Below are 99,574 nucleotides of genomic sequence, written 5' to 3' on the forward strand. Positions count from 1 at the left end.
CAAGGGGCAGCTCATGCAGGGCGAAGGCATACGCACGAGTGCTTTGGATCTCGAGCGTACTGAGCTAGATCAAATTCCGGCAGGGCCGTCCCAGACTAGTCGAGGCGAACGTTCAACAGTTGGTATTTGAGCTCTCTGTGTGCGTTGCCGTGACGATTTGTCAGTAGCGCTATTTCACAGACTGGAGAACGTTCTGGATAAAGGAGTAGCTCTGGGCAAGAATCTCGTCGATACTCCGTTCGTCGCCGAAAACATGGGCCTCGTGCTCAACGACAAGGTAACCATCGAATCCACATTGCCTCAACGCTTTCACCATGGCAGGAAAATCGATGTTTCCTGCACCCAGCGGCGGGAACGTGAATCGATCTGGGTTTCCCTCACCGTCCTTGAGGGCAGCAATCAGAGTCCGGTCCCCCAGGTTTCGGGCTGCGGAAGTAACATCATGTGTGGTTACTTCCAGGTGGGAGGGGTCAAAGCTCACGCCCAAGTTGGGAACAGCATTTAGGATCTTCAAAGTTTCGTCAGTGGAGGAAATTAGTTGCCCGACAATCGGCTCTAGACCAACGGCCACACCTAGACTTGAGCACTGGTCCACTACCTGCTTCAAAGACTCGATGAAAGCATTGGTTTCGCCAGCTACACCACCGGTCCCTAGCCCTGAGTCTTCTCGCGCATCGCCGGCAATCACATGTATGAGGGGCGCACCCAGGTCAACCGACTTCTGGGCAAGGTCAATTGTCCAATCGATAGCTTCGGACCGCCGGGCAGGATCAGGGTTAGCCAGTCCCTCTCTGTGTGCCGCAATGGAACTTACTGCATCAGTCGCAGCGATCTTGTTGATTTCCTCTAATGTAGTTTCTGGTGTGATGTGAGGCTCTGCCCACGGCAATGTCTCTGCATTTAGCTCTGCCTTTTCGAAACCTGCATCTTGGATTCGCTTGATGGCTGTTAGAACTGGCTCTCCGCTGAACAGTCCTGTGTGGAAACTTGTCTTCAAGTCAACGCTCCTGTTGTTGGTTGTTTTAGTCTGCTTGTTCTCCGAGTGCCAAGGTGACCGAAGATGCTGGGTGGCGCTCAATTGGTCCACCTAAGCGTTCTGTGACTGCGCGACTGGCAGCGATAACCTGGTCGGCAATTGCTTCGACTCGAGAGATATCCATGCGGTGAATTGGCCCGGAGACGCCTAGACTTCCCGCCACGGTGCCGTCCACGCCAAATACCGGCGAGGCCACGCATCTGACGCCTGAGTTGTACTCCTCATCATCGACCGCGTAGCCACGTTCTACTGTGGCCACCAAATCGCGATTGAGGTCCTCCAGCGACGTAAGGGTCCGAATAGTGAATTTTTCTAACGGGTGCGTAAGCCACTGCCTTCTGTCTTCCTCCGGTAAATGCGCCAAGATAGCTTTTCCAGTCGAGGTGGCATGCATCGGTGGTCGACTACCAATTTCTGTATCAACCGAGACACGGAACGAAGCCTTGCGTTGCAAAATGTAGACCGGACCCTGAGTGGTTACCTGGGAAACATGGACTGATTCTCCCGTAAGCCCGACCAGCAATTCGCATACTTCTTCGGAGGCTAATCTAACGTCGAGACGGCGTAGCGCCGCACCGGTTATAGATACCAATTTCGCCGAGGCTCTGTACCGCTTGGTGTCGTGGTCTTGTTGCACATATCCGCGGTGAATCAATGTCTTCAAGATTCTGTGGGCATTACCCTTGTCGATCTCGAGCTGGGCCGCAAGCCCACTGACACCGAGGCCCGAGTCGCTCAGCGAGAGCGCTTCCAAAAGGTCCAGTCCTGTTTCTAATGATCCGCTACGAGGTTTCGCATTACTCACAGCTACACGCTATGTGCAGTGTTGTCTCAAAGTCAACGAAGTTGTCTATCTCTTGAAGTTCACATGAGATGTGCGCCAGTCAGGCGCCCAAAGTGCCAGTTTCCGGTGCCCCGCTGACGACTGAGGACCTGCGTTGGGAGTCCCTTTCCCTTTGGTGGGGCGCAAATCTCCCAACTCGGAGGGGGCGTTGTGTATGGAACAACAGTGTTGTACAGTCTCCATATCGTTACATGTGTCGCACGGCACATGAATGGTGGATGCCCGTCGCAAACTCTGCGATCAGGATTCTGCGTGGAGTTGCTCCACGTGGTGCATGGCACCGCCAGATGACCGCACGCAAGGCAAGGTATGAATTAGATGGCTTCAGAAAATAGGCCAGAAATCGGCATCGCTGTCGTGGGCACCGGGGTAATGGGGGCAGATCATCTACGGAGAATCCCGGAGTCTATCGCCGGGGCTCGAGTGGTGGCCGTAGTCGATGCAGACCCGATCCGGGCTGAAGAGGCGGCAAAACTCGCTCCTGGGGCCAAAGTTGCGGGTTCCCTCACCGAAGCATTGGACCGAGGCGATGTCGACGGAGTCCTCATCGCGACGCCAGGGAGCACTCACTATCCGATCGTCATGGAAGCCCTAAACGCCGGAGTTCCGATTCTTTGCGAGAAACCGTTGACGGAGGATGCTATCTCCGCAAAGAAGATCGTCGATGCTGAGACTGAACTTGGTAAACGTCTAATCCAGGTGGGTTTCATGCGTCGGTTTGACCGGCAGTACAAAGAGGTTAAGAGCGCTATCTGTGGGGGTGAGCTCGGAGACGCCCTGGTCGGACGCTTTGTCCACCGACTCGAAGTTGCCCCTCCTCGCTTTGCCGAGGAAGACCTCATCCCAGAATCCTCGGTCCACGAATTTGATACCGCCCGTTGGCTTTTTGACGAAGAGGTGGCATCTGTAGAGGTTCTGAAACCGAGGAACAACCGATTTGCAGCTGCAGGACTTCCAGGACCGCAGCTTCTGGTAATCCGGATGGTTTCTCAGGGAATCATCGTCGTTGAGGCCAACCTTGACTGCTCATACGGGTACGAGGTGTCGGGTGAGATCACATTGGAGAAGGGGACTTTGGAGTTCGGTCGGCCGGACGGAGTTACATACCGCCAGAAGCGCTCAGTATCCCACTGCGTGCCACCGGACTTTCGTGGGCGCTTTCTTGATGCCTACAACGACGAGATTCAAGCATGGGTCGACGGAATCCATGCCAATCGGATTACCGGACCGAGTGCGTGGGATGGATACGCTGCCACGGTTGTCGTTGAAACAGGAGTCCGGGCTCAACGTTCCGGAAAGATCGAACCGGTCAACTTACCCGAAAAGCCCGATTTCTACACGCAGACGGACTGATCGTCCCAGACATCCGCATGCACACTTCATGTCAAAACTCAGTAAACCGCTATGACCACTCGAGGTTTCTTATGAATGAGACTCCCACTGCAGCGACTACCTCCTCGATCATCGAAGAGCGGCGCAGCCGTGCCCAAGCAATCGTAGACGCAGGTTCGGTGCAGGCAGCACTTGAAAACAGGACTCTTCCCAAACACGTCAATCTGACCTTGTCCGAGGCTGTCATCATCGGACTACTCCTGCAGAACGTCCGCACCTTCATCGGAATCTTTGGCCACGGGTCTACCGACCTGGGCGAAGTCATGCGGGTGTATGAGGAAGTCGGGGCGTTGAAAACCTATCCCGTCCGCAACGAGGTTGAGGCAGCACACGCTGCCACGTCATTGCGATGGACAACCGGAACAAAATCCGCTGTCTTTACATCCATAGGCCCTGGGGGCTTGCAGGCTATGGCGGGAAGCTTGGCCGCCAGCAGCGACGGGGTCGGGGTGTGGCATATATACGCTGATGAAACCACCGAAGCCGAAGGCCCCAACATGCAGCAGATCCCGGGGGAAGGCCAGGAAAAATTCCTCAAACTGACCTCTTCCATGGGGCCTGCATACACCATGCATACGCCCTGGGCTCTTCCCGAAGCGCTTCGACAGGGACTGAACACCGTAGATGACCCCCATCATGCGAGGCCTTTTTACCTGTTGCTGCCTATCAACACCCAGCCCCAAAAAGTCAAGATGAATCTCGGGGCACTACCGACGGTGCCTCCTGCAAGCCTTGGTGCTGCTGCAGACAATGGTCAGTACGATGAGGCTGCCAAAATCCTCATGGCAGCAGAAAAGGTCGTCGTACGTGTTGGTGGGGGCGCCCGCGGCGCAGGAGACGAGATCGAGGAGATCCTTCCTCTGGTGGACGGCTTCGCCATAACTTCTCCGATAGCATCCGGGACGATCCCATACTCGCATCCGAGAAATCTCACAGTCGGTGGGACCAAAGGGTCCATCAGCGGAAACTTCGCGATGGAAAATGCTGATGTTCTACTAGCTATCGGAAGCCGGGGAGTATGCCAATCGGACATGTCTCGTACCGGCTACCCCCGTGTCCAACGCGTCATCAACGTCAACGCGGATCCCCATGACGCGGTCCATTACAACCACGCGATCCCGCTGTGGGGCGATGCCAAGCTGACCCTCCAAGGCCTAATCAAGGCGCTGAAAACTCGAGGAGCCAAAGAACACGATCTCGACAGTCAGTGGGCAGTGGAAGCCCTTGAGGCCTGGGAGAAGTGGGAAACATTCAAACATCAAAGGTTCGAGAACCCTGTCATCAAAGACGAGGTATGGGGTCGTGAGGTCCTGACCCAACCAGCAGCGTTAAAAACTGTTGTTGATTGGGCCAATCAGCACGAAGACGCTGTCCTATTTTACGACGCCGGTGATGTCCAGGCGAACGGTTTCCAGGTGGCAGAAGACAATGCTGTTGGTAAGACGATTACCGAAACCGGAGCAAGCTACATGGGCTTTGCCGCGAGCTCGGTCCTTTCCAGCGGCATCGCGGGAGGAGAATTCTTCGCCCTCGGAATGACAGGTGATGGAAGCTTCTCCATGAACCCTCAAGTACTCATCGACGGTATTCAGCATGGGGCCCGTGGGGTCGTTGTGTTGTTTGATAACCGTCGTCAAGGGGCCATCTCATCTCTGCAACTTGATCAATTCGGCATTGACTATGCCACTAATGACCAAGTCGAGGTCGACTATCAAGCTTGGGCACGATCAATTAAGGGAGTCCAAGGGCTACACGGCGGATACACAACAGAAGAACTTAGTGCTGCTCTGACCAAAGCCTATGAATACAACGGCCTGTCTCTTATCCATCTTCCCATCTATTTCGGTCCCAACGAACTAGGTGGGCTTGGCTCCTTTGGCCGATGGAATGTCGGTCCTTGGGTGGGAGACACAGAAAATCTTCGTCATCAACTGGAGGTCTGAACAATGACTGAATTCCCCAATATCATCCCCGGACAACTTCACATCAATGGAGCGTGGCGGCCGTCGTCAGATGGAGCCACCAGCAAGGTCATCAATCCTGCAACCGAAGAGATCCTTGGAACCATCGCTCAGGCCACTCCTGAAGACGTGGACCTAGCAGTTGCTGGCGCGAAAGACGGCCTCAAAACTTGGCGGAACACTGATGCCTGGACAAGGTCCTCCAAGATCCGCCGTATCGCCCAGATCCTTCGTGAATGGACTCCCGAAGCTGCTCGCCTGATGACTGCTGAACAAGGGAAACCGCTTAGTGAATCCGAAGGTGAGTGGAATGCCGCAGCCGACCAGTTTGACTGGTACGCAGATGAGGCTCGTCGCATTTATGGTCGAACGGTTGACGGACATTCCACGGATAGTCGCCTGTTAGTGACACGAGAACCTGTTGGCGTTGTGGCAGCCTTCGCGGCATGGAATTTTCCTGCGCTCTTGCCCTCACGGAAGATGGCACCTGCTCTGGCTGCAGGCTGCTCGGTCATAGTCAGGCCTCCCGGTGAAGCTCCCTACTCCACGCTTCTGATCGTCGAAGCTGCTCGTCAGGCGGGCATTCCGGAAGGAGTTGTTTCAGCTTTGACCGGTAGCGCTTCCAACATCAGCAAGAGGATGGTCGCTTCCGGCGAAATTCGAAAGATCTCACTGACAGGGTCAGTGCCCGTAGGGCAGACCCTTCTGCACCTTGCAGCGGATAGCATCACCGATGTTTCGATGGAACTTGGTGGCCATGCTCCGGTTCTCGTCTTCTCGGACGCCGATATATCTCAGGCCGCAGAAACTTGCGTTGCCACAAAATTCCGTAACGCTGGTCAGGTCTGCGCCTCACCGAGCCGTTTCATAGTCCATGAGAGCATCGCCGAAGAGTTCACCAAAGCATTCGTCGCTGCCACTCATGCATTGAATATCGGAGACGGTACTGATCCAAGGACCCAAGTAGGCCCGTTGACTAATCTCAAACGAGTTGAAGAAGCTCAAGAGCTGGTGGACGACGCGGTCGCTCACGGTGCCACGATCGCAGTAGGTGGGGGCAGGGACTCTCGCTTCCAAAAAGGATTTTTCTTCGAGCCGACTGTTCTCACCGGTGTCAACGGCAAAAGCAAAATCATGGTCGACGAGCCCTTTGCACCAGTGGCACCGATTACGACTTTCAGCACGATGGAGCAGGCGCTCGAACTCGCTAATGCCACGGACTTCGGGCTAGCTAGCTACGTATGGACGAAGGATTTGAGTACGGCCGTTCGGGCTTCAGAGGGAATCGAGGCCGGTATGGTCGGCATCAACTCGATGATCGTAGCTTCGGCTGAGGCGCCATTCGGTGGTGTAAAGCAGTCAGGCTATGGCCGTGAAGGCGGTAGCGAAGGCGTCCTAGATTACACCGTTGCTAAAGCAACTTTCCTCGGCCTGTAAGGAGAAGATGATGAATTCTGAGTCGAGTTCTGAGGGCAAAGCAAAAACCGAGGGCGTATACGGGCGTCTGACCAATTACGGGGATGTAGAGTTCAGCAAGTTTATTCGACGTGCGTTTTTGAATTCAGCGGGGCTCGACGAGACAGACATCGACCGACCCGTTATTGGAATAGTGAACACTACGTCGGATTTCACGACCTGCCACCGAGAAATGCCCCAGATGATAGAGGCCGTGAAACGAGGCATCTTGGAGGCTGGAGGGATCCCCTTCGTTTTCCCTGTGATGTCTCTCGGAGAGATCCTAACCAATCCTACGACCATGCTGTTCAGGAACCTGATGGCCATGGAGTTGGAGGAACAACTGACCTCCCAGCCCATGGACGCTGTAGTCCTTCTCGGAGGTTGCGATAAAACAGTTCCAGCAGAACTGATGGCGGCGGCATCGGCTGATATCCCGGCGATCCAACTAGTAGTCGGTCCGATGACAGTGGGCAATTACCGGGGCGAGCGGCTTGGTGCTTGTACAGATTGTCGCAGAATGTGGACTGAGTTCCGTGGCGACCGGTTGAACGAGAAGGAAATTAGCGAGATCAACACCCAACTGGCGCCGTCGGCCGGCACTTGCATGGTGATGGGCACTGCCTCCACCATGGGGTGTCTAGTCGAAGCTTTGGGGATGTCCTTGCCGTTTTCTGGTACAGCTCCATCAGTTTCCTCGGATCGGTTGCGGATCTCCGCAGCCACCGGCAGGCAAGCGGTCGAACTCGCCCTGTCCGGGCGCAGGCCATCGGAGATTATGACTGAATCCGCCTTCAAGAACGCGATTATGGTACTTTCAGCCATCGCAGGATCCACTAATGCCATCATCCACCTCACGGCAATCGCTCGTCGCCTAGGACTGGCAATCGATCTTGATGACTTCCACGACATCTCTCAGAAGATCCCGGTTCTCGTCAACTGCAAACCTGCAGGTAAGAATTACTTGCCGGATATGCACCGAGACGGCGGTGTTCCAGCGCTTTTGAAAACGCTGGAAGATGTCCTGGAGCTAGATGCCACCACTGTTACAGGCAAGACGATAGGGCAGCAGATCCGGTCGAATGAAGGGCCACAAGAATGGCAAGAGACCATCCGTACCTTTGATGATCCGTTGCAAAATCCCGGCGGTCTCGTCACGCTCCGAGGGTCCCTTGCTCCCGAAGGAGCAGTGATTAAAGCGGCTGCGGCGGACCCTGAGCTGATGATCCATGAAGGGCCGGTGCATGTTTTCGATTCGTTAGAAGAAGTTGAAGAAACACTTGACGATGAATCCTTGGGCCTGACTCCCAACCACATACTGATTATGCGCAACATCGGACCTGTGGGGGCGGGGATGCCAGAAGCCGGATCCATTCCCATCCCCAAGTATCTGGCTCGCCAGGGAGTCAAGGATATGGTCAGAATCTCGGATGGGCGTATGTCGGGGACTGCATATGGCACCATCGTTCTTCACGCCAGCCCGGAAGCAGCTCTGGGCGGGCCTCTGGCTCTAGCCCGCAATGGAGACAGGGTACGACTCGATGTTCCTGCACGGAAGGTTGACCTTTTAGTGAGCGAGGACGAGCTAGAGCGACGCAGGGAAACCGTCAGTTTTCCCGAACCTCCCGCCCGGGGGTGGCGGCGTCTCTATGCAACTCAAGTTGTCCAAGCTTCCGAAGGCGCAGACCTTGCCTTTCTCCGGAGCGTACCTGAGAAACACTGACCCTTCTCGGGCCCCTAAACTTCCCTCCCTAATTTGGTGTGGACTCCGTGACAAAGGCATCCGAGGATCTGTGGTTCCTGTGTTGCTTCGGCGTCCGTCGCTTTTGACTAAGGAGTTCAACCGTGAATACGAATCCTGAAACAACCTCCACCACCGCCCTTCCTGTTATGAACAAGGGCTCTTACGGCAAACGCCTGGGGGTCATTTCCATTGTTGCTTGTCTTGGGGGGCTTCTATTTGGATATGACACCGGTGTTGCAAACGGAGCAGAGGGCCCCATGGCCAAAGAATTAGGACTCTCTCTAATCCAGTTGGGAGTTGTCATTAGCTCCCTGGTTTTTGCTGCCGCATTCGGCGCACTTCTGATCGGGCGTATATCAGACGCGATAGGCCGAAGGACCAGCATTCTCATACTCTCGGCCATGTTCTTTATAGGCGTGGTACTAGTCGTTTTCTCGCCGGCCGGCCCCGAGCTGGGAACTTTCTCACCCGTGGGATTCACCATGCTGGTATCTGGGCGAATCGCCCTTGGACTAGCAGTCGGCGGAGCATCGACTGTCGTACCTGTTTTTCTCGCAGAATTAGCGCCATATGAAATACGCGGATCGATAACCGGACGGAACGAGCTGGCCATTGTTATTGGACAGCTGGCCGCTTTCAGTGTCAATGCATTTCTCGCGACAACATTCGGTCACGTTGAAGGAATATGGCGGTACATGTTCGCTGTATGTGCCGTTCCGGCCGTGGCATTGTTTATTGGCATGTTGCGTATGCCAGAATCCCCGCGTTGGCTGGTCGAGAAAAATCGCCACGATGATGCCTTGGCGATCCTCAAGAGTATCCGACCTCCACAACGAGCCGAGGCCGAAGTCCAACAGCTAAAAATCGTCACTCGCGAAGAAAAGGCCTCCGGCAGAATGGGCATTTGGGCCATCCTTGGCAACAAATGGCTATTGAGGATAATTCTTGTCGGAATTGGTGTGAACATGATCCAGCGGCTCTCCGGAATAAACTCGATCATGTACTACGGTACCCGCGTGCTCGAAGAATCTGGTATGGATGATAAACAGGCCATCGTCGCTAATGTTGCCTTTGGGGCTGTATCAGTTATCGGAGGAATTATTGCGTTATACAATATGGATCGCGTCAATCGAAGAAAAACCTTCACTATCGGCCTGACGCTGACTACATTGTGCCACTGTCTTATTGCGGTATCTGCCCAAGTCTTTCCCGCAGGGAGTTCCATTCGACCATATGTAATTCTTATACTGGTCGCAGCATTTTTGCTATCAATGCAGAGTTGTCTAAATATTGCGGTGTGGGTGTGGCTCGCAGAAATATTCCCTTTGCATATGCGTGGACTTGGAATAGGTATAGCTGCGTTCGTGGGATGGGGTTCGGATGGCTTTCTATCCCTCTTTTTTCCTACGTTGATTTCCGGTGCCGGAATTACAGGAACATTTCTTCTTTTTGCTGCGGTTGGGGTTATTGCCCTTGTTTTTGTCAGGACACAGGTTCCAGAAACACGTGGAAGGTCCCTCGAATCGCTCGAGGAAGATGTTTCAACGGGTAACATTTATGCTGGAATCCATCGCTAAAGCGTGTTTTAGCGTACCCTGCAGGCAGTCTGGAATGTTTGTAACGGCTAGCTAAATGGTGCACATTAGTTATTATGGCATGGGAATAAGCTCCGCACGCCACTCGAAGGGGTTGTGTTGGATAATTGAAGCTGAGGTTGTAGGGCACGCGACCACGCGCTAAACCTCGCGAAAGGTGAGCATATAAATCACGAGGGTGATCTCCAAGGCTCATTTATTTCCGCAGGAGTAAACCGTTTTGAACGGTTAAGAAACTGCGTTAGGGAAGTGTCCACGAGACTAACCTCCTAGGATTCGACCAAATCGTTTGATGAGCGGCGATCGGATTCCAGAACACCGGAAATGAGCGTGTCGGCCCATTCCTCTCTGTTCCAGAAATCCTTTCGTCTGCTGACATGGGTTATGACTACAAGGCCGGATGGATCCTGCGGAGAGAACATCGTCCCTACACTGCATTCGAAATGGACGGACGCAAACAACAGCTGCAAGCGTCCGTGGTAGCAATCGTTGTCGCCATCGGCATCGTCGCAATTTCGTGGGACCACTAGTTGAACGGTGGCGGCATTCCGCCGACCTCCCAAGTCTTCGCTGACACCATCAGAGCTGGCGTCAGTGACCCGTCTATTGGCAAGACAATGGCCCTGTGGGCCATACCAGGGGCGATCATTCGGCTCGTGGGCGGCCCTCAGCGGCAACTGGGCGTCTTGTTCGCAACGGGCTTGTTGGTGGCCTCGCCAAACGCTGACTGGTCCTCATTGGATTGCTTGCGCGAAAGCTTTGGACGACTTGGCGCGGTGAAGAAGGTGAACGAGAGGTCGGGCTGGTTGGTGCAGGATTGATTGCCGGTGACTCGTTGTTCAACCTCGGCAAGATCATTCGGATTTGATGTCTTGCTGACAACGCGATGTATGTTCCGAGGTCAGAAATCGTGTTGGAACCATGTCGAAGCGCCATTCCGACACAGCGATTATTGCGACTCCTCGCAGTTGAGGGCGAGCTGGCTGAGTGCCGAGCAACCATAAAAGCCCTTTCGCTGGTCCCTTGTTGGGGCGCACCGCGATGGCTCAGTTGCTCAGGACGCGCGGTCAGGGGTGTCTACAGAGCAAGCTGTAAGATCAACACGGAGAAACGGACTGGATGCTGCCGAGCAGATCCCAAAAGGTACGAAGGTTCGCTGCCGGTTCGGGCCCCAGGGTCTCTTTTGGCTACGTTTGGCCGCCCTGGGGTTTCTTCATGTATCGGTCACTCCCGTGACGGAATATCGAAGGATGAGCCGTCGTATTTGCCCGGGCCGTGGTGCTTTTCGCGGGCTTGTGAGCCGCTACCCTGAACTCAGGTTTTCTCGTAGGCTCGGACTCAACGAAAGGAGCGCGACATGGCAGTTCAGATGCCGGAGGGGTCGGAACACGCCACTCTTACTCCTGCTCAATTGAGTGCTCTGATTGATGAATCTCAAGAGCGGCTCGCCGGAGTGAATCGGCTCCTTGAATCCCGGTGACCTCCTGGGTCTACCTCACTCGTGACGACATTGTGAAAATTCACGAGAGGATCACATCCGTGCCAATACGCGATGAGAACTTTCTTCTCAGCGCTGTGGATAAGCCATAGGCCAGTTACATGGGCGTTGCGGTCTACCCTGAAATCGAAGACAAGGCGGCGGCCCTTTTGATCGGCCTCTCCCAAGGGCAAGTCGAGCAAGCCTTTGTCTCGGCGTGGATCAGGGCGTTTACGAAACCCTTGAAATAACAGACTCGAAACCCTCCCTGTGACGGACTCCTGTCTTCTCCCTCAGAAGCCTTTGGGTAAAACCGATGGGAGACAAATGCAAGGTGTAAACCGCATTCAGGGATTTGGTGTCATCCGGGAAACGAATGATCATCCCGGCCAGTACAGCTAGACCCGCTCGATCTCGCGCACGGAAATACTGTGAGTCCCCGGCGTCAGGCCGTGCGCCGTAATGACCTCATTCACCCGGGTCGCCACGGCCTGGGCGATGCTGAGGGCCGTGACTCCAGAGTCCTCGGCGACCCAGACGGCTGCCGTGAGCGTCGCCGTCGAACCCTCCTGATTCAAAGAGAGTCCGTGAGTTTCATCCGCTTCGGTGGTCGGTTGGCGCTTCCAGAGCGTGCGTAGGAAATCCCCGATACCGGCTTCACGACGGGTGACGCCCGGAACGGCGTCGATGGACCGTGCGAGAACCTCGAGTAGCCCTTCCGGTCGATCGGTCGAAATGACCGTGCCGGAAACGGCCGCAGTTCCAGTGCCCTTGCCGGAAGCCGCTGACTCGGATGGGGAGCCTGACCGAGATGAACGTTGGCTAGTCATTGAGCACATCCTCCACAGAAAATTCGATGTCGGCGACGTGCGCCCCCAGCTTGCTCGACATGATGTCCCTGATCGCGGGGCGGACGACGTCGTCGAGATCCTGGAAATGGAAAGTGGGCGAAACGGTCAGGCCGATGCGCAGCGTGAGCGGTTGCAGCCCGTCAGCGGGGTCTTCGGAGCCGGTCACGGTGCAACGTCGGGCCATGAGCCCCGGGTGGGCATCGACGATTTCACGGGCGGTACGGGAGATCACCAGTTGACTGAAGGATACGGTGGCGTCGTCGTCGCGATGCACCGGGATGTCCGCGCCGCGGCGCAGGGTTGAGCGAGCGAAGTTCAACACTCGCTCCCGGGCTTGGGAAGTCATCGTGAGGGAGCGGTCTTCCCGCTGGGCTGCATCGGTCATGCGATCGAGCTGCTGAAGCCGGTCGCGCAGATCGGAGCAATGCGGGCAAGCGCGTTGGTGCTCATCCGGCACGGAGTCCTTGGTGTCCATGACAGATTCGACGGTTCGCCCGCATTCCAAAGGTTCGTCGTTATTCATCGCCATTCCTTCATGTCCTGGGCCAGACGCGCGCGTGCTCGGGAGAGTCGACCGCGCACCGTGGCAACCGGGGTCGCGAGCGTTTCTGAGATTTCCGCATAGGAAAGGCCCATGTATTCCCGTAGGACCCAACATGCCCGTTGGTCATCGGGCAAGGTCAGCAGGAGTCGTGACAGCTCGTCCATGCTCGAATGCACCTCCGTCACACGCTGAGGGTCATTCGCGGGTCGAGTATCGGTCATCGAGGGGTGGTCTTGATTCGTCTCATCGATCGGGACAGTCGCGGAGCGCTTTGGTGACCGCAATATGTCCTTGCAACGATTCACGGCCTGCCGATAGAGCCACGTCGGAAACGCTTCCGGGATCGCGAGGTGTTCCAACGTGGTCCATGCCTTCACCAGCGACTCCTGGGCGACGTCCTCCGCGTCGGCGCGATTGCCGAGCATCCGGTAGGAAAGTCGAAGAAGGGGCGCCTGATAGCGATCCACGAGCCGTGCGAAAGAGTCGAGATCTCCGTCCTGAGCACGCAAGACCAAGGTGGCGATGTACTCCGGGGTGAACTCATCGTCGGAATTCATGGATGCGCCTCCTTGCCTCTGGTCGCCCCAAAAGGCCATGATGCCCACCATCCTCGCAGATTGAAGCCCCTAATGGCACCCAAAAAAATTCTTTAAGAAAAGTCGTGACGAATGGTTCGCAGCCTCGTCAGTATAGGTACAAGCCCGTTTCGACCAGATCAAGGGAGTCATCATCATGGCACATGAAAACAAGGCACCGCAGAACAGCAGCGTTGGCGAATCGGTAAGCCCCCTGCAGACCAGCAAGGGCAATACGACCATCAACGACACCGTCGTCCAGAAGCTCGCCGGCATTGCCGCCCGCGAGGTTCCCGGCGTTTACTCCATGGGCAACGCCGCACGCCGCGCCTTCGACTCGCTCTCGGAGCGCATCCCGGGATCGCAGACCAACGTCGCCGGCGGCGTCTCCGTGGAAAAGGGAGAAAAGCAGGCGGCCGTTGATCTCAGCATCGTCATCGAATACGGCACGTCCGTCGTCGAGATCGCGAACAGCATCCGCCGCAACGTGATCCGCACGGTTGAGCAGGCCACCGGCCTGGACGTCATCGAGGTCAACATCGACGTCACCGACGTCCACCTGCCCAACGACGACAACCAGAACGAAGAGTCGAACGACCGCGAGCTTCAGTAATTGAGTAGGGGCCGGCGCACTGTGCCGGCCCCACCCCTCAAATTTTTCTCTGGGAAGGGACACAGCATGAAACCGAGTCACTTAGGACTCATCGTCGGTCTGGCGTTGGGCGCCATCGCGTTCTTCGGAGGATTCCTCGCATTCCTCACCGCCGTCGTCTTTGCCGTGATCGGTGGCGCCGTCGGCCTGATCCTGGAAGGACGGCTGGACCTGCGCTCCTTGATGGGCCGCGGTTCTGACAGGAGGTGACCATGTCTACCAGTGCGCCAGAGCAGGGCACTTCTCCCTCCGGGGTTTCCGGGTCACGTGAATCGGAGGGGGAGCGAGGTCGCCTCGTCGTGGCCGACCGCGTGGTCGAGAAGATCGCGGCGCAGTGCGCTTCAGAATTCTCGAGCGTCGGTGGTCGAGGGGGAGGGTTCCTCGGCATGGGTGGCCACGCCGATCTCGATTCTCGCCCCAACGTCAAGGTGGAACTCACGGGGTCGATCGCTGTGCTCAGCGTCGAACTCGGCATTGAATATCCCCTCCCGTTGGAGGAGACGACCGAGCAGGTCCGTGAGGCCCTCGTGCGCACCGTGTCCCGCCTAGCCGGCGTCGAGGTGCGACAGGTGGATATTCGAGTTAAGTACCTCGTGCCTCAGCATCATCAAAGCGAAAGGGTTCTGCTGTGAAATCACTGCGACGGCGCCCCTTGCGCGCCACCCCGTCAATTGTGGTTGCGCTCGTGATCCTTGCGGTCGGAATACTGCTGACCATCGCGGGTATCCAGAAGCTCTCCACTGGCCAGTGGTGGCCCCAACTGACCGACGCGGCCAACTCCGCTTCTTCGGCGGCATGGAACTCCAGCTGGGGGTGGGGTGTGGCGATAGTTTCCGCCGTCTTGGGCGTGATCCTGTTGCTCTGCGCCATCATCCCTGGCGGGTTCAACGCCGCCATGCTGGGCCGTCAGTCGGAACCCACCTCTGGTGCCCGTGGTCCCATCGACGCCGTGGTTGATAACCGTGGCCTCGCGACCCTCGCCTCGGCTGCGGCCGCCCAGGTGGACGGCGTCGCCGGAGTTAAGTCCACCGCCACGCCCAAAAAGGTCACGGTGCAGATCACGACGCCGTTGCGTTCCACCGAAGCATTAGTGGGTCAGGTGCAACAGGCCGTCGAGAATCGTTTGGCCTCGGCCGAGCTCGAAACCTTCCCCAAGGTGCGGGTCGCCGCGCAGAGCAAGGACGTGTCATGAAAAAAACCGCAGGTGCTTTTAACCGAACCTGGCTCACCATCATCGGATGCATCCTCCTCATCGCGGGAGTCGGATGGGGCCTCGTGGCGGGCGGGGTGTTCTCCTCGGCCGGTAGCACGTGGGCTCCTGACGGCACGCCGCTGCAAGGAGCCGGTGGGCTCCTGGAGGCTGGGTGGCTCGCCGCGGCGACCATCGCCGTCGGCATCCTGTTGATCATCGTGGCGCTATGGTGGTTCATTCGCCAAGCACCCCGGAGCGCAGGGGCCTCGACCTTCCGCTTTCAGCGGGACCCCCGGTACGGCGTGACCTTGGTGGATTCTAAGGTGATTGCTTCTGCCATCGCGGAACACGTTCAAACGCTCACGAATGTTACGGACGCCAAAGCGGGGCTTAAGGGCGAGCGAACCAACGCCGAGCTCGTACTGGACGTCACCGTTCACGAGCGAGCCGATCTTCCCACCGTGACTCGAGAGATTCGCGAGCAGGTGGTGCCAGCCGCCGCCCGAGTCTTGGGCGGCCCTCTGAATAGCGTCGGAATCGCCTATTCGGTAACTCGAAATTCCCGCTCGAAACGCACCGTGCAGGTGCAATGAGCGGAATACAAGAAACCTGATCGTGGAGTCTAGTCCCAACCCTCCAGCGCGCATCTCGCTCGGCGGGTGTTAGGGGAGATTTTTGGGGGACCCCACGGTCGAGAATTCCGGGAATTGATTACTTTTCCGGAATATATGCCAAACGGCTCGCCGAAAATTCGACGGGCCGTTTGGCCTATATGAGGGCCTGCGCAACCAGCGGCAGATTGCCGGGGAAACGCCGTGACGGAGGCTACAAAAATATTAAAATTGAAATCCGTGATTCCGTGTGACCAGGTGGGTCATGCTGGGTACAATTTGTTCTGAGCCAACACGGAAAATTCATTCACACCTTTTGAAAGGGAATTGACCATGAATATTTTTAGCTGGATTATCATCGGACTCGTTGTTGGAGCGTTGGCAAAGCTCATCATGCCGGGCCGTCAGGGTGGCGGGATCATCGTCACCATGATTCTCGGTATCGTCGGAGGTTTGCTGGGTGGTTGGCTTGGCAAAGTGTTGTTCCACGTTCAGGGAAACGGCTTCTTTTCTCTCACCACGTGGATCCTGGCGCTCGTCGGATCACTCATCGTGCTGTTCATTTGGGGCCTGATCTTCGGTCGCAATAAGAACCGCGCGTAGTCATGCGACGGACTCACGATGAGCCGTGAGTCACGACGACTCGTGAGAAAAGCGGGGCGGCCCTTCTGGGCCGCCCCGCTTTGTCATAACACTCACCGAGGAGCCTCGCCGTAGAGTGCACAGAAGGTCTCTTTAAAAAGGGCGGGGCCGGCTCAGTAATCAGAAGATTCCGAGCCGACCCTGTGCCCGGGCAGGTGTCGCGTACAAGAACTCTGCCCGGGGTCACCCCCGAACGGCTCTTGAGCCAACACGCCGCTCGAGCGAAACTGACTTTACGCGGGCATTAGGCTTCCGACAAGGCAAAACTCGGTATTTTTGGCCACAGAATCTCACTTTTTCTGGCCCCCTTGCTCGATGGGTGACCGACGCCGGACTGAAGCGTATCGTCGAAGTCATGGACGCGATTTCACTGCTTACTGACCTGGCCAAGAGGCCCTCCGAATCGGCCGCACGGCTCAAAGAACATGCGACCCCGGAGATGCTCAACGAGCACCCGGGGGATCACGACAACTCGATGGCCTGGTTGCTGTGGCATACCGGCCGCGAGATCGACGAACAGGTCAGCGAGCTGTCCGGCCGTGAGACGGTGTGGACCGCTCAGGGCTTCGACGAACGCTTTGGCCTGGAATTGGAACCTCACGAGCTTGGATACGGGCATAACCCGGAACGTGCCCGCTCGATCGTCGTCGATGATGTTGAGTTGTTGTTCGAACACCTCGACGCCGTGATCGCCGCGGAGCTGGAGTACATCGGCACGCTGACCGAGGCGGATCTGGACGACGTCGTCGACGAGAACTGGGACCCGCCGGTAACGCGGGGTGCGCGCCTCGTGAGCGTCTCCGAGGATGCCTTGGAGCATCTCGGTCAGGCCATGTACATCACCGGTATGAAGCCGACCGCACAGGGCTAAACCCTGCCGATCGGAGGGCCCGGCTCCATGTGGGCCACCCTCATTCGACGGAAGAGGCGAGGGGTAGCCGGACCTCAAATTCCGTGTGACCGGGGCGCGAGGTCAGTCCGATGGTCCCGCCGTGCGCTTCGACGAGGGCTTTAACGATGGCCAGTCCGAGGCCCGTGGTGCCTTCTCCACCGGATCGAGCCTGATCGGCTCGGGCGAAACGGCCAAATATTTTGTCCTGAAAATTCGGGTCAATGCCCGGGCCGTTATCGGTCACGGTGAGGACGGCGTCGTGCCCATTGGCCGAGGGGCTCAGTGCCGTCGTGACCCGGGTCCCCTCCTCCGTGTGTTTGCGTGCATTGGAGAGCAGGTTCAGGAGAATCTGCTGGACCTGTCGCGGGTCCGCGCGCAGCGTGATTGGCTCCGCGGGCAACTCCAGGCGCCATTCGTGGAGAGGCGCGGCGACCTGGATGTCCGCGACGTTTTCCACGACCAACTCCGTCAAATCCACGGTTTCCCAAGCAGGTTCGCGTCCCTCATCGAGCCGGGCCAGTAACAAGAGGTCGTCCACGAGCGCGGCCATACGTTGCGACTGCGAATCGATCCTCTCGAGGGACGTGCGGCCCTCGTCGGTGAAGTTCTCGGTCCACTTAAGGAGGTCGGAATATCCCCGAATTGAGGCCAGGGGAGTCCTGAGTTCGTGCGAGGCGTTCCCCACGAATTCCCGCATGTGGTCCTCAGACTTCTGGCGGGCGGTGAGCGCCGACCCCACGTTGTCGAGCATCTGGTTGAAGGCGTGGCCGACGGCGCCAACTTCGGTATCACTTCGGGCGTCTCGGGGGCTGACTCGGCTGGCCGCCGGGAGCTGACCGGACTCGAGGTCGAGTCTCGATACGCTGGTCGCGACCGCCGACACACGCTCGAGGGGCTTCATCGTGCGTCGAATGGCCGCCGAGCCCATGATGCCGGCCAACACCAAGGACGTCCCTGAAACTCCCGCCATAATCGCGACGAGGGATTTGAGCGTGTGATGCACTCCCTTCAGCGGCAGACCGGTCACGACGATCTGCCCGGTGGGATCGGTTTCGGCCACCACGAGGTAGTCCCCGCTGGTCAGGTCGACGTCCTTTTCCTCACCAGGCCGAATCGCGCGCAGGGCGCTTTGGTCTTCCGATGTCAGGTTCTGAATCTCCCCGCCGGAGTCCAAGATTCCTCCCGAAAGGAACCCCTGAGTTGAGAAGCGGGCGTTGAGCGTGCCTGCGGCTTGACCTGGCGCGTTCAGGGGATTGGGCGGGGTTCCGGCGTTTGCCCCCGTGCCCTGGCCGGGTCTTGTCCCCGAAAAGCTCGTGGCTCGGTGCGACGCCTCGGAGAGCTGACCGTGCAGCTGGCCCTTCAACGTGGCATTCATGGCCCCGTAACTCACTAGGCCAATAGCCAGGCAGGCGAGCCCGAGGAAAAGCATCAGAAGCACGATCAACCGAGTCCGCAGACGCCATCCGGCGGGGTGCCAGGCTGGCGAAGGATGGTGTTCCTCTCGCGTGGACGGACTCATCAGGCGACGGGCTTGATCACATATCCGGCGCCACGGACCGTGTGAATCATGGGTTCGCGGCCGACGTCGATTTTCTTGCGGAGGTAGGAGATGTAGAGCTCCACAATGTTCGCCTGTCCGCCGAAATCGTAATTCCACACGTTGTCGAGAATCTGTGACTTGGAGACGACGCGACGCGGGTTCTCCATGAGATACCGAAGAAGCTCGAATTGCGTCGCGGTCAGTTGAATTTCTTCGCCGGCACGGGTTACTTCGCGGGTGTCTTGGTTGAGGACGAGGTCGCCGACGACGAGTTCGGCGTCGTCGGCGACGGCGATACCTGAGCGCTGCACGAGGCGGTGCAGGCGGATCATGACCTCTTCCATGGAGAACGGTTTGGTCACGTAGTCGTCGGCCCCTGCAGCGAGGCCTTGGATGCGGTCGTCCACGGCGTCCTTCGCGGTGAGGAAGAGACACGGGACCTCGGGCAAGAACTGGCGGATTCGCCCCAAGAGTTCGATGCCGTCGAAGCCAGGCATCATGATGTCCAGGACCAAGACGTCCGGATTGAGACGCCGTGCTGCCTCAAGGGCGCTCGGACCATCGCCGGCGTGCTGGACTTCCCAGCCGATCATGCGCAGACCCACGCTGATGAGTTCCGCCAACATGACCTCGTCATCGACGACGATGGCTCGGATGGGGCTACCGTCTGGATGCTCCAAAACGGGGAGGTTCTTGGCGATTTCGGCGGGGGTTGACGTGCTCGACGGGTGGCTCATGTTTCACAGACTAGTGGTTTTACGTGGGATTTCGAGGGCTGAGAGGCCCAAAACGGCCAGGTCACAGCCCTATCTGCGAAAGGTCACAGCGCACACATAAGTGCGCGAACCAGGCTCGAAAGAACATCGGGTGCTCCACCCTCGGAAAGTGCCACACCACTTTCCGGAGCCTTGAGATTGACGAAAGGACCTTCGATGACCGACCACGATCCCACTCCAACGGGCGGATCCCACCGCCATCCACGCACCGCGCGCATCACGCGGCACACACCGTATCCATCCGCCACCGTAGGCCAAGGGCCGGTGTGGGGTGCGCCCGCCTCCGAATGGAATGAACACCGGGAACCACGGCCCGATCGATGGACGACCAAGAAGACGTTGGCCACGGCGGCACTCGCCGTCGCCGTGACCGGAACCGCGACGGGCGCGGCCTTTGGGCTCTCCTCAACCGGCTCGTCGACCAGCGGAACCGACGCGAGCCATGGGATGGGGCAGACCTCACCCCAGCAAGGTTCCGGGCAGACTGGAACGGAAGGTCAGTCACCTGGGACAGCGGAGGGTGGTGAGAACGGTTCGGGTCAGAACGGTTCAACCTCGGCGCCCGGAGGCCAATCCGGGGAGAACGGACAGGCGCCACAACCCGGTGAAGGCGGAATGACCGGGCAAAACGGGGAGGCTCCTCCCACAGGCGAGGCGGGAGGTACACCGCCGGGTGGAACCTCCGAGTAGGCAAAGATGTCACCGGGTGGAAATACCCGTGAGGAAACGTGTAAATTTGACGACGAACGATGCGATCTGCGCCAGGGTGCGATAAAATGATGGTGTCGTTGACAAAACGTGTACCGACCGGTTGCCGCGTCGGTACGTTCAGACCCCCCGAGCCCTCTCCCTAGGGCCTAAGAAGCTTTCAGTTTCTTAAGGTACGCTCGGGGTCGAAGAGGCCCGTGTTTGTGGTTGTGGTTCCCCCAAACACGGGCCTCTTCTCTTTGTCCGGCCGCTGAGTGCCCTAGATTCCGAAAATTTACTCTCACAGCCCCACCACAGCCAGGCCAAATGGCCCACAAAAATGGCTCAACGACCGTGGTGGTCATGACTACTTCACCCAGGCACAACACCACGACCGCCGAGCGAGGCGCCCACCTGTCACATCCCGGCGAGCAGCCGGGTCATGAGGCGAACCCCGGCCTTCCGGCGGCATCCAGAGTGACGGATATCGGGCGCGATCCCATCGACGTCGACGCCGCCACGACGGTTCTGGACGTGACCATTCCGGTCTTTAACGAAGAGTCCGACCTCGAGGCGTGCATTCGCCGTTTGTCCGGATACCTTGCCGAACACAGCCCGTATTCCTATTCGGTGACGATCGCCGATAACGCCTCCACGGATAGGACGCTGGTGATCGCGGAGCGTCTTGCCCGCGAAATTCCGCCGGTGCGGGTCGTCCACCTGGATCGTAAGGGCCGCGGCAACGCCCTCCGCTCGGTGTGGTCGAATCCCGCGGCGTCGATCCTCGTGTACATGGACGTGGATCTCTCAACCGACCTCGCGGCCCTCCACCCGTTGATCGCCCCTTTGCTCACTGGCCACTCCGACCTAGCGATCGGCACACGGTTGGCCCGAGGGTCGCGTGTGGTCCGAGGGGCAAAGCGGGAATTCATTTCTCGTAGTTACAACCTCATGTTGCGAACATTCCTCGGGGCGCATTTTTCCGACGCGCAGTGTGGCTTCAAGGCGATTCGGGCCGACGTCGCCCGGCGTCTCATCCCCCACACCGACGACGCCGCATGGTTCTTCGACACCGAGATGTTGGTTCTCGCCGAGAAAGTGGGTCTGCGCCTCGCCGAAGTGCCGGTGGACTGGACCGATGATCCGAACAGCTCGGTCGACGTCGTGGGGACCGCGATCGACGACGTCAAAGGGATGATTAGGCTCTCGGTCGCGATGGCCACCGGGCGCATACCAGTCTCGGCCTTGCGCGAAGAGCTCGGCAGGGGCACCATCGCGGGGCAGACGAATGGGCTGTTTTCCCAGGTGGTCCGGTTCGGGGCCGTGGGCGTCTGCTCCACCCTGGCCTACTTGGTGATCTTTTGGGCGTTTCGACAGGTAGCGGATGCGCAGTGGGCCAATTTTGTGGCCCTCCTCGTGACGGCCGTGGCCAATACCGCCGTGAATCGGTTCTTCACCTTCGGTGTGACCGGACGACAGGGCGCGCTGGGGCATCACGTTCAGGGGTTGGTGGTGTTTGGCCTGGGCTGGGGCCTGACCGCAGGTGCCCTATGGGGCCTGCACCGTGTTGGCACTCCAAGCGTTCCCCTGGAAACGGCCGCACTGATCGTGGCGAACCTCGCCGCAACGCTCATGAAATTCCTGCTCTTCCGGTGGTGGGTTTTCAATCCGAAGGATCATGCATGAGCGCCCCAACGACTGCACCCCACCTCGTGACCAAACCCCAATCCCAGGAGCCTCCGAACACCATGACGCATCGCACTCGAACCTCCCGTCGGTGGGCACTCTTCACACCACGGGACGGCGACCCCCGCTGGGCACGGCCCGCGGTGGCGCTGATGATGATCGGTACCGCGGTACTTTATCTCTGGAATCTGACCATCTCTCAGTACGGAAACTCTTTCTATGCCGCGACCGTTCGGGCCGGAAGCTCGTCGTGGACGGCGATGCTCTTTGGCTCACTCGATGCCAATAACGGCATCACGGTGGATAAGCCGCCGGCCGCATACTGGATTCCCGCGCTGTTGGCACGAATTTTCGGTTTCAATTCCTTCACGGTCCTCTTTCCTCAAGCCGTGATGGGCATCGCGGCCGTCTGGTTCCTGTATCTCGCGGTGCGGCGAACCAACGGCACGGTCGCGGGGTTGATTGCGGGCACCACGATGGCCGTCACTCCGGTTGCCGTGATGATGTTCCGCTTCAATAACCCCGATGCCATGCTCACCTTGTGCCTCGTATTGGGCGCCTATTTCACGATCCGCGCGATTCAGTCCGGACAGACGGGGCGTTCCCGATCTGGGTGGTGGATGTTCGCCGCGGGACTCGTGATTGGTCTGGCCTTCCTGGTCAAGATGTTGCAGGGATTCATGACGATCCCGGCCCTCGTGGTGGCTTTCGCGGTCGCGGCGCAGGCCGGATGGCTTCGCAAGATTCGCGACGTCGTCATCGCCGGGATCGGTGTGTGCCTTCCCGTGGGCTTGTACGCAACGGTCTTCGCCCTGTGGCCCGAAGGATCCCGGCCGTACATGGCGGGAACCAACGGAAACTCTTTCTGGGAATTGGTGATGGGCTACAACGGTCTCGCGCGAATCCTCGGACAATCCGGTGGGGGCGCCTCTGAACCGGGCGGCTCCGCTGCTGCGCCAGAAGCTGGAGGAACGGCCACCGACGCCGCAGGCGCCGCGATGGGAGGCGCACCGGGTGGCGGTGGTACCGGTTTTGGTGGCACCACGGGAGTGCTGCGCATGTTCAACTCGGGCTTTGGCTCGGAGATTTCCTGGCTCATTCCCGCGGCCGTCATCATGATGATCGCGGGCCTCTGGTTCACCCGGTTCGCCCGCCGCACGGATCTCACGCGCGCGGCTCTCATCCTGTGGGGCGGCTGGCTTGTAGTCAACGCCGGAATCTTCTCGTTCATGGAGGGCACGATCCATCCGTACTACGTGGTGGTGCTGACCCCGGCCATCGGAGCACTCATCGGCATCGGCGCGGTGGAACTCTGGAAGGGTCGAGCTCATTCATCGGTTCGGTGGGTACTGAGCATCAGCCTGCTCGCCACAGTGGTGTGGGGATTCGCTCTCATGCAGCGGCAGGCACCCGATTGGTTGCCGTGGGTCCGGTGGATCATGCTGATTGGCGGATCGCTGACCGCTGTCGCCTGGATGGCTCGTCTCGACGAGATTGGGGTGCGCGGCCTTCGCAAAGGTGGCGTGATCCTGGCCTTGGCCGCGTTGATCTTCGGCGGGCTGGGGGCCACCTCGTGGGGCGTGGCCACGGCAGGTAACGCCCACTCCGGTTCGATCCCCACCTCGGGTCCCGCGGTAGCCTCCACACAAGGTGGAATGGGCGGACCTGGAGGAATGGGCACCGCGCCAGGCGGAAGCGGGGACGCAAGCCAAAAGGGCGGCGGCGAGACGAACGCCGAACTGACCCAGCTGCTGAAGAACGCCGGGACCAAGTACTCCGCGGCGACCATTGGCGCTACGGGAGCGGCCGACCAGATGCTGGCCTCTGACACCGAAGTCCTGGACATCGGTGGGTGGATGGGATCGGATCCGTACCCCACGCTGGATCAGTTCAAGACCATGGTCCAAAACGGGGACATCAAGTACTTCGTGGCCGGTGGCATGGGTGGCGGCGGAGGCGCGCCGGGCGGAAGCTCGTCGTCCTCAGCAATCCAGGAGTGGGTTGCCGCTCATTATCAGGCCAAGACGGTAGGAGGTTCGACCGTGTACGACCTGTCTGCCTGAATCCCTCCTCAGAACGGTGCGGCCCCGGCGCTCTGGTGAGTGCCGGGGCCGTCGTCTGTCACAGGGTGGTCTACTTCAGGTGCTCGTCCATGTTGAGCACGCCGCCCCACGCGAATCGAATGAGCACTTCGCTGAGTTTCGTCTGCTCCTCTTCGGTCTCGGCGGCGCCGATGATCTTCACCGCTTCCAGGACCGCGCTCATGATGGCGTGGGCGCAGAGACGGCACGAGGCAAGGTCCGTGAATCGAGATTCCTCGCGCAACACGTCGGTGAGGGTATCTACGAGTCCGTCGCGGAGCGAATTAACACGTTGGGCGACGTCGGGCCACTTCAGCATGTCGGATTCGAAGAGCAGCTTGTAGGCATCTGGTTGCGTGACCACGAGTTCGGTGAGCACCCTGATGGTTTGCTCGGTCCGTTCGTAGGATGTGAGGTCGCCCGCGCGCAGAGGGGTGAGAGCCTTGTCCAGGAATTGCTCGGTGCAGTTCTCGACGACGCTGAGGTAGAGGTCGTCCTTGCTCTTGAAATAGCGATAGAGGAATGGCTTGGAGAGCTTCGCGCCGTCGGCGATCTCGTCCATGGTGGTGTTGTGGAACCCGCTCCGCGCAAAGATCTCTCGGGCAGTGTCGATGATGCTCTTGCGGGCTTGTTCGTCGTCCGTGCGCCGTTTCCGGGGCATGTCCAACTCCTCATTGTGTCTCGGTTCGAATCCGCCTCGGCGCCTCGCCTCGTCATCGTGACGCGCTCGCCGCAGAGGTTCGTCTGGTCCTAGTTAGTGGTCTACGGCGGTCTTCTTGAGAAGAGTCGCCACGAATTTCTCACAGGCATCGATCTGGGTCAGTTCGACCCACTCGTTTTCCGTGTGGGCCTGTGCGATAGACCCTGGGCCGCAAACGATGGCGGGAATACCCGCCGAGAAGTATTGGCCGCCTTCCGTCCCGTAGGAAACGTGTGTGGATTCGCCGCCGCCGTCGAGGACCGCTCCCAGCTCCTGAGCGAAGGCGACGATGGGATCTTGCAGATCGGTCTGGAGCGCCGGCACCTTGGCGAGAATCTCGAAATCGACGCCGACCTGCGAGAGGGCCTTCTCATCCGCTCCGCCGAGGCCACGCACTCGCTCGACGTCGGAGCGGAGCTTCGGTTCGATCTCGTTGCGCAGATACTCGCGAATGGTCTCAGCAAGCTCTTCCGGGGAAGTCTCCGGAACGATCCGGAAATCGTATTCCAAGACGCACCGGTCCGCGACAATGTTGTACGCCGATCCTCCGCGCGCCAGATTAACCCCACCCGTGGTGTACGGGATGTTGAAGCCTTCCACGTGCGGGCCGTTCTCGCGCAGGTCATCCGTGAGCTGGTTGAAGAAGTGGATGAATTCGCCGGCGTATCGCACGGCGTTGATGCCCTGAGGCGCCAGCGAGGAGTGTTTGGGGACGCCGCGGAAGGTGAGCCGCCCTCGTTGCGGAGCCTTATGCGCCACCACGATATTCATCAGCGTCGGCTCACCGACGATGGCGTATCGAGGACGGATGCCCCGGGAGGTGAATTCCTCGATCATTCGGGGTGCGCCGAGACATCCGAGCTCTTCGTCGTACGTGAATGCATAGTGGATGGGCTCGCGAAGATCGGTTTCGACGAAGCGCGGCAACATCCACAGGGCCACGCCGATGAAGGATTTCATGTCGGCCGCGCCCCGGGCGTATAGCTTGCCGTCGCGGATGGTTGGCTCGAAGGGGTCGGTGTCCCACGGTTGGCCCTCGACCGGCACCACGTCCGTGTGACCCGAGAGGACGACGCCGCCAGAGGTGGATCCGTCGGCTGCCGGGATCGTAGCGAAAAGGTTGGCGCGCTCGCCGTCGTCGGAATAGGTCCGGTGGGTCGGGATGTCGAAGCGAGCGAAGGCCGCCTCTAGGTACTCGATGAGCCGGAGGTTGGAAGTTTCGCTGATCGAGTCGTGGCGCAGGAGATCGTAGATCGTCTCCAGGGAGGCGGGGGCCTCACGGTTCGTCGAGTTGCTGTTCAGTGTCGTGGATTCCTGATAGTCGCCCATGTCACCAGCCTAGTCGGAGCCTACGTGCGGCATTCGTTTGTTCCTTAGGTCGGTCAACACGACGACGTGAAACGCGAAAGAGCTGGGTTGCCGCGCACGAGACCGCATCGATTTGGGGGGATGGATGCCGCCAGTGAACTCCGAGGCTTTTGAGCGGATGGTCTATGGGGGTCTCATCACGCTGCAACGGATTGCCGCACTTTGTGTCTCGACAACCCAGCCAAGTCAAAGGTAGTGGGGGCGATTGGTGCAGGGCCTCTTTATTTCAAGAAGTTAAGCAGGATGGTCCAATTTTTATATTGGACTCGAAAGTAGTCTTTAGATCATGTACGAGTGATCACCCAGTGAGTGGAAGGCCCTGCGGTGGTACACCAAGGGGGTTCCCGGGTCCTCGTTGCGCGAGGCTTCGAGGACCTCCGCCGTGAAGACGAGGGCCGGTCCTGCTTGGGCCTGAGTAAGGGTGCGGCAGCGCAAAACCCGGCTGACATCGGTGAGCAACGGCTCGCCGGTCGGAAGAGTCTTCCAGTTCATGGCGTCCCCAAATCGAGGGGCCCCGTGGGTCGCGAAAACCTTGGCGAGCTCGACGTTTTCGGCATCCAAAAGGTGCACCAAGAATGTTTTTGCATCCGCGATATACGCCGCGGAACCTCGTCGGGCGGCCAGGGAAAAGCCAAGGATTGCCGGGTCCGCCGAAATGGAGGAAACCGATGACGCCGTGAGCCCAACCGGGCCTTGATCGCTGTCCGCGGTGATGATCGCTACGCCTGCCGGGTGGTGTCCGAAAATTTCCTTGAAAATTTCGGTGATCGTGTCCTGGTTCTCTGGACTCGCCTGAGTCATCGATCGTCCTTTCAGCGGTGCTCCGTGCGCGCGCAAGGTATGCCTTCACGGTCACGATAGATCGGCCGACGGAGTGGCCTCACGGTGAGTCGGATTCTTACGCCCCGTCTCTGAATGTGACTCGATTGTGAATCCGAGTCACGACGGGGCGCTCACTCACCCTGTACCGCTTGAGGTTACCCGGCGGGCAGCTCCGAGGGGAGTGGCGATGCTGCCGGGCGTGGGGACGGGCCGTGGCTGGCAGGCACGACCGGGTCGAAGGGCATGCCGGGGACGGCGGTCCGTCGACCAATGGAGGAGTAGCTGAATCCTGCCTCGGCGACTCGTGCGGGCTCGTAGAGATTCCTGCCGTCGACGATGACTCGTCCCTTCATGCGGGAGGCCAGGAGGTCGGCATCGAAGACTCGGAATTCTTCCCATTCGGTGCAGATCGCGAGGGCGTCGGCACCGGCGAGGGCGTCAAAACTACTGTCGGCGAAGGTGATGGCTGCCGCGTCGTCGCCGAGGGCTGCCCGGAAGGTCTCCGCAGCAACGGGGTCGTAGGCCCGGACGTTGGCGCCGGCTTCGATCAAGGAGCGCACGAGGGAGAGGGAGGGCGCTTCGCGAACGTCGTCGGTCTTGGGCTTGAAGGACAGCCCCCAGACGGCCACGGTCGCGCCGGCCATGTGGGGCATGGCTTCGGTGAGTTTGTGGAACATCGCGGATTTCTGGTGGTTGTTGACGCCGTCCACGGCTTCAAGGATGCGCGGCTGGCATCCCGTGGTGCGCGCGGTGTGGGCGAGGGCCGCGACATCCTTGGGGAAGCACGAGCCACCGTAACCGGCTCCGGCGTAGAGGAATTTGTAGCCGATCCGTGAGTCCGAGCCGATGCCCACACGGATTTTTTCGATGTCCGCGCCGGTGGCTTCGGCGATGGCCGCGATTTCGTTCATGAAGCTGATCTTGGTTGCCAGCATCGCGTTGGCGGCGTACTTGGTCATCTCGGCCGAGGCGATGTCCATCGCGAGGATCTTCTCGTGTTGCCGATTGAACGGTTCGTAGACGTCACGCATGGTGCGTTCGTCCAGTGCGGAGGAAGTGCCGATGACGATCCGTTCTCCGTGCTTGAAGTCCTGGATCGCCGCCCCTTCCTTCAAGAATTCCGGGTTGGAGCAGACCGTGACGCGGTGGTCGACGCCGCGATGGGCCAGGCCCGCGTTGATGATGTTCTGCACTCGATCCGCGGTGCCGACCGGAACGGTGGATTTATCGACCACGAGGAGTTGGTGGTCAACGAGACGTCCGACGTCGCGGGCCACTGAATCGACGTAGCGAAGGTCCGCGGATCCATCCGAGCTTTGAGGGGTGCCGACGGCGATGAAGGCGACCCGCGCCTCGGCCAAACCGTCCGCGGCGGAAGTGGTGAACTCGAGTCGGCCCTGGTTCGCGTTGGTCCGGATCATCTCGTCCAAGCCAGGTTCCCAAATGGGGCAGATCCCTGCTTGAAGGGATTCGACGCGTCGTGGATCGACGTCGATGCACGTGACGTGGTGGCCGCCGTCGGCCAAACATGCACCGGTCACCAGACCGACGTAACCGGACCCGAAAATTGCGATTCTCATACTCAGCGTCCTTCGACCGTGGGAGAACCCGCCGCAACGGATTCCTCATCGATCCACGGTAAACGCGTGGACACTACGCGGAGTTGAACATCCCGTGACGAGCCGCGGAAGCTCTCACGACGATGTGGCGCGCCGGCCCTCCGCGGGACGGCGCGCCACGGGCGTCACCTCAGGTTGTTCCGTTTGGCGTGACGGCCGATGTACCGGGCCTTGTGGGAGAGCAGGATGCCACCGACCACGGCGGCGACCGCCGTCGCGAGGTACATATCGATACTCGCCGCACCCGTTCGCGCCAATTTTTCTGCCGCGAGAGCCCGTGCATTGGGGGTCGGTTCGGGGGCTGGCTCAGGAGCTTCGACCGCTGCGTTGACCGGCGCCGGCTTCTCCTCCTGAGGCGCTTTGTTCTTCGGGGCGGGAGTGGGCGGCTTGGGCGACGGCGTCGGTGCGCTGTGCACCACGGCAGGCACCACGGTCTCCGCGGGAGCGGGGCTTGGCTCGGGAGCGGGCGTCACGGATGGCGTGGGGTTCTCCTCCGGGGTGGGCTTCGGATCCGGCGTCGGCGTCGCATCCGGTGTGGGACCCGTGGAGTGTTTCACCTCAGGTTCCGATGTGGGCGTCGGGGTGGCATCCGGTGTGGGCTCGGGCTTTGGTTCTGGGGTGATGTCAGGCGTTGGCTTCGCGTCCGGCGTCGGCTTCACCTCGGGTTCCAGAGAGGGTTTGGGCTCGGGCTCTGGCGCGGGCGCTGGGGTCTGATTCACCACCTTGGTGAGGTGGAGGATGCTGTTGTATTCCTTGTCCTCGATCATCGTGGGGACGATGAGGTCGCCGTTATCCAGCCGGGCCGCCACCAGATTCTCGCGATTCGTCTTGCCCATATTCGGCACGCTGAGAGTGGAGAGGACCTGTCCGTCAGGCGTGGACCAGACCAGCTGGCTATGCATCGCATCGACCGTAACGACCTGGTCTCCGTCGAAGAACATCTCGGCAATCTCACCCGCCTCGCCGGAGGGTGCGCCCACCGGCCGGACCACCGAGAAGGCGCCGTTGTCGTAGGCAAGACGCTGTGTTTTGGCGTAGCTGCCGTACATCGAGTTCCAGCGAAGGATGGTCTGACCGTCCGACGTCAGACCCCTTAGATCGACGCCAGCATCATCCGCCGGCGTGCTTTCGGCAACTTCCGTGACCGGATTGGCTCCCGGGGCGAAATGTAGCAGGCGGCCCCTGTGGACGACGTTGCCTTCGGCGTCGTACGTGCTGGAGCCTGGAGCGTAGAGGAAGGTTCCGTCGTTCAGGGCCACCAGGGAGCGAGCGAAGCGAGTGTAGCGATCCCCGTAGTAGCTGCCGGAATCCAGGGTTGTGCCGTTCTTGCTCAACTCTGCCAAGCGAGGTGAAACCACCTCGGGCCGCGGGAGCTGATGCTTCTCGACGGTGCCATCCTGCGAGATCACGAAGAGGGATGCCGCGCCTTTGGGGCCAACGCTGAGGAGGGCCACCTTCTGGTTCATGGGGTTGTACCCCATGGCGAGCGGTGTTTCACCGGCGGTGTCCAGGGCGCTGAGGGCGCCGAGATGTGTGAGGTGCCCTGAGGCATCAAGCCCGATCTTTTCGACCGCGCTGCTTGCGGAATTGTACGCATACAGGACTCCGCCGGCACGGTCGGCGGCCAGGGGGAATCCGGAGGATGAGGGAACCTCGAGCGACGAGGTTGCCTGCATGCTCTGATGATCCACGGAGGTGAGCCGCAAGGGTGCGTCGCCGAACTTTTGGCCGGTAGCGTGCACCACCGTGTTCTTAAGGACGACGACGCGGTTCACGGCGGAGACGTCAGCCCCCGAATCCCAGGACGCACCCACCAAGAAGGGAGAGGCCGCGAGGTCGAGGGGCTGGCCCGCGTAGCTGAAGGAGAGTGGTGCCAACGGGGCGCCCTCGTTGTAGAAGTCAGAGAACGCGTGCGCGCCGGCGCGGGTCAGGGTGGCCTCCACGTTCTTTACGGACACGATGCCGGCGTCGGTGGACTGGGTGGCACCTTTGAGCCCGAGCTTTGCCATCACCACTTCGTGGGGGCCTTCAGTTTTTCCGGACTGGTAGTTCCGGGTGGTCACGGTGAAGGACAGTGTGGATTCGCCGTTACTATCGATGACGAGTTTGGGGTTGGCAAAGGTCAGGTTGAGGGCGCAACTGCTGACGTCCTCTGGGGCGTTGCAATGGCTCGTGAACTGCACGAACCCGCGTCCACGAATCTCGAGACGGTGGGAATCACCGGTGACGGATTCCTGGGGGAAGCTGTACACATGATCGTGCTCGGTGACTCCCTCACCCACGGCGCGGTGACCGCCGACGTAGGAGATGAAAGACGGACGAAAGCCCCAATGCAAGGACTGGGCTGCTGCGTTGCTCTGCCCTGAGCCGACGGATAGAGGCGCGGTGGGTGCCGGAACCTGATCCGCGAGAGCGGGGGCGGCGGGGAGCGCGAGCGATCCCAAGAGAACGGCTCCACAGGCCAGTGTGATGGGTTTGAGGTGCGAGACGGGCGATGCCACAAGAAACCTTTCCAGATTTTAAATGAGGACAGGTTAAATATAAATATAGTGAACCCTAATTTCTAGGGTTTTGTGGCCCGCAGATCGCCGTCATGTCGGCCTAACCGAGGATCAGGTGCCCCGCTAGGAAGAACATAATGAGGGCGATGATCCCGTCAAGAATTCGCCACGTTCCTGGGCGGGCAAAAAGCGGGCGCAGGAGCCGAGATCCCAGACCGAGGGCGAAGAACCACACGGTTGATCCGAGAACGGCCCCGATGAGAAAAATCCAACGGCCGGTCTCTCCCTGCTGGTTGCCGATCGAGCCGATCAACACCATGGTGTCGAGATACGTGTGAGGGTTGAGGAAGGTCATGGCCGCGCAGGTCATGAGAAGCGCCATGACCGTTGGTTGTTTGGTCTGCTTCTTGGTGGAGGTGTGTTTCCGAACCGCGACGCCGACACCGCCCGTATGAGTCTCGCTCGCCTCGTCGTCGGCCACCTCCGGGAGGCTCGCGTTGGGGCCGACGGCGTCTTCGGCGGTCACCACGAGGGCTTCGCCGCTCGGCCAGATGGCCCGTTTTGCCGCCATGGCACCGTAGGCGGTCATAAAGATCACCCCACCCCAGAGCAGGATGGTCTGCACCCAGGGCGCCCTTTCGACGATGTATCCCATGCCGCCGATGCCCGCGGTGTAGAGGAGCGTGTCTGCGAGGATGCAAAAAATGATGAGCGGCAGCATGGGGCGACCCATAATCCCCTGTTTCAGGAGGAAAGCGTTTTGGGCACCGATGGCCGTGATGAGGGCAAGAGTGGTGCCCAGGCCCAGAAGGATGAGGGAGAAATCGACGGTCATGACTCCAAGCTAGGGCGTTCGCTGAATACAGTACAGCTAAACTATTTAAGGATACCTAAGCTGAACTTATGATAGGCGCATGAGGAGATTTACCGCCGAACAGTTGAGGACCTTTGCGACCGTGGTGGAGGAACAGACCTTCGAGGAAGCGGCGCTCGTGCTGAGGGTCTCGGCGTCGGCGGTGTCGCAGCGGATTAAGGCGATGGAGCAGTCTTGCGGCCAAATTCTGTTGCGGCGATCCAATCCTGTGGAGCCGACGGATCCGGGCCGTGCCGTGCTTCGGTTGGCCCAACAAATTGAGTTGCTGACGGTCGAATCGGAGAGGGAGCTTGCCGGCGAGGATCGAGCGCGTCGTCTGTCCATCGCAGCGAATTCGGACTCCTTGGCCACGTGGCTTCTGGATGCGCTCGCAAAAATCCCTCGTGAGGAGCGTATTTACTGTGAAGTGCGCCGGGAAGATGAGCGACATTCCTCGGGTCTCTTACGTTCTGGCGGAGTGATGGGAGCGCTCACGGTGGACCCACAGCCCGTCCAGGGATGCTCGGTTGAGCTCCTAGGGTCGACGCGGTACGTGATTGCCGCCGCTCCCGATTACGTGCGTCATTACTTCCCTGGTCTTGAGAAAAGGGGAGGCGCCATGAGCGAGGAGCAGTTGCGGTTGGCCCCCTTGATTCAGTTTGACCGTAAAGACGTGATGCTCGAAGACATGGCCGTGCATCTGGCCGAGGCGTACGGACTGCGCCCACAACAGGATGCGCCGCGAATCTATATTCCCTCGTCAACTCAGTACTATCGGGCCGTGCTCCTCGGAATGGGGTGGGGTGCCGTGCCTGATCTTCAGGCGGCGGACGCACTGGCCGATGGCTCGCTGATTCCGCTGGTCGATGAGCCGATAGATCTCCCGTTGTATTGGCAACGTTGGACGATCGATTCCCCCGCCCTGCACACCATCACGGAGGCTATTCGGGAGACGGCGTCGGAGCGGCTGCGGCAATAAGCGGGCGGGGCTCGGTGCGTCGTCCCGGCGGAGGCTTGGGTCGATACGCCTTAACCCCGTGGATCGAAGCGGAACTTCTTTCCCTCGGCTCGGACATACCCGCCTGAAGGTGCCGGAAAATGCGATCCCAGAAGGAGAATCTGTTCCTCGGCTGCCCAGGTGAGGAGCTTGAAGCGGGTCGATGCCGCCTGGTCGGCATTGATGTCAACGCTGGCGTTTATCTCGGGGTGTTCGAGCTGGATCGAGTGATGGAGGGCGTCCCCGGAGATGATGGCCTGTTGGCCTTCAGAGTGAATCAGGACGGAAAGATGACCCGGCGTATGTCCGGGGGTGGGGATCAGTCGCACCTCGGATGTGATGTCGAGACCCTCGGGTGGTATCCGTGGCGTTGAGAGCATGTCTCGCTCTTCCAGCGGCTTCACCGAATCGTCAATCATCACGGCTCGGGCCGCTTCCACGTCAGTTGTACTCCAGTACTCCCGCTCAGCGTGGCTCATTAAGTACGTTGCCCTCGAAAAGGTGGGCACCCATTCCCCGTCAGACCACGTTGTGTTCCACCCGACGTGGTCGGCATGTAGGTGAGTGAGGAGGACCAAATCCACCGTCTCGGGGGCGAAACCGGCGGCCGTGAGGCGTTCGATATATGGGGTCTCGAGGCGGTCCCACGCGGGATTGTCGCGTGTTTTGGCGTTGCCGATGCCAGTGTCGACGACGATCTTGCGCCCCTGTGACGTCATGGCGAAGGAATGCGTGCCGGATGCTATGCCTCCCGTGCGCGTTTGATGCCCATTAACGGAAATGGATTGGGGGTCCACGTTGGGCAGCAGCCACCGGCCGATCTCTGCTGGAAGTTGAGTTTCCTCAACTCGGTGGATTGAGACGTCTCCGACGGTCCAACGGTTCATAACTTCCATCCCCTTAAAGCAAAATCTTTGCGTTAAGAAACTGTAAGTGCATAGACTCCATAACGTCAACGATCAACGGCTCGAGGCGGGAGTGTCATAGTGGAGGCGCGCGAACAGGTTGCTCAGTACATGCAGGATGTCGTCTCTGGTGTACGGAGCGATGAGGGGTTGGAGAACACGTCCTCAAACAATGAGGGGCGCTTCGGCGAGAGCTCGATGAGGTCATCCAGGCCGGGTCCTCGTGCCAGATTCCTGAGAGCCAGAGATGCCTGGGAACGGCACGAAAATCGGGTCCATGCCTGGGCTGCAACTGACTATGATGCTGCGGAGAAGCGGTCGGATCGCTTGGAAGAAGCCGTCCGACATGGCGATTCACCAGGGGAATTGGCGGGCTGGACCGTCGGCGTCAAAGACATTATCGACGTCGCAGGGTTCCCGACCCGCAACGGCTCGGAGGTACCTCCGCGCCATCCCTCGAAGGATGCGTCATCGGTGCAGAAGCTCAAGCGCGAGGGTGCCAATATTCTCGGCAAGACCGAAACCCACGAATTTGCCTACGGGCTCATCACACCGCAGACCACCCATGCCTTTCGACCGGATCGAATTGCTGGTGGCTCGAGCGGCGGTGCAGCAGTCGCGGTAGCCAACGGCTCTGCCGAGGTGGCGTTGGGAACCGATACGGGCGGATCGGTGCGAGTTCCGGCCGCCCTCAATGGAGTTCTCGGCTTCAAGCCGACTCATGGACGTCTTGCGTTGGACGGCGTGACCCCACTGTCGCCGACTCTCGACCACCTTGGCGTCATCGCCTCGACTTGGGATGGACTCGAGGGGGTATTTAGCGTCTTGGACTCGGGGAGCGATGTGCCGGTGGCGTCGTCACATGGGTTGACTATGGGGTATCCGCCATTGACTCGGGAGAGCCACGTTCAGCCCGACATCGCATCCGCTCTTTCTGAGTTTCTGCGCGTTGGCGACGGCGCTGGTGCAACGAGTCAGAAGGTCGAACTTCCCCTCTGGGATAAGGTTCCGGCGATCCACTACGGAATTATGGGCCCGGAAGCCAGTGCTGAGCATGCGTTTCTCAGTCCCGAGGATCGTTCACTCTTGGGGGAGGAAACCCGTTCCCTGCTCGACGGCGGCCATACCATCCCGGCTACGGATTACCTCCACGCCCTCCGGTGGCGAGAGGAGATGCGGCGGCTTTGGGTCGAGCTCTTCAACTCTGTGGACGTGCTCGTCTTGCCCACCACTCCTGTGGTCGCCCCATATCGAGGTGAGGGGGAAATCCGTTGGCCCGACGGGGCGGTCGAGTCGGTGACGGATGCACTGGTGCGGTGGTGCGTACCCGCAAATATCACTGGCCTCCCCGCCCTGACTATCCCCTTCGGGTGTGACGCCGAGGGTATGCCGATTGGTCTCCAAGTGGTGGGCCCTCCAGAGTCGGACCGGTGGTTGCTGGGTACGGTGCGGCAACTCGTGGAAAAATGGTCCTCGTCGACCACGACGACGGAGGAGGCAGGGTGGCCCCGAAAACTGGACCTCGACCCGGAGGGCGAAGCGCTCGTATCCAAGCGACCGTCCACAATGCAACGCGAGAATTGCTCACTCGACGGGATCGGGCGGAGCTGAGCGTTCCCATGATCGCTGAATTCGCGGGGGTGACTCCTTCTACGATTTACCGGCGATGGGGTAACCTCGATGCCCTCTTCTCAGACGTGGCCACGGAAAATCTCCGACCGGAGCAGTCGCCCGAAGACCGTGGATCTTTCGAGGCCGACATTTTGGCCTGGGCCGAAGCATTCGCCGAAGAAATGGCCAGCAATTCCGGGCGGGCCATGATTCGAGATGTACTTTCCGGTGGCGAAGAAAATGCAGGAACCTGCTCCGACTATGCTGCGGATCAGATTGACGTCATGCTTGAACGAGCGCGTGCGCGCGGTGAATCCGTCCCGTCACGGGAAAGGGTGGTCGACGTCATCGTTGCACCGCTCATGTACCGCATCCTCTTCCGCCCGCACATTCCGGCAAACACGGAAAATCTGGTCGGTGAGCTGATGCGAGCCGCACCAGAAGAACGTTAGCTGCGCCTTGGGAAGGGTTAGTGCGCGAGATAGTCCGCCGCAGCCTCCCCTGCGATGCGCCCCGAATTGAAGGCGAAGGCGAGGGTCAAGCCGTCGATTTGTGGGTAGGTTCCGCCGTAGAAGCCGGTGGCTTCATTGCCTCCCGCGAAGAGTCCAGGTACGGGAACGCTGTGCGCATCCAGAACACGCGTGCGCTCGTCGATGCGGATGCCACCCAAGGTTCCACGAACCGTGTTCACCACCTTGACCGCATAGAACGGTCCCTCGGACACCCCGTGCTGGAGTACCTGTTCGGGGGAGAAGAACTCCTCGTCGCGGCCGGTTTCCACCGCATGGTTGTACCGATCCACGGTGGCCGCAAACTCCTGTGCCTGGAAGCCGACGGCGCCGGCCAGTTCCTCGACGGAAGTCCCCATGTAGGCAGATCCGCAGTCCACGGCCTCGCCGAGGGCTTCAACGAGTTGCGGTTGCGCGGGGGTGCCTTCGGTCCCGGGAGGTAGAGGAGCACCGTGATCCTCAGCGGGAGATAGGTGGGGGAGGCCGTCCGTAGCGAGCCTTTCGACGGTTGCGGAGTCCAGGATCATCCAGAACTGCCCGCCTTGCTGCTGCACGGCGGAACCTCGGTGGCCAAAACGGTAGGTCACGGCCTCATCCACGAACCGTTTGCCCGCTCGGTTGACCCACAAAAGCGGCAGGTTGGCCAGAACGGCGAGCGATCGGGACGAGAATCGACCCGGAACCGTGAAGGCGGGAATGTCCAGGGCGACGTCGTCGTCCGCCACGCCACCGGCGGCCACCGCAATCTTGCCGCCCGTTCCCACGGCCTTGCGTTCTCCGGTGAAATGCATCTCGGAGGCCGGGATGGAACCGAGAACTCGCTGCACGAGATCGTGATCCCCCACAAAGCCGCCCGTTCCGACGACGACGGCGCGCGTTGAGATGTCCACCAGGATCGGGTCCTGGTTCTCGTCCGAGGCGATGTCCTTTTGGGCCTCCTTGCTGAGGGCCGTCCTCGTGGACAAAGGGGCGCCGGCGTCGGTTTTCTCGGCGCGAATACCCAGGATTTCGCCTTCCTCGCCCGTGACGAGGTCGGTTGCGGCGGTCTCGGTCAGTAATACCCCGCCCATTTCCGCGAAGGAAGCGAGCATCTTCTTGAAGCCGCCGAATTTGGAAACGTAGCGGTGGTACGTGCGGGCTTCCCGGTGGGCCGTGAGGATGCCGGTTTGGGCTGTCACCAGGCCGTGGTGCGCGCCGTCATGCTCGGCCAGGGTGGTTTTCAGGCCGTGCGAGGCCAGCCACGACACGGTATCGCCGGAGCGCCCCACGATCTCCCGGACCAGCTTTTCGTTGCAGCGGTGGCGGTTGTACTCCGTGATGGCGTGGAAGGCATCGCGCGCAGAGAAGGTCTCTCCGGCGTCGCGCTGGGCTTCGGACTCGTAGGCGGCGAATCCCGTGGCACCGAACATCGCGGCGCCTCCCGGGCGATTGCCCTTCTCCAGGAGTACGACCCTCACGCCTCGCTCCGCGGCGGCGAGGGCGGCGGCAATCCCCGTGCCGCCTGCTCCAAGGACGACGAGGTCTGCCTCGTGCTGCTCGGCATCGTCGCGCGGCTCGAACGTGAGTTCGGTAGTCACTGATCCTCCATCAATTTAGGTTTACCTCACAGGGTAAAGGGAAAATCGGCGCTCCAACAGGCGCGCGGGAGTCCGTGAAGCCATCGGGTCACGCGGAGACCACATCCGTCACGTTCTTGCAGTGCCCGTCTTCTTCGTGAATGTGGGAATAGGATTGCCAAGCAAAAGGTTTACATGTAAAGTAAAAAACGAACGTACAGCACGAAAGGATTCATCTCATGACCTCATTCAACGAACTCACCCCCGGCACCTGGAACTTCGACCCCACTCACTCCGAGGTGGAGTTCACGGTTCGTCACGCTGGCATCTCGAAGGTCCGCGGTAACTTCACCGACGTTTCGGCGGAGCTGACCGTGGCAGAGCCCGCCGAGAACTCCTCGGTCAAGGCCACGGTCCAGATGGACTCGATCGACACCCGCAACGCGGACCGCGACGGCCACGTCAAGGGCGGCGACTTTTTCGACGTCGAGAACTACCCGACGATGACTTTCACCTCGACCTCCATCGAAGCCGACGGGGAAGATTTCACCCTCAACGGTGATCTCACGATCAAGGGTGAGACCCGCCCCGTCTCCTTCAAGGGCGAATTCGGCGGCGTCGCCGTGGATCCGTTCGGTGCCACGCGCGCCGGCTTCTCGGCCACCACCACGATTTCCCGCAAGGACTTCGGCATCACCTGGAACGCCGCACTGGAGACCGGCGGCGTGCTCGTTTCGGATAAGGTCAGCATCTCCCTGGACGTGGCGTTCACCGCTCCCCAGGCCTGATCTGCGCCCCTCCCTCGGACACTAACCCTCCCCACCGTCTCCACGGTGGGGAGGGTTTTTGCGTGTGGGGTGGCGACGTCGCGGGGTGCGCTACGGCCGGAGGAGGAAACCCAGCGGCAAGGGAAGAGGCTCATGACGACGCTCAAGGAATGGTCCGCGGCTCACCGGGCGTGGGTCGACGAATTCGTGCTCACGTTGCGCTTGGCCGGTGCCGGCCCCGCGCAGATCGCCGACCTCCTCGCGGATGCTCACGAAAAGAGCGACGAACGGGGTCAAGGCCCCGAGCCGACCTTCGGGGACCCCGTGGGTTACGCGGCGAGTCTGGGGTATCGGGTGCCGCGTCGGGATTCCAGTGCGATGCTGCGCGTCGCCCTGCCCGTGGTGGTGCAGGTTCTTCTGCTGATGATCGGAAGCTATGCCGTGCGGGACTGGATTCTCGGTCACGACGTCGTCATTAACCTCGCCACGCTGATCTGCTGGGTGGTCATGGCGGCCATCGTCTTTGTCGTGATGGCAACCTCGGCGTGGGGGAGTACGGCGATCTATCGTGTGGGGGTCTTCGCCGCCGTCTTTGGGGTGGCGATCATCGCCGGGGCCGCGGGAGTGGTGCTTTCGAGGAGGGAAGACCTCCCCGTGGTGTTCACAGGGACGCCGGTGCTTCTAGCCGTCGTCTCGCTGGCCGGGGTGCTGGGGATCGCGGTGTTTTCGACGGTCAAGCTCGTCAGGGCGTCCACTCCGAGGCGGGCCTGGGCATTGCTGTTCTGGCTGGTTCCGGTGTTCATGGCCTTCGACGCCGGATATACGGCGTTGGTCGGCTAAGCGGCGCCTACCCGGGTGCCGCTATGACGTGAGCTTCTGAACCACGAAATACACGGCCGGGATCAGCACCAGAAGAGCCAAGGCCCAACGGCGGATTTTGGTTTCGGCCTTCGCCGCGCGAATATCCGGGCGATCTTCGCGTTTTTCGGTTGGGTCCGATTGCCCCTCGGGAACGTGAGGGGCGCCGAGAGGCCGGTTTTCGCCGGCAGGGCCAGCCGTGTTCTGGCCGGTGTCCTCCGGCGCCGAACCGTCCCCGCGCCGTTGCTCAGGGGATGTATCCGAAGGTTCGTCAGGCACCTAGCGCCACCTGGTCGTCATGATCAGGCCGATCATCATCAGGCCGATGCCCACCGCGATGTTCCAGAAGCTCAGGTCCGGAATCGGCAGGGTCTGGTCGGAGATGTAGAAGGTCATGATCCATAGCAGCCCAATGATCATGAATCCCAACATGATGGCGATGTACCAGGTCGGCGTGGGGGAGGCCTGGCGGAGGTTTGAGCTCATCTCGTCGGCAATACGCTGGAGGCGTTCTTCCTCGGCGGTCTGGCGCTTCTTCTTTTCCTTAGCGCTCTCGGGGCGCTCGGCGGACGACTCGTCGGCGACCAGTGCCGTGGTGCGGTCCGTCTGACCGACGGCGTCACCTTCCGCGGCGTCCTTGGCGCGGCGTGAACCGAATCGGCGACCGCGCGATTTCTTCGTCGAAGACTCCTCGGTGACGAGGTCCTTTTCGCCGGTATTCTTCTTCTCGGCCATATGTTCCTCCTGAAACTTCCGCGGGACGTGCTCGGCGGTATCCCCTACACGCTAGAATCTTGTGCCGGGCGGCCCCTATCGTTTTGGCCGCATACCCGATTGTTGAGTCTAACTAATCCGTCTGGCACATGCCCCCACAGGGTGTGGATTCACAGTGTGAAATCAGCGAAGCCAGAGGCGCAGTTTCCGCTGCATCCACTGGGAGGTCAATGTGGGCTCTTCTCGAGAACGGCGTCGTGAGCTGAAAGGCCGACGACGGCCGCGCGGTCCCCTGGGGTGGGTCCTGCAGATCCTGGGTGAATTGCTCATCACCGCAGGTCTCGTCGTCGTGCTCTTTGTGGTGTGGCAGTTGTGGTGGACCAACATCGCGGCGGGTCAGGCCCAGGCCGACGCCGTGAACGACATGAAGAGATCCTTCCAGAGCGCCACCCCGCAACCTGCGCCGTCAAACGGTGAACCTCCGGTGGCGCAGGCCCCGGACCATGGCGGTGCCATCGGCATCGTCTATATCCCGCGTTTCGGTGCAGATTATGAGCGGCCCGTGATGCAGGGAACGGGGACTGATGTTCTCGACACTCTCGGTTTGGGCCACTACACGCACAGTGCCATGCCGGGCGCCGTCGGGAATTTCGCCGTCGCCGGGCACCGCCAAACCAACGGCAAGGTTCTCGATCAGATCGACAAACTCGTCACCGGGGACAAAATCTATGTGCAAACCGCTGACGGCTATTACACCTATACGTTCCGGAATAACGAGATCGTGATGCCCAGTAATACCGGAGTTATCGCGCCGGTGCCGGGGCGCCCGGGGGAGCAACCGAAGGACAGAATCATGACGCTCACTAGCTGCAACCCAAGGTTCGGCTCCCAGGAACGCATCATCGCCTACGCCGTCATGGATGGCTGGCAACCCAATTCGGCCGGGCCGCCTGCCGAAATCGCCGGCGCCGTGGGAAAGGGCTGAACGCATCATGTACGGATGGATTTTTCGCCATTTGCCGGGGCCCCTGTGGCTGCGGATCGTCTTCGCGATAGTCTTAATTGCCGCGGCCGTATGGGTGCTCATGGAATATGTGTTTCCGGTGGTCGCGCAGTACAGTCCGTTGAGCCCCGACGTGACCGTGGATGAATAGGAGCTTTGCATGACCATCAAGATCCTCGTGGTGGATAACTACGACAGCTTCGTTTTTACCCTCGTCGGTTACGTTCAGCAGTTTGGCGCGGAAACCACCGTGATCCGCAACGATGCGCTGACCACTGAGGAAGCGATTCGTTTGGCCGAGGAGCACGACGGCGTCCTCCTCTCCCCAGGCCCGGGCGCTCCTGCGGATGCGGGCGTGTGCATTGATCTAATTCATTGGGCTACCGAGCACGGTAAGTCATTGTTCGGTGTCTGCTTGGGGCATCAGGCCATTGCCGAGGCTTTTGGCGGTACCATCTCGCATTCACCGGAACTCATGCACGGTAAGACGTCGGTGCTCACGCATAATTCGACGTCGGTTTTTTCGGGCGTGCGCTCTCCGTTTACGGCCACCCGGTATCACTCCCTGGCGATCGCCGAAGGAACGCTACCGGAGGAGCTCGAAACCACCGCGACCACCGAGTCGGGGATCATCATGGGCATCCGCCATCGCACCGCGCCGATTCACGGGGTCCAGTTCCACCCCGAATCCGTGCTGACGGAGGATGGGTACCTGATGGTCGGCAATTGGCTCGAGTCTTTGGGACTCTCAGGCGCCGTACGGAAGGCGCGCGAACTGTCGCCGTTGATTGGGTCGTAAGGCCGATGCGACGGTTGGTCGAAAACCCGACGATGCATGGCTGGGAAGGTCATGCCACAACCCATCCCCATTGATGATGAAGCAACGATGGACCGCACTGATCGCGACCGTTGCGGCATGGCTCGCTGTGCTGGTTGCGGTGTTTCTGTCCATATTCTTGGAACGGGCGATGTGGATCTTGGTGGCATTCACCGCAATCACGGCACTTTCCGTCACACTCTTCTGGGCTCGGAGAATGCGTCGTCGCTGAAGCTCGTAGCGACGAAGGAGCCACCCGAGGTCCCGAGCGGGGATTCACCGTGGAGGAACAGCGTTCATTTCGACTGGCTGGCCCGCGAAGCAACGAGCACCTGAGCGCTTAGTGCCCGCCGCACCCGCAGGAACCGCCGCAGCACCCACCAGAGGGGGTTCCCGACGTCGAGGAGTCTCCTTCGGGAAGGCCGTCGCCGACGTCGCCACCCATGAGGTTGCGCCGACTTCCGATATCGGGGCCTCCACGAGGCTTCTCCTGGACACCTGCCAATACGGCGGCGAACCCTGCCGGCGCGGGTTGATCCGCGGGTGCCCCTGCCTGGCCGGGAAGCGAGCGGCCTCCGGGGCCACAGGCGGATGCCGCGGCGGAGAACCTCGGGTCCTTGCGTTTTGGCTCACGAGCGGTGGCGAAACGCTGCATCTGCTCGGCGGTCGGGTACATCCACGAGACCACGATCTGTGGGCCGAGGAGCGTGATCGGCAGGACCATGTCGCCCGAGGCGGCGATCATGTCCGCCACGTGCTCGCACTGCTCGAAAGCCCACTCGTCCTCACCGCGTACGTACACGGTGATCGGGTAGCCCTGCTCCGCCAGCGACGCCGCGGCGTCGAGAAAGGCTTCCCGTTCGACGTCGTCCGGGCCACCAGCCGGGATGAAAACCTCAACTTCGGTTAGATCCGACATGCTTCCCTCCACCTAGAATCTTCCGACCATCGTGCCCTGGCGACCGCCAACGCGCCAAGCGTGTTCGCGGCACGCCGAGCGTTATGACCGGTTAGGAGCGCGAACGGTTGCGGCTGGCGGCCCGCATGGCCTCGTGATCGATCCAGAACTCACGCGTGGTGACCTCGTCGTCGCCCTTCCACGCCTCGAGACCGCGAATTTCCGGTAGGTCCGAAGCGTGGAAGATCGGTTCGCGACGCTCCCGGCGCTGCGCCTCGTAGTGCTTGAGGACCTTGTTGGCGACCCCGGCGAGAAGGAACACGGCAATGAGGTTCAGCAACGCCATGATCGCCATGAACACGTCCGCCAACGACCACACGAGGTCGAGGGCCACCACGGCCCCGCCGAAGACGCACAGCAGGACCACCACGCGGTAGGCCTGAAGAATCCACTTCTTGCTGGTCAAGAACTCGATATTTGATTCGCCGTAGTAGTAGTTGCCGATCACGGACGAGAACGCGAAGAGGAAAATCGCGACGGTCAAGAAGTGCACCGCCCAACCGCCGAGCTGTGCGGCCAGAGCGGACTGCGTCAGCGAAGCACCCGCGGCTTGGTCACCGAAGGTCGGGTTAGAGAGCAGAACAATGAAGGCGGTGATCGAGCAGACCACGAGGGTATCGAAGTACACGCCGAGCGACTGAACGAAGCCCTGCTTGGCGGGGTGCGAAACCGCGGCGGTGGCACCCGCGTTGGGTGCCGAACCCATGCCTGCCTCGTTCGAGAACAAGCCTCGACGCACGCCCTGAATGATCACGCCCATCAGGCCACCGGAAACAAATTCCTTGATACCGAAGGCTCCCTGGATGATCTTGACGAACATTTCCGGAACCAAATTCAGGTTCATGACGACGACGATCAGGCCGAGTCCCACATACATCACGGCCATCACAGGTACGAGCACCTGGGTCACCGAAGAGATCGAACGGATTCCGCCAAAGATGATGAGAGCGGTAATAACCGCTAGCACGACGCCGATGATGACCTTCAGCCCGGACCCCTCGGCCAGGTCGGGGGCGAAGGACTTGGTCGACTGCGAGATGGCGTCGACGATCGAATTGGACTGCACCGTGTTGAACACGAATCCGTAGGTCAGGCAGATGATGACGGCGAACGCGACGCCCATCCATCGAGCCCGGAGTCCGCGTTCCATGTAGTACGCCGGGCCGCCAACATACGACTCCTTGCCGGGATGCTTGTACAGCTGCGCCAGCAACGACTCGACGAACGCACTCGCGGCACCCAGGGATGCGATGACCCACATCCAGAACACGGCACCCGGTCCGCCAATGCTGATGGCCAGCGCGACGCCGGCGATATTGGCCGTACCGACGCGGGATGCGGCGGAAATGGTGAAGGCTCGGAACGAGGAAATCTGGTTTCTGCCCGATGAATCCTTGCCGCTGGGCTCGCCCAGCACCCGGAACATCTCGGAAATCGACCGGAACTGCACGCCGCGGGTGCGGATCGTGAGGTACAGGCCAATGCCAATCAGGACAACGAACATGCCCTGCCAGATGAAGTCGCCGACATGAGTCACGATGTTGGTGAGTGCATCCATGAGTATCACTTTCGAGTGCGAGCGGGCCCCGAGCGAAAACAGCCCGCGGCCGTGACAGCATATCCGGCCTGAGAAATTACCGAAACTCGACGTAGTCAGGAGGTTGCGCCGGACACAGTTGAGCGCGACGGTGAACCCGCAAGGCCACTAACCGACGAGGAAGCGCCCCATCACGAAGTAGCGCCCGGCGTCGAGGAGCAGCAACACGCAGATGACGGCGATGGCCACAGGAATCGCTGTACGGATCCACGGACGGGCTGCCGACCATGCTCTTCCGATCCACTTGGACGCCCGATGATGCTGGTTGAAGAGCACGGCAACGCACATGACGAAAAGCGGACCCTGCGAGATGATCGCCCAGGCCAGGAACGCGGGGAGAACAGCCCAGGCGGGTTGATGAGAGGAGAGACCGATGGTGACGACGAACGGCAGATCGGCCGTGACGAGCGCGACGAACCCGAGCGCCACCGATAGCAGGCCGGCTAGGCTCCTATCTTGCTGTTCTTTGTCCTCGGGAGGATCGTTACGGTGAATCCAACGATAGCCGGCGAAACACAACCCCACGATGGCCACGAGAATTTCGACGCCGGCGGCCCATCCCCCTGCCCGTAGCAGTGAATGCCACGGAAAATCAGCCAAATGCTCGCCGAGTAGGCGCGAGAGAGTGAACCCCCAGGCAGCGGTCCCAAGAATCAGCACCGCGCCAAAGAGCAGTACGTCGCGTCGCGCCTTTCGTGCAGCGGATCGTCCGGAGTTACCCCGGGCCGCAATGTATACGGCGGCGATCAAGGCCGGAACCGGGTCAAATCCACCGATTCCGAGCCCCGAGGCGACCCCGAAAAACTGCAGCTCGTTCACTCGACCGACGCCGAATCTGGGCCAGAAACTTTCCGCGGCGCGGACTTAAGACGAGGGGTTGAACCCGGCCGGACAAACGGGAAAGCCAAGACGCCACGGATCGGTGCACCCGTGAGCATCATGATCAAGCGATCAATGCCGATGCCCATGCCGCCCGTGGGAGGCAACCCCGTTTCCAAGGCGTCCAGGAAGTCCTCGTCGATCTGCATAGCCTCGAGGTCGCCGGCCGCGGCCTTGAGAGACTGCTCGGTCAAGCGGCGTCGTTGTTCGAGGGCGTCGGCCATCTCGGAGTAGGCGGTGCCCATCTCGGTCCCATTGATCACCAGGTCCCAGCGTTCGGCCAAGCCTGGTTCGCTCCGGTGTGGACCGGCCAGCGGCGAGGTCTCCACGGGGAAGTCCTTGTAGAACGTGGGCCGAGAGGTCTTCGCCTCAACGAGTTCACCGTAGAGTTCTTCGATCACGGCTCCGGGGCCCATGTCGTCGCGTACGTGGATTTCGTGCTGGCGGGCCAGCCCCAGAAGTTCTTCGAAGTTCGTTTCCAGATCGATGCGTTGGCCGACAGCCTCCGAGAGCGCGTCGCACACGCTGACCACGGGCCAGGGGCCTGAAACATCCGTCAGTACGGCCTCCTGGCGCGGATCCTTGGGATCCTCACCGAGACGCAGCGGCAGCACTTCTTCGCCAAAGACCTCGCGCGCGGCATTCTTGAGGAGGCGCTCTGTCAGCTCCCGCATGACGTTGTAATCCGCATACGGTTGATACGCCTCCAAGACCGTGAACTCCGGGTTGTGCGTCGCGTCCGCGCCTTCATTGCGGAAGTCGCGACCCAGCTCGTACACCGGGCCCATGTCGCCGACGACGAGCCGCTTCAGGTACAGCTCTGGGGCGATGCGCAGGGTGAGGTCCACGCCGTAAGCGTTGATGAACGTTTTGAATGGACGGGCACTCGCGCCGCCGTGCACCGTGTTGAGCATCGGCGTCTCGACCTCGAGAAAGTTATGAGTGTCCAAAGTTCGCCGGATTGAGCGAATCGTGGCCGAGCGGATGCGAAGCCTGTGGGATTCGGCCGGGTTCACAATCAGGTCCATCGAACGACGTCGGAGCCTGGCCTCGGGGTCGGTGAAGGAATCGAAGGGGATCGGGTGCAAGCACTTGGAAAGCATTTCCCACGACTCCACGATCAACGACGGCGTCCCATTGCGCGAGGTCCCGATGCGTCCGCGGAGCAACACGTGGTCGCCGGTGTCGATCCAACGGACTGCCCGTCGGGTTTCGGGGCCGCAGACGGCGTCGTCGAGCACCGCCTGGATCACCGTTCCATGCTCGTAGAGGTCGATGAAGCTGACCTTGCCGTGACGCCGGATCGAGCGAACCCGCCCCGTCACCGAAAGAGCTGAAGGCCCTGGTTCGGCGCGGTGCGACCCAGAGGCCTGGGCGCCTTCCTGAGAAGATCCAGCCACGAGAGCGCCCTGATCCGTTCGAGACCGTGCCTCTTCGGCTTCCGGGGAATTCAAGAGCGCTGAGAAGGACACCACGCTCATGCCTTCGCCCGTCCCCTTGGGGTAGGGCTCGATCCCGGCCTCGCGCATCTGCTCGAGGTGGGCGATGCGATGCCTCGTCTGATCCGACCACTGCGGGGCGAGATCCTCGGGGGCGATGCGGCGTCGTTCGGACTCACGCAGGCGGGCCAGCTCATTGCGGCCGAGAGTTCCGGTGCGGCTCGGCTTATGCGTGAGCCACGCCGGAAGGAACCCTTCAGCCACACCACACGCGAGCCCGACCGGGGCAAGGGAAACGTAGGACTCGACACAGATAAACCGCGGAACCCATGACGGGCTGAATTTCTGATTGAACTTGTAGAGGCGCTCGAGCTGCAGGAACCGGTCCAAAACCCCTAAAACGGAGGAACCGAATTTGGTCAACGGGTTGGCGCCGAGCTCCTCCGAGCGCGCGAAGGTTTCTCGGAACATCGCGAAGTTCAGGGACACGCGGGTGATGCCCAGGCCTTCGGCCTCTTCCATCATCTTCACGATCATGAACTCGGTGGTTCCATTGGGCGCACCGGGAGCGCGCCTCATGACGTCGAGGGATAAGCCGTTGCTACCCCACGGCACGAAGCTCAACAGCCCGATGGGCTCGCCGTCGGACGAGTACGCCACCAGGGTTACCGTGCGGTAATCGGCTGGGTCTCCCGTGCGGTTCAGGGCCATGGAGAAGCCGCGTTCTACCTTGCCGTGACGCCATGTATCGCTCAGCTCGGCCATGTGCCCGAGCTGTTCCTCGGAGAGGTCGCCCTGACGGCGCACCTTGACCGTGACACCCTCGCGTTCCAGGCGCTGGGTGCTATGGCGAATCTCGGTCATCGACGTGTTGTTGAGGGAGAAACGGTCCGGGTAGAGGATCGCCTCGTCACCCATCCCCACCACGGTCATTCCCGCTTGGGCATATGCGCGGGCACCTTCGCGGCTCGCACTGATGACGGCGGGAATCCAGCCATATTCCCTGGCCTCGGACTTCCACTCTTGAATGGCACTAGCCCAAGAGGCATGCTCGCCGATGGGATCTCCCGAAGCCAGCGAGACTGAGCCAAATACCCGATAGGTCACGGCGGCCCGACCGTCCGGGGAGAAAACCGTGGACTTTTCTCGGCGCGTGCCGAAATAGGAGAGGGAATCCTGATGGCCGTAGTCGCGGAGCAACGCCCGGAGCTGGAGTTCGCGCTCGCCGGTCCACGAGTGCACCGGGCGGGCGGAACGCAGGAAAACCCAGATGGCGACGATCGCGGTGAGGCCGTAGACCGTCGAAATGATTTGAATGCACCACAGGGGAATGCCGTGGAGGTGGCCCAAGACCCCTGGTGTGGTGAAGCCGAGCGCCCGGATCATGACGGCGCCGATGTCGTGAAGGGAATCCAAAGGCAAGAAGACGAGCGCTAACAAGGCGGCGAGGGCGACGCCGGCGAGTAAGACGAGCAACGCAGCACCGTAGGAGGCCTTGAGAACCCGTGCGGGGAACTCCCGACGTGCTCGGAACATTAAGACCAACAGGACGATACCCACGGCGGCGCCGATGAAGTCCCAAGCGGGGTGTTCCAGGGGCACCTCGGCCCAGAGATCGTCCCAATTCTCCACGTTAGGGAACGAGATCGCCGTCAGGACACCCAGAAGAACCCCGAAGAACTGGAAGACCATCGCGGCCCACAGCCCGGCCCGTTTACGGCGGAGGAGCGCCCAAAAAACGACCGCCGTGATGACCAGCGTCATCAAGCTCCGCTGGACCGGGATGTTGAGGAGCCCTAAAAGGAATTCGGGCCAGCCGATCGAAGACCGATGCAGGGGTCGGGTCACGAGGAGGGCGACGTTCATGAACGTCGCCACGGCGTAGAGCCAGATCATCAGCTGCGCGGTACGGCGTCCTCGGGGACTCTTTCCGTTCGCAATAGACCGGGCTGGCGTGCGTTTGGTGCTCATCGAGTCATTTCCTCGTGATTAGGACGTGGGGGCGAAAAAAGGGCTGGTGCTACCCAACCACGAAAGGCTTTTCACCATACCGGGCTGCCACACGTCTTGACGATGGCCTCCCGCGGCGACCGAGTCGACAGTCAAGGACGTGGGCCCGGCAACGTGGTCGCGGAACTTCGTCAACGACGGCCAAGAGAGCGGGTCGTCCTGACTGGAATAGTAATTGAGGTTGACGGAGGGTTTGGTCGTGGCCGCGATCCGCTGCAGGTCGTACCGGGGATCGTCGGACTCGTTCCATCGCTGACCCTTGGTGTATTCCGGCTCGAAATAGCCCGATTGGACGAGCCCCGAACCGAAAAGATCAGGGTGTTTCACGCTGAACATGGCCGAGCAGTACCCTCCGGCGCTGTACCCCGTGGCGGCCCAAGCGCGAGGATCGTCGCCGACGCGAAGGTTTTGTTTGACCCAAGGGATGAGGTCCTTCGTGATGTAGGTTTCCACGCGCGGGGTCTCATGGTGCGGTTGTTCTCGGGTGCCGTCCACGCATTCGGTGTCGTAGGTGCCAGGCAGGACGGCGGGGACCACGAAAATCGAATCACGTAGTTTTCCCTCGTCAACAGCCTGTTCAATCATGTGTCCGTAGTCGAGGGAGTGGGAATAGGTCTGAGGCGACCCCGGGAACCCCGTGAACCCCACGATCACGGGGTACAGCTTGTCTTTGTCATGCAGATAAGACTTGGGAAGCCACACCATCACGTCATAGGTTTGGCCACTGGTCTCGCCGGCTACGGGAACCGTGAAGTATTGGCCGTGCGCTGCGGTGTCCTGAATCTTGTTCTGGAACGCTGGATTCTTCTGAGGATCGCGCTGCTCGTCCGTGACACTTCCCGAGAGTGCGAGAGCTTTGGTCACGCCATGAGCGGGGGCGCCGTATTTTTCCGTCGGGAGTGCCGTCGCCGATCCGCCAGCGAGGTCATCCCACGAGGTGTACCAGCTATTCTGCCGATTCAAGTAGGCCGCCACGGAGACCAGAATCAATACCGACACGAGCAGCATGACCACGGCTTGAACCACGGAACTGATCAGACGGCGCGTCGGAAGCCGCGGAAGGAACACCACGGCGAGCAAGAACACCAGTGCCGTGAATACCCACAGCGCAATGAGGAATCCCCACTCGGTGAGTTCAAATATCTGCATGTTCCTCCTCTGCGCCGCTCAATGGCGATGCGGCGCCGTCTGTCGATTCTACGGTCTCAGACCTCAACGTTGACCTGCTATGCGGACTTTTCCACAGGAGAGGACTGCCCATGATGAGAGGTATGTACCCGGCGGTACCGATAATTCCGGGCCGAGAGTAAGGTGCCTCCGAGTACCGCAGCCAGTGCGGATCCGGTGAGAATGGCAACCTTGGCCGTGTCGCCAAACGGGGAACCCGCGGCGAAACTCAGTTCGGAAATCAAGAGTGAGACGGTGAATCCGATGCCTGCCAGAACCGACAGCCCGATGAGGTCCCACCACGCGATCGTTGGGTCGAGGCTAGGGCCGCGGAACCGCGTGACGAGCCACGTCGCGCCGGTGATCCCTAGGCACTTGCCCAGGAGGAGCCCGACGACGATGCCGATCCCCACGGGGCTTCCCAGCGCCTTGGTCAACCCATCAAAACCGCCGACGGTGACTCCCGCCGAAAAGAACGCGAAGACGGGAACGCAGACGCTCGCAGAGAGGGGACGCAGGCGATGCTCGAGGATCTCGGAGAGGCCGTGATCGCTGGCGGCGGGCGTGCGTGGGCCCTTCTGTACCGGAACGCAAAATCCGAGGAGCACTCCGGCGATCGTCGCGTGGATGCCCGATCCGAGGAATAGAGCCCAGGTGAGGACGCCGAGCGGCAGCAAGATCAACCAGGCAGCCACGGAGGACGAGTGAAAGAGCTTCTCCCAGCGTCGGGCCGCCAGCGCGTAGAGGGCCAGCGGCACAACGGCCAAGGCCAGAAGGCCGAGGTTCAACCCTTCGGAATAGAACAGGGCGATGATCGTGATCGCGATGAGGTCGTCCACCACAGCCAGCGTCAGGAGAAAGGTGCGCACGGCGGCTGGCAAACTCCGGCCCACGACGGCGAGAACTGCCACAGCGAAGGCGATATCGGTAGCCGTGGGGATCGCCCAGCCACCCATCGTCTCGCCGCCGGAAGCCGCATTGACGAGGGCAAAGATGATGGCCGGAAGCGCGACGCCACCGACCGCCGCGGCGACGGGGACGACGGCCGTTCGAGGGTCGCGGAGGTCCCCCACGGTAAATTCCTTCTTCAGCTCCAGGCCGATGAGGAAGAAGAAGACGGCCAGCAATCCGTCAGAGGCCCAATGGCCCACGCTTAAGTCGAGGTTGAGCGACCCGAGATGAATCCCGAGATGTTGGTCGCGGACGGCAAAGTACCAGGACGAAGCTTCGGAATTGGCGACGACGAGGGCCGCGACCGTCGCGACCAGAAGAATGATTCCACCCATGGATTCCGAGCGCAGGGCGGTGCCGAGACGTTGAATGGGGGTGAGTGCACGGTGTGACATGGGGTCTCCTGTGGATCGGGGACCGACGGGCCGAGACGGCACACATCGGCGTTGCAGAAGCGCATCCTGCGCTTGCCGACCAGACTTCCCGGCACACCAGAGCGCCCCATGTTACGTGCTTTCGTAGCACACGTCCATGTCGCGGATCACCGGGCGATCCATGCCGCCAAACCGTTGAATGCCCAAGTGAGAGCGCGGGCGTGCCATGGGGTGAAGCATGACGTAAGGCATAATAGCCGTGTCATGCTGGCCGAGGGCCGGCGCAGTATCGTCCAGCGGGAAGGGTTCGGTGTAGCACGTGCCCAAGAGTCAGCCCGAGCCCCAGTGGCTCTCACCCGAAGAACGGGAAGCGTGGTTGTGCCTTTCGGCCATCATGTTTCAGCTACCCGGACAACTCGAGAATCAACTCCAGCGCGATGCCGACCTCGGGTTCGTCGAATACATGGTCTTAGCAATGCTTTCGGAAGCACCGGATCGTCAGCTGACGATGACCGAGCTCTCGACGCAAACGAATACCCGGCTGGCACGGCTCTCCCGCGTGGTCAAGCGGCTGGAGGAAAACGGCCTCGTGGAGCGGACCACCTCCGAACTCGACCGGCGCGTCAGCATCTGTCACCTGCGTCAGCCAGGCATTGACACCGTCGTCGCAGCCGCCCCGGGGCACGTGGCACAGGTTCGTGCGGCCGTTTTTAATCGACTCACTAAACGTCAGGTCACGCAGCTGGCAGGCATCGGCGAGGCGTTGTTGGGAGGCCGTCCGTCGGCCATCGTTGCGGCACAGCTCGCCAAGGGCGCTCAACCCAGGGCCTGACGGCCTTCGCTTATGAGCCCTGAGGGGTTTGTCCCGTCGCCGTGAAATAGATGTGGGCATCGTGAGAGACGAAGATCGACTCTCCGTAGAGGAAACTATCTCCGTCACTCGTCAGGGCCGTAATGGACAGGGACAAGCGAGGCCTCTGATCCGTGATCCCCAGGAGACGCGCATCGTCGCGGGACGGCACAACCTGCGCGACGCTGAGATTCTGTTTCGCAATGGTCACCCCATGACGTTTTTCGAGGTAACCATAGAGGGACTGCTCGCTGAAATCCTCGTCCTCGATTCCGGGAAACTGTCCGATCAGAAACCACGTTCGTGAAAGCTGGTGCACGCTCCCGTCAACGTAGCGACGTCGGCTCATGTGAAGCACCTCGGTGTGGGGTTCAACGCCTAGCGCGCGGGCCACGGCGATATTCGCGCGCACCGGCCTCAACTCCAAGACATCGGAATGGACGTGATGCCCGAATCCGGTGAGCTGCCCAAAAAACCCGGTGAACGTGCTGTCGAAGTGTTCACCCTGCTCAACGCGGTGATCGACGGGTTCAGGCTCGGGCCGATTGACCTTGGTGCCGTGCCCTCGATGCCGGGTGACGAGGCCGTCGCGGGCCACCTCGTCGATCGCGCGACGCATCGTGATGCGTGAGACGCCGTATTCGCGGCACATCTGCGTCTCAGTAGGTAATAATGCGCCGTCGTCCAGGCGGTCGATCCGTGCCCTGAGCTGACGTTCGACGACGCGATACTTGGGCGGTGTCGACTCAGACATTCAGCCTCCTGGAATCGGTACCCCTACGCTCTCAGGGCGGGGATCTGCCGTACCAGTATGGAACACGCAGGCCTCTCGGTGCATGTGGACGTGGCATAGTGTGGTCGAAGAAGTCCAATGGAGGGACCACCATGGAATCTGAAAACGCGACTGCCATCGAATTTGTCGATGTCAGCAAGCGATATGACGCCGTCACGGCCGTCGAGAATCTCAACCTCGAGATCCCGGACGGGCTCATTACCGTCTTCGTGGGGCCCTCGGGCTGCGGCAAAACCACCTCCCTCCGCATGATCAACCGGATGGTCGAACCGAGCGAGGGGCGCATCCTGATTCAGGGGCGGGACCACAGGGACGAGCCAGCCTTTCAGCTGCGTCGATCTATGGGATACGTGATGCAGCAGTCCGGCCTGATGCCGCACCGTACGGTCGCGGACAATATCGCCACGGTGCCTCGCCTCAACGGCGTCTCGGCCCGCACCTCGCGCCACAATGCGCTCGAACTCATGGACACCGTTGGCCTGGACCGGGGGCTCAGCAAGCGGTATCCGGCACAACTTTCCGGCGGTCAGGCCCAACGGGTGGGAGTGGCCCGAGCGCTCGCGGCGGATTCCCCGATCCTGTTGATGGACGAGCCCTTCTCTGCCGTGGACCCCGTGGTTCGCGCCGATCTGCAACGCGAATTGGTTCGATTGCACGAAACCCTCAAGCGGACCATCGTCTTCGTGACCCACGATATCGACGAGGCCGTGACCTTGGGGCACCGCGTCGCGGTCTTCGGGACCGGGGGCAAGATCGAACAATTCGGCAGCCCGGAGGAGATCCTCCGGCAGCCCGCCAATGACTTCGTCGCCTCCTTTGTCGGCCACGACCGCGGAACCCGCCGCCTGACCTTCGCCGCATCCGATGACCTCCCGATCCATCCGCTGGATTCTCCTGATCGCCCCTGGGGCGAATGGGAATTGGTTCTCGACGACGCGGGTCACCCGAGAGGATGGCGGATCGCCGACCGGCACGTCCCCGGGGGAAGCCTCTTCACGCGAGGTCAGAGCCTCCGGGAGGCCCTCGACTCCGTGTTGTCCTCGCCATCCGGCTGGGGCGTGGCCGTGGACGACGACGGCGTCGCTCTCGGGGTGCTCTCCTCGGACGACGTCATGGACGCCACGACTCGCGAACGCCTGAGCCGTTACGGGGTCGGTTCGTGACGTGGCTCTTCCATAACCTCTCCTACGTGGGCGAATTGACGTGGCTGCACCTGCTGCAGTCCGTTGTGCCCGTGATCATCGGGACGATCATTTCGATTCCGATCGCCAAATTCTCCGCCGTGCGGAGGGCGCGCGGTTCGAAGGGGCCGGGAGGACTCGGCTCGCGAGCCGGCAAGGTGCGGCGCGGCGTCGTCGTGAACCTGGCCTCCCTGCTGTACACGATTCCCTCGTTGGCCCTCTTTGTGCTGTTGCCGCTGATTCTGGGCACCGCGATCACGTCCTTGACGAACGTGATGATCGCGTTGAGTCTCTATGTGGTGGCGATGATGGTCCGAACCTGCGTGGATGCCTTCGAGTCCGTGGACGTGGCCGTTCTCGACGCCGCGACGTCGATGGGTTACCGCCCCGCTCGTCGGTTTTGGGCCGTCGAGTTGCCGCTCTCTATTCCCGTAATGGCCGCCGGGCTGCGGGTCGCTCTCGTCTCGAATATTTCGATGGTTTCCGTGGGTGCGGTGATTGGCATCCAGTCACTGGGCACGCTCTTCACCGATGGTTTGCGGCGTGATTTCACGACCGAAATTGTGGTCGGGATTGTGCTGATCGCGTTGATGGCGATCATCCTGGACCGCTTGGTGGCCTGGTCCGCCGCGGCCGCAACGCGTTGGCAGGTGAAGGTATGAACGTCGTCCAAGAAACGTGGAACTGGTTCGGCACCCCGGGGTCCTGGACGGGAGCGACCGGCATCTGGGCCCGGGTGGGCGAGCACCTGGCGTATTCGGGCTTGGTATTGGGCATCGCCGCTGTTATCTCGATTCCTCTTGGCCTCTGGCTGGGGCATACGCGGCGAGGCGGCAACCTGGTGATCGGTATTGCCGGGGCGCTGAGGTCCCTGCCCACTCTGGGGCTGCTCACGCTTTTTGCGTTATGGATCGGCATCGGTCTGACCGCGCCCGTCTTGGCTCTGGTGATTCTGGCCGTCGCGCCCATGCTCGCGAACGCCTATACGGCCGTCGCCGCGGTGGACCCCAGCGTGGTCGACGCCGCCCGGGCCCAAGGCCTGAAGGAATGGCAGATTCTCACCCAAGTAGAAATCCCCAACGCCGTGCCCGTGTTGTTTAGCGGCATTCGAAACGCGGCCCTGCAAGTGGTGGCCACGGTAACGGTCATGGCCTACATCGACCTGGGTGGTCTGGGGCGATTCTTGATCGACGGCCTGGCGGTGCGAGATTACTCGCGCATGGTCGCTTCGATGCTTCTCGCGGCGGTGCTTGCACTGGTCATCGACGGTGTTCTGGCCTTCATCCAGCGCTTGTTGACCTCCCCGGGCTTGGTGAAAGAGGAATCATGAGGCATTCACACGCGACCACCTCACGACGTCGGGCCTTGGGGCTCGCGGCCGCTGCATCCGTTCTGACGATGACGGGCTGTGGGCTGTCCGGCGAAAACGCGTTGGGACCCGCGAAGGGCCGGGGAACCATTGTGGTGGGCTCCGCCGATTTCGTGGAATCCCAAATCATCGCCGAAATCTACGCGGCCGCCCTCAATAACGCCGGGCACAAGGCCGAGACCGACCCGGCCATCGGCGCGCGGGAAGCCTACATCGGTGCCATCCAGCAGGGCAGCGTGAGCCTCGTCCCGGACTATTCCGGCAACCTGTTGCAGTACTTCGACGCCAAGTCCACGGCCAGCACGGCCGAGGACATCATGGCCGGGCTCAAATCCGTGGTGCCTCAGGGCTTGGAAGTCATGGAGGCGTCGCCCGCCGAGGATAAGGATGCGCTGGTGGTCACCCAGTCCACTGCCAAGAAGTATGGGCTCTCCTCCCTCACGGACCTAGGTTCGGTCTGCTCGAACATCACCCTGGCCGGGCCCCCGGAATTCCAAGAACGCGCATATGGCCTACCGGGTTTGAAGGATAAGTACGGCTGCGTTCCCCAGAAGTTTTCGCCCATTAACGACGCCGGCGGCCCCCTGACCGTCAAAGCTCTCCTCGATGACCAGGTGCAGGTGGCAGACATCTTCACCACCACTCCCGCGATCGAAAAGAACCATCTGGTGGTGCTCGACGATCCCAAGAACAACTTCATCGCGCAGCAGGTCATTCCACTGATCCGCAGCGATCAGGTACCCGAAGCGGCGCGAGAGGTCATCAACAAGGTTTCTCGGACATTGACGACCCAAGACCTGATCCACCTGAATGACCGCGTGAGTGGGGACGAGAAAGTCTCCACCGTTCAGGCCGCTCAGGACTGGACCTCGGGTAAGGGGATGTAAGGTCGGAGGCGATCCTCCCGGTTCACGAGCCAAAACTTTATCCGTAAAGTGATGTGATGATGAGTTACTCCAACACCTCTTCCCTGTCAGCCCCGCTGGGTTTGCTCCTCCTCCGCGTCGGTCTCGGCGTCGTATTCCTGATGCACGGTTTGCAGAAAATCAATGAGTGGACGATTGACGGCACGGCATCGAATTTTCAGCAGATGGGAATTCCTTCACCCGAGATTGCCGCGACCATGGCGGCATACGCCGAATTGGCCGGCGGGATTGCGCTGATCGTGGGCCTGCTTTCTCGCATCGCGGGTCTGGTCCTCGCCGTGGACATGTTCGGTGCCATTTATTTTGCGCACGGTTCTCACGGTTTCTTTTCCTCCGGAGGCGGCTATGAATTCCCGCTCGTGCTCGCGCTGGCGAGCCTCGCAGTCTTCCTGTTGGGGCCTGGACGTTTCGCGATTGCCGGTGGCCTAGAAAACCGACGAGGATGGGGAATCTTCGCCTGACCTGCGGCGTCGTCCGCTGAGTCGCTTCTCGTGCGACTAATATTCGGAGCATGCTTCTGACCCTGATCCGTATGGCCACCGCGATCCTGATCGTGTTTGTGATCGTTTCCCTGGCTAACGATTGGCGCCTGACCCGGCCCATCGCGAATCTGTGGCGTCGTCATAGTGGATACGTGCGGTGGTATATCACCAGCGCGCCGGCCACATATATCTACATGTTCATCTTGATCATCACCACATGGGTACTCCTGGGAATGCCGGAATTCGCCCGGGATGATTTTCTCAAGGGTCAGTCCACGAACCTTCAGCATTTGACCACCAACCCGATTCGCGCGTTAGTGCGTAGCGCCTTCTTCGTGTCGAGCGCCGAGTTGCTCACGTGGGTAGCGCTCTTCGGACTGTTGTTGGCCCCGGCCGAACGGTGGCTGGGTACAGCTCGCACCATCGCGGTTTTCGCGGTGGGGCATGTTGTGTCCACGGCGGGTGCCGCCCTCGACGTGTGGATTCACATCCGCTATTTCCATTTTTCGGAACGGCTGTGGAATGTCGAGGACACCGGCGCGAGCTACGGATTCATGTCGCTCGCGGCCCTGTTGTTCTACCGCCTGCGCGGGTGGACGCGGTGGGTCCTCGGCGCCGCGCTGGCCGTGGTGCTGGTGTATGGGGCGATTGAGGGGACCGGATTCACGGCTCGGGGGCATGCCATCGCGGTCCTCCTGGGGCTGGCGTTGTATCCGATGTCGCGTGTGCCCGACGTCGTGGCCCGGCTCGGTACCGGTCGAAGCATCGTCGATCTGTGGAAGCGCCGGACGGCGGACGGCTCCGCCGACACCCGGGCAGAGTTTGCCGCGGCCTCACGAGCCCGCCGTGCGCGGTCGGGACGCCGCCAAGCCGACACCTAAAAGTCAGAGATCTGGATTTTCCCCATCGACATCAGATGTTCGTAGGCGTGGGGGCGTGACATGAGTTCCCCCAGGTTTTCGGGAACGACTTGCCAGCTCAGCCCAAACTGATCCTTGCACCAACCGCACGCGACGGCGTCGGGGTGGGCGCTCAAGGTATCCCACAGGCGGTCGATTTCTTGCTGGTCGGGAGCTTCCACCATCAGCGAGAATCCCTCGGTGAAGGTGAAGTCCTGGTCCACACCCGAATCCATTGCGGTGAACCACGTGCCAGTCTCCGCGTCACCGAGGCGGAAATCCGAGAACATGACGGAGCCTTGTTTCGCCGGACCGGTGGGCTCGGGATATTCAGCGCGGTTGCCCATGACCGACCCCGGAAAGAGCTGGAGGTATTCGGCGGTGGCTTCGGCCGCGCGATTTTGGGCGGGGCCACAAAACATCAGGGCCGGCATAAGGAACGGTCGCGGTTCGCCCTCGGGGTTGGTCAGGATCAATTGCCAGCTCACGCCGTATTGGTCCTCAACCCAGGCGTATTGCGGGGAGAAGGGATATTCCCCCAGAGGCATGAGTTCGCGTCCGCCCTCGGACAACACAGCGTGGACCTCCTGGAGGTAGTCCGCCGCGTCGTCGATGCGCGAAGGGTCGAAGTTGATCATGAATCCCGCCGCGGGCGTGGGGCGGAATTCGTCACCGGCGTTGATGAGAGTGAGCGGGAGGTCATGGATTCGCAGACTCACCGTGAGAGTCTTGCCGGCCATCGGCCGTTGAAAGTCGAGGAGTCCTTCGGTGGGGTAGGTCTGTCGGGACGTGATCTCGACGTCGCGAAAGGCCTTCGCGTAAAATTCGGCGGTTTCATCCGCGCGGCCGTTCGACCAGATATTGGGGGTGATGGTCATGACCAAGATCCTTACACTCGCCGACCGGCGGGAGCGCCTGCCGTTGGGCTTTCAGACTATTCCGATATCGGCTCGGTTGATAGGGCCACGTGAAACTTTGAACGAATCTTCCGGACGGGGGCGTTCGGGCAGATGAGCGACGGCGGCCGTGTGGAACGCACGGACCAGCGGGTTCTCCTCGCCGCGGAGCCACGCGAGGCACAGCGGGACGGGCGGCGCGTCGTCGAGCGGAATGGACACGACGCCGGTATGACCGTGCGACGCCATCGCGGATCGGGGCGTGGCGCCCACGCCCCGTCCTGAAGCCACCAAGGCGGCCCACTCGTCGTAGTTATGACATTCGAGGATGGTGCGTGGGCGATGAGGGTCATCCCACAGCGTCGGCCGGGTGTTTCCATTGACCGTGTTGACCACGAGCGGGTATTGGCCGAGCTCGTTCCATGAGATCGACGTGCGGTGCGCGAGGGGGCTCCGGGTGCTCACGGCCGCGACGCGGACTTCTCCGGCGAGCTCGACGCATTCGACCTCCTCTGAGGAGATGTCACGGCGACTCAGAGCGACGTCGACGGCCTTGTCCAGAAGCGCGGCGTGAATGTCGTCTCGCCGCGAGAGCCGCAGGCCAACGCCCGTGGACGCCTCGAATTGCGCCGTGGTCCGGGAAAACCACGGGTCCGGCAAGGCCCAAGGGAAGCCGACGCGAAATTCTGGTTCCCGGGACACCTCAGCCAGCGCGGCCTGGACGTCCCGCAGGATTTTGCGAGATCTCTGGAGCAGCACCTCGCCCGGTGCAGTGAGGCGGACCGAGCGAGAGGTGCGGACCATCAGAGTCACACCGAGCCGCGTTTCGAGCTGTTGGATGGTTCGACTGAGCGCGGGTTGGGTGATGTGCAGTACCCGAGCAGCTTGGGTGAAAGATCGATGCTCGCCCACGGCTTCGAGAGCTCGGAGGTGACGCAATTCGATGTTCATGACGCCACAGCATAGCCGTCGTGCCTGGTCACGGGTCTGTCAGTGAAGTGAGGGGGCGGCGATTCCTCGGCGGCTCAACGACTGGGCGTCTCAGCCAGCTGGGGTGGTGACCACGCCGTGTTGCCAGTGGTGATCCTCACGGCGGTATTCGATGCGCGTATGGTTTCGGTCTTCGCGGGCCTGCATGAATTCCACCTCCCGCGGCTCCAGGGCGTAGAGCTGCCAGTCCGGATTGGGCGATCCGTCGTAACTCGGGCGTCCTTCCCAATCTCGTTCCGACTCTTCCCGGCTGAGGGGGTGGACGACGCCGGTGACACGCACCTGCCGTCCCGACTCGCGCCAGAAGAAGATCATGGACGCGCGTGGGTCCGCATCGAGCTGCTGCCCCTTGCGGGACGTGCGATGGGTGGAGAAGTGGAAGCCGCGATCGTCAATGTCCTTGACGATGAGGGTTCGACCCACGGGGGTGCCGTCGTTATCGACCGTCGTGAAGGTCATGGCATGGGGCTGCCGTTGCCCCGAGGCGATGGCTTCTTGGAACCACTCAGAAAACAACTGGTGTGGATCTGAGGGCACGTGATCCGGGTCGAGGGTCGGCAAGGGCTTGGGGAAGGACGGTAGGGAACTCAACTGGTCGCTCAGAGTGGACATATCTCGATGCTAAGTGGAGAGCACAGGCTGCGCGAGGGTGGATTGGCCATCGGCATCGGTCCATGACGGACGGTTATGGGCGAGATCTACACAAGCGGTGGAGAAAGTTATCCACAGGTGTGCATAACGGTGTGTACAACTCGAATATCTGTCCTACAAACGGGCTTCACGCACGGGGAGGGCCCCGGCGATCAGGCCATTTCCAGGGTGCGTCTCGTTCTGCGGATCATCGAACTACGCGTGTGTAACTTGCCCACAGGTGGGGATAACTTCTGTGGATAACGGCGGTCTGAGCGAGCGGAGAATTCGGGCTTCGACGGCGACACCCTTGATTTTCTGGGGAAGTCCTGGGGTGGACGACGTGTGCCTCCACATCTGGTGATCCACAGGGGCTGGGGATAACGTGTCGAGCGTGTCCACCTGGTGTGCACAAAGTTATCCACAGGTGGGGAAAAGTGGGTAGTTCTGACGGCGAATGTCCCTGAACGGCTCGACACGGTGAGCCTGAGAGCGACACAGTACCGGCGGGCGAGCGCCGTCATTTCAACGAAGGAACGAGCGTCGGCATTCTTCCCGAGGGCCAGGGTCGTGAAATCACATCGAGAGGAGTCACAGCCATGTAAGTTCTCCACATTGTGGAGAAGCGCTGTGGATAACCATGTTCGAAGAGTGGGTTGTCCCCAATGGAGCTTCATATCGAAGGAGGCCTCAGGGGCCGGGCAAGAGTGTGGCGTTAGAGTGAATACGTGACGCAAAGGGGCGTTCACACCAGTGACAAGGGGTGCCCTGCCGGGCTGAGAACACACCCTTGGAACCTGATCTAGCCAGAACTAGCGAAGGGATCGTCACCGTGACAGATTCACCACAGCATCGCTCACAGACCGCCGCCATTGTTGAGTGTGCCCAGGAGGTGCGCGCAACTGCGCCGCTGGTGCATTGCCTGACCAATTCCGTGGTCAAGGAGATCACCGCGAACGTCTTGCTGGCGGCCGGAGCTTCCCCCGCGATGGTCGAGCACCCGGAAGAAGCTCGCGTGTTTGCCGGCATCGCGAACGGTCTTCTTGTGAACGTCGGCACCATCTCGGAGGAACAGACGGACGCCATCCGTGCCGCCGTCGCCACCGCCAACGCACAGGGTGTCCCGTGGGTTCTGGACCCCGTCGCCGTCGGGGGCCTTCCGCAACGCACGGAGCTGGCCCGGGAACTCCTCGACCTGAAGCCCACCGCGATCCGTGGCAATGCGAGCGAAGTCGTGGCCCTCGCGGGATTGGGGCAGGGCGGACGCGGCGTTGACTCGACCGAGTCCGTGGAGTCAGCGCGCGAAGCCGCCGAAGCTCTCGCACGGCGGACTGGCGGCGTGGTCGCCGTTTCGGGGGAGCGCGACCTCATTGCCTCATCCGGTCGTGTGACCCGTTTGACCAGCGGGCATTCCCTGATGCCGCTCGTGATTGGCACCGGTTGTTCGCTGGGTGCCGCCGTCGCCGCGTATCTCGGCGCTGCGCGTTCATCCGGTATGTCGGACCACGACGCCGTCGTGGCCGCTCACGCCCACCTAGGGGCGGCGGGCACGGTGGCCGGCCGATCCGCCGAGGGCCCCGGGTCCTTTCACGTTCGGTGGTTGGATGCCCTGCATGCGCTGTCTCCGGAAGAGATCGCGCAGGTGGTCGGGCTGGAGGACGCGGCATGATCCCCTCAGGAGTGGATCTCTCCCTGTATTTCGTCACGGACACCACACTCTGTGGCGGCCTCGAAAAAGTTCCGGGCGTAGTCTACGAGGCCGTGATGGGCGGCGTCGGGGTGGTGCAGGTTCGGGATAAGCACCTCGACGACGGCGCCTTCGCCCAGCTGGCGAGCGCCTGTGCCCGGGCCGTGGCGCAGGCCAACCAAGATTCCGGTCGCACAGCCCGCACGGTGGTCAACGACCGACTCTCCATTGCCGCAGACCTCGGCCTCGACGTTCACGTGGGTCAATCCGACGCCGCAGCCGAACGAGCCCGAGAAACGCTGGGGGAGTCCGCGATGATCGGGCTGTCGGTGTCGACCCCCGAACAGGCGCGGGCAGCTGTGGACTCCGGGCACGCGGATCTCGTGGGAATCGGGCCCGCCTGGGCCACACCCACCAAAACGGACGCCGCGAAACCACTCGGACCGGAAGGAGTCGCCGAATGCGCGCGGATTGCCCGGGGCGGCGGAATGGCCAGCGTGGTGATCGGCGGCGTCAATGCCCACACGGCTGGTTCATTGGCCGGGGTGCCGGCAGATGGTCTGTGCGTGGTCTCGGCCATCGCGTCGGCGGATGATCCCCGGAGGGCAGCCTCAGAACTCCTCCGCCTCTCGCAGAACACCCTTGATCGAAAGGACCTCCGCTGATGCGCCCGCCGATTGCTCTCTCGATCGCTGGATCTGACCCCTCGGGTGGGGCTGGGACCCTAGCGGATCTCAAGACCTTCGCCGCTGTGGGAGCGTATGGTTGCGCCTGCACCACCTCCTTGACCAGCCAGAACACTCTCGGCGTGCAGAGTGTGCATGGTATCGACGCGGAGGTCGTGGTCTCCCAAGTTGAATCGGTGATTGACGATCTTCCCGTGGACGCCACCAAGATCGGGATGTTGGGTTCGGCCGAGACCGTTCGACATCTCGCACGGATGATCGCATCTCGTCGCCGCGATTTCGGCGTCGTCGTGCTGGATCCCGTGATGGTTGCGACCAGCGGCGACCCCCTTCTGGCCCCCGATGCCGACGCCGCCTTGCGCGATGAACTCGTGCCGTTGGCGGACGTCATCACCCCGAACCTCCCCGAAGGGGCGCGTCTGCTGGGGCGGCCCGACGACGTCGCCACCTCCCTCGCCGCCGTGCGTGAACAGGCCATCGAATTGCTCGCGCTGGGGCCTCGGGCGATTCTCCTCAAGGGTGGGCATCTCGCGGACGCTCAGGCCGTGGACGTCTTGGCGATGAATCCGAGCTGGGCTCCCGGTGGTCGGGCCCGGGTCTCGGAGCCGGTGATTCGGGAATTCACCTCTCCACGCATCGAGACCCGCAATACGCATGGAACGGGGTGTACGTTGTCGTCGGCGATCGCCGCCTATGCCGCCCGGCATGCGATGCCCGTGGACCCGCGTACAGCGTCCGGTCTTGAGGAAGCCGCCCCGAATGTGGAAAGTTCAGGCGCCGATACGGTCCCCGAGCAGTCCGATGCCCTACGCCCGGTGGACGACGACGCCCTCGTCGAGGCCGTGCGGCGCGCGAAAACCTACCTCACCAGGGCGTTACGGGAGGGTGCCGGCTGGGAAATCTCCCGCACCCCTGACCGTGGGCATGGACCGGTCAACCATTTCGCCCCCGAAATATGATGAGCAGCCAAAGAGTGGAGCAGATGATGAACGAGACGACGTGGCGCACCGGACCCTTCACCGGGAAGCTGTGGAGCGATGCATCGGAGATCATGGCGCGGGTCCGCGGCCTCGCGTTCCTCAACGAATTGGCCGAGGGGACTCTGGACCCTCACACCTTTGCGCATTACATCCAGCAGGACGAGTTCTACCTGGCGAATTACTCGCGGGCGATGGCGGTGCTGGCCTCCCGTGCGCCGTCTGGCGAAGCCGCCGAGTTTTGGGCCGGATCTGCGAGTACGGCGGTTGCCGAGGAAAAGGTGCTGCACGAGCAGCTCTTGGCCGATGAACGGCTGAAGAATATCGACCTTCCCGAGGTCCCCTCGGCGACGACGCGTGGCTACATGTACACCTTGCTCGCAGCTTGCGCGTACGAACCCTACGAGGTGGGAGCCGCGGCGGTCCTCCCGTGTTTTTGGATTTACGCGCAAGTGGGCCGCGAGCTCGCGGCCCGGGCGAGCGCCATCGCCGGGCACCCTTATGGCCGTTGGGTGCAGGAGTACGACGATCCGGAGTTCGCCGAAGCCACTCAACGCGCCATTGATCTCGTGGAACAAGCAGCGGAAGGTGCCACCGAAAAGGTCCGTGAGCGGATGCGGGACGTCTTTCTGGATGCGTCACGCTACGAGGAGATGTTTTGGGACGCGGCGTACCGGCGGGAGAGCTGGACGCTCTGAACCGCCGGCGCGCCGCGTCGAGAGGCTATTTGACCGTCAGAACGGGGCACTCCGCCTCAAGGATGACCCGTTGTGCGCTCGATCCAAGGAACAGCTTCATCACGGGGGAACGTCGTCGCGTCGCCAAGACGATCAAGGAAGCGTGGTGTTCCTCCGCCAGGCCCAAAACTTGCTCCGCGACGTCGTCCCCGGCCCGCTGGATTTCGAATTCCAGACCGGCCTCGATGATCTGTAGCGAGATTTCCTTGACCTGATCGATCCTGCCGGCTGCCGGTCCCGCGGTGTTGTCGGTCGCGTACACGACCACGCGCAACGCCGCCTTGGCCCGCTCGGCCGCTGCGATCGCCTCCTGGAGAACCCGCGGGCTCGCATCGGTGCGATACCCGACGACGATGCTTCGGGAGGCCCGGTCGATCGCCTGGGAAGAGGAGACTCTCAAGGAGGGCTCCGCGCCTCGGCGTACCGGCTTGGAATAGAAGTCGGACATGATGTTTACCCTTCTGCGAGTTGCGATTCCTGAGCCTGCCAGATCGGCATTAGCCGAAGGCGATCACGCCCACCAGCATGCCCACCACGAGCATGACCAGGGACACGATCAGCGCACGCCACAGAACCTTCTTGTGGTGGTCGCCCAGCTCGACGCCGGATAGCGAAACCAGCAGCAAGATGGCCGGGACCAGCGGGGACTGCAGGTGGACCGGCTGGCCGGTGATCGATGCGCGTGCCATATCCGTTGCCGGAATGCCGTAGTGGCTGGCGGTTTCGGCGAGGACGGGCAAGATGCCGAAGTAGAAGGCGTCATTGCTCATGAAGAACGTCATCGGGATGGAGAGCACGCCGGTGATCACGGCCATGTACGGACCCATCGACGAGGGGATGATGTCCACGAGCCAGGAGGCCATGTCGTCGACCATTCCGGTGCCGCTCATGACGCCGGTGAGAACGCCCGCGGCCATGACCATCGCGACCACGGAAATCACGGAGGTTGCGTGCGACGCGAGCTCTTCCTGCTGCTCCTTGACGCCACGGAAGTTGACCAAGAGAGCCAAGACCGTGCCAATCATGAACAGGTACGGAAGGGGCAGGATGTCGACGATCAACAGAACCATGATCGCGATCGTCAAGATGAAGTTGAACCAGAACAGGTGCGGGCGCAGCGTCTCGCGGTTGGGGTCCAGGGCCGTGTCCGTCAAGGCGGAGGTGGTCTTGCCCTCGTCTTCGAACTGGTTGATGACCAGAGCCTGAGTCGCTGGGCCAGCGGCCTGGGCGCCTTCGCCCGTGGAGCGTGCCGCGGCGGCGTCGGGACCTTCAGTGCGTGCGGTGCCGCGGCGGCGTCGGGACCTTCAGTGCGTGCGGCCACGGATGCCGCCAATGAGCCGCCGCGCTTGCCGGACTCGCCGGTCTTTTCGGAATCCGAGGACGGCGCGTTAACCCACGCCACGCCCTTGGCCGCGAGACGACGCCGTTCGGAACGACCGAGCATGTAGGAGAAGACCAAGGCGACGATCAGGCCGGCGATGAGTGACGGGACCATGGGGGCAAAGATCGAGTTCGCGTCCACGTGCAAGGCAGAGGCAGCGCGCGCCGTAGGCCCGCCCCACGGGACGATGTTCAACGTTCCGTTGATGAGTCCGGCAACGCAGGTGAGAACCACCGGCGACATTTGCAGCCGCTGGTAGATCGGCAACATAGCGGCGGTGACCACAATGAAGGTGGTCGAGCCGTCGCCGTCCAAGGAGACCGCGCCGGTCAGCAGCGCGGTACCAAAAACGACCTTGACGGGGTCGTTGCCGCAGAATCGAAGGATCACCTCGACGAGTTTGTCGAAGAGGCCGACGTCGATCATGATGCCGAAGTAGATGATCGCGAACAGCAAGAGTGCCGCGGTGGATGACATGGACTCGATGGCGTCCATGACCATGTCGCCGATCCCGAGCCCCGCGCCGGCGAAGAGGCCGAAGATCGTGGGGATCAAAATGAGTGCCAAGACGGGCGACAGCTTCTTGGTCATGATCAGCACCATGAAGACCAGGATCATGGCGAATCCGAGAAGGACTAACACAGGCTTCTCCTTTGAAGAGTGATGTGATGTGGGATACACCCTAGGGAATCGTGAGAGTTCTTCGCCCCCTTGTGCTCACTGATCCCGTTCTGATCGTTTCGCGCCTTATGCGCATTTTGCTCAAACTCTTGTAAACCGTAGGCTTTGTGCATGTCCCGCCCATCGGATTCCTTCTCGCGCCGCGTCCTCACGAGCCAGCTGGCCGTGATCATCGTCGTGCTCACGTTGGCGGCCGGGATCTTTGCCTGGCTGGGAATCCGTAACGTCACGGACACCACCGAGACTCAAGCGCTCGCCATAGCCCGCACGCTCTCCACGGACGACGTGGTGGTACAAGCCGCGACCGACGCCAGCACGCAAGGCATCGACCCCCAATCCGCACGTCAGGCCCCAGTTCAAAAGCTCGCTCTGAAAACGGGCGCCGCCAATAAGGTCGACTTCGTGGTGGTCACGGACGATCACGGACTCCGCCTGGCCCACCCGGAGCCGTCACTCATCGGTAAAAAGGTGTCCACTTCACCAGACGCCGCCTTGGCAGGGCACGAGGAGATTACCCACCAAGCCGGCACCCTCGGGGAGACGGTTCGGGCGAAGGTCCCGGTTTATTCGGCCACGGGGGACGGGACCGTGGTCGGCGAAGTGTCGGTCGGCATCAAAACGTCGGCGGTGGGTGCGGACGTCCGGCGAGAGGTCTTGGCCATTGGGGGTCTAGTGGCCGTCGCGCTCGCGGTGGGAGTGGCCGCCTCGGTCGCACTTGGTCGCCGGCTCCGGCGCCAGACCCTCGGCATCGGCCCGGAAGAACTTGCGGAGATGACTCAGCACCAGGAAGCGGTGCTTCGAGGACTCGACGACGGCGTCCTCGGCTTCTCCCCAGAAGGCCGCCTGACCCTCACCAACCAGACGGCGCGACGGCTCTTGGGGCAGGAGGGCGCGACCGAGGACGTCGTCGTCCCCCACGCGATCCAGGGCATGGTGGTCGACGTCCTGGAGCAGGACGTGAGAGAAGGGGACGAGGTCAGCGTGCGACGCCGGGTTGCGGTGGCCGATCGTATCCTCCTGGCCACAGCGGTTCGAGTGCGCCGTGAGGGGATGACGGTGGGAGGCGTCGTGACGTTGAGGGATGAAACGCAAGTGCTCATGATGTCCCGTCAGCTGGAGTCCGTCACGACGATGGCGGATGCCCTCCGTACACAGCGCCACGAATTCGCGAATCGTCTGCACACGGTGATGGGTCTCGTCGGAACCGGGGCATACGCCGAAGCCGAAAGCTATCTGGGCGAGATCCTCCGAACCGGACCTATCGGTGCGCCGGTCCAAGGAATCGAACTCGTGGAGGATCCCTACCTGCGGGCCCTGATCGAGGCCAAGGGGACGACGAGCGCCGAGTCCGGCGTGGACCTCCGGGTTGCGGAGAATTCCCTGATCCTCGGGCGCCTTCGGGAACCCGAGGACGTCACCTTGATCCTCGGCAATCTCATGGATAACGCGGTGCGGGCCGTGGTTCGTGCGGAGGGGGCGTCGAGAGTCGTGGAGGTGCAGTTGATGAGCGATGGGGCCGATCTGCACGCCGTCGTCACGGATTCCGGTGCGGGAATCGACTCGGAAGCCGCCGGCGACCAGGCTTTCGAGAAAGGCATGACCGGTGAGGACCACGAGGAAGATGGCCACGGCCTAGGGATTGGCCTGGCTCTGTGCCGACGCGTGGCCGGCCGGCACGGAGGTCGCGTGTGGCTGCTCGCCCGTCACGACGAACGGTTCGGGGGAGCGAGCTTTGGTGTGGAATTACCGGACGTTTTGGAGGAAATACCATGATCACCGTCCTCGTCCTCGACGACGACCTCTACGTGGGGCAGCTGCATTGTCAGTATGTTTCTGAGGTTCCCGAATTTCAGGTTCTCGAACCGGTCCGAGACCTTCGTTCGGCCAGGGAAGTTCTGGCCGGTGGTGGCGTGGACCTTCTGTTGGCCGACCACGTACTACCCGATGGCCGGGGAGTGGATTTGGTGCGGGAATTCGACGTGGATGCCATCCTTCTCTCGGCGGTGAACGATGCTACGGTCGTGCGCTCCGCTCTGAGGGCGGGTGCCTTGACCTACATTTTCAAGCCGTTCGAGGCGACCTATCTTCAGGGTGTGCTGCGCCGGTACGCGAGGTATCGCCGCATGTGGGATAGGGAACGACTCTCTCAAGCAGACCTCGACCGAGCACTCCGGGCCCTGCACGATGCCTCGAGTGCGAGCGGGCGACACAACACCGCGCCACCCTCGTCCACCACGGCGAAGGTCCTCGAATGTCTCCGGGCCCACGACGGGGTGCTCTCGGCGGTTGACGTTGCGGATGCCGTGGGCATTTCTCGGGCGACGGCGCAACGTCACCTGGCCAAGCTGGCCGGCACTCGAGCGGCGACGGTCAGCCTTCACTACGGTTCCACGGGACGTCCCGAACACCTCTACGCGGCCGCCCCGGAATGGTGATGACTGGCGGTTCTACGGCCCTCGGCGGAACCTGGATATCCTTCTTCCATGCAGAAACTTTTTCCTACGGGACCCTTCAGAATCCAGCGGTCCAGAGCTCCCTATGGGGCGGCACGGTGCCGACGTCGCCCGCGAATCTTCCGGGATTTTCCGTCCAACAGTTGACGATCACCGATCCTGACGTCGTGAAGCTGAGCGGTAGCAAGCAGCACCCCAGCCTCGTCCGGAGTATCGGGGAATCCGTGGACGGCGTCGTCCTGGAGCTCGACGACGATCAGTTGGCGGCCGCCGACCGATACGAAGTGGCCGACTATGCCCGCCGGGACGTCCTCCTGGCGGATGGAACTCACTGCTGGGCCTACGTTCCTGCCCGCCCCCTCGCCGCGGCGCAACGCGTGGTGTTGGGCGGTGACTCCATCGCGTACGGCCAGCACGACCCTGAGGGCGGTTGGGCGCATCGACTCGCCACGGAACTCGAGTTCTATTCATACCCGGACCGGCGGATGTTCAACCTCGCGATCCCCGGGATTTTCTTGACCCAATTGGCGAAACAGCTCCCCGGCGAATTGCCGTGGCGACGTCCGGATACCGTGCTCATCGCGGCCGGCGTCAACGATGTAGCCCGGCCCCTGGATGGCCCGCAGCCGAATCCGGACCTGGAAGCAGCCCTAGATACCCTGAACGAAGCGTGTCGAGAATTGGGTGCGCGCATGGTCGTGTTGAGCCCCATCTGGCTCGACGAAACCCGGCGGAAGACCGTTGGCGGCATGCAATCGACGGTCCGCGCCGTTCACAATGTCGTGGAACGGCAACGCACCTGGTGCGAGGAGCGCACCGTGGATTTCATCGATGCTTGGGAGGCCCTCCAAGACCGTCCCGACCTGCTCGGCGACGGCTTGCACCCCAACGCGGCGGGCCACGCACATCTTTATGAGTACCTCCGCGACCGTCTGTAGGTACCGGCTCATTCGCCGTGGCCGGTGAGGCACTTTGTCCAGGTTCACGGGCGACGTCGTCAAGACTTCCGCTGGCGGCGGAAGATATGACGTTCCCCTAGGAACGCTTGGAACCGCAGTGTTAAGGTCGAAACGGATCTATTAGCTGGATCACCGAAAGGAATGGTTATGGCTGACCAGTACGTACTACCGGATCTTCCCTACGACTACGCAGCTCTTGAGCCCCACATCTCGGCTCGCATCATGGAGTTGCATCACGACAAGCACCACGCGACCTACGTCAAGGGTGCGAACACCGCGCTTCAGAAGCTGGAAGAAGCCCGGTCGGCTGGCGATCTCACCTACGTGAACCAGCTCGAGAAGGACCTTGCTTTCAACCTGGGTGGTCACACCAACCACTCGATCTTCTGGAACAACCTTTCGCCGGACGGAGGCGACAAGCCCACTGGTGAACTCGCCGCCGCCATCGACGATTTCTTCGGTTCCTTCGACGCCTTCCAGAAGCAGTTCACCGCAACTGCCACGGGCGTCCAGGGTTCCGGTTGGGCCGTTCTCGCGTGGGACTCCATCGGAGAACGCCTGAACCTGTTCCAGCTCTACGATCAGCAGGCCGGTAACGTTCCGCTGGGCCAGACCCCGATCCTGCAGCTGGATATGTGGGAGCACGCCTTCTACCTGGACTACCAGAACGTCAAGCCGGACTACGTCAAGGCCTTCTGGAACATCGCCAACTGGGCCGATGCCCAGGCGCGTTTCGACCGTGCTCGTCAGCAGACGAAGGGCCTCATCGTCCCCAACTAGGGATGATCGGTACCCCACGGCAAAGCCCCGCACCCCTTCGGTGCGGGGCTTTTCGCGTCCGAGGGGCATCTCTCATGGTGAACGTTGGTGGAATCGGTGCCATAAAGCGGGAAGAGTCGAGGGCAACCATATTTTCCCGAGGAGGCTTATGTACGCGACCATCAATCCCGCCAATGGCCAGACCACGCGTGAATTCGACGCCGCCACGCGCGACGAAATCGACTTCGCCGTAGAAACCCTCCACAACGGGTTTCAGGCCTCCCGCCACGTATCCCCGGAAGAGCGGGCACCAGCTTTGGTCAAGGCGGCGGAACTCTTCCGGGAACGTGCCGACGAGCTGGCCGCCACGATCACGCAAGAAATGGGCAAACGGAACCGAGACGCCCTGGGCGAGGTAGAGATCGTGGCTCAAATCTTCGAGTACTACGGCACCAAAGGCCCCGAGATGCTCGCCGACCGTCCCGTGGAGGATTCCACCCAGAACGACGTCGTTCAGTATCGCCCGATGGGTGTGCTCCTCGGCATCATGCCCTGGAACTACCCCCTGTATCAGCTGGCTCGATTCGCGGCCCCAAACCTGGTGCTGGGAAACTCCGTGTTGATTAAGCCCGCCCCCTCCACGCCGGCCACCGCGATCGCCTTCGCGGATGTCCTCTCCTCCGCGAGCCTCGGTCCGGATGTGTATCAAACCCTGTTGGCCATGACCGACGACGTCGAAGGCCTGATCAGAGACGAACGCATTGCCGGGGTGTCCTTGACGGGCAGCGAAGGCGCCGGCTCGAAGGTCGCTGCGGTCGCCGGGGAAGAGGTGAAGAAGGTCGTGCTGGAACTCGGGGGATCGGACCCCTTCATCATCTTGGATGAGGAAAACCTCGAGGAGATCGCGGAAGTTGCCGTCGAGGCTCGCATGGAGAATATGGGCCAGGCCTGCAATTCGCCGAAGCGGTTCATCGTGATGGAGGAAGCCTTCGCTCCGTTCGTTGCCGCCGCCAAGCGTCTCCTCGAGAACAATTATCACCCGGGCGATCCGCAGAACGCACAGACGAGTCTTGCGCCGCTCTCCTCCGAAGCCGCCCTAGAGAAAATCGCCGACCAGGTGGACCGGGCCGTGGAACAAGGAGCCACCCTGGAAACGGGCGGTCACCGCCTGGACCGTGAAGGCTTCTACTACGCGCCGACGCTGCTCACCGGCGTGACGCCCGAGATGGACGCGTACCACGAGGAGCTCTTCGGTCCGGTGTTGGTGGTCCACTCGGCCAATAGCGACGAAGAATGCATTCGCCTTGCCAACGACTCCGCTTTTGGGCTCGGTGCCGCCGTATTCGGGGGCGACCCCGAGCGCGCCGAAGCGGTCGGTGAAAGCCTCGAGGTGGGCATGGTGTCCATCAACCGTCCCGAAGGCTCCGAAGCGGAACTCCCCTTCGGAGGTGTGAAGAAGTCCGGAATTGGACGCGAACTGGGCCGTTTGGGTGCGGTGGAATTTGCGAATCAGCGGCTCTTCCGCGCCTAAATCACGACGACGTCCCGCCCCTAGAGCGTTGTGCTGGCGCATGCCCGCTGGTGCGACAAGAATTGGGGGTAGAACCGAGGGGAACCCGCCGCGTGGAAGGAGCCGAAATGGCTGAACTGACTCAAGAGACCGTCGTGGAGATCATGCGAAGCGAACGCTTTGTGATGATGACGTCGGTATCCCAAGAGGACGGACGCCTGCACTCTCACCCCATGAAACCGCAACGGGTCACGGACCATGCCGAAGCCTGGTTCTTCATCGGGTTGGAGAGTTGCCAAGCTGAAGACATCGGCAAGAATCCCGAGGTCAACCTCTCCTTCGCCGAAGCGGGATCGTGGCTGTCCGTATCGGGGCGCGTACGGTTCGAGAATGCGAATCGGGCGATGATCGACGAACTGTGGAACGACAGCGTCGCGGCCTGGTTCGAAGGCGGTAAGGAAGACCCGAACCTGGGTCTCATGCGTTTCGTGGGCGACTCCGCGCGCCTCTGGGGGCGGCCGGGCGGCAAGGTCGCCTCGCTCACGCAGATCGCGAAGTCCAAGCTCGAGGATCGCGTTCCGGACGCGGAAGCGGGAGCTGCTGGTCGCTGACCAGGCGCCCCCGCTTCCGAAGCCTATTCGGTCTCTCCGCGACGCATCGCGGCGTCGTGGGCGGCGGCCCGATACATGCCGAGCGGGCCCTGATCCGCGAAGGCCTTGGTGTGGTCGTAGCGGAACAGCCGCGGGGGCCGATGCCGCGTTCCTTCAATGCGCTTGCCGGTGTCGATGATGCTCTTCGAGGCCGCGATCTGCCGCCGGAAATTCGCGGGATCGAGGCGCCGACCGAGGATCGCCTCGTAGGCTTCCCGGAGCTCGGCAAGGGTGAATTCATCGCCCAGGAAGGAGTGCGCGATGCGGGAATACCCCACCTTGTTTTTGAGCCGATACAGGGCGTAATCGACGATCTCGTTGTGATCGAAGGCGAGCTGGGGAAGGTCATCCGCGCGCATCCACTGAATGTTTTCGTGGACTCGCGTGTGGGAAACCTCGGTCGCGGGAATCGAGGCCCAGTACACCACCGAGACGACGCGTTCGCACGGGGGCGCCGCTTCCTCAGCGACCTCGTCCTCCGGGCCGGGGACCCGATGCACGCGCCCAAAGGCATAGAGCTGTTCCAGGTAGCCCGGCACCAAGCCGGTAGCGCGTTTCAACGTGGAGCCGGCGGACTTTTCCAGCGAGAGATCCGGTGACAGTGGCCCACCGGGAAGTGCAAACATGCCACGGTAGGGCTCGCGGAGGCGACGAACCAGGGGGAGCCACAAAGAATGGTGCTCCTCGTCGTCGACCTTTCGCATAGCGAGTATGACGGTCGAGACGGCCAGCTGCACGGAACCGGGCCGCTGTACGGGGCCCACCTGCTGGTCCTCGTCCGGTTCCGGGTGGGTCATTGGTCGATCTGCAATTCACCCATGCGGTCCCAGCCGTCGCCTTCGACCTGGCGGGAAATGATCTTCGGCGTCTCGACGAGGTGCGGTTTCATGGCCTCGAGACCCTTGGCGAAATGATCACTCGACACATGAGCTTCGGCGGCGTCGTCATCGAATGCCTCGAGCAACACATATTCGTTGGGGTTCTCGATGCTGCGGGACCATTCGAACCACTTATTGCCGGGCTCAGCCCGCGTGGCTTCGGTGAATTCGCGGGTGATTTCGGGGAACGAGTCCGCGGAATCTGCAGTGACGTGAAATTTCACGATGATGGAAATCAACGGGTACCTCCAAAACGCAGGGTTAATGCCTCTATCGTGTCATATCCGGAGGTGACGAGTCGGTGACAGAATGGACGCATGACACAACCCAAAGTCAGGTTTCTCGACGTCCCTTCCTCCGTGATCTCGGCTGAGACGATCTTGCCTGGGGTGGAACCGGAGAAGGTTTATGCCCTGGTCTCGAACCCCTTTCGTCATCACGAGCTCGACGGCAGCGGCTCCGTCCAGGGGCAGATTTCCGGTCCGGAGGCGCCCGGGGAGGGCGAGACTTTTCGGCAGTCGATGCGGCTTTATGGGATCCCCTACACCGCAACCTCCACGGTGTATCGGGCCGAACCGAACCGTGCCTTTGGTTGGCGCAGGCCCACGGGTTTCACATGGACGTGGGAGATGGAACCGACCGATGAGGGCACTCTGGTGCGCGAAACCTTTGACGCGAGCCATGCATCGATTGCGGGCCTGCCGTTGGCCGGGGCGTTGCGCATGGCCGGGGCCTTCCAGCGCAACCGGCGGGGAATCGCGACGTCGTTGTCCCGGCTGAGCAGGCGCTTCGCCTAAGAATCACACCGAAAAATGAGCGCCCGTTTCGGACCTGGACGAGTGCAACCCCAAAACCTGAGGAGATGTCCGTGAAGATCTTGCTTCCCACGTCTATTTCGCTGGACGAAGCGCAATTGCCCCTGGAGGACGGAGACCTCACCGTTTCTTACGATCCTCAGTCCCCCATTCCTGAAGAGCATATCGACGCCGAAGTGCTCGTGGCCTGGGTCAACACGGATGAGCAATTGGCCGACGCCGCGCGGCGCATGACGAACCTCCGCATGATTCAGGCCTTGGCGGCGGGCCCCGACCAGGTCGCGAAGGCGGGATTCTCGGAAGACGTGATCGTGTGTTCCGGTATCGGGCTACACGACGTCACCGTTGCGGAGCACACTCTTGCCCTGACCTTGGCGCTGGTGCGTTCGCTCCCAACGTTGGGTGAGCTCCAGAAGGAACACGTCTGGTCGAAAGAGTTGGGTGGCGCGCAGGAATTGCATCCGGCGGGGCGAGTCACCACGTTGCTCGATGCGCGGGTCACCATCTGGGGCTTCGGCTCAATCGGCACGACCGTTGCGGGCCTCTTCGAAGCCCTCGGCGCGCAGGTCACCGGCATCGCTCGAAACGGCGGCGAGCGTCACGGTTATCGCGTCGTCGCGACCGAGGAGAAGGACGAGGTCCTGGCTAACACCGATGTTCTCGTGATGATCCTTCCGAATTCCGAGGCCACGCACCATGCGCTCAACGCCGAGGCGCTCGCGACGCTGCCTGACTCCGCGTACGTGGTCAACGTGGGCCGCGGGCCGACGGTGGACGAACCCGCGTTGATTGCGGCCCTGGAAGAGGGAAAGATCGCCGGGGCGGGTATCGACGTCACCACCACGGAGCCGTTGCCCGCAGACAATCCTCTGTGGGACGCCCCCAACCTCATCATCACTCCGCACTCCGCCGGCGGACGGCCGGTGGGAGGCGAAAAGCTGATCGGGCACAATCTCGAGGCCCTGCGCGGCCGGGGCGAATACCGTAACGCGATGAACGCCTAGTCGCGCTTTACGCTTCCACCAGGCCCGACTCTTGGGTTTGGTGCGGCAGGTGCTTCCGATAGAAGGACACCACTACCGAGAGGCACAGCGCTGCGACGACGCACCCGCCGATGAACATCCACGGATACGTCAGCCACGAGTGAAGCACGGCCAGAGCCGCCGGAATGAAGAAGCCGAGGTAGGTCAGCGAGTAGTAGACGGCCGTCAGGCCGGCGAGATCGTGCGGGCCGGCGATGCGCTGAACCTCTTGAAGCCCCGAGACCAGAAGTAGTCCATAGGCGCTTCCCAAGAGGGCGGCGGCCAGAGTCGCGATCCACGGGTTGACGGTGTAGGCCGCCCAAGCCGCGCATGCCATCGCCGGAACCGCCACGCCCAGCGAGACCACGACGCCGCGGGCCGAATCGGCGTTGTCGATCCGCTTGCCAACTTGCTGCAACACCAGGCCACACCCCAGTCCCACGAGGCACAGGAAGCCGGAGAATCCGATGCCGAAACCTTCGGTGCGGGAACTCATGAGACCGGGCAGGATCGCGTAGGCGCTTGCGGCGCACCCGAAAACCCACGGGGCCATGGGGACCACAACCCACAGGAAACGGCGATGCTTGGCTGCTGGGATACGCAGGTCGTCGACCAAACGAGACGGCGCAACCTGACGCGCGTGGGTTTCCGGGGTGATCGCCGCGGCCAGGAACCCAAGCAACGCGACGATGATGTGCACGAGGTAGGGCAGCGTCGCCTGAAACGGGGCAAATTGCGCGAGGCCCGCGGCGACGGCGGCGCCCAAACCAAAGCCGGCGGTGAGGGACATGGACGCGCGACGGGCGCCGGCGGCGTCGTCGGCCCGGGTGTCATACGGCGCGACGGAGAGTTCCTTGACCCACGAACCACCGACCACCATGCCGAGGCCCAGGCCGATGCCGGAAAGGACGCGGCCGACAAACAGAATGGCCGGATTTCCGGCACCCAGAATCAGAAAGATCGAAGCGATCAGAGCTAGGGCGGGCGCCGGGAGCATCAGCGGGCGGCGTCCGAACCGGTCAGACAGCGGACCGCCGATCAGCAGCGCAGGGACGATGCCTAGGACGTACGCACCGAGGAGGACGTCGACGGCTCCCGTGGAGAGCCCATCGAGGTCTTTGTACATCACCAAGAGGGGAGTGAACTGGTTGCCGCCCCAGGCCACGGCGAATATTGCGACGGCGGCCAGTAGCCAGGGAGGGAGAATGCGCTTCTGCGGAAGCAAAGGAAAGTCCTTTCAGGGGGTGTCGCGCGAGCGGTGAGAATCGGGGTCGCGTGGTGGGGTTTAGGCGAGGTAGCGGCGGTGGGTTTCCTGAAGGTGGGAGGTGAGCCGGGCGCGGAAAGCGGCGGTATCGCCGTCCTCGACGAGCTGGGCGAGTTCCTCGTGATGGGCAAGGACGGCCTCGGCGTTTCCCGTGGACTTCCAGACCGCCCGCGTGGACATGCGGCGTTGGCGATCCCCGAGGTTGTCGAAGAAATCCACGAAGAGGCTGTTGCCGGCCCGAAGAACGAGACGGTGATGGAAGGCGGCGTCGAGGGCGACGAATTCCGTGGTGTCGCCGTCGGCCAGTGCTTGACGTTGACGTTCGGTGACCGCCCGGAGCTCGGCGGCGGCTTCCGCGGTTTCCCCGGCGTTCACGATGCTCTCCACCGCGTGAGATTCCACGACGATGCGCGCCTCGACGACTTCACGGGCCTCGTCGGGACCGGCCTGACGAATGAGGGCTCCGCGCTTGGGGTAGAGGGTCATCCACCCTTCCGCCTGGAGCCTGACGAATCCTTCGCGCACCGGCGTCCGGCTGATCTGCAATTCCGTCGCAATTTCTCCCTCGCTGATGAGGGTTCCGCCTTCGAGTCGGTGGTCCAGAATGCGGGCCTTGACTTCCTGGTAGACGAGGTCGCTTGCCGGCACGGCGGCTTGAGGGCCTTTCCTGGCCGCAGACTCATCGACGCTCGGTGTCATGGAAACTCCTGGGGTGAAGGCGGGAACGGCGGGGACGCCGTCCATGCAACATAGATACAAGTTGTACGGTAGACCCGATGTCGTGGCTAGTGCAACCCCAATGTGGCAGCTGACCTGCGGTGATGTGAGGTGTGGCGGGCATTTGTTTGACAGCCCGCGGCGACCCCGCATAGCTTGAATTTCGCAGGTGGGTGAAGGCTCACCGCGGCGGTGGGGCCCGCCGCAACCAACCTCGCCGACCGGAGTCGTCCGATTCTGGGGCGACAACGGTCCCTACCCGAGCGGTTTCGTCGAATGATGACGACGCCGCCTCCTGGCGTCCCCGCACGCCTGAAAGGTAGGAACGCATGACGAGCGCATCCAGCGCACCACTCGAACACGCCACGCCGCGCCCGCTGCACCACCGTCCGGGATTCCTCGCCCTGGCCTTTCTGGGTGGTGCACTCGGCACAGGTTTCCGATATGCCATGACCCTCGCCATTCCTGGGGCAGGGCAGGGGCTTGGCATCACCCTGACCATCAATCTGGTGGGTTCACTTATCCTGGGCTTTTTTCTCGAGGCGCTGTCTCGTCGAGGATCGGACAGCGGACGACGTCGTCAAGCGCGCATCCTTCTGGGTACCGGCCTGTTGGGCGGTTTCACGACGTACAGCACGTTAACGGTGAGCGTTGTTGAACTCATGGGGTCCGGACGTGTGGGTGCGGGCATCGGCTACGCGCTCGTCAGCGTTGTGGGGGGACTGATTGTGGCCGGTGTGGGGATGGCGTGTGCCGGTCGATGGGTTCCGTCGACGCGCTCCAACGAAGGGGAGGCCCGTTGAGCGGCGTGGTTTTTCTCGCGGTATGCCTCGCAGGAGGGCTCGGCGCGGTATTGCGCATGCTCGTGGACGGCTGGGTGAAATCCCTCGTGGGTGCCTCTTTGCCGTGGGCGACGGCGGTCATCAACGTGTCCGGGTCTTTGGCCTTGGGACTGGTCACGGGCTTGGCGACGTCGCATGTTCTAACCCCGGAGGTCCAGGCGGCGGTGGGTACGGGGCTGTTGGGCGGATATACGACGTTTTCCACCGCGAGCGTAGAGGCCTTTCGCCTCGTGCAGGTCAAGCGCTGGAATGCTTCGCTCGTGTATGCGTTCGGGATGATTCTATTGGGCGTCGTAGCCGCAGGATGCGGCTTGTGGATCGGCACGATGTGAGCAGGGGGTGGCCTAAGTCGCCCTCACGCACCCCGCGGTGACCTCACCCGAGGGGAACCGTCACACTTGCCGGACTATCTAGGTCATCAGGGCGGCAATCACCAGGAGTGCCGGCACGGCTGCCACCGTGGATAGCAAGACGATGTCCCTGGCCAGCGGCACGTTGTGGTTGTAGCGCGAGGCGAAGTTGAAGAGGTTCTGCGCCGTCGGGAGACCGGCCAGCGCCGTCGCGGCGAAGAGGTCGTGCTGCGGCAGGTCGAAGACGAACCGACCCAGGACGTATGCCGCAACCGGCATGAGCGCAACCTTGAGGACCACGGCGAGGATCGTCTCGAAGCGTTCCCCGGGGTTCGCGAGCGGTCGGTTACCGCGCAGGGACATGCCAAACGCCACGAGAATCAGCGGAATTCCCGCGCCACCGAGCAGGCTCAGCGGTTGGTGGATGACGTCCGGAACGCGCACATGGAAGGCATTCAGCACGACGCCGAGGAGCGAACCGATGATGATCGGGTTGCGAACGGGCTGGGTCGCGACGGTTCGGAAGGAAAAATAGCCCTTCGAGACGACGTCGAAGATGGCTAGGCACACCGGCGTCGCCAGAATCAACTGGAAGAGCAAGATAGGTGCGACCTGCGAAGGATCGCCGAAAATATACGTGGCAACCGGCAGGCCCATATTGTTGGCATTCAGCAATGCCGAGCCGACCGCGCCCACGGTGACTCGACCAACCTTTCGCCGCATCACGAGACCGACGATCACCGAGTAGATCGCCGCCATGGCCACGAAGCTCAACGCCGCCACGGGGAGACGTGCGGAAAAAATTACGTGCAGGTCCGCGGATGAGAGGGTGGTGAACATCAGGGCGGGAAGGGCGACAAAGAACGCGAACCGATTCAGCGTCCATCCGGCACCCTTGCCGAGGATCCCCTGGCGTTCCACCAGGTAACCGATCCCGACGACGATCCCAATGATCGCAAAGCCTTCAAGTACCCCGATCATATGGTCACCGTCCCGCCACAAACATCAGGTACCCGGCGCCGCACACCGCGCCCACGACAGTTCCTACGACGAGCTCTACGACGGTGTGCTTCTTCAAATACCACCGGGACCAGCAGACCGTTCCATGAACGAACAGGGAAGCGACGATCCACCACGGCCCTAGCAACCCCGGCAACACCATTCCGAAGATGGCACTCATGGCCGCGTGGGCGCTGGCTTTGAGCTTGAAAGTGATCAGCGCAATCAGCAGGACCGTCACCAGCATCACGGTGATGATGCTTTTGGTGGCCGGCGCGCTGGGGGCGATCAAAAGAATCACGGCACCCACCGCAATGGAAATCAGCGACATCCCATAAAACACATAGCGCTGTTTGCGGTGATAAATGAATCGGTCGCTGACCTTGCCCGTGTACGCCATATAGAGGGAGAGCCCCCAGGGAATGACGACCACGGCCACGACGCCGACGAGCGCCTGCCACAGCCACCCCGCGCCGGTACTCAGCGGCACCCCGACGAGCAAAATGATCGCCAGGATGAAAGGGGAAAAGATCTCTGTGCCAGTGAAGGCCGCGGCGCGTTTGAGGTGGTTCACGGCCTCCACTGTGACACATTCAGCGATCGAACGCTCTTGCGTTACAGGTCGCGACCGATCGTGAGGTGAATCAGCGAGGGCCCCTTGGTTCCCATTGCTTCACGAACCGTCTCACCGAGGGTCTCCATGGTCGCTGAAAAACCGGTGGCGCCGAAGCCCTCAGCGAGCTTGACCCAGTTCGGCTGCTTGAGGTCCACGGCGGTCGGCGCAATGTTCCGCGCCTCTTCGTTCGCGCGAATTTCACCGTAGCCACCGTTATCCACGCAGATGACCTGGATGTCCAGCTCTTCCTGGACGGCTGTCATGAGCTCCTGGATGGCGAACATCAGTGCGCCGTCGCCGAGAAGGCACACGACCGGTCGTTCGGGAGCGGCGACCTTCGCCCCCACGGCGGCAGGCAAGCCGTAACCGAGGGTTGCGTAGGTGGCCATGTACAGGAGCGAATTGGGCTTCTGGGCGCGGTAGAACGTTGTCGTGCCCATGTAGGTGACCTGCGAGGAGTCGCCGGCGATGATCGTGTCATCCGGCAGGACTTCCATGATGAGCTCGTTGAGCTCGGCCAACTCCGGCGCGATGGAGCGGCCCTCGTCGTCCAGGCGGTCGAAGATCGGCTGGAGGTTGCGCTCCTCGCGAGGTGCCTGGCCCTCGGTGGTGACCTTGAGGGCTGCTACGAGCTGAGGAATCACGGCCGCGGAGTTTCCCGGAAGTTCGAGGTCGGGGGTCATGTTGGTAAGCATCTGGTCGCGCATGATGTCCACGCGAATCACCGGACCATTGGGGTGGATGTCGCCGTCCCAGAGTTCGGCCTCACCGATCTTGGAGCCGACGATCAACATGGCGTCGGCTTCGCGGCAGAATTCGTGTGCGGCGGTCAAGCGCAGGTCCGCGCCGAGGGAGAGCCGGTGCTTCTCGGGGATCGCGCCCTTACCGTTGACCGATGTGATCACCGGCGCTTCGAGCATTTCGGCCAATTCGAGCAAGGACTCGCCGGCTGCCAGCGAGCCGCCACCCGCCACGATGAGGGGCTTCTTGGCGTCGGCGAGCATGCGGGCCGCGCGGGCGACGTCGTCCACCGGGGCGGGTTGGGGAGAACCGAGGGGGCGCGCCTGAAGATCGGCCTCGGTGAATTCGGCTTGCTCCTCGAGGACATCCAGCGGCACCTCAATGTGCACCGGACGCGGGCGGGAGTGCTTGAACGAGACGAACGCGTTATGGATCATCTCCACGGCCTCGAGGGCAGAGTTAACGCGGCGAGAGGTTCCGACGATTGCACCGACCGCGCCCGTGGGGTTCTTGGTCTCATGCAGGGCACCGATGTCGCGGAACTCCTGACCGCGGGGGCGGCCCGGGGAGAGGATGATCATCGGTCGGGACTCGGCATATGCTGTGGCCGCGCCGGACAGCGAGTTGAGCAGGCCGGGGCCGGAGGTGGTGATGACGACGCCGGGCAAGCCGGTGGTCAGCGACCAACCATCCGCGCCGTAAGAGGCGCCTTGTTCGTGGCGGGTGGTCACGGGCTTGATCTGAAGTTCGTCGAGGTGGCGATAGAACTCGAGGTTATGTGTGCCGGGGATGCCGAAGACGGTGTCGATGCCGTAGTTACGGAGGGTCGCCAGAATGGCGTATCCGGCGTTATGGCGGGGCTCGGTTTGGGTGATCGCATCGTGCGTGGACTGCTCGCTCATGAGATTCCTCCTCGCCGCGGCGCTGCGGCTGATGGTCGTGACGGCCGTGTGTTCGGTGGGTCGTGTCCCGTGTGGGAGCCTATCGCGACGCGCGAGACCCTACCCGGAGTATCCGGGTGTGAAACCAGATTATACGTATATGCAACTCGGAGGGGACGGGATCGGAGGATTTTTTGGATCGGCAACTTAAATGTCCCTGATGACTTTGTGGCTCTGACTACGACAGACTGACAGTATGGAAAATCCCCATCAGTCACCGCAACAGCCGTACAACCCCCAGCAGCACTACTCTCCGGCGCAGCCCCAGCAGTCGTACGCCCCCCAACCCGTGAATTACCTACAGGCCCCCGCGGAACCCAAGGGGATGTCGGTCGCTTCCATGGTGATCGGCCTGGTCAATATCTTTATGGGGTGGACGGTGATTCTTCCGATCATCGGCCTCATCCTTGGACTCGTGGGCCTCCGAAAAGAGCCAGCCGGACGAGGCATGGCGATTACCGGCGTTATTCTTTCCGGCCTGATTGTTCTGGGTTGGGTAGTGATCTTCCTCTTCCTCTTTGGAATTATCGGGGGAGCAGCCGTGTCCGGCACTCAAACCTAGACGTATTCGCTCCGTGAAATATCGAACCCTGGCCCTTCATCGAGAAGGGCCAGAGCTTTTTGTGAGGAGGCGCGACCCTGCCTACGTGCGCGAGCCGTCCAGCCGCCTCCGCCACTCGGCGAACACCTCGGCATCCGTGCGCGGCGTCGCGAGCGACACCACCAGGTAGACCACCAGCGAGGTGGCCAGGCCGATATAGATCGGCTGATTGGCGTCCACACCGAAGAAAATCATCGAAACGAGAACACTCACGGCGCCCACCAGCATCGAGCTGGCGGCACCAGCCCCGGTGCCGCGTTTGAAGAACAGGCCACCCAGAATGGCCACCAGGAGACCACCGACCAAGATGTCGTACGCGATGGTCAGGGCCGTGACGACGCTCGGTACGAGCATGGCCAGAATCGTGGCGATGATGCCGATTCCCAGTACATACCAACGGTCGCCCGAAATGCTTTCGGAATCCTCGGAGCTCTGGGGGAGCGTGGCGGCGTCCTTCTTCCGGAACACCTGTGCGATGAGGGGGACGACGTCGACGCGGGCCACGGTTGCCGAGGCGATCAGTGCGCCCGAAGCCGTGGACATCATCGCCGCAACACCCGCAGCGAGCACGATGCCGCCGAGACCCGCGGGCAGGAAGTCCTGCGCCAGTGCCGCGAAGGCTTCATCGGAAGTTTCGAGGTGGGGTAGGACCACGGCGGCGGCCATGCCGATCACTGCGCCGGCGATGCCGTAGAGCAGCGTGTAGACGCCGGCAGCGAAGCCGCCCCAACGGGCCACGCGTGGCGTTCGCGAGGTAAAGACTCGCTGCCAAATGTCCTGGCCCACCAGGAGTCCCAGCGTGTAGACCACGAACATCGTGATGATGGAGTCCGCGCCCATGGAGCCAAGGTCGAAGAATTCGGCACCGAGGCGCTCGTGAAGCCCGGACCACCCGCCAGCCGAGTGTAGGGAGAACGGCAGGAGCAGGAAGAACATCCCGACCGTCATGATGAGGAATTGCAATAGGTCGGTCAGGGTGATGGACCACATGCCGCCAAAGATCGAATAACCGATCACCACCACAGAGCCGAGCAGAATGCCCCACGGGCGGTCTAGGTCGAACAGGACCTTGAAGATCGAGGCGTAAGCCGAGGTGGAGGTGACCGCGAGCATCACCGTGTATCCCAGCATCACGATGGATGATGCCTTGATGGCCCGACCACCGTAGCGAAGTCCCAGCATCTGCGAGACGGTGTACACCCCGAGCCGCTGGAGCCTGCCCGCGAAGGCAAGGGAAAGCACCATCACGCCGACCGCGATGGCGGCGACCATCCACATTCCAGAGATGCCGTAGGTGTATCCGAGCCCGACGCCGCCGATGGTGGCCGCGCCACCCAGCACCACGGCCGACATCGTTCCGGTGAAGAAGACGTACCCCAAGCGACGTCCGGCCACGCGGTAGTCTTCGGTGCTTTTGGCTTTGCGTTTTCCGTACCAACCGATGAGGACCATGGCAAGGAGGTAGACCAGGATCATCAAGAGGTTCACTGCAGGTCCTATCGGAGATGTGATGGGGAGCTCAGGTGACTCTATCGGTACGATGCAAGAAGTCCAAGAGAAAGGTTTCGAGCGGTGAAGGCATTGCCCGTCCAGCAGCCGGATCGGTCCCCTGAGATCGGCTCCCGGTTAAGGAACCATCGATTGCGTCAGCACATGACCATCGAGAAACTCGCCGCAGCCACCGATCTGACGAAGGGGTTCATCAGTCGCGTCGAGCGCGACCAAACCTCGCCCTCGGTGACCTCGCTGGTCAAAATCTGCCGCGCGCTACGCGTGGACATCGGGGCCCTCTTCAAGGAACCCGATACCCAGGTGATCCGGCTCGACGACGCCCCCGAGGTGGATCTGGGCGGAGCGGGTATCCACGAGCGGCTAGTTTCCGGGGTGAACCTGGAAAAGGTTCAGGTGATCCGGGCGACCGTGGAACCTGGCGGGTCCGGTGAAGAAGCCCTCTATACGGTCGACTGTGAAACCGAAGTCTTGCATGTGATCTCGGGAGAATTTTTGTTGCGCACCAGCGCCGGAGAATTCGCCCTCGAGGCCGGAGACTCGATTACCTTGAGTGGCCAAGAACCGCATTCTTGGCGTAATACAGGAGACGAGACGGCGGAAATTCTTTGGGTGCTCGTTAACGCATAGTCAAGGGCGGTTGAAGCCTCTTTACATAGGCTGAATCATCCTTAGAATTGAAATACTTCCCTCGCACCGTTCGATCACCACAAAAGGTTTCCCATGAAAGTAGTAATACTGGGGGCCACCGGCCAGATGGGGCGGTTGCTGACCCGAAAATTTCTGGACGAGGGCCATGATGTCGTCTCGGTCAGTCGCCGAGCTGCGCCCGAAGGATGGATGGGGGACCGTCTACGCCATCTCGCATTGGACCTGACGTCCATACCCTTCCCCGAACGCGCGGCCCGGTGGGCCGATGCCATCATCGACGTCACCGATAGCCGGAAGAAGCCGGCTCTATTTCAGCGAATCGCTCACAGCGTCGCGGTCACGGTGGGGGCCATGCCGCCCGAAAGTCAGCCGGCCGTCTATTGCCTCGGCATCGTCCGTCAAGACAAAACCTCGTACGGCTACTACTCCGGTAAAGCGAATCAGGATCGGATATATCGATCGGCCTTGAGTCGATACAGCCTCATTTCGGCCACGCAGTTCACGAGCTTCGTCGAAGAGATTTTTGCCGTCACCTCGAAGTTCGGATTCGTCTTAGCGCCGCGCGGTATCCGCTGGCAGCTCCTGAACCCCGAAGACCTGGCCTCCGAGATGGTGGCCGTGATTTCGGAGGGGAAGGTGGGTGACCTGACCGCATCGGGCCCGGAGATCCTCACCTCACAAGAGGCCGCCACCCGGTTTGGAAAACTGCGCGGTCGGTCCTATATGACGGTGGGTGCGCCGGTCCCGGGAGCGCTCGGAAAGTTTCTCCGTTCGGGATTCAACATCGTGGAGAACGCCGACATCGTGGGGCATCGCAGCTACGGCGAACTCGGTCGAGGCACCGGGTGGGGGTTGTAGGAGGGCAGCCTTTCGCGACACGACGACGCCGTCTCAGGAGTGAAAGGCAGGGCGAAAGCCCGTCATCTCGACCCTCTGGTTGAAGATCTTCCGGTACGGCCCTTCGGAATACGTGGCGCGCCGGTTCGCTGTGACGCGAACCGGCGCGCAGTGAATTTGAGGGGTTTAGACTCCGGTGTTCTGAGTGATCCACGCGCGGTGGTCGTTCAGATTGGCGTAATTGCTTCCGGCGTTGATGTTCGAACCGGGGTCTGCGGTGTCGCCCGTGGAGCAGACGCCGACGATCACGCCATTGATAACGAGTGGGCCACCCGAATCGCCGTGGTTCGAGGCTCCGTCGATGCCCCGCACATGGACGGCCTTGCCGCCGTAGGCATCCGTGGATTGGCCCAGGACACTGACTCGGGCCGTGAAGAGCCAGTCGGCGGGAACGCGGTTCCCGCGGAGGCCGTAGCCGAAGATGCTTCCGGTATCACCCGCGCGCGGTGTGTAGCCGTTACCGAGTTTGGCGTATTGGCTCACCGGGTGAGGGCTCTTCAAGTGGATCAGCCCGACGTCGCCGTACGGGGAGTTGACGACCCTATCCGCGGCGTATGCCGGGCCGGGATTTGAGGTGTCGTTGGAATAGTAGGCCTTCATGTTTTGCGAGCCTTCGGTGCAGTGGCGTGCCGTGAGAACCCACTGGCTGCTAATGGCCTCGCCGGTACAACCGAACGTTCCTTGTTCGCCCGCCGTATTGAAGGAGAGCTGGACGATGTTGGGGCTGTTCGTGGATTGTCCGCCGACGATGTATTCGGTGGGCCGAGTGTCCGTGGTCGCCAGGGCGGGCGTTCCTGAAACGCCAAACGCGATGGCGGCTCCGAGAATTCCTACGATGGAACCTGTCCTCTTGAGGTGCAGAGATTTCTTCATTGATGTTCTCCAATAGCCACGGTCTCAACAGAGTGCTGAGCCCTGATGTGATTCATGCTATTCACGAGATGAGTCATCAACAAGAGTTTTTACAAAAATTTGGTAACTCGCGTCATCAAAATCAGGTTAATGTTTATTTCTACGCGTTATGAATTAAGCAGATAATTGTTTCGCAGGAAAGTTTTTTGGGCGGCCGATATTTTCCGGCGCCGTTTCGGGCGTGAGTGATTCCGGACCGTCCGTGCAGATTCCTTCAACGCCCCAGGAGGCAAGCTGGGCGGCCCGCTCGGCACTGTTGACGGTCCAAGTGTTGACCCGGAGCCCTTCTTCGTAGATCTTCCGCACGATGTCTGCGGTCAATTCGCGGTGGTGGGGGTGGACAAACGACGCCCCCGTGAAGCGCGCGGCGTCGCGCCACACGGAATGTCGGTTGAACGGCGCGAAGCGTCCTCGTTCAAAGAGGCATGCGGTGGGAAACTCCGGCAACTGGATATGGAATGCCGCGAGCAGTTGGTGATTGAACGAGGAGATGATGACGCGTCCGCTGCGGCCCTCCGCCGGCAGGCGCCGCAGACTCTGGCCGATGGCCGAAATATAGGTTTCCACGCGGTCGGGGGTCGGGTCGGTGAGTTTCAACTCGATATTGGCGTTGAGGCCCGTTTCGATCATCAGGTCCACGAGAGCGTCGAGGCGCGGCACGCGAACGTTGAAGAACTCCTCCGAAAACCAGCTTCCGGCATCGAGGGAATCCAGATCGGATGCGACGACGTGACTCACCCGATCTCGCGCGTGTGCGGTGCGTTTGAAGGTGGGATCGTGGATCAGCACCACGGTTCCGTCGGCGAGGAGATCCGCGTCGGTCTCGACCCACGAAAATCCGGCTGCTTCGGCGGCCCGGAATGCGACCAAGGTGTTTTCGGGTGCTTTCGCGGAGTGCCCGCGATGGGCGATCAAGAAACTCACGCCGCCATCCTGACAGGGAAAAGTAGCGATCGTGTGAACTTTCACCTCTTTTTGGATGAGCGATCCGGTGATACACCTGGCCTATGGAGACATTCACCAAGCACACCACTGGACGCGCCGCCGACTGGGAGAAAGCCGGCCTGGATTGGCTTGCCGAGGCGCAGGAGGACGGGGGCGCCCGAGTGTGTCGGGTGGTCGACGTCGTCGAGGACGGCCTTCAACTGGAAATGATCCACGAGGCGTCCCCCTCAAAGTCCGCGGCGCGCGCCTTCGGGCAAGGCTTGGCCCTGACGCACGACGCCGGCGCGGCAGCCTTTGGCGCAGGCCCCACAGGATGGGAAGGCGACGGTTACCAAGGCCCGGCCGGTCAACAACTTCCCTTGCCGCTTGGGGAATTCGATTCCTGGGGTGCCATGTTCGCCCGATTGCGGCTTGCACCCCTGGTCCGGGAAACCTCTGGATTCTCGGGCAAGGACCGCGCGCTCTTCGACACGCTGTGCGACCGACTGCATGACGGTACCTTCGACGATGACGACGCTCCCGCACGGCTTCACGGGGATCTGTGGGCGGGCAATGTCCTATGGACCGACGATCAGGCCGTTCTGATCGATCCGACCCCCTATGGCGGACACCGGGAGGACGACCTCGCGGCGCTCGCCATGTTTGGCGCACCCCACCTGGGCGACATCGTGAAGGGGTACGAGGAAGTCCATCGCCTGGAGTCCGGCTGGCAAGAACGGGTGGACCTGCATCAACTCCACCTGATCTTGTTGCATGCCGCCTTATTTGGCGGCGGGTACTTACGCCGGGCGACGGACGCCGCGCGCCGTTACGTCTAGGCCGGAAATGTGGGCGGTCCTCGTGCGTTGAAGCAACTTTCGTTGCACAATGGGAAACAAGCCATCGTGAGTGCGGAAGGATCAGCGTGAATAGCCAGAACCAACAGCCCCAAGCCCAACCGAGTTTTTCGGCCCAACCTGAACGAATCATCGAAAAGGGTGCCGACGGTCGCGAATACGTGGGACCCGTCAACGCGGCGCAGGTGCCTCGCTGGGCGGGCCTGGGCACGTTTGCCCGTTTGCCGCGGTTGGACGAAGTCGGCTCGGCGGACGTCGTCGTCGCGGGTATGCCGTGGGATACCGGAGTCTCCTATCGCCCCGGCGCGCGGTTCGGCTCGAATCACGTGCGCGAATCGTCCCGCTTGTTGCGCCCGTTCAACCCCGCGCAGAACGTCTCTCCGTTCAAGAACACGCAGGTCGCGGACGCCGGCGACATCATCGGCAACCCTTTTGACATCGAAGAGGCACTGGCCGCGATGCAGGCCGGAGCCTCGGAACTGACGCGCAACGGAACCAAGATGGTCACCATCGGCGGCGACCACACCGTGGCACTGCCGAACCTCCGCGCCATGCACGAGCTACACGGTCCGGTGGCCCTCTTGCACTTCGACGCCCACCTGGACACATGGGACACCTACTTTGGCGCCGAATACACCCACGGAACCCCTTTCCGGCGCGCTTTCGAGGAAGGTCTCATCGATACGGACGCCCTGTGCCACGTCGGCACCCGCGGCCCGCTGTACGGAACGGAAGATCTGGACGACGACGCCCGCTTCGGCTTTGGCATCGTCTCCTCCGCGGACATCTACCGCTTGGGAGTCGACGCCGTGGTGGACCTGCTGCGTCGGCGGGTGGGCGACCGTCCGCTCTATGTTTCGTTGGATATCGACGTTCTCGACCCCGCCCATGCCCCGGGAACCGGCACGCCCGAAGCCGGGGGCGCGACCAGCCGCGAGATCCTGGAGATTATCCGCGGGCTACGCGGTCTGAACCTCGTAGGCGCGGAGGTCGTCGAGGTCGCTCCGGCGTACGACCACGCCGAGCTCACGGGCATCGCGGCGGCACACATTGTCTACGAATTCTTGAGCTTGCTCGCCTTGGGGAAGAATCCCCCGGCCGACGGCCCCGCGTACGGAGAAGCCAAGCACACGTACGGGCAGTAGCGAACCAGACTGCCCATCCACTCGAATCAAAGGAGACTTTAGTGGTCAACATCAAGGAACTCATGGCCGGCGCGACGGGCGCCGATGCCCGCCTCATGCGCGGATTCGCGGAGCGGGCCGCAGGATTCCGACCGTCCCCGGTGCGCGACGTCTTCGAGGTTTCAATGCGTCCCGGAATCATTTCGCTCGCGGGAGGTAACCCGGACCTGGACCAGCTGCCGCTGGAAAAGATCGGTGAGATGGCGTCCTCGATCATTGCTCGGGAAGGGCTCGAGGTGCTGCAGTACGGTTCTGGGGCCGGGCTGGAAGAGCTCGCGGAGCTCGTGTGTTCCTTCATGGAGTCCGAGGGCTCCCACCCCAAGCTCGACGAGATCCAGATGACCGCGGGCTCCCAAATGGGGCTGGACCTGGTGACCAAGCTGTTCACGGATCCGGGCGACGTCGTGCTGGCCGAAGGACCCACCTACACCGGTGCCTTGGGCGTATTCGAGGGCTACCAGGCCGAGGTTCAGCAGGTGGAGATGGACGAGCAGGGACTCGTCCCCGCCGAGGTGGAGGAGCGCATCAAAGCCCTCAAGGCTGAGGGGAAAAACGTCAAGTTCCTCTACACCATTCCGAACTTCCAGAACCCCACGGGCGTCACGCTGGCGGACGACCGACGAGCCGAACTGGTGCGGGTGTGCCGCGAGAACGACGTCCTGGTGGTCGAGGACAACCCGTATGGTCAGCTCGGATTCGACGGAGAACGTCACCGCTCCTTGCACTCGTACGATCCCGAGGCCGTGATCTATCTGGGCAGTTTCTCCAAGGTGTTTTCTCCGGGCGTGCGCGTGGGCTGGATGGTTGCCCCGCCGCGGGTCCGCAAGTTCTTGCAGATCGCGGGCGAAGCCGTGACCATCTGCCCCTCCGTGCTCTCTCAGCGCCTCGTGCTTGGCTTCATGAGCGAAGGAATGTGGGAAGACCACACGCGGAACACCGCCAAGCTTTACGCCGAGCGGTGCCAAGCGGTGCTCGACGCCTGCGAGAAGCACATGCCGGCCGGCACCGAATGGACCGTCCCTCAGGGAGGCTTCTTCACGTGGCTGACGCTGCCGGAAGGCGCGCGGGTTTCCAACGCGGAGCTGGCGTTGCCCGAAGCGATCGACGCCGGCGTCGTCTTTGTGCCTGGAACGGCCTTCTATGACGATTCCGCGGCTGAGACCCCGTTGCCCGAGCCCTCGGGTGCCCGGAACCTCCGGTTGGCTTTCTCCTCCGTCGCCCCGGACCGTCTGGCGGAAGGCGTCACGCGCCTCGCGGGAGTGCTCTAAGCCGAATTCGTATCCGGGGCCGGGGTGAGTGCCGAATATTGCGACCACGACCCCGGATACAACCGGCCGTGCAGCCCAGCTGCTTCCATCGCGACGAGGTTATGGCAGGCGGTCACGCCGGAGCCGCAGTACACGATGGGCGCCGTGCCCTTCTCGTCGACGCCCGCGGCCGTGAACCGCTCGCGTATGGCTGCCTGCGGGACGAATTCGCCCCCTGGACCTATATTTCCGGCATGGAATACGTTGGCGGCGCCCGGAATGTGGCCCGCCCAAGCGTCCATCGGTTCGGTCTCCCCGCGGTAACGAGCGGGTGCCCGGGAATCGATCAGGGGAGCGCCGGAGCGACCAGCCTCCACGGCGTCGCCCATGTCGGCCAGCCATTCCGGATTTACCGGAGTGCGGTGGAAACTGCCCGCCGGGGCAGCGACGACGTCGTCCGAGCCTGTCGCCAGCTCATGTTCGCCGTGTGCCGCGGTCCAGGCCTGGAGGCCTCCATCGAGTAGGGCTGCCCGGTGCCCCGTGGCGCGGAGAAGCCACACCAGCCGGGAGGCGGACGCCCCAGAGGCGTCGTCGTACGCGATCACGGTGGTGGACTCCGTGAATCCCGCGGCCTCCATGCCGGCGGCGAAGGCCTCCATGCTGGGGAGAGGGTGCCTGCCGCTTTTGGCAGTGGCCGGTGCGGCCAGTACGGTATCGAGATCCACGAAAGCGGCGCCAGGGAGGTGCCCGGAGGCGTAGGCATCACGGCCTGACCGCCCGTCGAGATACCACCGCACGTCGGCCAGCGCGGCGTGGGACGATTCTTCAGCCAGGAGCCTATCGGCCTCGGTCACGGAGATGATCCACGGTAGATGTGACATGGTGCCCATCCTACGCGCGGTGGTCTCAGCAGGTCTGTGAGTATTTACCCTTGGAGAGCTTCATGATTTTCTCCACGTAATGCTGGGTTTCGGAGATCTCCGGGACACCCTTGGCCTTCTTCATGGCATTGGGTCCGGCGTTGTACCCAGCCAGCGCGTAGCGCGTGGAATCCTCTTCCGACGAGGCATACTTCTGGGCTTCTTCGCGCAGATACTTCATGTAGCGACCCTGTGCCGCGATCGCATCGCGTTCGTTCATGGGGTCGCCCTCGCCCCACACATCCCAGGTGTCCTGGGTGAATTGTGCGATGCCCATGGCTCCAGCGTGAGAGTGCGCCTCGGGATCCCAGCCCGATTCCGCTTCGATCTGCGCCGCGAGAACCCTGACCGGGAAGCCGGACGTTTCGGACGCTTTTTGGAGGTCGCCGGAGAGATGATCGGGGATGGGGGAGCTATTCATGGCCGTGCATTCCGACTCGCCGTAATTGCTGATCATGAGCCCCGTCGCGCCAACCGCAAGAAGCACGAGCGCGACCACGACCTGCCAATGCTCGGCGAGCTTGCGCAGGAAGGATCCACCCTGGCCATGGTCAGGGGCGGTGGAGCGGCGGTTCGAAGTAGGCACCTGCACAGCTTACAGAGTGGAAGGGACGGACCGACGACGTCATGAGGCGCGTCACCCGCATGTGATGAGCGTGAACGCTTTTCCTATCGGAGTCGGGCGGCCTTCATGGCGGCCAGTGCTCCCGTGAAGATTCTTTGGAATCGATCCGGGGTGAGCCTGCCCGAGGGCGCGATGGGCAGGAAAGATTGATGGGCCACGGTGCGGGAACGAGTGAATTCGCGGATGCCCTCGCGGCCGTGGCGGTGGCCGAGGCCCGAGGCTTTCAATCCGCCGGAGGGGGCAGCTACGGAACCCCAGGCGGCGGCGAACGCCTCGTTGACGTTGACCATGCCCGCCTCGAGACGTCGAGCGACGGCCAATCCGTGGGCCCTATCCCCGGAATAAACGCTCGCGTTCAAACCGTAGGGGGTGTCATTTGCGGCGTCGACGGCGTCGTCATCACTCGCCACCGAGTACACGGCGACGACGGGGCCGAAGGTTTCTTCGCGTGTAAGCCGAGCCGACGAGGGGACGTCTGTGAGCACCGTGGGCTCGAAAAAGCACGGGCCCAGGTCAGGGCGGGCGGAGCCGCCGGTGAGCACGCGGGCACCCATCCCCACGGCGTCGTCCACCGCGGTGCGAACCCGCTGGAGGTGGTTCGCGGAGATCAGGCTGCCGACGCCATGCCCGTGATCGAATGAGAACCCCAGCCGAAGTTCCGCCGTCGCACGGGCAAAGCGCTCGCAGAAGGTTTCGTAGAGGGATTCGGCCACGTAGATCCTCTCGATGGAGAGGCAGAGTTGGCCGGTTGAGGAGAAACAGCCGCGAATGGCGCCGTCGACGGCCGCATCCAGGGAAGCGTCCGAGCAAACGATCATGGGATTCTTGCCGCCCAATTCCAGGGTTGCGGGCTTCAAGGCATGGCCAGCCGACGCCGCGATCCCGCGCCCGGCCGCCGTCGAACCCGTGAAAGAGATGCCATCCACGGAGTCGAGGAGCTCATCGCCTACCTCGTCAACCGGTCCCGGAACCAGTTGCCAGACGGCGGAGGGGAGACCCGCCGACATCGCGAGCCGGCGCAAGAGAATCGCGGAGAGAACGGTCTGGGAATCCGGTTTGTGGACCACGGCGTTGCCGGCCACCAAGGCCGCGAGAAGGTCCGTCGCGCCCAGGGATACGGGGTAATTCCACGGCGTGATGAATCCAACCAGCCCCATCGGCAGGTGATCCACGCTCGTGCTGGTCAGCATCGGCAAGGCACCACGACGTCGCTCCCGCGCCAACGCGTCTTCGGCGGAACGACCCACAAAGCGGCAGACGTTATAGGCATCCAGGATCTCGTCGTAAGCGTGGAGTCGGGATTTTCCGGTTTCAGCCTGGATCACGTCCAGAATCAACGCCTCGTTGCGGCGAATCTCATCGTGTAATCGAAGCAGTATCGCCGCGCGCTCCCGGACTGGACGGCGGGCCCAGCCTTCTTGGGCGTCGCGGGCGTGTGCGGCGGCTCGTCGGACGTCCGCGGCGGTTGCCGAAGGAAGTGAGGCTAGCCGAATCGACAGCGCCGGGGCGGTGATCTCCAGCGCGTCGCCGGTGCCCACGACGTCGTCCGCGAGGTTCTCAGTGAGGAAATCGCCTAGTCGCCGGGGCAAGATGGACGTGGTTCCGGTGGAATGCTCGTGCTGGGCGCTCATGCCTCCAGTCTGGCAGATTTCGCCTAGGATGTGATGCAACACACTTTTGTCGATGACTAAGGATGATGATGGTTTCGCTCTCGATACGCCGGGCCCTGGAAGGGATGGATGGCCCCGTCGGCGTGATCGATCGCGACGCTCTAGACGTCAACGTGGCGGCCCTCAAGGAACGTTCGCACGGGGTGCGAATCCGTGTGGCCACGAAGTCCGTGCGAGTTCCCGAGGCCCTCCGGCACGTCCTGTCTCACGACTCGATCCACGGCATCATGGCCTATTCCCTGCAAGAGGCATTGGCCCTCTCGGAGGAGGGTTTCCACGACATCCTCGTCGGGTATCCGACCACGAATCGACCCGGCTTGCGGAGGCTGGCGCGCAGCGCAAAGCACCGGGAAAACATCACGGTGATGGTCGATTCGCCTGACCATCTCGACTATGTGGAGAAGTACCTCCACGAAGGAACCGTAGACCACTCGGCCTCGGATGTGCCTCGACCGCCGGTGCGCTTGTGCCTGGATGTGGACGCCTCCCTCCGGGTGTTGGAGAAGGTCTTTTCGGACACGATCCATGTGGGGGCCCGACGTTCACCCATCCGGACCCCCGAACAAGCGGTCGACGTCGCACACCAGATCGCCCAGCGCCCCCATTTCAAGCTCGTGGGCATCATGTCCTACGAGGGTCAGATCGCCGGGCAAGCGGACGCGGGATACAGCCCCAAAGCGTGGGCGACCCGGGTCATGCAGCGCATTTCCCGGGCCGAACTCAAGCAGCGGCGGACTAAGGTCATTGACGCGATTCGCCAGGATCATGAGCTCGAATTCGTCAACGGTGGCGGCACCGGTTCCCTCGAGAGCAGCGCCGCTGAGGGCACGCTCACGGAGGTCGCCGTGGGCTCGGGATTTCTCTCGCCCGGTCTCTTCGACGGGTACACGAGTTTTCGGCACCGCCCCGCGGCGTTCATCGCCACACCGGTGGTTCGTCGTCCCGCACCGGGCTGGGTCACCCTCTTTCAGGGTGGCTGGGTTGCGTCCGGGCCGGCGGGTCGGGACCGACTGCCTACCGTGGACTGGCCCGAGGGGCTGAGCTATTCACCCACGGAAGGGCCCGGCGAAGTCCAAACGCCATTGCACGGCCCGGGAGCCGACTTACTGAGCCTTGGTGACCTGGTCTATCTGCGGCACGCCAAGGCGGGTGAGCCCGCGGAGCATCTCAATGAGTATCTGGTGGTATCCAACGGCCAGGTGGTGGACACCTGGTCCACCTATCGAGGAAGAGGATGGGCCTTCTGATGACGACGCTGAGTAACTGGTCCGGAATTGAGTCCGCAACTCCGCGCCATCTTTGGAAGCCAGAAACGTTTTCGCAGGCCCAAGGCCTGGTCCAACGGGCCGCTGAGCAGGGAGAACGCATTCGCGTGATCGGAGCCGGCCATTCCTTCACGCCTGTTGCTCTCGGCTCGGACCACGTGGTCAGCCTGGATCGGCTCAGCGGCGTGATCGACGTCGACCCGGTGCATTATCGGGCGCGATTTTTGGCAGGGACGCGATTGCGGGACATCCCCGACTTGCTCCAGCCGTACGGCCTGGCCCTGCCCAATCAAGGGGACGTCAATCCGCAGTCCCTCGCCGGTGCCTTATCCACCGGCACCCACGGAACCGGCCTCGGATTCACCGGCTTGGGCGGCGTCGTCACAGGCCTGACGATCCTGACCGCCACCGGCGAAATCCTTCGCCTCTCCGAGACCGAACATCCGGAACTTTTTGACCACGCGCGTGTTTCGGTCGGCGTCCTCGGGATGATCCTCGAGGTTGAAATTCAGTGTGTTCCTTCCTTTGACCTCATCGCGGAGGAAACGGGGGAGTCTCTGGAAGAGGTGCTGGACGGTTTCGACCATCGCGTACGCGAGCATGACCACGTCGAATTCTTCTGGTTCCCTCACACGGATTTCGCCATGGTCAAGACCAACACCCGCGTCGCACTGGGGGAAGCGGGCCCCGAGCATCTGGCGTCCGTGCGAGAACAACCGGCATGGATGCACCTGATCAATGACGAACTCGTTCAAAACGTCGGATTGCGGGCCCTGTGCGAGGTGGGTTCGCGCTTCCCCCGCACCGTCGCGCCGATGGCCAAGACGGCGGTCAAGGCTATGTCCGATCGCGCCTATCGGGCCGTGGCACACGAGGTGTTCGTGACCTCACGGCGCGTGCGCTTCAATGAGATGGAATATGCGCTCCCCTTCGAGGCCGGCCCCGAGGCTCTTCGCGAGATCCGGAGCTTCCTCGATGCTCACGATATTCCGGTGACCTTCCCCGTGGAGGCCCGGGTAGCCGCCGCCGACGACGTCCCCCTCTCGACCGCCTCCGGCCGGGAGACCATGTACGTGGCGATCCATCGCTTCGTCAAGGATGACCCTTTCGAGCTCTTCCACGGCATCGAGCCGATCCTGCGGGCTCATGAAGGCCGTCCCCACTGGGGTAAACGCCATACTTTGGGCCACGAAGAGCTCTCTGCGGTGTACCCGCGCTTCGAGGAATTTCGTGAGGTGCGACGCCGCATCGATCCCGACGCTGTGTTCGGGAATCAGCACACCGATCACCTCTTCGGAGTGCACCGCCAGAGTCCGTAGACTCGACTTATGCTTCCCGCCATCATTGCGACCGTCATCGCCGCCCTGCTCATCGGGGTTGGGGTGCTCGGCATCATCGTCCCGATCCTGCCAGGATCCCTTCTGGTGATCATCGCTACCCTCGTGTGGTCACTGACCGTGCGGGCACCGGAAGGGTGGTGGGTTCTCGGTGCGGGCGGCGGCTTGGCTCTCATCGGTCTGAGCGCTTCCTTGTTTTTAACGGGTCGCACCATGAAACAACAGCACATTCCCAACCGTTCCTTGCTGATCGCCGCGGTGTGCGCGGTGATCGGCATGTTTGTCATCCCGGTGCTCGGCTTGCTCGTCGGATTTGTGGTGGGTCTTTTCGCGTCGGAGCTGTATCGGCAACGCGACCTCGACTCGGCGGTGTCGTCCTCCGTTGCGGCCCTCAAGGCCGCCGGAACCGGCATGCTCATCGAGTTGGCTTGCGCTTTACTGGCGGGAACCGTGTTTGTGATCGCCGCCCTCACGTACTTCATCACAGCCTGAGGCCGGTAGACTGGCCGCCATGAAATCTCTGCCTGCTTCCCTGGCCCTGGCCGCCGCCGCGATTATTCAAGCGATGGGCGTCTATCACTGGCGGGGCGACTCCATGGCGGTCTCTGGGCAGGTATTTTTCCCGATCCTCTTTGGGCTCATGTCCATCTATTTGGCGTGGCGAAATAAGGATTCGGAGCGTTTTTACGTTGCGCACATGATTCTCGCCGTGATCGGCGTGTTGGGCCTCGTGGCCACCGTGATCGGAATGGTCGGGACCATTTGGGCCCTGTACCCGTCGCTGATCATGTACTACGTCTTCCTGCTGGTCCTCATCGTGGAGACCGCCTTGCGGATCGCGGCCATGCCGAAGAAGGCCAAAGCCACCGAGGAGGAGGCCGCCGCTGAAGGAGCTTCTGAAGACGCCGTCGCTCAGCCCGCAAAACGCCGACGCCGCCGCCGGGCGGGTTCAGGCCCAACTCATCTGGTCGCCACCTCGAAATCGGGTGCTTCCGGATCACACGCATCCGAGGGCGGATCGGCCGCCGCGGATGCCGACGCCTCCGAGCACGTTGCACATGAGAGGACCGACGAGCGCTGATGTCTCGAGAGGCCGCAACTATGTCTTCCCCTGCCATGAAGCCGCGTGAGACGTCACTTCCGTGGAAGGTTTGTGCGTGGGTGATTGTCGCGATCGTTCTCGGCGGGCAATTTTGGTACGCGATGACCACCGGCGGGCTCGACTTCACCGTGTATCGCGCCGGCGCGACAACGCTCTTTGGCAATGACGGTATGCAGAAGTCGCTGTACGACCTGCACCTCGTTCCCCTGACCGAGACCTCGTACCTCCCGTTCACGTATCCGCCGTTCGCGGCCATCCTGTTCCTGCCTTTCGCGTTCCTGCCGGTCAAGGTGGGCGTCGCGATCATGGTGATCTTTTCGATGGCCGTGGCCTGGTGGTTTGCCGCAATCATTTACGATTACGTGAATCACCGAGGCCGCACGATTCCGTTCCAGGACAAGTTGGGCCGGACGACCACTATCGCGCTGCTCGCCGCCCTCATTTGTCTCTCCGGACCGTGGCGCCGAGGCCTGGGCCTGGTGCAGATCAACCCGCTCATCATGTTGCTGATTTTGGCGGATCTTCTGCGGCCGGCCACTAAGGTCCCTCGGGGACTGCTGATTGGCATCGCCGCCGGTATCAAGCTCACGCCCTTGGCCTTCGGCTTGGTGATGCTCATGCGCAAGGACATCAAGGGATTGGCGACTTTGGCGGCGTCGTTCGCGGGCACCATCCTGGCGGGCGTGATTTTCTTGCCGCACCAGGCCAAGGAATTTTGGTTCCACGCGGTGTCTGATCCATCGCGCGTGGGCAATATTAACTACCTGGACAATATTTCGATCCAGGGATGGCTCATGCACATCGGCCTTACCGGTTCGGTGCTCAAGGTGGTCATGTATGTGCTGATCGTGACGCTGATCGTGGGCGTAGCCGCGGTGATCCCGTCCCTCGATCGGCGCGGCATGAAGCTGTCCATCGTCTCGTTGAACGCCTTCGTGATGCTCGCGATCTCGCCGATCTCGTGGTCCCACCACAACACGTGGTACCCGCTGATCTTCGCCGCCATTTGCGTGGACGCCGTGCCGTGGTTGTTCTCTCGGCCGGGCCTTCGACGCCGCGTCGCCCTGACCCTGGCATGGGTCGCTGCCATTGGGCTGTATATCTCTCCGATGTGGATCGGCATTGCCCTGTATGGTTCCTCGGAATACCTGGACTACATCACGACCATTCCGTTGGTGGTTTCCGCGATCCCCATCATCTGCCTGTTCCTCTTCATCTGGATGTGGATCATCGGCGCTTGGCGGAAGCGGAACGTCACCGACGAGCGAGTTCTCGCCTCGGCGTAGCGTGTAGGTCGGGCGGTGACGTCGGGGCCGGGGTGCGGTACCCCGGCCGTGTCCGTCAGCGCGTGAAGCTGCGCACCTCAACACCGGCGTCGTCCAGGGCCTCGCGCACGGACCGGGCGATCTCGACGGCGCCGGGTGTATCTCCGTGCACGCACACGCTCTCGGCGTCCACGGACACGTCCGTGCCGTCCACCGCGGTGACTTTTCCTTCGGTCACCATTCGCACCACGCGGGCCGCGATCTCCTGGGCGTCGTGAATCACGGCGCCCGGTTCCCGGCGCGAAACCAGCGCGCCTTCCGGCGTGTAACCCCGATCCGCGAAGATTTCGGGGACGGGACGCAGACCCGCACGGGTTGCCGCCTCGGCGATTTCGGAATTCGGGAGCACCAGGATCGGCAGGGTGGGATCGACGGTCGCGATGCCTTCCGCAACCGCAGCCGCCTGCGCCGGGTCCTTGGCGATCCTGTTGTACAACGCGCCGTGCGGCTTGACGTAGGAAACCCGCGTTCCCGATGCCAGCGCCAAGGCCTGGAGCGCCCCGATCTGGTAGATCACGGCATTGACGAGCTCGTCGTGTGCCATGTCCATGACGCGGCGTCCGAAGCCTTGAAGGTCGGGGTAGGCGACGTGCGCGCCCACGGCCACGCCGTTGTCGGCGGCGGAGCGGCATGTGGCCCGGGCGACGTCGGGGTCGCCC

Annotated in this window: 100 protein-coding genes, 1 pseudogene and 1 riboswitch; of the genes and pseudogenes, 58 read left to right on the forward strand and 43 right to left on the reverse strand. The window is 61.8% G+C overall.

Annotated features, from left to right (window positions below; genetic code table 11):
- Window positions 1–169: 169 nt before the first annotated feature.
- Together B9Y51_RS01030 and B9Y51_RS01035 are read right to left on the reverse strand one after the other, a co-directional pair.
- Complete coding sequence (locus tag B9Y51_RS01030; protein WP_158088223.1) at window positions 170–997, reverse strand: sugar phosphate isomerase/epimerase family protein; 828 nt, start codon at window positions 995–997, stop codon at window positions 170–172.
- 25 nt (window positions 998–1,022) lie between these two features.
- Window positions 1,023–1,841, reverse strand: a complete 819-nt coding sequence (locus B9Y51_RS01035; RefSeq protein WP_085528491.1) for an IclR family transcriptional regulator — start codon at window positions 1,839–1,841, stop codon at window positions 1,023–1,025.
- A gap of 357 nt (window positions 1,842–2,198) precedes the next feature.
- Between B9Y51_RS01035 and B9Y51_RS01040 the strand changes: the two genes are divergently transcribed.
- The 7 genes from B9Y51_RS01040 (at window position 2,199) to B9Y51_RS11380 (ending at window position 11,507) form a co-directional block, all read left to right on the forward strand.
- On the forward strand, window positions 2,199–3,233 hold the full coding sequence (locus B9Y51_RS01040) for a Gfo/Idh/MocA family protein (RefSeq protein WP_085528492.1): 1,035 nt from the start codon (window positions 2,199–2,201) through the stop codon (window positions 3,231–3,233).
- Between the two features lie 71 nt (window positions 3,234–3,304).
- On the forward strand, window positions 3,305–5,215 hold the full coding sequence (locus B9Y51_RS01045; protein ID WP_085528493.1) for a thiamine pyrophosphate-dependent enzyme: 1,911 nt from the start codon (window positions 3,305–3,307) through the stop codon (window positions 5,213–5,215).
- Window positions 5,216–5,218: 3 nt separating this feature from the next.
- Window positions 5,219–6,670, forward strand: coding sequence for an NAD-dependent succinate-semialdehyde dehydrogenase (locus B9Y51_RS01050; RefSeq protein ID WP_085528494.1), 1,452 nt, complete (start codon window positions 5,219–5,221; stop codon window positions 6,668–6,670).
- Window positions 6,642–8,411, forward strand: a complete 1,770-nt coding sequence (locus B9Y51_RS01055; protein WP_245826010.1) for a dihydroxy-acid dehydratase — start codon at window positions 6,642–6,644, stop codon at window positions 8,409–8,411. The genes B9Y51_RS01050 and B9Y51_RS01055 overlap by 29 nt, the downstream gene beginning before the upstream one ends.
- 167 nt (window positions 8,412–8,578) lie before the next feature.
- Window positions 8,579–10,009, forward strand: a complete 1,431-nt coding sequence (locus B9Y51_RS01060; RefSeq protein WP_218189193.1) for a sugar porter family MFS transporter — start codon at window positions 8,579–8,581, stop codon at window positions 10,007–10,009.
- A 395-nt stretch (window positions 10,010–10,404) separates the two neighbouring features.
- Window positions 10,405–10,557, forward strand: coding sequence for a hypothetical protein (locus B9Y51_RS11135; RefSeq protein ID WP_158088224.1), 153 nt, complete (start codon window positions 10,405–10,407; stop codon window positions 10,555–10,557).
- Between the two features lie 827 nt (window positions 10,558–11,384).
- Window positions 11,385–11,507 carry a hypothetical protein gene (locus B9Y51_RS11380; RefSeq protein WP_281252038.1) on the forward strand — a complete coding sequence of 41 codons (123 nt, stop codon included), beginning with the start codon at window positions 11,385–11,387 and terminating at the stop codon, window positions 11,505–11,507.
- A gap of 395 nt (window positions 11,508–11,902) precedes the next feature.
- Here the strand turns inward: B9Y51_RS11380 and B9Y51_RS01070 are convergent, their stop codons facing one another.
- Genes B9Y51_RS01070 through B9Y51_RS01080 form a run of 3 tightly spaced genes read right to left on the reverse strand, consistent with a single transcriptional unit; the run spans window position 11,903 to window position 13,456 of the window.
- Complete coding sequence (locus tag B9Y51_RS01070) at window positions 11,903–12,334, reverse strand: hypothetical protein (RefSeq protein ID WP_085528498.1); 432 nt, start codon at window positions 12,332–12,334, stop codon at window positions 11,903–11,905.
- Window positions 12,327–12,878, reverse strand: coding sequence for a hypothetical protein (locus tag B9Y51_RS01075; protein ID WP_048682315.1), 552 nt, complete (start codon window positions 12,876–12,878; stop codon window positions 12,327–12,329). The genes B9Y51_RS01070 and B9Y51_RS01075 overlap by 8 nt, the downstream gene beginning before the upstream one ends.
- Entirely contained in the window at window positions 12,875–13,456 is a 582-nt protein-coding gene (locus B9Y51_RS01080; RefSeq protein ID WP_048682312.1) for an RNA polymerase sigma factor, read from the reverse strand. The genes B9Y51_RS01075 and B9Y51_RS01080 overlap by 4 nt, the downstream gene beginning before the upstream one ends.
- A 175-nt stretch (window positions 13,457–13,631) precedes the next feature.
- Between B9Y51_RS01080 and B9Y51_RS01085 the strand changes: the two genes are divergently transcribed.
- The 7 genes from B9Y51_RS01085 to B9Y51_RS01115 all read left to right on the forward strand — a co-directional run bounded on the left by B9Y51_RS01085 (window position 13,632) and on the right by B9Y51_RS01115 (window position 17,442).
- Window positions 13,632–14,087, forward strand: coding sequence for an Asp23/Gls24 family envelope stress response protein (locus B9Y51_RS01085; protein ID WP_048682309.1), 456 nt, complete (start codon window positions 13,632–13,634; stop codon window positions 14,085–14,087).
- A gap of 66 nt (window positions 14,088–14,153) precedes the next feature.
- The gene (locus B9Y51_RS01090) at window positions 14,154–14,336 is read left to right on the forward strand and encodes a hypothetical protein (protein WP_048682307.1); all 183 of its coding nucleotides are present in this window, start codon (window positions 14,154–14,156) and stop codon (window positions 14,334–14,336) included.
- Window positions 14,337–14,338: 2 nt separating this feature from the next.
- Window positions 14,339–14,758: an Asp23/Gls24 family envelope stress response protein gene (locus tag B9Y51_RS01095; RefSeq protein ID WP_082156830.1), complete on the forward strand. Its 420-nt coding sequence runs from the start codon at window positions 14,339–14,341 to the stop codon at window positions 14,756–14,758.
- Window positions 14,755–15,318 (forward strand): DUF6286 domain-containing protein, encoded by a 564-nt coding sequence (locus B9Y51_RS01100; RefSeq protein ID WP_085528499.1) that lies wholly within the window; start codon window positions 14,755–14,757, stop codon window positions 15,316–15,318. Before B9Y51_RS01095 ends, B9Y51_RS01100 begins: the two co-directional genes overlap by 4 nt.
- Complete coding sequence (locus B9Y51_RS01105; RefSeq protein ID WP_085528500.1) at window positions 15,315–15,911, forward strand: Asp23/Gls24 family envelope stress response protein; 597 nt, start codon at window positions 15,315–15,317, stop codon at window positions 15,909–15,911. Before B9Y51_RS01100 ends, B9Y51_RS01105 begins: the two co-directional genes overlap by 4 nt.
- A 351-nt stretch (window positions 15,912–16,262) precedes the next feature.
- Complete coding sequence (locus B9Y51_RS01110; protein WP_048682299.1) at window positions 16,263–16,532, forward strand: GlsB/YeaQ/YmgE family stress response membrane protein; 270 nt, start codon at window positions 16,263–16,265, stop codon at window positions 16,530–16,532.
- Between the two features lie 394 nt (window positions 16,533–16,926).
- Complete coding sequence (locus B9Y51_RS01115; RefSeq protein WP_085528562.1) at window positions 16,927–17,442, forward strand: mycothiol transferase; 516 nt, start codon at window positions 16,927–16,929, stop codon at window positions 17,440–17,442.
- A gap of 40 nt (window positions 17,443–17,482) precedes the next feature.
- On the opposite strand, the gene B9Y51_RS01120 is transcribed toward B9Y51_RS01115, so the two are convergent.
- Window positions 17,483–18,982, reverse strand: a complete 1,500-nt coding sequence (locus B9Y51_RS01120) for a sensor histidine kinase (protein WP_085528501.1) — start codon at window positions 18,980–18,982, stop codon at window positions 17,483–17,485.
- Complete coding sequence (locus B9Y51_RS01125) at window positions 18,982–19,740, reverse strand: response regulator transcription factor (protein WP_048682293.1); 759 nt, start codon at window positions 19,738–19,740, stop codon at window positions 18,982–18,984. Before B9Y51_RS01125 ends, B9Y51_RS01120 begins: the two co-directional genes overlap by 1 nt.
- A gap of 195 nt (window positions 19,741–19,935) precedes the next feature.
- Here B9Y51_RS01125 and B9Y51_RS01130 point away from each other — a divergent pair, with 195 nt between their 5' ends.
- The 3 genes from B9Y51_RS01130 to B9Y51_RS01140 all read left to right on the forward strand — a co-directional run bounded on the left by B9Y51_RS01130 (window position 19,936) and on the right by B9Y51_RS01140 (window position 24,215).
- Window positions 19,936–20,469, forward strand: a complete 534-nt coding sequence (locus tag B9Y51_RS01130; RefSeq protein ID WP_048682291.1) for a hypothetical protein — start codon at window positions 19,936–19,938, stop codon at window positions 20,467–20,469.
- A gap of 360 nt (window positions 20,470–20,829) precedes the next feature.
- Window positions 20,830–22,152 (forward strand): bifunctional glycosyltransferase family 2/GtrA family protein, encoded by a 1,323-nt coding sequence (locus B9Y51_RS01135; RefSeq protein WP_085528563.1) that lies wholly within the window; start codon window positions 20,830–20,832, stop codon window positions 22,150–22,152.
- Window positions 22,149–24,215, forward strand: a complete 2,067-nt coding sequence (locus B9Y51_RS01140) for a glycosyltransferase family 39 protein (protein ID WP_085528502.1) — start codon at window positions 22,149–22,151, stop codon at window positions 24,213–24,215. Before B9Y51_RS01135 ends, B9Y51_RS01140 begins: the two co-directional genes overlap by 4 nt.
- A 70-nt stretch (window positions 24,216–24,285) precedes the next feature.
- On the opposite strand, the gene B9Y51_RS01145 is transcribed toward B9Y51_RS01140, so the two are convergent.
- The 6 genes from B9Y51_RS01145 to B9Y51_RS01170 all read right to left on the reverse strand — a co-directional run bounded on the left by B9Y51_RS01145 (window position 24,286) and on the right by B9Y51_RS01170 (window position 32,078).
- Window positions 24,286–24,894, reverse strand: a complete 609-nt coding sequence (locus B9Y51_RS01145) for a TetR/AcrR family transcriptional regulator (protein WP_048682285.1) — start codon at window positions 24,892–24,894, stop codon at window positions 24,286–24,288.
- A 93-nt stretch (window positions 24,895–24,987) separates the two neighbouring features.
- A complete protein-coding gene (argE, locus tag B9Y51_RS01150; RefSeq protein ID WP_085528503.1) occupies window positions 24,988–26,262 on the reverse strand; it encodes an acetylornithine deacetylase in 1,275 nt (424 codons plus the stop codon).
- Between the two features lie 318 nt (window positions 26,263–26,580).
- Window positions 26,581–27,102 carry a flavin reductase family protein gene (locus B9Y51_RS01155; RefSeq protein ID WP_085528504.1) on the reverse strand — a complete coding sequence of 174 codons (522 nt, stop codon included), beginning with the start codon at window positions 27,100–27,102 and terminating at the stop codon, window positions 26,581–26,583.
- Window positions 27,103–27,278: 176 nt separating this feature from the next.
- Window positions 27,279–28,703 carry a UDP-glucose dehydrogenase family protein gene (locus B9Y51_RS01160; RefSeq protein WP_085528505.1) on the reverse strand — a complete coding sequence of 475 codons (1,425 nt, stop codon included), beginning with the start codon at window positions 28,701–28,703 and terminating at the stop codon, window positions 27,279–27,281.
- A 164-nt stretch (window positions 28,704–28,867) separates the two neighbouring features.
- Complete coding sequence (locus B9Y51_RS01165) at window positions 28,868–31,243, reverse strand: HtaA domain-containing protein (RefSeq protein WP_085528506.1); 2,376 nt, start codon at window positions 31,241–31,243, stop codon at window positions 28,868–28,870.
- Window positions 31,244–31,343: 100 nt separating this feature from the next.
- The gene (locus B9Y51_RS01170) at window positions 31,344–32,078 is read right to left on the reverse strand and encodes a LysE/ArgO family amino acid transporter (protein ID WP_085528507.1); all 735 of its coding nucleotides are present in this window, start codon (window positions 32,076–32,078) and stop codon (window positions 31,344–31,346) included.
- A gap of 79 nt (window positions 32,079–32,157) precedes the next feature.
- On the opposite strand from B9Y51_RS01170, the gene B9Y51_RS01175 reads away from it, so the two are divergent.
- Window positions 32,158–33,075, forward strand: coding sequence for an ArgP/LysG family DNA-binding transcriptional regulator (locus tag B9Y51_RS01175; protein ID WP_048682271.1), 918 nt, complete (start codon window positions 32,158–32,160; stop codon window positions 33,073–33,075).
- Window positions 33,076–33,125: 50 nt separating this feature from the next.
- Here B9Y51_RS01175 and B9Y51_RS01180 read toward each other — a convergent pair whose 3' ends face one another.
- Entirely contained in the window at window positions 33,126–33,980 is an 855-nt protein-coding gene (locus B9Y51_RS01180) for an MBL fold metallo-hydrolase (protein ID WP_218189189.1), read from the reverse strand.
- Between the two features lie 216 nt (window positions 33,981–34,196).
- Here B9Y51_RS01180 and B9Y51_RS11270 point away from each other — a divergent pair, with 216 nt between their 5' ends.
- A complete protein-coding gene (locus B9Y51_RS11270) occupies window positions 34,197–35,609 on the forward strand; it encodes an amidase (RefSeq protein WP_245826016.1) in 1,413 nt (470 codons plus the stop codon).
- Between the two features lie 8 nt (window positions 35,610–35,617).
- Complete coding sequence (locus B9Y51_RS01190; RefSeq protein WP_238651073.1) at window positions 35,618–36,061, forward strand: TetR-like C-terminal domain-containing protein; 444 nt, start codon at window positions 35,618–35,620, stop codon at window positions 36,059–36,061.
- 17 nt (window positions 36,062–36,078) lie between these two features.
- Here the strand turns inward: B9Y51_RS01190 and B9Y51_RS01195 are convergent, their stop codons facing one another.
- Window positions 36,079–37,695 (reverse strand): FAD-dependent oxidoreductase, encoded by a 1,617-nt coding sequence (locus tag B9Y51_RS01195; RefSeq protein ID WP_158088225.1) that lies wholly within the window; start codon window positions 37,693–37,695, stop codon window positions 36,079–36,081.
- A 218-nt stretch (window positions 37,696–37,913) separates the two neighbouring features.
- Between B9Y51_RS01195 and B9Y51_RS01200 the strand changes: the two genes are divergently transcribed.
- Together B9Y51_RS01200 and B9Y51_RS01205 are read left to right on the forward strand one after the other, a co-directional pair.
- A complete protein-coding gene (locus tag B9Y51_RS01200; protein ID WP_085528511.1) occupies window positions 37,914–38,462 on the forward strand; it encodes a YceI family protein in 549 nt (182 codons plus the stop codon).
- Window positions 38,463–38,594: 132 nt separating this feature from the next.
- On the forward strand, window positions 38,595–39,281 hold the full coding sequence (locus tag B9Y51_RS01205; RefSeq protein WP_085528512.1) for a hypothetical protein: 687 nt from the start codon (window positions 38,595–38,597) through the stop codon (window positions 39,279–39,281).
- 21 nt (window positions 39,282–39,302) lie between these two features.
- Here the strand turns inward: B9Y51_RS01205 and B9Y51_RS01210 are convergent, their stop codons facing one another.
- Both B9Y51_RS01210 and B9Y51_RS01215 read right to left on the reverse strand, forming a co-directional pair.
- A complete protein-coding gene (locus B9Y51_RS01210) occupies window positions 39,303–39,578 on the reverse strand; it encodes a hypothetical protein (RefSeq protein WP_085528513.1) in 276 nt (91 codons plus the stop codon).
- Complete coding sequence (locus B9Y51_RS01215) at window positions 39,579–40,034, reverse strand: cell division protein CrgA (RefSeq protein WP_082156828.1); 456 nt, start codon at window positions 40,032–40,034, stop codon at window positions 39,579–39,581.
- Window positions 40,035–40,245: 211 nt separating this feature from the next.
- Between B9Y51_RS01215 and B9Y51_RS01220 the strand changes: the two genes are divergently transcribed.
- The 4 genes from B9Y51_RS01220 to B9Y51_RS11140 all read left to right on the forward strand — a co-directional run bounded on the left by B9Y51_RS01220 (window position 40,246) and on the right by B9Y51_RS11140 (window position 42,065).
- A complete protein-coding gene (locus B9Y51_RS01220) occupies window positions 40,246–40,998 on the forward strand; it encodes a class E sortase (protein WP_053090011.1) in 753 nt (250 codons plus the stop codon).
- Between the two features lie 7 nt (window positions 40,999–41,005).
- Entirely contained in the window at window positions 41,006–41,167 is a 162-nt protein-coding gene (locus B9Y51_RS11195) for a hypothetical protein (protein WP_048682249.1), read from the forward strand.
- A 9-nt stretch (window positions 41,168–41,176) separates the two neighbouring features.
- A complete protein-coding gene (locus B9Y51_RS01225; RefSeq protein WP_048682247.1) occupies window positions 41,177–41,815 on the forward strand; it encodes a glutamine amidotransferase-related protein in 639 nt (212 codons plus the stop codon).
- A 73-nt stretch (window positions 41,816–41,888) separates the two neighbouring features.
- Window positions 41,889–42,065: a hypothetical protein gene (locus B9Y51_RS11140; protein ID WP_153245884.1), complete on the forward strand. Its 177-nt coding sequence runs from the start codon at window positions 41,889–41,891 to the stop codon at window positions 42,063–42,065.
- 108 nt (window positions 42,066–42,173) lie between these two features.
- On the opposite strand, the gene B9Y51_RS01230 is transcribed toward B9Y51_RS11140, so the two are convergent.
- The 6 genes from B9Y51_RS01230 to nhaA all read right to left on the reverse strand — a co-directional run bounded on the left by B9Y51_RS01230 (window position 42,174) and on the right by nhaA (window position 51,229).
- On the reverse strand, window positions 42,174–42,752 hold the full coding sequence (locus B9Y51_RS01230) for an arsenic metallochaperone ArsD family protein (RefSeq protein WP_085528514.1): 579 nt from the start codon (window positions 42,750–42,752) through the stop codon (window positions 42,174–42,176).
- A 91-nt stretch (window positions 42,753–42,843) separates the two neighbouring features.
- On the reverse strand, window positions 42,844–44,349 hold the full coding sequence (locus tag B9Y51_RS01235) for an alanine/glycine:cation symporter family protein (RefSeq protein ID WP_048682236.1): 1,506 nt from the start codon (window positions 44,347–44,349) through the stop codon (window positions 42,844–42,846).
- A gap of 147 nt (window positions 44,350–44,496) precedes the next feature.
- On the reverse strand, window positions 44,497–45,207 hold the full coding sequence (locus B9Y51_RS01240; RefSeq protein ID WP_085528515.1) for a hypothetical protein: 711 nt from the start codon (window positions 45,205–45,207) through the stop codon (window positions 44,497–44,499).
- Entirely contained in the window at window positions 45,204–48,677 is a 3,474-nt protein-coding gene (gene lysX, locus B9Y51_RS01245; protein ID WP_085528516.1) for a bifunctional lysylphosphatidylglycerol synthetase/lysine--tRNA ligase LysX, read from the reverse strand. The genes B9Y51_RS01240 and lysX overlap by 4 nt, the downstream gene beginning before the upstream one ends.
- Before the next feature lie 18 nt (window positions 48,678–48,695).
- Window positions 48,696–49,865 carry an alpha/beta hydrolase gene (locus tag B9Y51_RS01250; RefSeq protein WP_085528517.1) on the reverse strand — a complete coding sequence of 390 codons (1,170 nt, stop codon included), beginning with the start codon at window positions 49,863–49,865 and terminating at the stop codon, window positions 48,696–48,698.
- 77 nt (window positions 49,866–49,942) lie between these two features.
- On the reverse strand, window positions 49,943–51,229 hold the full coding sequence (gene nhaA / locus B9Y51_RS01255; protein WP_085528518.1) for a Na+/H+ antiporter NhaA: 1,287 nt from the start codon (window positions 51,227–51,229) through the stop codon (window positions 49,943–49,945).
- A 298-nt stretch (window positions 51,230–51,527) separates the two neighbouring features.
- Here nhaA and B9Y51_RS01260 point away from each other — a divergent pair, with 298 nt between their 5' ends.
- Window positions 51,528–52,040 carry a MarR family winged helix-turn-helix transcriptional regulator gene (locus tag B9Y51_RS01260; protein WP_048682222.1) on the forward strand — a complete coding sequence of 171 codons (513 nt, stop codon included), beginning with the start codon at window positions 51,528–51,530 and terminating at the stop codon, window positions 52,038–52,040.
- Window positions 52,041–52,050: 10 nt separating this feature from the next.
- On the opposite strand, the gene B9Y51_RS01265 is transcribed toward B9Y51_RS01260, so the two are convergent.
- On the reverse strand, window positions 52,051–52,812 hold the full coding sequence (locus tag B9Y51_RS01265) for a GntR family transcriptional regulator (RefSeq protein ID WP_085528519.1): 762 nt from the start codon (window positions 52,810–52,812) through the stop codon (window positions 52,051–52,053).
- A 131-nt stretch (window positions 52,813–52,943) separates the two neighbouring features.
- Here B9Y51_RS01265 and B9Y51_RS01270 point away from each other — a divergent pair, with 131 nt between their 5' ends.
- The 6 genes from B9Y51_RS01270 to B9Y51_RS01295 are packed head-to-tail and all read left to right on the forward strand — an operon-like array spanning window position 52,944 to window position 57,690.
- Entirely contained in the window at window positions 52,944–54,014 is a 1,071-nt protein-coding gene (locus B9Y51_RS01270) for an ABC transporter ATP-binding protein (protein WP_085528520.1), read from the forward strand.
- A complete protein-coding gene (locus tag B9Y51_RS01275) occupies window positions 54,011–54,694 on the forward strand; it encodes an ABC transporter permease (protein ID WP_085528521.1) in 684 nt (227 codons plus the stop codon). The genes B9Y51_RS01270 and B9Y51_RS01275 overlap by 4 nt, the downstream gene beginning before the upstream one ends.
- Window positions 54,691–55,362 carry an ABC transporter permease gene (locus B9Y51_RS01280; protein ID WP_085528522.1) on the forward strand — a complete coding sequence of 224 codons (672 nt, stop codon included), beginning with the start codon at window positions 54,691–54,693 and terminating at the stop codon, window positions 55,360–55,362. Before B9Y51_RS01275 ends, B9Y51_RS01280 begins: the two co-directional genes overlap by 4 nt.
- Entirely contained in the window at window positions 55,359–56,288 is a 930-nt protein-coding gene (locus tag B9Y51_RS01285) for an ABC transporter substrate-binding protein (RefSeq protein ID WP_048682208.1), read from the forward strand. The genes B9Y51_RS01280 and B9Y51_RS01285 overlap by 4 nt, the downstream gene beginning before the upstream one ends.
- A gap of 56 nt (window positions 56,289–56,344) precedes the next feature.
- Complete coding sequence (locus B9Y51_RS01290) at window positions 56,345–56,788, forward strand: DoxX family protein (protein WP_238651079.1); 444 nt, start codon at window positions 56,345–56,347, stop codon at window positions 56,786–56,788.
- A gap of 50 nt (window positions 56,789–56,838) precedes the next feature.
- Entirely contained in the window at window positions 56,839–57,690 is an 852-nt protein-coding gene (locus B9Y51_RS01295) for a rhomboid-like protein (RefSeq protein ID WP_085528523.1), read from the forward strand.
- On the opposite strand, the gene B9Y51_RS01300 is transcribed toward B9Y51_RS01295, so the two are convergent.
- The 3 genes from B9Y51_RS01300 to B9Y51_RS01310 all read right to left on the reverse strand — a co-directional run bounded on the left by B9Y51_RS01300 (window position 57,687) and on the right by B9Y51_RS01310 (window position 60,206).
- Complete coding sequence (locus tag B9Y51_RS01300) at window positions 57,687–58,586, reverse strand: VOC family protein (protein ID WP_085528524.1); 900 nt, start codon at window positions 58,584–58,586, stop codon at window positions 57,687–57,689. The two genes, B9Y51_RS01295 and B9Y51_RS01300, sit on opposite strands and share 4 nt — an antisense overlap.
- A gap of 51 nt (window positions 58,587–58,637) precedes the next feature.
- Entirely contained in the window at window positions 58,638–59,555 is a 918-nt protein-coding gene (locus B9Y51_RS01305; RefSeq protein WP_085528525.1) for a LysR family transcriptional regulator, read from the reverse strand.
- A 90-nt stretch (window positions 59,556–59,645) separates the two neighbouring features.
- Window positions 59,646–60,206: a pyridoxine/pyridoxamine 5'-phosphate oxidase gene (locus B9Y51_RS01310; protein WP_048682200.1), complete on the reverse strand. Its 561-nt coding sequence runs from the start codon at window positions 60,204–60,206 to the stop codon at window positions 59,646–59,648.
- Window positions 60,207–60,973: 767 nt separating this feature from the next.
- Window positions 60,974–61,066: riboswitch (TPP riboswitch) on the forward strand.
- Here B9Y51_RS01310 and thiM point away from each other — a divergent pair.
- The 4 genes from thiM to B9Y51_RS01330 all read left to right on the forward strand — a co-directional run bounded on the left by thiM (window position 61,057) and on the right by B9Y51_RS01330 (window position 64,272).
- The gene (thiM, locus tag B9Y51_RS01315; RefSeq protein ID WP_085528564.1) at window positions 61,057–61,893 is read left to right on the forward strand and encodes a hydroxyethylthiazole kinase; all 837 of its coding nucleotides are present in this window, start codon (window positions 61,057–61,059) and stop codon (window positions 61,891–61,893) included. Its footprint overlaps the riboswitch before it by 10 nt.
- Window positions 61,890–62,576, forward strand: a complete 687-nt coding sequence (thiE, locus tag B9Y51_RS01320) for a thiamine phosphate synthase (protein ID WP_085528526.1) — start codon at window positions 61,890–61,892, stop codon at window positions 62,574–62,576. The genes thiM and thiE overlap by 4 nt, the downstream gene beginning before the upstream one ends.
- A complete protein-coding gene (gene thiD, locus B9Y51_RS01325) occupies window positions 62,576–63,556 on the forward strand; it encodes a bifunctional hydroxymethylpyrimidine kinase/phosphomethylpyrimidine kinase (RefSeq protein WP_085528527.1) in 981 nt (326 codons plus the stop codon). Before thiE ends, thiD begins: the two co-directional genes overlap by 1 nt.
- A 23-nt stretch (window positions 63,557–63,579) precedes the next feature.
- On the forward strand, window positions 63,580–64,272 hold the full coding sequence (locus B9Y51_RS01330; RefSeq protein WP_218189190.1) for a TenA family protein: 693 nt from the start codon (window positions 63,580–63,582) through the stop codon (window positions 64,270–64,272).
- A 25-nt stretch (window positions 64,273–64,297) separates the two neighbouring features.
- On the opposite strand, the gene B9Y51_RS01335 is transcribed toward B9Y51_RS01330, so the two are convergent.
- Complete coding sequence (locus tag B9Y51_RS01335; protein ID WP_048682186.1) at window positions 64,298–64,759, reverse strand: universal stress protein; 462 nt, start codon at window positions 64,757–64,759, stop codon at window positions 64,298–64,300.
- A 49-nt stretch (window positions 64,760–64,808) separates the two neighbouring features.
- Window positions 64,809–66,334, reverse strand: a pseudogene (locus B9Y51_RS01340) (CitMHS family transporter).
- A 150-nt stretch (window positions 66,335–66,484) separates the two neighbouring features.
- On the opposite strand from B9Y51_RS01340, the gene B9Y51_RS01345 reads away from it, so the two are divergent.
- From B9Y51_RS01345 to B9Y51_RS01370, 6 genes are all read left to right on the forward strand, one after another.
- Complete coding sequence (locus B9Y51_RS01345) at window positions 66,485–68,146, forward strand: sensor histidine kinase (RefSeq protein ID WP_085528528.1); 1,662 nt, start codon at window positions 66,485–66,487, stop codon at window positions 68,144–68,146.
- A complete protein-coding gene (locus B9Y51_RS01350) occupies window positions 68,143–68,808 on the forward strand; it encodes a response regulator (protein ID WP_048682178.1) in 666 nt (221 codons plus the stop codon). The genes B9Y51_RS01345 and B9Y51_RS01350 overlap by 4 nt, the downstream gene beginning before the upstream one ends.
- Window positions 68,808–69,764 carry a GDSL-type esterase/lipase family protein gene (locus tag B9Y51_RS01355; protein WP_085528529.1) on the forward strand — a complete coding sequence of 319 codons (957 nt, stop codon included), beginning with the start codon at window positions 68,808–68,810 and terminating at the stop codon, window positions 69,762–69,764. Before B9Y51_RS01350 ends, B9Y51_RS01355 begins: the two co-directional genes overlap by 1 nt.
- Window positions 69,765–69,932: 168 nt before the next feature.
- Entirely contained in the window at window positions 69,933–70,565 is a 633-nt protein-coding gene (locus tag B9Y51_RS01360; RefSeq protein ID WP_048682171.1) for a superoxide dismutase, read from the forward strand.
- 148 nt (window positions 70,566–70,713) lie between these two features.
- Window positions 70,714–72,075: an aldehyde dehydrogenase family protein gene (locus B9Y51_RS01365; protein WP_085528530.1), complete on the forward strand. Its 1,362-nt coding sequence runs from the start codon at window positions 70,714–70,716 to the stop codon at window positions 72,073–72,075.
- A 107-nt stretch (window positions 72,076–72,182) separates the two neighbouring features.
- Window positions 72,183–72,665 (forward strand): pyridoxamine 5'-phosphate oxidase family protein, encoded by a 483-nt coding sequence (locus B9Y51_RS01370; protein WP_085528531.1) that lies wholly within the window; start codon window positions 72,183–72,185, stop codon window positions 72,663–72,665.
- Between the two features lie 23 nt (window positions 72,666–72,688).
- Here the strand turns inward: B9Y51_RS01370 and B9Y51_RS01375 are convergent, their stop codons facing one another.
- Window positions 72,689–73,501, reverse strand: coding sequence for an NUDIX hydrolase (locus B9Y51_RS01375; RefSeq protein WP_048682162.1), 813 nt, complete (start codon window positions 73,499–73,501; stop codon window positions 72,689–72,691).
- Window positions 73,498–73,821 carry a putative quinol monooxygenase gene (locus B9Y51_RS01380; protein WP_048682159.1) on the reverse strand — a complete coding sequence of 108 codons (324 nt, stop codon included), beginning with the start codon at window positions 73,819–73,821 and terminating at the stop codon, window positions 73,498–73,500. The genes B9Y51_RS01375 and B9Y51_RS01380 overlap by 4 nt, the downstream gene beginning before the upstream one ends.
- 78 nt (window positions 73,822–73,899) lie before the next feature.
- Here B9Y51_RS01380 and B9Y51_RS01385 point away from each other — a divergent pair, with 78 nt between their 5' ends.
- A complete protein-coding gene (locus B9Y51_RS01385; RefSeq protein ID WP_085528532.1) occupies window positions 73,900–74,379 on the forward strand; it encodes an SRPBCC family protein in 480 nt (159 codons plus the stop codon).
- A gap of 71 nt (window positions 74,380–74,450) precedes the next feature.
- Window positions 74,451–75,401 (forward strand): phosphoglycerate dehydrogenase, encoded by a 951-nt coding sequence (locus tag B9Y51_RS01390; RefSeq protein ID WP_085528533.1) that lies wholly within the window; start codon window positions 74,451–74,453, stop codon window positions 75,399–75,401.
- A gap of 7 nt (window positions 75,402–75,408) precedes the next feature.
- Here the strand turns inward: B9Y51_RS01390 and B9Y51_RS01395 are convergent, their stop codons facing one another.
- Both B9Y51_RS01395 and B9Y51_RS01400 read right to left on the reverse strand, forming a co-directional pair.
- The gene (locus B9Y51_RS01395) at window positions 75,409–76,644 is read right to left on the reverse strand and encodes an MFS transporter (protein ID WP_085528534.1); all 1,236 of its coding nucleotides are present in this window, start codon (window positions 76,642–76,644) and stop codon (window positions 75,409–75,411) included.
- 60 nt (window positions 76,645–76,704) lie between these two features.
- Window positions 76,705–77,382: a GntR family transcriptional regulator gene (locus B9Y51_RS01400; protein ID WP_158088226.1), complete on the reverse strand. Its 678-nt coding sequence runs from the start codon at window positions 77,380–77,382 to the stop codon at window positions 76,705–76,707.
- A gap of 347 nt (window positions 77,383–77,729) precedes the next feature.
- Here B9Y51_RS01400 and B9Y51_RS01405 point away from each other — a divergent pair, with 347 nt between their 5' ends.
- Window positions 77,730–78,203 (forward strand): fluoride efflux transporter FluC, encoded by a 474-nt coding sequence (locus B9Y51_RS01405; protein ID WP_085528536.1) that lies wholly within the window; start codon window positions 77,730–77,732, stop codon window positions 78,201–78,203.
- A gap of 5 nt (window positions 78,204–78,208) precedes the next feature.
- A complete protein-coding gene (gene crcB, locus B9Y51_RS01410) occupies window positions 78,209–78,574 on the forward strand; it encodes a fluoride efflux transporter CrcB (RefSeq protein WP_342742318.1) in 366 nt (121 codons plus the stop codon).
- Window positions 78,575–78,652: 78 nt separating this feature from the next.
- On the opposite strand, the gene B9Y51_RS01415 is transcribed toward crcB, so the two are convergent.
- From B9Y51_RS01415 to B9Y51_RS01425, 3 genes are read right to left on the reverse strand one after another with little or no spacing between them, the layout of a single operon-like run.
- The gene (locus B9Y51_RS01415; RefSeq protein ID WP_085528538.1) at window positions 78,653–79,573 is read right to left on the reverse strand and encodes an AEC family transporter; all 921 of its coding nucleotides are present in this window, start codon (window positions 79,571–79,573) and stop codon (window positions 78,653–78,655) included.
- Between the two features lie 4 nt (window positions 79,574–79,577).
- Entirely contained in the window at window positions 79,578–80,165 is a 588-nt protein-coding gene (locus B9Y51_RS01420) for a hypothetical protein (protein WP_143467945.1), read from the reverse strand.
- Between the two features lie 41 nt (window positions 80,166–80,206).
- A complete protein-coding gene (locus tag B9Y51_RS01425) occupies window positions 80,207–81,850 on the reverse strand; it encodes a thiamine pyrophosphate-binding protein (RefSeq protein ID WP_085528540.1) in 1,644 nt (547 codons plus the stop codon).
- Between the two features lie 235 nt (window positions 81,851–82,085).
- Between B9Y51_RS01425 and B9Y51_RS01430 the strand changes: the two genes are divergently transcribed.
- Window positions 82,086–82,451, forward strand: coding sequence for a DUF4190 domain-containing protein (locus B9Y51_RS01430; protein ID WP_085528541.1), 366 nt, complete (start codon window positions 82,086–82,088; stop codon window positions 82,449–82,451).
- An 81-nt stretch (window positions 82,452–82,532) separates the two neighbouring features.
- Here the strand turns inward: B9Y51_RS01430 and B9Y51_RS01435 are convergent, their stop codons facing one another.
- Entirely contained in the window at window positions 82,533–83,978 is a 1,446-nt protein-coding gene (locus tag B9Y51_RS01435; RefSeq protein ID WP_085528542.1) for a sodium:solute symporter family protein, read from the reverse strand.
- Between the two features lie 84 nt (window positions 83,979–84,062).
- On the opposite strand from B9Y51_RS01435, the gene B9Y51_RS01440 reads away from it, so the two are divergent.
- Complete coding sequence (locus tag B9Y51_RS01440; protein ID WP_085528543.1) at window positions 84,063–84,629, forward strand: helix-turn-helix domain-containing protein; 567 nt, start codon at window positions 84,063–84,065, stop codon at window positions 84,627–84,629.
- Window positions 84,630–84,722: 93 nt separating this feature from the next.
- Window positions 84,723–85,508, forward strand: a complete 786-nt coding sequence (locus B9Y51_RS01445; protein WP_126855712.1) for an SDR family oxidoreductase — start codon at window positions 84,723–84,725, stop codon at window positions 85,506–85,508.
- 165 nt (window positions 85,509–85,673) lie between these two features.
- Here B9Y51_RS01445 and B9Y51_RS01450 read toward each other — a convergent pair whose 3' ends face one another.
- Both B9Y51_RS01450 and B9Y51_RS01455 read right to left on the reverse strand, forming a co-directional pair.
- Window positions 85,674–86,420: a S1 family peptidase gene (locus B9Y51_RS01450; RefSeq protein WP_085528544.1), complete on the reverse strand. Its 747-nt coding sequence runs from the start codon at window positions 86,418–86,420 to the stop codon at window positions 85,674–85,676.
- Window positions 86,421–86,573: 153 nt separating this feature from the next.
- Window positions 86,574–87,383, reverse strand: a complete 810-nt coding sequence (locus tag B9Y51_RS01455) for a glycerophosphodiester phosphodiesterase family protein (RefSeq protein ID WP_158088227.1) — start codon at window positions 87,381–87,383, stop codon at window positions 86,574–86,576.
- A gap of 83 nt (window positions 87,384–87,466) precedes the next feature.
- Between B9Y51_RS01455 and B9Y51_RS01460 the strand changes: the two genes are divergently transcribed.
- From B9Y51_RS01460 to B9Y51_RS01470, 3 genes are all read left to right on the forward strand, one after another.
- On the forward strand, window positions 87,467–88,222 hold the full coding sequence (locus B9Y51_RS01460; protein WP_085528546.1) for a fructosamine kinase family protein: 756 nt from the start codon (window positions 87,467–87,469) through the stop codon (window positions 88,220–88,222).
- Between the two features lie 146 nt (window positions 88,223–88,368).
- The gene (gene speB / locus B9Y51_RS01465) at window positions 88,369–89,385 is read left to right on the forward strand and encodes an agmatinase (RefSeq protein ID WP_085528566.1); all 1,017 of its coding nucleotides are present in this window, start codon (window positions 88,369–88,371) and stop codon (window positions 89,383–89,385) included.
- Between the two features lie 41 nt (window positions 89,386–89,426).
- On the forward strand, window positions 89,427–90,692 hold the full coding sequence (locus B9Y51_RS01470) for an aminotransferase-like domain-containing protein (protein ID WP_053090010.1): 1,266 nt from the start codon (window positions 89,427–89,429) through the stop codon (window positions 90,690–90,692).
- Here B9Y51_RS01470 and B9Y51_RS01475 read toward each other — a convergent pair.
- The 3 genes from B9Y51_RS01475 to B9Y51_RS01485 form a co-directional block, all read right to left on the reverse strand.
- Window positions 90,689–91,552: a sulfurtransferase gene (locus B9Y51_RS01475; RefSeq protein WP_085528547.1), complete on the reverse strand. Its 864-nt coding sequence runs from the start codon at window positions 91,550–91,552 to the stop codon at window positions 90,689–90,691. The genes B9Y51_RS01470 and B9Y51_RS01475 overlap by 4 nt on opposite strands.
- Window positions 91,553–91,577: 25 nt before the next feature.
- Window positions 91,578–92,177 (reverse strand): transglycosylase SLT domain-containing protein, encoded by a 600-nt coding sequence (locus B9Y51_RS01480; RefSeq protein ID WP_143467946.1) that lies wholly within the window; start codon window positions 92,175–92,177, stop codon window positions 91,578–91,580.
- 83 nt (window positions 92,178–92,260) lie between these two features.
- On the reverse strand, window positions 92,261–93,847 hold the full coding sequence (locus tag B9Y51_RS01485; protein WP_085528549.1) for a succinic semialdehyde dehydrogenase: 1,587 nt from the start codon (window positions 93,845–93,847) through the stop codon (window positions 92,261–92,263).
- Window positions 93,848–93,909: 62 nt separating this feature from the next.
- On the opposite strand from B9Y51_RS01485, the gene B9Y51_RS01490 reads away from it, so the two are divergent.
- From B9Y51_RS01490 to B9Y51_RS01510, 5 genes are read left to right on the forward strand one after another with little or no spacing between them, the layout of a single operon-like run.
- Window positions 93,910–95,133 (forward strand): amino acid deaminase/aldolase, encoded by a 1,224-nt coding sequence (locus B9Y51_RS01490; RefSeq protein ID WP_065424297.1) that lies wholly within the window; start codon window positions 93,910–93,912, stop codon window positions 95,131–95,133.
- Window positions 95,133–96,470: a D-arabinono-1,4-lactone oxidase gene (locus B9Y51_RS01495; RefSeq protein ID WP_158088228.1), complete on the forward strand. Its 1,338-nt coding sequence runs from the start codon at window positions 95,133–95,135 to the stop codon at window positions 96,468–96,470. The genes B9Y51_RS01490 and B9Y51_RS01495 overlap by 1 nt, the downstream gene beginning before the upstream one ends.
- Before the next feature lie 9 nt (window positions 96,471–96,479).
- Window positions 96,480–96,980: a DUF456 domain-containing protein gene (locus B9Y51_RS01500; protein ID WP_085528551.1), complete on the forward strand. Its 501-nt coding sequence runs from the start codon at window positions 96,480–96,482 to the stop codon at window positions 96,978–96,980.
- A gap of 19 nt (window positions 96,981–96,999) precedes the next feature.
- The gene (locus B9Y51_RS01505; protein WP_085528552.1) at window positions 97,000–97,569 is read left to right on the forward strand and encodes a hypothetical protein; all 570 of its coding nucleotides are present in this window, start codon (window positions 97,000–97,002) and stop codon (window positions 97,567–97,569) included.
- 20 nt (window positions 97,570–97,589) lie between these two features.
- Complete coding sequence (locus tag B9Y51_RS01510; RefSeq protein WP_143467947.1) at window positions 97,590–98,876, forward strand: glycosyltransferase 87 family protein; 1,287 nt, start codon at window positions 97,590–97,592, stop codon at window positions 98,874–98,876.
- A 55-nt stretch (window positions 98,877–98,931) separates the two neighbouring features.
- Here B9Y51_RS01510 and B9Y51_RS01515 read toward each other — a convergent pair.
- A partial coding sequence (locus tag B9Y51_RS01515; protein ID WP_085528554.1) for a LamB/YcsF family protein occupies window positions 98,932–99,574 on the reverse strand: 643 nt, incomplete at its 5' end.

Source organism: Kocuria massiliensis (assembly GCF_900169715.1).
Lineage (GTDB): Bacteria > Actinomycetota > Actinomycetes > Actinomycetales > Micrococcaceae > Rothia > Rothia massiliensis.

Coding starts and splice junctions, on each gene's coding strand:
- lysX (WP_085528516.1), bottom strand. CDS start 48,677: ATGAGCACCAAACGCACGCCAGCCCGGTCTATTGCGAACGGAAAGAGT.
- B9Y51_RS01180 (WP_218189189.1), bottom strand. CDS start 33,980: ATGAACCGTTGGACCGTCGGAGACGTCTCAATCCACCGAGTTGAGGAA.
- B9Y51_RS01345 (WP_085528528.1), top strand. CDS start 66,485: ATGTCCCGCCCATCGGATTCCTTCTCGCGCCGCGTCCTCACGAGCCAG.
- B9Y51_RS01080 (WP_048682312.1), bottom strand. CDS start 13,456: ATGAATTCCGACGATGAGTTCACCCCGGAGTACATCGCCACCTTGGTC.
- B9Y51_RS01230 (WP_085528514.1), bottom strand. CDS start 42,752: ATGTCGGATCTAACCGAAGTTGAGGTTTTCATCCCGGCTGGTGGCCCG.
- B9Y51_RS01040 (WP_085528492.1), top strand. CDS start 2,199: ATGGCTTCAGAAAATAGGCCAGAAATCGGCATCGCTGTCGTGGGCACC.
- B9Y51_RS01050 (WP_085528494.1), top strand. CDS start 5,219: ATGACTGAATTCCCCAATATCATCCCCGGACAACTTCACATCAATGGA.
- B9Y51_RS01120 (WP_085528501.1), bottom strand. CDS start 18,982: ATGAGTCCGTCCACGCGAGAGGAACACCATCCTTCGCCAGCCTGGCAC.
- B9Y51_RS01355 (WP_085528529.1), top strand. CDS start 68,808: ATGACTGGCGGTTCTACGGCCCTCGGCGGAACCTGGATATCCTTCTTC.
- B9Y51_RS01500 (WP_085528551.1), top strand. CDS start 96,480: ATGCTTCCCGCCATCATTGCGACCGTCATCGCCGCCCTGCTCATCGGG.
- B9Y51_RS01075 (WP_048682315.1), bottom strand. CDS start 12,878: ATGAATAACGACGAACCTTTGGAATGCGGGCGAACCGTCGAATCTGTC.
- B9Y51_RS11270 (WP_245826016.1), top strand. CDS start 34,197: ATGAGGTCATCCAGGCCGGGTCCTCGTGCCAGATTCCTGAGAGCCAGA.
- B9Y51_RS01090 (WP_048682307.1), top strand. CDS start 14,154: ATGAAACCGAGTCACTTAGGACTCATCGTCGGTCTGGCGTTGGGCGCC.
- B9Y51_RS01160 (WP_085528505.1), bottom strand. CDS start 28,703: ATGAGAATCGCAATTTTCGGGTCCGGTTACGTCGGTCTGGTGACCGGT.
- B9Y51_RS01280 (WP_085528522.1), top strand. CDS start 54,691: ATGAACGTCGTCCAAGAAACGTGGAACTGGTTCGGCACCCCGGGGTCC.
- B9Y51_RS01460 (WP_085528546.1), top strand. CDS start 87,467: ATGGAGACATTCACCAAGCACACCACTGGACGCGCCGCCGACTGGGAG.
- B9Y51_RS11140 (WP_153245884.1), top strand. CDS start 41,889: ATGATGAAGCAACGATGGACCGCACTGATCGCGACCGTTGCGGCATGG.
- B9Y51_RS01375 (WP_048682162.1), bottom strand. CDS start 73,501: ATGACCCACCCGGAACCGGACGAGGACCAGCAGGTGGGCCCCGTACAG.
- B9Y51_RS01415 (WP_085528538.1), bottom strand. CDS start 79,573: ATGATCGGGGTACTTGAAGGCTTTGCGATCATTGGGATCGTCGTCGGG.
- B9Y51_RS01135 (WP_085528563.1), top strand. CDS start 20,830: ATGACTACTTCACCCAGGCACAACACCACGACCGCCGAGCGAGGCGCC.
- B9Y51_RS01505 (WP_085528552.1), top strand. CDS start 97,000: ATGAAATCTCTGCCTGCTTCCCTGGCCCTGGCCGCCGCCGCGATTATT.
- B9Y51_RS01385 (WP_085528532.1), top strand. CDS start 73,900: ATGACACAACCCAAAGTCAGGTTTCTCGACGTCCCTTCCTCCGTGATC.
- B9Y51_RS01115 (WP_085528562.1), top strand. CDS start 16,927: ATGGACGCGATTTCACTGCTTACTGACCTGGCCAAGAGGCCCTCCGAA.
- thiE (WP_085528526.1), top strand. CDS start 61,890: ATGATCCCCTCAGGAGTGGATCTCTCCCTGTATTTCGTCACGGACACC.
- B9Y51_RS01265 (WP_085528519.1), bottom strand. CDS start 52,812: ATGTCTGAGTCGACACCGCCCAAGTATCGCGTCGTCGAACGTCAGCTC.
- B9Y51_RS01370 (WP_085528531.1), top strand. CDS start 72,183: ATGGCTGAACTGACTCAAGAGACCGTCGTGGAGATCATGCGAAGCGAA.
- B9Y51_RS01305 (WP_085528525.1), bottom strand. CDS start 59,555: ATGAACATCGAATTGCGTCACCTCCGAGCTCTCGAAGCCGTGGGCGAG.
- B9Y51_RS01430 (WP_085528541.1), top strand. CDS start 82,086: ATGGAAAATCCCCATCAGTCACCGCAACAGCCGTACAACCCCCAGCAG.
- nhaA (WP_085528518.1), bottom strand. CDS start 51,229: ATGTCACACCGTGCACTCACCCCCATTCAACGTCTCGGCACCGCCCTG.
- B9Y51_RS01510 (WP_143467947.1), top strand. CDS start 97,590: ATGTCTTCCCCTGCCATGAAGCCGCGTGAGACGTCACTTCCGTGGAAG.
- B9Y51_RS01350 (WP_048682178.1), top strand. CDS start 68,143: ATGATCACCGTCCTCGTCCTCGACGACGACCTCTACGTGGGGCAGCTG.
- B9Y51_RS01365 (WP_085528530.1), top strand. CDS start 70,714: ATGTACGCGACCATCAATCCCGCCAATGGCCAGACCACGCGTGAATTC.
- B9Y51_RS01060 (WP_218189193.1), top strand. CDS start 8,579: ATGAACAAGGGCTCTTACGGCAAACGCCTGGGGGTCATTTCCATTGTT.
- B9Y51_RS01140 (WP_085528502.1), top strand. CDS start 22,149: ATGAGCGCCCCAACGACTGCACCCCACCTCGTGACCAAACCCCAATCC.
- B9Y51_RS01335 (WP_048682186.1), bottom strand. CDS start 64,759: ATGTCCGACTTCTATTCCAAGCCGGTACGCCGAGGCGCGGAGCCCTCC.
- B9Y51_RS01200 (WP_085528511.1), top strand. CDS start 37,914: ATGACCTCATTCAACGAACTCACCCCCGGCACCTGGAACTTCGACCCC.
- B9Y51_RS01490 (WP_065424297.1), top strand. CDS start 93,910: ATGATGATGGTTTCGCTCTCGATACGCCGGGCCCTGGAAGGGATGGAT.
- B9Y51_RS01205 (WP_085528512.1), top strand. CDS start 38,595: ATGACGACGCTCAAGGAATGGTCCGCGGCTCACCGGGCGTGGGTCGAC.
- B9Y51_RS01310 (WP_048682200.1), bottom strand. CDS start 60,206: ATGTCCACTCTGAGCGACCAGTTGAGTTCCCTACCGTCCTTCCCCAAG.
- B9Y51_RS01145 (WP_048682285.1), bottom strand. CDS start 24,894: ATGCCCCGGAAACGGCGCACGGACGACGAACAAGCCCGCAAGAGCATC.
- B9Y51_RS01190 (WP_238651073.1), top strand. CDS start 35,618: ATGATCGCTGAATTCGCGGGGGTGACTCCTTCTACGATTTACCGGCGA.
- B9Y51_RS01110 (WP_048682299.1), top strand. CDS start 16,263: ATGAATATTTTTAGCTGGATTATCATCGGACTCGTTGTTGGAGCGTTG.
- B9Y51_RS01105 (WP_085528500.1), top strand. CDS start 15,315: ATGAAAAAAACCGCAGGTGCTTTTAACCGAACCTGGCTCACCATCATC.
- B9Y51_RS01360 (WP_048682171.1), top strand. CDS start 69,933: ATGGCTGACCAGTACGTACTACCGGATCTTCCCTACGACTACGCAGCT.
- B9Y51_RS01445 (WP_126855712.1), top strand. CDS start 84,723: ATGAAAGTAGTAATACTGGGGGCCACCGGCCAGATGGGGCGGTTGCTG.
- B9Y51_RS01070 (WP_085528498.1), bottom strand. CDS start 12,334: ATGACTAGCCAACGTTCATCTCGGTCAGGCTCCCCATCCGAGTCAGCG.
- B9Y51_RS01300 (WP_085528524.1), bottom strand. CDS start 58,586: ATGACCATCACCCCCAATATCTGGTCGAACGGCCGCGCGGATGAAACC.
- B9Y51_RS01425 (WP_085528540.1), bottom strand. CDS start 81,850: ATGAGCGAGCAGTCCACGCACGATGCGATCACCCAAACCGAGCCCCGC.
- B9Y51_RS01495 (WP_158088228.1), top strand. CDS start 95,133: ATGACGACGCTGAGTAACTGGTCCGGAATTGAGTCCGCAACTCCGCGC.
- B9Y51_RS01405 (WP_085528536.1), top strand. CDS start 77,730: ATGACGAGCGCATCCAGCGCACCACTCGAACACGCCACGCCGCGCCCG.
- B9Y51_RS01235 (WP_048682236.1), bottom strand. CDS start 44,349: ATGGATGCACTCACCAACATCGTGACTCATGTCGGCGACTTCATCTGG.
- B9Y51_RS01330 (WP_218189190.1), top strand. CDS start 63,580: ATGATGAACGAGACGACGTGGCGCACCGGACCCTTCACCGGGAAGCTG.
- B9Y51_RS01045 (WP_085528493.1), top strand. CDS start 3,305: ATGAATGAGACTCCCACTGCAGCGACTACCTCCTCGATCATCGAAGAG.
- thiD (WP_085528527.1), top strand. CDS start 62,576: ATGCGCCCGCCGATTGCTCTCTCGATCGCTGGATCTGACCCCTCGGGT.
- B9Y51_RS01295 (WP_085528523.1), top strand. CDS start 56,839: ATGCTTCTGACCCTGATCCGTATGGCCACCGCGATCCTGATCGTGTTT.
- B9Y51_RS01175 (WP_048682271.1), top strand. CDS start 32,158: ATGAGGAGATTTACCGCCGAACAGTTGAGGACCTTTGCGACCGTGGTG.
- B9Y51_RS01095 (WP_082156830.1), top strand. CDS start 14,339: ATGTCTACCAGTGCGCCAGAGCAGGGCACTTCTCCCTCCGGGGTTTCC.
- B9Y51_RS11135 (WP_158088224.1), top strand. CDS start 10,405: ATGGGTTATGACTACAAGGCCGGATGGATCCTGCGGAGAGAACATCGT.
- B9Y51_RS01250 (WP_085528517.1), bottom strand. CDS start 49,865: ATGCAGATATTTGAACTCACCGAGTGGGGATTCCTCATTGCGCTGTGG.
- B9Y51_RS01285 (WP_048682208.1), top strand. CDS start 55,359: ATGAGGCATTCACACGCGACCACCTCACGACGTCGGGCCTTGGGGCTC.
- B9Y51_RS01215 (WP_082156828.1), bottom strand. CDS start 40,034: ATGGCCGAGAAGAAGAATACCGGCGAAAAGGACCTCGTCACCGAGGAG.
- B9Y51_RS01085 (WP_048682309.1), top strand. CDS start 13,632: ATGGCACATGAAAACAAGGCACCGCAGAACAGCAGCGTTGGCGAATCG.
- B9Y51_RS01170 (WP_085528507.1), bottom strand. CDS start 32,078: ATGACCGTCGATTTCTCCCTCATCCTTCTGGGCCTGGGCACCACTCTT.
- argE (WP_085528503.1), bottom strand. CDS start 26,262: ATGGGCGACTATCAGGAATCCACGACACTGAACAGCAACTCGACGAAC.
- B9Y51_RS01450 (WP_085528544.1), bottom strand. CDS start 86,420: ATGAAGAAATCTCTGCACCTCAAGAGGACAGGTTCCATCGTAGGAATT.
- B9Y51_RS01485 (WP_085528549.1), bottom strand. CDS start 93,847: ATGAGCGCCCAGCACGAGCATTCCACCGGAACCACGTCCATCTTGCCC.
- B9Y51_RS01130 (WP_048682291.1), top strand. CDS start 19,936: ATGACCGACCACGATCCCACTCCAACGGGCGGATCCCACCGCCATCCA.
- B9Y51_RS01225 (WP_048682247.1), top strand. CDS start 41,177: ATGACCATCAAGATCCTCGTGGTGGATAACTACGACAGCTTCGTTTTT.
- B9Y51_RS01155 (WP_085528504.1), bottom strand. CDS start 27,102: ATGACTCAGGCGAGTCCAGAGAACCAGGACACGATCACCGAAATTTTC.
- B9Y51_RS01400 (WP_158088226.1), bottom strand. CDS start 77,382: ATGACACCGAGCGTCGATGAGTCTGCGGCCAGGAAAGGCCCTCAAGCC.
- B9Y51_RS01125 (WP_048682293.1), bottom strand. CDS start 19,740: ATGAGCCACCCGTCGAGCACGTCAACCCCCGCCGAAATCGCCAAGAAC.
- B9Y51_RS01290 (WP_238651079.1), top strand. CDS start 56,345: ATGATGAGTTACTCCAACACCTCTTCCCTGTCAGCCCCGCTGGGTTTG.
- B9Y51_RS01475 (WP_085528547.1), bottom strand. CDS start 91,552: ATGTCACATCTACCGTGGATCATCTCCGTGACCGAGGCCGATAGGCTC.
- B9Y51_RS11195 (WP_048682249.1), top strand. CDS start 41,006: ATGTACGGATGGATTTTTCGCCATTTGCCGGGGCCCCTGTGGCTGCGG.
- B9Y51_RS11380 (WP_281252038.1), top strand. CDS start 11,385: ATGGCAGTTCAGATGCCGGAGGGGTCGGAACACGCCACTCTTACTCCT.
- B9Y51_RS01270 (WP_085528520.1), top strand. CDS start 52,944: ATGGAATCTGAAAACGCGACTGCCATCGAATTTGTCGATGTCAGCAAG.